97 protein-coding genes and 4 tRNA genes (2 of these 101 cut by a window edge) are annotated in these 115,343 nt (G+C 69.5%); 72 read left to right on the forward strand and 29 right to left on the reverse strand.

What is annotated here, in order from left to right; translation table 11 throughout:
- A protein-coding gene (ppgK, locus tag ASF76_RS06240; RefSeq protein ID WP_055954578.1) for a polyphosphate--glucose phosphotransferase crosses the window boundary here: on the reverse strand, window positions 1-340 show its beginning. It extends 446 nt beyond the left edge of the window; 340 of the gene's 786 nt are visible here — the first part of the coding sequence; its start codon is at window positions 338-340; its stop codon lies off the left edge, out of view.
- A gap of 95 nt (window positions 341-435) precedes the next feature.
- Between ppgK and ASF76_RS06245 the strand changes: the two genes are divergently transcribed.
- From ASF76_RS06245 to ASF76_RS06255, 3 genes are read left to right on the forward strand one after another with little or no spacing between them, the layout of a single operon-like run.
- A complete protein-coding gene (locus ASF76_RS06245) occupies window positions 436-639 on the forward strand; it encodes a hypothetical protein (protein WP_055954581.1) in 204 nt (67 codons plus the stop codon).
- A gap of 23 nt (window positions 640-662) precedes the next feature.
- A complete protein-coding gene (glnA, locus tag ASF76_RS06250) occupies window positions 663-2,003 on the forward strand; it encodes a type I glutamate--ammonia ligase (protein WP_055955399.1) in 1,341 nt (446 codons plus the stop codon).
- Window positions 2,004-2,013: 10 nt separating this feature from the next.
- On the forward strand, window positions 2,014-5,004 hold the full coding sequence (locus ASF76_RS06255) for a bifunctional [glutamine synthetase] adenylyltransferase/[glutamine synthetase]-adenylyl-L-tyrosine phosphorylase (protein ID WP_055954584.1): 2,991 nt from the start codon (window positions 2,014-2,016) through the stop codon (window positions 5,002-5,004).
- A gap of 123 nt (window positions 5,005-5,127) precedes the next feature.
- On the opposite strand, the gene ASF76_RS06260 is transcribed toward ASF76_RS06255, so the two are convergent.
- Entirely contained in the window at window positions 5,128-6,825 is a 1,698-nt protein-coding gene (locus tag ASF76_RS06260) for a long-chain-fatty-acid--CoA ligase (RefSeq protein ID WP_055954587.1), read from the reverse strand.
- Window positions 6,826-6,932: 107 nt separating this feature from the next.
- Between ASF76_RS06260 and ASF76_RS06265 the strand changes: the two genes are divergently transcribed.
- Entirely contained in the window at window positions 6,933-7,244 is a 312-nt protein-coding gene (locus tag ASF76_RS06265; protein WP_055954591.1) for a DUF2277 domain-containing protein, read from the forward strand.
- 54 nt (window positions 7,245-7,298) lie between these two features.
- Here the strand turns inward: ASF76_RS06265 and phoA are convergent, their stop codons facing one another.
- A complete protein-coding gene (gene phoA / locus ASF76_RS06270) occupies window positions 7,299-9,200 on the reverse strand; it encodes an alkaline phosphatase (protein ID WP_055954594.1) in 1,902 nt (633 codons plus the stop codon).
- A 162-nt stretch (window positions 9,201-9,362) separates the two neighbouring features.
- Here phoA and ASF76_RS06275 point away from each other — a divergent pair, with 162 nt between their 5' ends.
- Together ASF76_RS06275 and ASF76_RS06280 are read left to right on the forward strand one after the other, a co-directional pair.
- Window positions 9,363-9,770 carry a hypothetical protein gene (locus tag ASF76_RS06275; protein ID WP_055954597.1) on the forward strand — a complete coding sequence of 136 codons (408 nt, stop codon included), beginning with the start codon at window positions 9,363-9,365 and terminating at the stop codon, window positions 9,768-9,770.
- 82 nt (window positions 9,771-9,852) lie between these two features.
- The gene (locus tag ASF76_RS06280) at window positions 9,853-10,896 is read left to right on the forward strand and encodes a hypothetical protein (protein WP_156459157.1); all 1,044 of its coding nucleotides are present in this window, start codon (window positions 9,853-9,855) and stop codon (window positions 10,894-10,896) included.
- Window positions 10,897-10,969: 73 nt separating this feature from the next.
- On the opposite strand, the gene glnA (ASF76_RS06285) is transcribed toward ASF76_RS06280, so the two are convergent.
- Window positions 10,970-12,394 carry a type I glutamate--ammonia ligase gene (gene glnA / locus ASF76_RS06285; RefSeq protein WP_055954603.1) on the reverse strand — a complete coding sequence of 475 codons (1,425 nt, stop codon included), beginning with the start codon at window positions 12,392-12,394 and terminating at the stop codon, window positions 10,970-10,972.
- A gap of 132 nt (window positions 12,395-12,526) precedes the next feature.
- Here glnA (ASF76_RS06285) and ASF76_RS06290 point away from each other — a divergent pair, with 132 nt between their 5' ends.
- The gene (locus tag ASF76_RS06290; protein WP_055954606.1) at window positions 12,527-12,955 is read left to right on the forward strand and encodes an RDD family protein; all 429 of its coding nucleotides are present in this window, start codon (window positions 12,527-12,529) and stop codon (window positions 12,953-12,955) included.
- Window positions 12,956-13,031: 76 nt separating this feature from the next.
- Here the strand turns inward: ASF76_RS06290 and ASF76_RS06295 are convergent, their stop codons facing one another.
- Window positions 13,032-13,742, reverse strand: coding sequence for a DUF4191 domain-containing protein (locus ASF76_RS06295; protein ID WP_055954609.1), 711 nt, complete (start codon window positions 13,740-13,742; stop codon window positions 13,032-13,034).
- Between the two features lie 117 nt (window positions 13,743-13,859).
- Between ASF76_RS06295 and ASF76_RS06300 the strand changes: the two genes are divergently transcribed.
- Complete coding sequence (locus ASF76_RS06300) at window positions 13,860-14,966, forward strand: hypothetical protein (RefSeq protein WP_055954612.1); 1,107 nt, start codon at window positions 13,860-13,862, stop codon at window positions 14,964-14,966.
- 17 nt (window positions 14,967-14,983) lie between these two features.
- On the opposite strand, the gene sucB is transcribed toward ASF76_RS06300, so the two are convergent.
- From sucB to ASF76_RS06315, 3 genes are read right to left on the reverse strand one after another with little or no spacing between them, the layout of a single operon-like run.
- Complete coding sequence (gene sucB, locus ASF76_RS06305) at window positions 14,984-16,729, reverse strand: 2-oxoglutarate dehydrogenase, E2 component, dihydrolipoamide succinyltransferase (RefSeq protein ID WP_055954615.1); 1,746 nt, start codon at window positions 16,727-16,729, stop codon at window positions 14,984-14,986.
- Between the two features lie 54 nt (window positions 16,730-16,783).
- Window positions 16,784-18,157: a dihydrolipoyl dehydrogenase gene (gene lpdA / locus ASF76_RS06310; RefSeq protein WP_055954618.1), complete on the reverse strand. Its 1,374-nt coding sequence runs from the start codon at window positions 18,155-18,157 to the stop codon at window positions 16,784-16,786.
- Entirely contained in the window at window positions 18,154-19,620 is a 1,467-nt protein-coding gene (locus ASF76_RS06315; protein ID WP_055954622.1) for a leucyl aminopeptidase, read from the reverse strand. The genes lpdA and ASF76_RS06315 overlap by 4 nt, the downstream gene beginning before the upstream one ends.
- Window positions 19,621-19,704: 84 nt before the next feature.
- Here ASF76_RS06315 and ASF76_RS06320 point away from each other — a divergent pair, with 84 nt between their 5' ends.
- From ASF76_RS06320 to ASF76_RS06330, 3 genes are all read left to right on the forward strand, one after another.
- Window positions 19,705-20,631: a proteasome assembly chaperone family protein gene (locus ASF76_RS06320; RefSeq protein WP_055954625.1), complete on the forward strand. Its 927-nt coding sequence runs from the start codon at window positions 19,705-19,707 to the stop codon at window positions 20,629-20,631.
- A 277-nt stretch (window positions 20,632-20,908) separates the two neighbouring features.
- Window positions 20,909-22,237, forward strand: a complete 1,329-nt coding sequence (locus tag ASF76_RS06325) for an RNA polymerase sigma factor (RefSeq protein WP_055954628.1) — start codon at window positions 20,909-20,911, stop codon at window positions 22,235-22,237.
- The gene (locus ASF76_RS06330) at window positions 22,234-22,932 is read left to right on the forward strand and encodes a coenzyme F420-0:L-glutamate ligase (protein WP_055954631.1); all 699 of its coding nucleotides are present in this window, start codon (window positions 22,234-22,236) and stop codon (window positions 22,930-22,932) included. Before ASF76_RS06325 ends, ASF76_RS06330 begins: the two co-directional genes overlap by 4 nt.
- A gap of 200 nt (window positions 22,933-23,132) precedes the next feature.
- On the opposite strand, the gene ASF76_RS06335 is transcribed toward ASF76_RS06330, so the two are convergent.
- Window positions 23,133-24,155, reverse strand: a complete 1,023-nt coding sequence (locus ASF76_RS06335) for a sugar-transfer associated ATP-grasp domain-containing protein (RefSeq protein WP_055954634.1) — start codon at window positions 24,153-24,155, stop codon at window positions 23,133-23,135.
- A gap of 45 nt (window positions 24,156-24,200) precedes the next feature.
- Here ASF76_RS06335 and ASF76_RS06340 point away from each other — a divergent pair, with 45 nt between their 5' ends.
- Window positions 24,201-24,836, forward strand: a complete 636-nt coding sequence (locus ASF76_RS06340) for an alanine racemase C-terminal domain-containing protein (protein WP_055954637.1) — start codon at window positions 24,201-24,203, stop codon at window positions 24,834-24,836.
- Window positions 24,833-25,864, forward strand: coding sequence for an alanine racemase (locus tag ASF76_RS06345; protein WP_055954641.1), 1,032 nt, complete (start codon window positions 24,833-24,835; stop codon window positions 25,862-25,864). Before ASF76_RS06340 ends, ASF76_RS06345 begins: the two co-directional genes overlap by 4 nt.
- 70 nt (window positions 25,865-25,934) lie before the next feature.
- On the opposite strand, the gene ASF76_RS06350 is transcribed toward ASF76_RS06345, so the two are convergent.
- Window positions 25,935-26,153: a DUF7455 domain-containing protein gene (locus tag ASF76_RS06350; protein WP_055954644.1), complete on the reverse strand. Its 219-nt coding sequence runs from the start codon at window positions 26,151-26,153 to the stop codon at window positions 25,935-25,937.
- 165 nt (window positions 26,154-26,318) lie between these two features.
- Here ASF76_RS06350 and ASF76_RS06355 point away from each other — a divergent pair, with 165 nt between their 5' ends.
- Complete coding sequence (locus tag ASF76_RS06355; protein WP_055954647.1) at window positions 26,319-28,388, forward strand: DNA gyrase/topoisomerase IV subunit B; 2,070 nt, start codon at window positions 26,319-26,321, stop codon at window positions 28,386-28,388.
- Between the two features lie 153 nt (window positions 28,389-28,541).
- Here ASF76_RS06355 and ASF76_RS06360 read toward each other — a convergent pair whose 3' ends face one another.
- Window positions 28,542-31,007, reverse strand: coding sequence for a DNA gyrase/topoisomerase IV subunit A (locus tag ASF76_RS06360; protein WP_055954650.1), 2,466 nt, complete (start codon window positions 31,005-31,007; stop codon window positions 28,542-28,544).
- A gap of 70 nt (window positions 31,008-31,077) precedes the next feature.
- On the opposite strand from ASF76_RS06360, the gene ASF76_RS06365 reads away from it, so the two are divergent.
- Window positions 31,078-32,196, forward strand: coding sequence for an alkaline phosphatase family protein (locus tag ASF76_RS06365; RefSeq protein WP_055954653.1), 1,119 nt, complete (start codon window positions 31,078-31,080; stop codon window positions 32,194-32,196).
- 45 nt (window positions 32,197-32,241) lie between these two features.
- On the opposite strand, the gene sepH is transcribed toward ASF76_RS06365, so the two are convergent.
- The gene (gene sepH / locus ASF76_RS06370; protein ID WP_055954656.1) at window positions 32,242-33,267 is read right to left on the reverse strand and encodes a septation protein SepH; all 1,026 of its coding nucleotides are present in this window, start codon (window positions 33,265-33,267) and stop codon (window positions 32,242-32,244) included.
- 221 nt (window positions 33,268-33,488) lie between these two features.
- Between sepH and ASF76_RS06375 the strand changes: the two genes are divergently transcribed.
- A complete protein-coding gene (locus ASF76_RS06375) occupies window positions 33,489-33,782 on the forward strand; it encodes a DUF4193 domain-containing protein (RefSeq protein WP_055954659.1) in 294 nt (97 codons plus the stop codon).
- Here ASF76_RS06375 and ASF76_RS06380 read toward each other — a convergent pair.
- Window positions 33,757-34,248, reverse strand: coding sequence for a DUF3093 domain-containing protein (locus ASF76_RS06380; protein ID WP_055954662.1), 492 nt, complete (start codon window positions 34,246-34,248; stop codon window positions 33,757-33,759). The two genes, ASF76_RS06375 and ASF76_RS06380, sit on opposite strands and share 26 nt — an antisense overlap.
- A 12-nt stretch (window positions 34,249-34,260) precedes the next feature.
- Here ASF76_RS06380 and dut point away from each other — a divergent pair, with 12 nt between their 5' ends.
- From dut to dxs, 5 genes are all read left to right on the forward strand, one after another.
- Window positions 34,261-34,716, forward strand: a complete 456-nt coding sequence (gene dut / locus ASF76_RS06385) for a dUTP diphosphatase (protein WP_055954664.1) — start codon at window positions 34,261-34,263, stop codon at window positions 34,714-34,716.
- Window positions 34,713-35,345, forward strand: a complete 633-nt coding sequence (locus ASF76_RS06390; RefSeq protein ID WP_082484895.1) for a DUF3710 domain-containing protein — start codon at window positions 34,713-34,715, stop codon at window positions 35,343-35,345. The genes dut and ASF76_RS06390 overlap by 4 nt, the downstream gene beginning before the upstream one ends.
- Window positions 35,342-36,097, forward strand: a complete 756-nt coding sequence (locus tag ASF76_RS06395; protein WP_055954667.1) for a DUF3159 domain-containing protein — start codon at window positions 35,342-35,344, stop codon at window positions 36,095-36,097. Before ASF76_RS06390 ends, ASF76_RS06395 begins: the two co-directional genes overlap by 4 nt.
- A gap of 133 nt (window positions 36,098-36,230) precedes the next feature.
- Window positions 36,231-39,071: an aconitate hydratase AcnA gene (gene acnA / locus ASF76_RS06400; protein ID WP_055954670.1), complete on the forward strand. Its 2,841-nt coding sequence runs from the start codon at window positions 36,231-36,233 to the stop codon at window positions 39,069-39,071.
- Window positions 39,072-39,297: 226 nt separating this feature from the next.
- Complete coding sequence (gene dxs, locus ASF76_RS06405) at window positions 39,298-41,247, forward strand: 1-deoxy-D-xylulose-5-phosphate synthase (protein ID WP_055954674.1); 1,950 nt, start codon at window positions 39,298-39,300, stop codon at window positions 41,245-41,247.
- Between the two features lie 442 nt (window positions 41,248-41,689).
- On the opposite strand, the gene ASF76_RS06410 is transcribed toward dxs, so the two are convergent.
- The 4 genes from ASF76_RS06410 to ASF76_RS06425 all read right to left on the reverse strand — a co-directional run bounded on the left by ASF76_RS06410 (window position 41,690) and on the right by ASF76_RS06425 (window position 46,884).
- Window positions 41,690-43,828, reverse strand: a complete 2,139-nt coding sequence (locus tag ASF76_RS06410; protein WP_055954677.1) for a 3-hydroxyacyl-CoA dehydrogenase NAD-binding domain-containing protein — start codon at window positions 43,826-43,828, stop codon at window positions 41,690-41,692.
- Window positions 43,825-45,033, reverse strand: coding sequence for a thiolase family protein (locus ASF76_RS06415; RefSeq protein ID WP_055954680.1), 1,209 nt, complete (start codon window positions 45,031-45,033; stop codon window positions 43,825-43,827). The genes ASF76_RS06410 and ASF76_RS06415 overlap by 4 nt, the downstream gene beginning before the upstream one ends.
- A 71-nt stretch (window positions 45,034-45,104) precedes the next feature.
- Window positions 45,105-46,301: a ribonuclease D gene (locus ASF76_RS06420; RefSeq protein WP_055954684.1), complete on the reverse strand. Its 1,197-nt coding sequence runs from the start codon at window positions 46,299-46,301 to the stop codon at window positions 45,105-45,107.
- Entirely contained in the window at window positions 46,294-46,884 is a 591-nt protein-coding gene (locus ASF76_RS06425; RefSeq protein ID WP_055955404.1) for a DUF3000 domain-containing protein, read from the reverse strand. The genes ASF76_RS06420 and ASF76_RS06425 overlap by 8 nt, the downstream gene beginning before the upstream one ends.
- Window positions 46,885-46,909: 25 nt before the next feature.
- Here ASF76_RS06425 and ASF76_RS06430 point away from each other — a divergent pair, with 25 nt between their 5' ends.
- Window positions 46,910-48,115: an alpha/beta hydrolase family protein gene (locus ASF76_RS06430; RefSeq protein ID WP_055954687.1), complete on the forward strand. Its 1,206-nt coding sequence runs from the start codon at window positions 46,910-46,912 to the stop codon at window positions 48,113-48,115.
- A gap of 105 nt (window positions 48,116-48,220) precedes the next feature.
- On the opposite strand, the gene ASF76_RS06435 is transcribed toward ASF76_RS06430, so the two are convergent.
- Both ASF76_RS06435 and ASF76_RS06440 read right to left on the reverse strand, forming a co-directional pair.
- On the reverse strand, window positions 48,221-48,661 hold the full coding sequence (locus ASF76_RS06435) for a SufE family protein (RefSeq protein WP_055954690.1): 441 nt from the start codon (window positions 48,659-48,661) through the stop codon (window positions 48,221-48,223).
- Window positions 48,662-48,707: 46 nt separating this feature from the next.
- Window positions 48,708-49,610 carry a sulfurtransferase gene (locus ASF76_RS06440; RefSeq protein ID WP_055954693.1) on the reverse strand — a complete coding sequence of 301 codons (903 nt, stop codon included), beginning with the start codon at window positions 49,608-49,610 and terminating at the stop codon, window positions 48,708-48,710.
- A 118-nt stretch (window positions 49,611-49,728) separates the two neighbouring features.
- Here ASF76_RS06440 and zapE point away from each other — a divergent pair, with 118 nt between their 5' ends.
- From zapE to ASF76_RS06455, 3 genes are all read left to right on the forward strand, one after another.
- Window positions 49,729-50,766 (forward strand): cell division protein ZapE, encoded by a 1,038-nt coding sequence (gene zapE / locus ASF76_RS06445; protein WP_055954696.1) that lies wholly within the window; start codon window positions 49,729-49,731, stop codon window positions 50,764-50,766.
- Between the two features lie 164 nt (window positions 50,767-50,930).
- A complete protein-coding gene (locus tag ASF76_RS06450; protein WP_055954699.1) occupies window positions 50,931-52,205 on the forward strand; it encodes an ammonium transporter in 1,275 nt (424 codons plus the stop codon).
- Window positions 52,206-52,277: 72 nt separating this feature from the next.
- Complete coding sequence (locus ASF76_RS06455) at window positions 52,278-52,808, forward strand: type II toxin-antitoxin system PemK/MazF family toxin (protein WP_055954701.1); 531 nt, start codon at window positions 52,278-52,280, stop codon at window positions 52,806-52,808.
- 96 nt (window positions 52,809-52,904) lie between these two features.
- On the opposite strand, the gene ASF76_RS06460 is transcribed toward ASF76_RS06455, so the two are convergent.
- Window positions 52,905-52,977: transfer RNA gene (locus ASF76_RS06460), tRNA-Val, on the reverse strand.
- A gap of 152 nt (window positions 52,978-53,129) precedes the next feature.
- On the opposite strand from ASF76_RS06460, the gene ASF76_RS06465 reads away from it, so the two are divergent.
- From ASF76_RS06465 to ASF76_RS06495, 7 genes are all read left to right on the forward strand, one after another.
- Window positions 53,130-53,202, forward strand: a tRNA-Gly gene (locus ASF76_RS06465).
- 65 nt (window positions 53,203-53,267) lie between these two features.
- Window positions 53,268-53,338, forward strand: a tRNA-Cys gene (locus tag ASF76_RS06470).
- 27 nt (window positions 53,339-53,365) lie between these two features.
- Window positions 53,366-53,440: transfer RNA gene (locus ASF76_RS06475), tRNA-Val, on the forward strand.
- A gap of 428 nt (window positions 53,441-53,868) precedes the next feature.
- Window positions 53,869-55,371 (forward strand): RCC1 domain-containing protein, encoded by a 1,503-nt coding sequence (locus tag ASF76_RS06480; protein WP_055954705.1) that lies wholly within the window; start codon window positions 53,869-53,871, stop codon window positions 55,369-55,371.
- A gap of 868 nt (window positions 55,372-56,239) precedes the next feature.
- Window positions 56,240-56,653, forward strand: a complete 414-nt coding sequence (locus ASF76_RS06485; RefSeq protein WP_055954708.1) for a PPOX class F420-dependent oxidoreductase — start codon at window positions 56,240-56,242, stop codon at window positions 56,651-56,653.
- Between the two features lie 184 nt (window positions 56,654-56,837).
- Window positions 56,838-57,221 carry a DUF7882 family protein gene (locus ASF76_RS06490; protein WP_055954711.1) on the forward strand — a complete coding sequence of 128 codons (384 nt, stop codon included), beginning with the start codon at window positions 56,838-56,840 and terminating at the stop codon, window positions 57,219-57,221.
- A 40-nt stretch (window positions 57,222-57,261) separates the two neighbouring features.
- A complete protein-coding gene (locus ASF76_RS06495; protein WP_055955407.1) occupies window positions 57,262-57,654 on the forward strand; it encodes a TIGR03618 family F420-dependent PPOX class oxidoreductase in 393 nt (130 codons plus the stop codon).
- Between the two features lie 27 nt (window positions 57,655-57,681).
- Here the strand turns inward: ASF76_RS06495 and ASF76_RS06500 are convergent, their stop codons facing one another.
- Window positions 57,682-58,833 (reverse strand): SLC13 family permease, encoded by a 1,152-nt coding sequence (locus ASF76_RS06500; RefSeq protein ID WP_082484898.1) that lies wholly within the window; start codon window positions 58,831-58,833, stop codon window positions 57,682-57,684.
- Window positions 58,834-58,916: 83 nt separating this feature from the next.
- On the opposite strand from ASF76_RS06500, the gene thrS reads away from it, so the two are divergent.
- The 3 genes from thrS to ASF76_RS06515 all read left to right on the forward strand — a co-directional run bounded on the left by thrS (window position 58,917) and on the right by ASF76_RS06515 (window position 62,956).
- On the forward strand, window positions 58,917-60,902 hold the full coding sequence (gene thrS, locus ASF76_RS06505; RefSeq protein WP_055954718.1) for a threonine--tRNA ligase: 1,986 nt from the start codon (window positions 58,917-58,919) through the stop codon (window positions 60,900-60,902).
- Window positions 60,903-60,949: 47 nt separating this feature from the next.
- Window positions 60,950-61,519: an HIT family protein gene (locus ASF76_RS06510; RefSeq protein WP_055955410.1), complete on the forward strand. Its 570-nt coding sequence runs from the start codon at window positions 60,950-60,952 to the stop codon at window positions 61,517-61,519.
- 387 nt (window positions 61,520-61,906) lie between these two features.
- The gene (locus ASF76_RS06515) at window positions 61,907-62,956 is read left to right on the forward strand and encodes an RICIN domain-containing protein (RefSeq protein WP_055954721.1); all 1,050 of its coding nucleotides are present in this window, start codon (window positions 61,907-61,909) and stop codon (window positions 62,954-62,956) included.
- A gap of 105 nt (window positions 62,957-63,061) precedes the next feature.
- Here the strand turns inward: ASF76_RS06515 and pdxY are convergent, their stop codons facing one another.
- Window positions 63,062-63,916: a pyridoxal kinase PdxY gene (gene pdxY / locus ASF76_RS06520; protein ID WP_055954724.1), complete on the reverse strand. Its 855-nt coding sequence runs from the start codon at window positions 63,914-63,916 to the stop codon at window positions 63,062-63,064.
- The gene (locus tag ASF76_RS06525; RefSeq protein WP_055954727.1) at window positions 63,913-65,253 is read right to left on the reverse strand and encodes an aminotransferase class I/II-fold pyridoxal phosphate-dependent enzyme; all 1,341 of its coding nucleotides are present in this window, start codon (window positions 65,251-65,253) and stop codon (window positions 63,913-63,915) included. The genes pdxY and ASF76_RS06525 overlap by 4 nt, the downstream gene beginning before the upstream one ends.
- A gap of 118 nt (window positions 65,254-65,371) precedes the next feature.
- On the opposite strand from ASF76_RS06525, the gene pdxS reads away from it, so the two are divergent.
- The 10 genes from pdxS (at window position 65,372) to ASF76_RS06575 (ending at window position 75,580) form a co-directional block, all read left to right on the forward strand.
- On the forward strand, window positions 65,372-66,256 hold the full coding sequence (gene pdxS, locus ASF76_RS06530) for a pyridoxal 5'-phosphate synthase lyase subunit PdxS (RefSeq protein ID WP_055954730.1): 885 nt from the start codon (window positions 65,372-65,374) through the stop codon (window positions 66,254-66,256).
- Window positions 66,246-66,866, forward strand: a complete 621-nt coding sequence (gene pdxT / locus ASF76_RS06535; RefSeq protein ID WP_055954733.1) for a pyridoxal 5'-phosphate synthase glutaminase subunit PdxT — start codon at window positions 66,246-66,248, stop codon at window positions 66,864-66,866. The genes pdxS and pdxT overlap by 11 nt, the downstream gene beginning before the upstream one ends.
- 9 nt (window positions 66,867-66,875) lie before the next feature.
- On the forward strand, window positions 66,876-67,634 hold the full coding sequence (locus ASF76_RS06540) for a YebC/PmpR family DNA-binding transcriptional regulator (RefSeq protein WP_055954736.1): 759 nt from the start codon (window positions 66,876-66,878) through the stop codon (window positions 67,632-67,634).
- A gap of 48 nt (window positions 67,635-67,682) precedes the next feature.
- A complete protein-coding gene (gene ruvC, locus ASF76_RS06545) occupies window positions 67,683-68,285 on the forward strand; it encodes a crossover junction endodeoxyribonuclease RuvC (protein WP_055954739.1) in 603 nt (200 codons plus the stop codon).
- A gap of 9 nt (window positions 68,286-68,294) precedes the next feature.
- Entirely contained in the window at window positions 68,295-68,915 is a 621-nt protein-coding gene (ruvA, locus tag ASF76_RS06550) for a Holliday junction branch migration protein RuvA (RefSeq protein ID WP_055954743.1), read from the forward strand.
- On the forward strand, window positions 68,908-69,954 hold the full coding sequence (gene ruvB, locus ASF76_RS06555) for a Holliday junction branch migration DNA helicase RuvB (protein WP_055954746.1): 1,047 nt from the start codon (window positions 68,908-68,910) through the stop codon (window positions 69,952-69,954). The genes ruvA and ruvB overlap by 8 nt, the downstream gene beginning before the upstream one ends.
- Before the next feature lie 80 nt (window positions 69,955-70,034).
- Window positions 70,035-70,475: a preprotein translocase subunit YajC gene (locus tag ASF76_RS06560; protein WP_055954750.1), complete on the forward strand. Its 441-nt coding sequence runs from the start codon at window positions 70,035-70,037 to the stop codon at window positions 70,473-70,475.
- A gap of 48 nt (window positions 70,476-70,523) precedes the next feature.
- Window positions 70,524-72,233 carry a protein translocase subunit SecD gene (gene secD, locus ASF76_RS06565; protein WP_055954753.1) on the forward strand — a complete coding sequence of 570 codons (1,710 nt, stop codon included), beginning with the start codon at window positions 70,524-70,526 and terminating at the stop codon, window positions 72,231-72,233.
- Entirely contained in the window at window positions 72,233-73,219 is a 987-nt protein-coding gene (gene secF, locus ASF76_RS06570; protein ID WP_055954756.1) for a protein translocase subunit SecF, read from the forward strand. The genes secD and secF overlap by 1 nt, the downstream gene beginning before the upstream one ends.
- Before the next feature lie 111 nt (window positions 73,220-73,330).
- Complete coding sequence (locus tag ASF76_RS06575; protein WP_055954759.1) at window positions 73,331-75,580, forward strand: RelA/SpoT family protein; 2,250 nt, start codon at window positions 73,331-73,333, stop codon at window positions 75,578-75,580.
- Here ASF76_RS06575 and ASF76_RS06580 read toward each other — a convergent pair.
- The 3 genes from ASF76_RS06580 to ASF76_RS06590 form a co-directional block, all read right to left on the reverse strand.
- On the reverse strand, window positions 75,567-76,106 hold the full coding sequence (locus tag ASF76_RS06580) for a hypothetical protein (protein WP_055954763.1): 540 nt from the start codon (window positions 76,104-76,106) through the stop codon (window positions 75,567-75,569). The genes ASF76_RS06575 and ASF76_RS06580 overlap by 14 nt on opposite strands.
- A gap of 63 nt (window positions 76,107-76,169) precedes the next feature.
- Window positions 76,170-77,942 (reverse strand): DUF349 domain-containing protein, encoded by a 1,773-nt coding sequence (locus ASF76_RS06585; protein WP_442922760.1) that lies wholly within the window; start codon window positions 77,940-77,942, stop codon window positions 76,170-76,172.
- 81 nt (window positions 77,943-78,023) lie between these two features.
- Window positions 78,024-78,320 (reverse strand): hypothetical protein, encoded by a 297-nt coding sequence (locus ASF76_RS06590; protein WP_055954768.1) that lies wholly within the window; start codon window positions 78,318-78,320, stop codon window positions 78,024-78,026.
- 128 nt (window positions 78,321-78,448) lie between these two features.
- On the opposite strand from ASF76_RS06590, the gene ASF76_RS06595 reads away from it, so the two are divergent.
- From ASF76_RS06595 to aroB, 10 genes are all read left to right on the forward strand, one after another.
- Window positions 78,449-79,873, forward strand: coding sequence for a replication-associated recombination protein A (locus tag ASF76_RS06595; RefSeq protein ID WP_156459159.1), 1,425 nt, complete (start codon window positions 78,449-78,451; stop codon window positions 79,871-79,873).
- 187 nt (window positions 79,874-80,060) lie between these two features.
- Entirely contained in the window at window positions 80,061-80,690 is a 630-nt protein-coding gene (gene rpsD / locus ASF76_RS06600; RefSeq protein ID WP_055954772.1) for a 30S ribosomal protein S4, read from the forward strand.
- 338 nt (window positions 80,691-81,028) lie between these two features.
- Window positions 81,029-81,373 carry an ATPase gene (locus tag ASF76_RS06605; RefSeq protein ID WP_235561248.1) on the forward strand — a complete coding sequence of 115 codons (345 nt, stop codon included), beginning with the start codon at window positions 81,029-81,031 and terminating at the stop codon, window positions 81,371-81,373.
- Window positions 81,374-81,437: 64 nt separating this feature from the next.
- Window positions 81,438-84,107, forward strand: a complete 2,670-nt coding sequence (alaS, locus tag ASF76_RS06610) for an alanine--tRNA ligase (protein WP_055954775.1) — start codon at window positions 81,438-81,440, stop codon at window positions 84,105-84,107.
- Window positions 84,104-84,577 carry a Holliday junction resolvase RuvX gene (gene ruvX, locus ASF76_RS06615; RefSeq protein WP_055954778.1) on the forward strand — a complete coding sequence of 158 codons (474 nt, stop codon included), beginning with the start codon at window positions 84,104-84,106 and terminating at the stop codon, window positions 84,575-84,577. The genes alaS and ruvX overlap by 4 nt, the downstream gene beginning before the upstream one ends.
- A 1-nt stretch (window position 84,578) precedes the next feature.
- The gene (gene mltG, locus ASF76_RS06620) at window positions 84,579-86,288 is read left to right on the forward strand and encodes an endolytic transglycosylase MltG (RefSeq protein WP_082484899.1); all 1,710 of its coding nucleotides are present in this window, start codon (window positions 84,579-84,581) and stop codon (window positions 86,286-86,288) included.
- On the forward strand, window positions 86,282-87,118 hold the full coding sequence (locus ASF76_RS06625) for a shikimate dehydrogenase (protein WP_055954781.1): 837 nt from the start codon (window positions 86,282-86,284) through the stop codon (window positions 87,116-87,118). Before mltG ends, ASF76_RS06625 begins: the two co-directional genes overlap by 7 nt.
- Before the next feature lie 4 nt (window positions 87,119-87,122).
- Window positions 87,123-88,349, forward strand: a complete 1,227-nt coding sequence (gene aroC, locus ASF76_RS06630) for a chorismate synthase (protein ID WP_055954784.1) — start codon at window positions 87,123-87,125, stop codon at window positions 88,347-88,349.
- Window positions 88,336-88,887, forward strand: coding sequence for a shikimate kinase (locus tag ASF76_RS06635; protein WP_055954787.1), 552 nt, complete (start codon window positions 88,336-88,338; stop codon window positions 88,885-88,887). The genes aroC and ASF76_RS06635 overlap by 14 nt, the downstream gene beginning before the upstream one ends.
- The gene (aroB, locus tag ASF76_RS06640) at window positions 88,884-89,960 is read left to right on the forward strand and encodes a 3-dehydroquinate synthase (RefSeq protein WP_055954790.1); all 1,077 of its coding nucleotides are present in this window, start codon (window positions 88,884-88,886) and stop codon (window positions 89,958-89,960) included. The genes ASF76_RS06635 and aroB overlap by 4 nt, the downstream gene beginning before the upstream one ends.
- Before the next feature lie 82 nt (window positions 89,961-90,042).
- On the opposite strand, the gene ASF76_RS06645 is transcribed toward aroB, so the two are convergent.
- The 3 genes from ASF76_RS06645 to ASF76_RS06655 all read right to left on the reverse strand — a co-directional run bounded on the left by ASF76_RS06645 (window position 90,043) and on the right by ASF76_RS06655 (window position 93,232).
- Window positions 90,043-91,362 (reverse strand): MFS transporter, encoded by a 1,320-nt coding sequence (locus ASF76_RS06645; RefSeq protein WP_055954794.1) that lies wholly within the window; start codon window positions 91,360-91,362, stop codon window positions 90,043-90,045.
- A gap of 13 nt (window positions 91,363-91,375) precedes the next feature.
- A complete protein-coding gene (locus ASF76_RS06650) occupies window positions 91,376-92,269 on the reverse strand; it encodes a shikimate dehydrogenase (protein ID WP_055954796.1) in 894 nt (297 codons plus the stop codon).
- Between the two features lie 330 nt (window positions 92,270-92,599).
- Complete coding sequence (locus ASF76_RS06655; protein WP_055954799.1) at window positions 92,600-93,232, reverse strand: TetR/AcrR family transcriptional regulator; 633 nt, start codon at window positions 93,230-93,232, stop codon at window positions 92,600-92,602.
- Window positions 93,233-93,282: 50 nt separating this feature from the next.
- Here ASF76_RS06655 and ASF76_RS06660 point away from each other — a divergent pair, with 50 nt between their 5' ends.
- The 17 genes from ASF76_RS06660 to ASF76_RS06740 form a co-directional block, all read left to right on the forward strand.
- Entirely contained in the window at window positions 93,283-95,094 is a 1,812-nt protein-coding gene (locus tag ASF76_RS06660) for a sugar phosphate isomerase/epimerase and 4-hydroxyphenylpyruvate domain-containing protein (protein WP_055954802.1), read from the forward strand.
- A 13-nt stretch (window positions 95,095-95,107) separates the two neighbouring features.
- Complete coding sequence (locus ASF76_RS06665) at window positions 95,108-95,566, forward strand: type II 3-dehydroquinate dehydratase (protein WP_055954805.1); 459 nt, start codon at window positions 95,108-95,110, stop codon at window positions 95,564-95,566.
- A gap of 121 nt (window positions 95,567-95,687) precedes the next feature.
- Entirely contained in the window at window positions 95,688-96,248 is a 561-nt protein-coding gene (gene efp, locus ASF76_RS06670) for an elongation factor P (RefSeq protein ID WP_055954808.1), read from the forward strand.
- A 2-nt stretch (window positions 96,249-96,250) separates the two neighbouring features.
- Window positions 96,251-96,661, forward strand: a complete 411-nt coding sequence (gene nusB, locus ASF76_RS06675; protein ID WP_055954811.1) for a transcription antitermination factor NusB — start codon at window positions 96,251-96,253, stop codon at window positions 96,659-96,661.
- A 297-nt stretch (window positions 96,662-96,958) separates the two neighbouring features.
- Entirely contained in the window at window positions 96,959-99,910 is a 2,952-nt protein-coding gene (locus ASF76_RS06680) for a DEAD/DEAH box helicase (protein ID WP_055954814.1), read from the forward strand.
- Window positions 99,911-100,063: 153 nt separating this feature from the next.
- Window positions 100,064-101,647 carry a Rieske 2Fe-2S domain-containing protein gene (locus ASF76_RS06685; RefSeq protein ID WP_055954817.1) on the forward strand — a complete coding sequence of 528 codons (1,584 nt, stop codon included), beginning with the start codon at window positions 100,064-100,066 and terminating at the stop codon, window positions 101,645-101,647.
- A 246-nt stretch (window positions 101,648-101,893) separates the two neighbouring features.
- The gene (pyrR, locus tag ASF76_RS06690) at window positions 101,894-102,424 is read left to right on the forward strand and encodes a bifunctional pyr operon transcriptional regulator/uracil phosphoribosyltransferase PyrR (RefSeq protein ID WP_055954820.1); all 531 of its coding nucleotides are present in this window, start codon (window positions 101,894-101,896) and stop codon (window positions 102,422-102,424) included.
- Complete coding sequence (locus tag ASF76_RS06695; protein WP_055954823.1) at window positions 102,421-103,389, forward strand: aspartate carbamoyltransferase catalytic subunit; 969 nt, start codon at window positions 102,421-102,423, stop codon at window positions 103,387-103,389. Before pyrR ends, ASF76_RS06695 begins: the two co-directional genes overlap by 4 nt.
- On the forward strand, window positions 103,386-104,708 hold the full coding sequence (locus ASF76_RS06700; RefSeq protein ID WP_055954826.1) for a dihydroorotase: 1,323 nt from the start codon (window positions 103,386-103,388) through the stop codon (window positions 104,706-104,708). The genes ASF76_RS06695 and ASF76_RS06700 overlap by 4 nt, the downstream gene beginning before the upstream one ends.
- On the forward strand, window positions 104,705-105,208 hold the full coding sequence (locus ASF76_RS06705; protein WP_055954830.1) for a PH-like domain-containing protein: 504 nt from the start codon (window positions 104,705-104,707) through the stop codon (window positions 105,206-105,208). The genes ASF76_RS06700 and ASF76_RS06705 overlap by 4 nt, the downstream gene beginning before the upstream one ends.
- Window positions 105,205-106,377: a glutamine-hydrolyzing carbamoyl-phosphate synthase small subunit gene (gene carA / locus ASF76_RS06710; RefSeq protein WP_055954832.1), complete on the forward strand. Its 1,173-nt coding sequence runs from the start codon at window positions 105,205-105,207 to the stop codon at window positions 106,375-106,377. The genes ASF76_RS06705 and carA overlap by 4 nt, the downstream gene beginning before the upstream one ends.
- Complete coding sequence (gene carB, locus ASF76_RS06715; RefSeq protein ID WP_055954835.1) at window positions 106,370-109,657, forward strand: carbamoyl-phosphate synthase large subunit; 3,288 nt, start codon at window positions 106,370-106,372, stop codon at window positions 109,655-109,657. The genes carA and carB overlap by 8 nt, the downstream gene beginning before the upstream one ends.
- Window positions 109,654-110,514: an orotidine-5'-phosphate decarboxylase gene (gene pyrF, locus ASF76_RS06720; RefSeq protein WP_055954838.1), complete on the forward strand. Its 861-nt coding sequence runs from the start codon at window positions 109,654-109,656 to the stop codon at window positions 110,512-110,514. The genes carB and pyrF overlap by 4 nt, the downstream gene beginning before the upstream one ends.
- A complete protein-coding gene (gmk, locus tag ASF76_RS06725) occupies window positions 110,507-111,412 on the forward strand; it encodes a guanylate kinase (RefSeq protein WP_055954841.1) in 906 nt (301 codons plus the stop codon). Before pyrF ends, gmk begins: the two co-directional genes overlap by 8 nt.
- 320 nt (window positions 111,413-111,732) lie before the next feature.
- Window positions 111,733-111,987, forward strand: a complete 255-nt coding sequence (rpoZ, locus tag ASF76_RS06730; RefSeq protein ID WP_055837405.1) for a DNA-directed RNA polymerase subunit omega — start codon at window positions 111,733-111,735, stop codon at window positions 111,985-111,987.
- Between the two features lie 121 nt (window positions 111,988-112,108).
- The gene (gene metK, locus ASF76_RS06735) at window positions 112,109-113,302 is read left to right on the forward strand and encodes a methionine adenosyltransferase (RefSeq protein ID WP_055954844.1); all 1,194 of its coding nucleotides are present in this window, start codon (window positions 112,109-112,111) and stop codon (window positions 113,300-113,302) included.
- A gap of 253 nt (window positions 113,303-113,555) precedes the next feature.
- Window positions 113,556-115,343 carry the 5' portion of a hypothetical protein gene (locus ASF76_RS06740; protein ID WP_055954847.1) on the forward strand. 195 nt of this gene lie beyond the right edge of the window, so the window shows 1,788 of its 1,983 coding nt (coding positions 1-1,788); it begins with the start codon at window positions 113,556-113,558; its stop codon lies off the right edge, out of view.

A 115,343-nucleotide genomic window follows, 5' to 3' on the forward strand; every position in this document is an offset into this window, starting at 1 on the left:
CGGCGTCGTTCGCGAAATGGATGCCACGCGACAGACCGTCTTCGAAGAACTTCTCCGCCTCGAAGCCGATCCAGGTCTTCGAGACGTTCGCCGCCGAAAGTGTCTTGCCGCTCTTCACGATGGCCGGGAAGGCCACGCCGAGCGGCAGATCGGCGGGGGCTTCGAGCGTCTCGAGCACCTGGCGTACCGCGGTCAGGACGTCGGCGGGCTCGGCACCTGCGGGAGTCGCGACCTTGACGCGGTCGCTGACGAGCTCTCCGGCATCCAGGTCGACGATCCCGGCCTTGATGCCGGTTCCGCCGATGTCCACTCCGACCGCACGAGACGCATTCGTTGCCATACCCCTCAGCCTATCCAGCCGCGCGGTCGGCATCAGTAGGATCGGGGGAGCACCGGCGGTTCACGCCGACACGCGAGACCCACGTGAGGAGCATCGTGAGCGACGACAACACGAAGTACTGGTACAACCTCGAGACCGGTCAGGTCGAGCAAGGGTACGAGTCACCTGCCGTCGACCGCGCCGGCCCTTTCGACACCGCCGAAGAGGCGGCCAACGCGCCGCAGCTCTTCAAGGAGCGTTCGAAGAAGTGGGCCGAAGAAGAGGCTCGTGACGACTGGGGCTCCGGCTCCGCCCGCTGACCGCACCGATACGAGGGATGACGATGGACAAGCAGCGTGATTTCGTCCTGCGCACGATCGAGGAGCGCGGCGTCAAGTTCGTGCGCCTGTGGTTCACCGACGTGGTGGGGACGCTGAAGTCGGTGGCGATCGCCCCGGCCGAGGTCGAGGGGGCGTTCACCGAGGGACTGGGCTTCGACGGATCGGCGATCGAGGGGCTCACCCGCTCGTACGAGTCCGACCTGCTCGCCCACCCCGACCCCACGACGTTCCAGATCCTGCCGTGGCGCGGTGAGATCGACCCGACGGCGCGCATGTTCTGCGACATCACCACGCCCGACGGCCAGCCCGCCGTCGCCGACCCCCGCCACGTGCTCAAGCGCACGCTCGCCAAGGCCGCCGACGCCGGGTTCACGTTCTACACGCACCCCGAGATCGAGTTCTACCTGCTGAAGTCGTCGCAGCTCGGCCCCGACGGACGCCCGCAGCCGGTCGACTCGGCGGGCTACTTCGACAACGTCCCCGGCGGCACGGCGCACGACTTCCGCCGCCGTTCGGTGCGCATGCTCGAAGACCTCGGCATCTCGGTCGAATTCAGCCACCACGAGGGCGGCCCCGGGCAGAACGAGATCGACCTGCGTTATGCCGACGCCCTCACCACGGCCGACAACATCATGACCTTCCGCACGGTCGTGAAAGAGGTCGCGATCGAGCAGGGCGTGTACGCGACCTTCATGCCCAAGCCCATCAGCGGTCAGCCCGGCAGCGGCATGCACACCCACCTCTCGCTCTTCGAGGGCGACATGAACGCCTTCTACGAAGAGGGCGGTCAGTACCAGCTGTCGAAGGTCGGTCGCCACTTCATCGCGGGCCTACTGCGCCACGCGAACGAGATCTCTGCGGTGACGAACCAGTTCGTCAACTCGTACAAGCGCCTCTGGGGCGGCGACGAGGCACCCAGCTTCATCTGCTGGGGCCATAACAACCGCTCCGCGCTCGTGCGCGTGCCGCTGTACAAGCCGAACAAGGGCCAGTCGACCCGTGTGGAGTATCGCGCGCTGGACTCCGCGGCCAACCCGTACTTGTCGTACGCGCTCATGCTCGCGGCTGGTCTCAAGGGCATCGAGGAGGAGTACGAGCTCCCCGCCGAGGCGGAAGACAACGTGTGGTCGCTCACCGACTCGGAGCGCCGGGCCCTCGGTTACGCGCCTCTGCCGGCGAGCCTCGACCACGCTCTCGAGTACCTCGAGGAGTCCGAGCTCGTCGCCGAGACGCTGGGCGAGCAGGTGTTCAAGTACGTCCTGCTCAACAAGCGCCGTGAGTGGCAGCAGTACCGCGCCCAGGTGACGCCGTTCGAGCTCGCGAGCAACCTCGAAGCACTCTGACGGTCGTCCCATGACCTCGGGCGATCGCTCCACCGCGCTCACCGCGCTCGCTCGCACCGGCTTCTCGCGGCTCACCGAGGCGGACACCCTGCTCGGTGAGCTCGACGAGACGGTCGGTGTCGACCGGGCGGATGCCATGCGGCTGGCGCAGCGCGTGGCCGACCCCGACGGAGCCCTGCGGGCGATCCTGCAGGTGGCCCGGCGCGACGCGGCGGCCGTGAGAGCGGCTGCCGCCGACGCGGGCGCGTGGCGTGCGCTGTGGGATCTGGTGGGGGCGTCCGACGGCTTCGCGGAGTTCTACCTTCGGCATCCCGATGAGCTCGTGCACCTGTCGGGTGCGGGCCTCACCGTTCCCGACGAGCAGTCGATGCGCGCCGAGCTGCTGGAATCCGTCGGCGACGTCGATGGATTCGCGTCGGAGGCTTCGGATGCCGCGTGGGTCGCGCTGCGGGTGCGCTACCGCCGCCTGCTGGCGCGTATCGCGGCATACGACCTCGGTCAGGACGACCCGGCGGGGGCGATCGACGTCGTCTCGGCGGCGTTGGCCGACATCGCCGGCGCGGCGCTGGAGGCGTCGCTGAGTGTCGCCCGCGCTCGGGTGTCGGCTCCCGGGCCCGGCGCCTTCCCCCGCGAGCAGGTCGAGGCCACCCGCTTCGCCATCATCGCGATGGGCAAGACGGGCGCGCGCGAGCTCAACTACGTCAGTGACGTCGACGTGATCTTCGTCGGAGGAACGTCCGACGACGATGTCGTCTCGGAGGCTCGGGCGATCGACATCGGTACCCGCCTCGCCGTGCAGACGATGCGCGGCATCTCCGGCCCCGAGATCGAGCCGCCCCTCTGGGAGGTCGATCCGAACCTGCGCCCCGAGGGCAAGCAGGGCGCGCTCGTGCGCAGTCTGGCGTCGCACCAGCAGTACTACGACCGGTGGGCGAAGAGCTGGGAATTCCAGGCGTTGCTCAAGGCGCGGGCGATCGCCGGTGACCCGGCCCTCGGCGCCGAGTACATCGCCGCCGTGCAGCCGCTGGTGTGGCACAGCGCCGCGCGCGAGAACTTCGTCGAGGGCGTCCAGCGCATGCGGGAGCGCGTGACCGAGCACATCCCCTCGGCCGAGGTGAACCGTCAGCTCAAGCTCGGGCCCGGTGGCATCCGCGACGTCGAGTTCACCGTGCAGCTGCTCCAGCTCGTACACGGCCTGACCGACGAGCGCATTCGCCAGCGCGGCAGCCTCGAGGCCCTCGAGGCGCTCGTGGCTGAGGGATACATCGGCCGCTCCGAAGCCGAGGCGTTCGCCCGCGACTACCGCACGCTGCGCCTGCTCGAGCACCGGTTGCAGTTGCGCGGGCTCCGCCGGACGGCGCTACTGCCCGAGAAGGACGACGACCTCCGAGTGCTCGCGCGCGCGACCCGGCTGGCCGACTCGGCATCCGGGGTCCAAGCGGCGTGGGAAGCCATCAAGCGCGAGGTCCGCGACATCCACGTGCGCCTGTTCTACCGTCCGCTGCTGTCGGCCGTGGCATCGCTGCCCGAGGGGGAGCGGACGCTGTCCACCGCGCAGGCGCGCGACCGTCTCGCGGCCATCGGCTTCCGCGACCCCGCCGGGGCGCTTCGCCACATCGCGGCACTGACCAGCGGCCTCAGCCGCAAGGCGACGATCCAGCGGCACCTCATGCCGGTCATGATCCGGTGGTTCGCCGACGGCGTCGATCCCGATTACGGCCTCCTCGTCTTCCGCCGCATCAGTGAGCGGCTCGGTAACACGCCGTGGTTCCTGCGCATGCTGCGCGACTCCGCGGGCGCGGCCGAAAGTCTCACGCGCGTGCTCTCGGGCTCGCGCTACATCGGCGAACTGATGGAGTGGATCCCCGAGTCCGTCGCCTGGCTCGACGACGATGCCCTGCTTCGACCTCGCTCGGGCAAAGCCCTCGAAGAAGAGGCGCGGGCGATCCAGACCCGTTGGCACAACATCGACGACGCCATGCGGTCGGTGCGGGCGCTGCGCCGCCGCGAGATGCTGCGGGTGGCCATGGCCGCGGTCCTCGGAACAGTGTCGCTCGAAGAACTCGCCGACGCCCTCTCGACGATCACGGAGGTGACGATCCAGGCGACACTGCGCGCGGTGCGACGCGTGGTCGTGCCGCCCGAAGACGACGACCTCGACTTCGCGGTCATCGCGATGGGGCGCTTCGGCGGGCGCGAGATGGGGTTCGGGTCGGATGCCGACGTCATGTACGTCTACCGCGCCAACGGCGTCGACCCGCAGCGCGCGGGTCAATTGGCGCTCAAACTCGTCGCCGGCATCCGGGAGCACTCGGAAGACCACCGCCTACCGCTCGACCTCGACGCCGAGCTCCGGCCCGAGGGCCGCAGCGGCCCGCTCGCCCGGTCCATCGAGGCGTATGCGGAGTACTACCGGCGATGGTCGCTGTCGTGGGAGGCACAGGCGCTGCTGCGCGCCCGGGGCGTCGCGGGCAGCGTCAAGCTCATCGCCGCGTTCATGGCGCTCGCCGACGAGGTGCGTTATCCGGCGTCGGCCGACCAGAACGGTCTGCGCGAGATCCGCCGTATCAAGGCGCGCGTCGAGAACGAGCGGCTCCCGCAGGGCGCCGATCCCGCGCGTCACCTCAAGCTCGGCCCCGGATCGCTCAGCGACGTCGAGTGGCTCGTGCAGCTGCTGCAGCTGCAACACGCCCGAGCCGTTCCGGCAATGCGCACCACCTCGACACTGACGGCGCTGAACGCTGCGGTCGAGGCGGGGATCGTCGAGGCCGACGCGGCGCAGAAGCTCGCCGCCGCCTGGCATCTCGCAAGTCGCCTGCGTTCGGCGAACACGCTCCTGTCGGGGCAGACGAGCGACGTCCTGCCCGCCGACCGGGTGCGACTCGACGGGATCGGGCGAATCCTCGAGTATCCGCCCCGCTCGGCGACGCGCGTCGAAGAGGACTACCTCGGTGCGACACGTCGGGCTCGGCGCGTCTTCGACAAGCTCTTCTACGGCTGAGGCGCATGGCTGCCGGGAGCTCCGGCATCCATGCCTACCTCGTGGCTCGTCGGTGCCGTACGTTGCCCGTCCGACGCCGGCCGCGGGTGCGTCCCGCGGACATCTGCTCCGAGCCCGCGAGCCTCACGACGCCATGAGGCGCTCTCGTACCTCGCGGCGCAGCACCTTGCCGATGAGCGAGCGCGGAAGGTCGTCGACCACGACGATGCGGCGCGGCACCTTGTACGCCGCCAGGCGCGTCTTGCAGTAGTCGCGCACCGTCTCCGACGAGATGTCGACACCGTCACGGACGACGATGGCAGCGGCGACGTCTTCTCCGCCGCGCGGCTTGGGTAGCGCGACGACCGCAGCACTCTCGATGTCGGGATGCGAGGTGAGCACGTCTTCGACCTCGGTCGGCGCCACGTTGAAGCCACCGGTGATGATGATCTCCTTCAACCGGTCGACGATGGTGACGAACCCGTCGGAGGACACCGTAGCGATGTCGCCGGTGCGCAGCCAGCCGCCGGGCAGCAGGGTGTCGGCGGTGTCGGCCGGGCGCTGCCAGTACCCCCGGAAGACCTGGGGGCCGCGCAGCAGCAACTCGCCCGCTTCTCCGAGCGGACGGTCGACGGCCGGGTTCTCGGGATCGACGATGCGGATCTCGGTACTGGGGAACGGCACGCCGACGGTTCCCGGCCGCCGCGAGGGGCCGATGGGGTTGCCCAGGGCGACCGGGGACGACTCGGTCATGCCGTAGCCCTCGACGAGCAGCCCGCCGGTGGCCTGTTCCCACCGGTCGACGGTCGCCACCGGCAAGCTCATCGCCCCGGAGATCGCGAACCGCACGCTCGTCAGATCGATCGAGCCGCGCGCGGCGGCGCGCGCGAGCTGGTCGTAGATCGGCGGGACCGCGGGCAGGAACGTCGGCGGGCTCTTCTTCGCGGCCGCGGCGACGAGATCGAGATCGTATTTCGGGAAGAGCACGAGCTTCGCGCCGATACTCATCGCGAACGTCAGGCACAGCGTCAGGCCGTACGCGTGGAAGAGCGGGAGTACGGCGTAAAACGTCTCTTCGCCGTCGTGGAGCCCCGGCACCCACGCCCGCCCCTGCATCGCGTTTGCCCGCAGGTTGGCGTGGGTCAGGATCGCCCCCTTGGGCGTGCCGGTCGTGCCACTGGTGTACTGCAGCAGGGCGATGTCATCGACCCGCGGGCCGGGGTGCTTCTTCGACAACGTGCCGCGGGTGAGCAGCTTCTCCCAGCGGCTCGGACGCTTCGACTGGGGTGTCGCCGTCAGTTGCGCGCGTGCCGTGCGGGCCTTGGTGATCGGCAGACGCAGGGCCAGCCGCTTGGAGAGCGGGAATGCGGCGGTGATGTCGACGCTCACGATGTGCTCGAGCGCGAGGTCGGACGGGAAATCGGCGACGGTGTCGGCGAGTTTGTCCCACACGATCGCGAAGCGAGCCCCGTGATCTTCGAACTGGTGGCGCAGCTCGCGCGCCGTGTACAGCGGATTGTGCTCGATGACGATGGCTCCCAGGCGCAACGCCGCGTAGAACGCGACGACGTGCTGCGGGCAGTTGGGGAGCACCAGCGCCACCCGGTCGCCCGCGCGGACGCCCAGCCGGCGGAGCCCTTCGGCGGCACGCGAGATGTCATCGCCGAGCTGCGCGTACGTCGTCTGCGCACCGAAGAACTCCAGGGCCACCTTCTTTGCGTACGACGAGACGGAGGCCGCCAGCATCTCGGGCAGGGTTTGCGATGGCACGTCGATCTCGAGCGGGACGCCCTCGGCGTACGAGGTCGACCACGGACGCGAGGCGTAAGGAGACTCCGGCATGCCTCCATCCTTCCAAGCCCCTCCGACATCCCGCCCGCACTTGACGGGGACGGACCCATCGGTCGTCCCTCTCGCCATGCGCCCGCGATCGGCCTACCCTGTGGGGCATGTGCCGCAACATCATCCCCCTGCACAATTTCACGCCGCCGGCCACGGACGCTGAATGCCACGACGCCGCACTGCAGTTCGTGCGCAAGATCGTGGGGACGACTACGCCGTCGCGAGCCAATGAGGCGGTCTTCGATCACGCCGTGGCCGAGATCACGGCGTCCGTCCGCCTGCTGCTCGACGACCTCGTCACCGCGGCACCGCCGAAGGTCCGCGAAGTCGAGGCCGCGAAGCGGCAGGCGCGTTCGGCCGAACGCTACGAGGCCATCCGGGTGTTCCAGGAGCAGAAGCGGGCCGAACGCACCGCCTGAACGCCTCGATGCCCGCCCCCGCGAGTGCGGGAACGGGCATCGGGGAGAGTCGGATCAGACGAACTCGGTGCGGCGACGACGACGCAGACGCAGGATCACGCCGACGGCGAGCAGTCCCATCGCCAGCACGATCGCGCCCAAGGGCAGAGCCGCACCGGTCATCGCCAGCGGCGAACCCCCGCCGTTCTGCCCCACGCCCGCAGCGCCCGCCCCGGCCGTGGGCGAGGGCAGAGGGGTGGGAGTGGTCGTCGGGGTAGGAGCCGCCGAGGCGGACACGCGGAACGACGCGGTCTTGACGACACCGGTCTGCGCACCGCTCACCGTGACTTCGTAGGTGCCCTCCGCCGTCGGGGCCGTGGTCGCGAAACGCGCGGAGCCGCGCAGCGCGTCGCGCTGCCCGAGGTCGCCTGTCGTCGACACCGTGCCGGCGAGCTGCCAGTCGGCCGCGAAGCCGTCGGCGGCCACCGTGAGCGGGTCGCCCGGGCGGACCTCGGCGGGCACGCTGACCGTCGCCTGCGCGCTGAGAGCGGCGAGGTTCTGCGAGAGGGCGAGGCCGTTCGCGGCGGTGAAGAACAGGTCGGTCTGGTCGGTGAGACCGACGACGTTCGCCGCACCCGGGCCGTACCCGGCGATACGCACCTGGGAGCCGGTGTGCTGCTGCGAGCCGCCTGCCGGCGAGGTTCCATACGCGACGATCAGGGGCTGGCCGTCGGCAGTGAGCAGGTGGGTGTTGAGGCCGGGGATCGCCGAGCCCACGATCTGGCTCGTGTGCGCGTGGTCGGCGGTGACGACCACGAGGGTGTCGCCCTGAGTGCGTGCGAACTCCAGGGCGACCTGCACGGCCTCGTCGAGGTCGACCGTCTCACCGATCTGACCGCAGGCGTTGGCGGCGTGGTCCTGCTTGTCGATGCTCGCGCCCTCGACCTGCAGGAAGAAGCCGTTGTCGTTGTCGAGCAGGTCGATCGCCTTAGAGGTGAGCGATGCCAGCGACAGACCCGTGGCCAGACGATCGGGGTTCTCCGTGCAGGAGACCGGAGCGGGGAGCTCGCCACCGGAGGTCAGATCGGTCGCCGCGGGGCCGTTCCAGCGGACGGGGAAGTTGCCCTCGCTGAAGAGCCCGAGCAGGGGCCGATCGGCATCCGCCGCGGTGATCGCGTCGAGACCGGCGGCATCGTCCACGAGGGCGTAGCCACGGTCGCGCGCCTGGTCCGAGAGCGTCCGCCCCTCCCAGGGGCCCGCCTTCGCCGTCTGCGCGAAGCTCGCCGCGCCGCCGCCGAGGGTGACGTCCGGGCGCACGTTGAGCAGCTGCTCGCTGATCGAGCCGAGGCCGCCGTTCTCGAGCGCCTCCGCGGAGCAGTTCTTCGACGCTTGCTCGGGGCCGTAGCATCCACGGGCCGAGATGTGGGCGATCTGCGCGCCCGGAGTGGCATCCTGGATCTCCGCGGTCGAGACGTTGCCGGTCTTGAGGCCGTTGGCTTTGGCGATCTCGAGCAGGGTGGCCTGCGGCGTGTTGGCGACGTCGACGCTGAGGCGACCGTTCACCGTCTTGGTACCCGTCGACCAGGCGCTGGCGGTCGAGGCCGACTCGGAGGCGTAGTTGGGCTTGCCCGCCTCATCGATCGAGTACGTCGTGTACTGCCCCGTCAGGGGGAGCGCGTCGATACCGGCGAACCGCCCCGCCGCGCCCTCGGCGTAGTCGCGCGCGACGGTGATCTCGGAGTCGCCCATGCCGTCGCCGATCAGCAGGATGACGTTCTTGGCGGGACCGTCGACGATCGACTCGCGCAGCAGGTCGGTCATGTCGCCGTCGTTGCGAGCCGCTCCACCGTGCTCGGTGATGTCGGGCGTCGCGGCCAGCGCGGGAGCGGCCACGAGGCCGATCGAGGTCGAGGCCGCCAGCGCGACGGCCACCGAGGCGGCGGCCGCGCGGAGGCGTCGGGAAGTGCGAGAGTCCATGGGGGAGTCCTTCGTCGGATCGGGGCGGCCGTCGACCGCACGCCAAGCCCACTGCCCGGTGGTCACCCCTTCGCGATGCCCAGGTGAAGATCAGGTGTCCAGACGGTAGTCAATCGCCCACCGGCGGTCAGCTCTCGGATACGCGCGCCTAGGCTCGGCTCGATGACCGTCGCCGTATCCCGCTCGTCCGACCGGCGCGCCGCCGAGCGTGCGGTCCGGCTTGCGCTGGCGGTCTTCCTCCTGGTCTGCGCCTGGGCCACGACGCACTTCGATGAAGCGGGCGGTCACCACGAGGGCACGGCGCACAGTGCCATCACGGTCGGTTCCCTCCTTCACGCGGATGACAACGCGATTCCGGATGCCGCGCTGGTCCCGCCCGTCGACACCGACGCGACGAACGTGGTCGCCGCCGACGGGTCGATCGATGTGGTTCTGCTCGTCCTCACCGCCGTCGTGTTCGTTGTCCTGAGCCTCCGCCCGCTCGCGGCGGTCCGCGGAGGGGCGATGCCGTCGGGAGCGCCGCCGCCACGGCGGCATCCTCTGATCGTCTTCGGTATCTCCCGTACCTGAGATCGCACGCCGCCGCTCATGCGGCGGATCGCGGCCGTCGAACGACGGCCGATCGTGTCGACCTCAGCTCGGGAGATCCCTCATGTCCGTCATCCCTGTCACTGCCCGCACCACCCGTTCGGCAGGTTCACCGCCTCGCGGTCGACGCCAGGTGCGGCTCGCCGCCGACGACCTCGCTCAGATCGTCGAATTCGCCGTGCGGGGCACCGACCCGGCGGCGCGAACCGTGCTCGCGCAGATCGCCGATCACGACGGAGCGGGCGCCTCCGAGGTGATCGCCGGGATCCTCGAACGCACATCACCCCGTCCGGTCCAGCCGAAGAACCGTCCCGTGGCACCGATCGCGACGGTGGAGCGCGTCGTGCCCGCCCCCGGGGAAGGCCTGGGGGCGGCGAAGACGCGTCACCTCAGCTCCGTCGCCGAGCGCCTCGGGGAGGGCGGGTCGGTGCTCTTCGTCGGCGCCGAGGGGACGGGCAAGACCCTGCGCGTACGGTGGATGGCCCATCAACGGAGACGTGCGATCACCACGATCGATCTCGCGACGACGCGCGATGTTCCGCTCGCACGTCTCGTCGACGCGGTCGCCTCCGCCACGGCATCCGGGATGACGGTGCACCTGGAGAATGCGCAGGTGCACGACGTCGAGGCACTCACGATGCTCGTGCGCGCCCGTGCCGGATCGGGTCTCGTCCTGGTGGAGACGATCGAGGCGCGCATCGATCTCGCCGTCGATGCGGTCATCGAGGTCGGCGTCCCCGACGTCGCCATGGTCGAGTCTCTCCTCCGTGACATGGTGGGCGACATCGACGACCGCGTCATCCGGGTGATCGCTGCTCTGCGCCAGGGCGAGACACCGCGCGCGATCAAGCAGGCGGTCGAAAGCGCCCGACGGTTCGCCGCGATGACGGAGATCGGCGTCGGAGAAGCCCTCCACGCGGCCACCGTGCAGCGCCTCAGGTCATGGCCGCCGCGGCGGCGCCGCGACGCCGCCGTCGCGCTGATGCACATCGCGGGGCTGAGCCAACGCGCTGTGCACGAGCTCACGGGGGTGAGTCGCGACACGCTGCGCCGTCATTCCTCTTCGATCGTGGTCGACGGAGACAGCAGCGCGGGGGCCGTCCGCTGACCGTCCCGCCGCAACGCGACGACGCCCGCCCCCGCGAAACGGCGGGGACGGGCGTCGGGTGGTGCTGCGGCGATCAGACCCCGAAGTACAGCTCGTACTCGAAGGGGTGCGGACGCTGGGCCATCGGCTGGATCTCGTTCTCGATCTTGTACTCGATCCAGGTGTCGATGAGCTCCTGCGTGAAGACGCCACCGGCGAGCAGGAACTCGTGGTCGGCGCGCAGGGCCTCGAGCGAGTCGAGCAGCGAGTTCGGAACCTGCGGGATGTTCGCGGCCTCTTCGGCGGGGAGCTCGTAGAGGTCCTTGTCGACGGGCTCGTGGGGCTCGATGCGGTTCTTGATGCCATCGATGCCGGCCATGAGCTGCGCGGCGAACGCGAGGTACGGGTTGCCCGAGGCGTCGGGGGCGCGGAACTCGATGCGCTTGGCCTTGGGGTTCGTGCCCGTGATCGGGATGCGGATGGCCGCGGAGCGGTTACCGGCCGAGTAGACCAGGTTCACCGGCGCCTCGAACCCCTTCACCAGACGGTGGTAGCTGTTGAGGGTCGGGTTGGTGAAGGCCAGCACCGCGGGAGCGTGCGCGAGCAGACCACCGATGTACCAGCGGGCGACGTCGGACAGTCCGCCGTAGCCGGTCTCGTCGTAGAACAGCGGCTTGCCGTCGTTCCACAGCGACTGGTGGGTGTGCATTCCCGAGCCGTTGTCACCGAAGAGCGGCTTGGGCATGAAGGTCGCGACCTTGCCCCACAGCTCGGCGGTGTTCTTGACGATGTACTTGAACTTCAAGATGTCGTCGGCCGCGTGCAGCATCGTGTCGAAGCGGTAGTTGATCTCCTGCTGACCACCGGTGCCGACCTCGTGGTGCGAGCGCTCGAGCGCGAAGCCCGCCTCGATCAGCTTGAGGGTGATGTCGTCGCGCAGGTCGGCCGTCTTGTCGACCGGCGAGACCGGGAAGTACCCGCCCTTGTAGGGGGTCTTGTTGGCGAGGTTTCCGCCTTCTTCCTGACGGCCGGTGTTCCACGCGCCTTCCTCGGAGTCGACCGAGAAGAAGCTCGAGTTCTGCTTCACCTCGTAGCGCACGTCGTCGAAGATGTAGAACTCGGCCTCGGGGGCGAAGAACGCCGTGTCGGCGATGCCGGTGGAGGCGAGGTACTTCTCGGCCTTCTTGGCGACCTGACGCGGGTCCTTCGAGTAGATCTCACCGTTGCGCGGGTTGTAGATGTCGAAGATCATCACGAGGGTCTTGGCCTCGCGGAACTGGTCGACGTACGCCGTGGTCACGTCGGGGATCAGCTGCATGTCCGACTCGTGGATGTTCGCGAACCCGCGGATCGACGAGCCATCGAACAGCTGCCCGACGGTGAAGAACTCCTCGTCGACGGTCGAGGCGGGGATGTTGAAGTGCTGCTGCACACCAGGAAGATCCGTGAAACGGATGTCGAGGAACTTGACGTCCTCGTCCTGGATGAACTTGAGCACCTCGGACGAATCTTTGAACATGAAGACTCCAGAGGTAGAACATTCGGGATCGGCGGGCCTCGCCCAGCCTCCTCGACCCTATACAGAACCGGTGTCTCGGCGATATCTCGCATGTTTCGGGCGTGTTACGCAGCCCCGATTACTCTGGATGCCGTGAGCGCACCCTCCGAGCACGACTATCCGGGCCAGCGACTGGGTCTTCCCCGCGAGGGGCGCGGCTCCATCGCCCGTCCGGGCCGAAGGATCGCCGCGCTCCTGATCGACGTCGTCAGCGCGGGCCTGGTCGGCTTCGCCTTCTTCTCGACACCCGATCCGGTGACCGGCGTCCCGTTCGCGAACCCGATCGCGGCCAACGTCATCTTCTTCGCCGTGCAGATCCTCTTCATCCCGCTGATCGGGGGAAGCCCCGGACACCGCCTCATGGGGATGCGCCTCGAGCTGGCATCCGGGGGATGGGTGGGGCTGTGGCGCCCGATCGTGCGAACCGTGCTTCTGGCCCTGATCATCCCCGCTGTGGTCTGGGACGCCGATCAGCGCGGTCTGCACGACAAGATCGTCGGCACCGTCCTCGTCCGAACGTGATGGAGGCACGAACGGAGAAGGCCCCCGCGACGGCGGGGGCCCTCTTCATCTCGGGATCAACTTCTTCATCTCGGGATCAGCGCGGGCGCGGCGACCGCATCTTGGTGGGATCGACGCCCTTGGGGATCGGCAGTGACGACAGCCCCTGCGAGACCGAGGACACGCGCTTGATGACGGCCGCCATCGTCGCACGGTCGACCTTCTTCGGGAGGCCTTTGATGGTCGAGGCGAGCTTCGCGATCGGCACCTCGTCGTCGCCGTGTCCGATGTAGAGCACCGTCACGGGAACGCCCGAGGCGATGCGCTGGACGCGACCGCGCTCCTCGCCCACGAGGCGCGTGAGGCGGCTGCGGTTGCCCTCACCGATGAGGACGACACCCCCGCGGCCGATCGCGCGGTACAGAGCCTCCTGCGTGCGCGGGTTGACGCCCACCGGGGTCTCGGAAGCCTGCCAGTTGCGGCCGAGGGACGACGACAGCACGTGGCCGGTGGCACCCGGCATGCCGTCGATCTTCTTGTACATCGCCGTGGTCGACAGGCGAGTCATGGTGATCATTGCGGCCAGGATGCCGGCCAGCAGGCCTGTCACCGCCCACAGGATGATGCTCCACACCGCCAGCGGCGGGATCAGGAAGCCGACGACCACGCCGAGGGCGATGCCCACCAGCACGATGCCGGCCAGCAGGAACGGCAGCCACCGGTACTCCTTCTGGGTGAAGGTGTAGAGGGTCTTGAGCTGCGAGAAGAAGCCCGGACGCTTCTCGGGCGTGGAAGTACGAGCGGCCATGAGAACGATTCTATCTTCGACACCGCCCCCTCCTCCCCAGAGCCGTGAACGCGTCATCCGTCCCCGTTCCGACGTCGCCACGCCGCGGGCGGTGCCACCCTTCGCCACCATCGGGGGATGAGCAGCTCCGCGACCTCCCTCCTGGTCGAACCGTTCGACGCCTACCTCCGGCGTCGCGCCCGAAGCGCCGTCGCGTTCACGGCGGGCGAGGCGGTCACGGCCGCGATAGCGCTGCTCCGTGGCTGCCGCGGCGCGACGGGACGATTCGCCGGCACACGATGGTGGCTGCGGGCCGATGGGTGCCCCGTCGCCGAAGAAGAGGAAGGGGGACCGGATGCCATCGCGGCCACGGCCGAGACGCTGGAGCGGATCGCGACGATCACCGACGACGACGCCACCCGAGACATGTTGACGCGCGCCCGGGAGAGCGTGCTCACTCTGCCGCCTCGCGAGTGGGATGCCGTCGAGCGCCGACTCTTCCAGCATGCCTGCCCGATCCCGCTCGTCTTGGGACCGTTGACCCCGGTGGCGGAGGCGCCGCCCGCGCCGGCCCGGCAGGTGACGAAGGGAGCGCCGTCACGCATGCTCGAGCTCGTCGACGCCGATCTCGCCGACGCCGTGCACGAGGTGTTGCGCGACGTGCGTGCGCGATGGCGCAGCTCGCCGGCCGTCCGCTTCGGCGCGCTGTGCACCGCCGGTGCGGTCATCGTGGTGACGGCTCTGCTGGCGTGGCCGACCCACGACGGGTCGGCGGCGTCGGCGCCCGAGCCGTCGGTCGCACGCGCCGCCGGCGGGTCTCCGTCGGCGAATGCACCATCGGCGCTCGCCCCGTCCACCGGCGAGCAGCCGGTATCCGTCGCGCCGACGGTGACACCTCCGTCACTGCCGCCCGATGAGGCCGTGAGCGAGCCCGAGCAGCAGCGACAGGCAAGCCCTTCGTCGCCCGGCGAGTTCGTCGGGACCGCCCGCGACCTGTTCGCGGAGATCGATCGATGCGACGGTGATGCCGCGTGCGTGGCGTCATATGAGGAGGACTCGGGGTTCCCGCGTGAGCCGCTGATCGCCGGCGCGGACGACGCCGACATCCACCTCGTCGACGACTTCGGCGGAGTCGTCGTCGTCCGGCTCAGCGTCGACTCCACCACGCAGTACGTGACGCTCGTCAGGCAGGAAGACCGATGGCTGGTCCGCGCCGTCAGAGCGGTCGCGGACCAGCCATCATGAGCCGGTGTTCAGCTTCGTCAGATGCCGAGGTCGCCTTCGAACTGCGCCGCTTCGAGGCGTGCCTTGACCGCGCCGAGGAAACGGGCAGCGTCCGCACCGTCGATCGTGCGATGGTCGTACGACAGTGCGAGGTACACGTAGGAGCGGACCGAGATCGCGTCCTTGCCGTCGACCGACACGACACCCGGCTTCTTCACGACGGCCCCGAGACCGAGGATGGCCGACTGCGGCAGGAAGACGATCGGGGTGTCGAACAGCGCGCCGCGCGAACCGGTGTTGGTCAGCGTGAACGTGCCGCCGGCGAGCTCGTCGGGCTTCAGCTTGTTGTCGCGCGTGCGCGCGGCGAGATCGGCGATCTCGCGAGCGAGCTGTGCGATGTTCTTGTCGCCCGCCTCCTTGATGACCGGCGTCAGCAGACCACGCTCGGTGTCGACAGCGATCGCGACGTTCTCCTGGGCGGGGTAGACGATCTCGTCGCCCTCGACCGTGGAGTTGATGATCGGGTACGACTTGAGCGCCTCGATGGCCGCGATCGCGAAGAACGGCAGGAACGACAGCTTGTCGCCCGTCTTCTGCTGGAACTCGCCCTTCATCCGGTCGCGGAGGGCCGCGACCTTCGTCACGTCGACCTCGACGACCGTCGTCAGCTGAGCCGTCGCCTGCATCGACGCGACGGCGCGCTCGGCGATGACCTTGCGCAGACGCGACATCTTCTGGGTGGTGCCGCGCAGCGGCGAGACCTCCACTGGCGCCGGAGCAGCGGCGGGCGCGGCAGCCGCGGGAGCGGACGACGCGGCGGGTGCGGCTTTGGCTGCCTCGGCGGCCTTCAGCACGTCTTCCTTACGGATGCGACCGCCCACGCCGCTGCCCGTGACCGAGGCCAGGTCGACGCCCTGCTGCTGCGCCAGACGGCGCACGAGGGGCGTGACGTAGGTGATGTCGTCGTTCGACGACGCGGCCGGGGCCGGAGCTGCAGGCTTCTCCTCCGCAGCCGGAGCGGCGGGCTTCTCTTCTGCGGCGGGGGCCGGGGCGGCGGGCTTCTCTTCCGCGGGCGCGGGCTTCTCCGCGGCGGGGGCAGGCTGCTCGGCCGGCTTCTCTTCGGCGGCCGGAGCGGCGGGCGCCTCGGGCTGCGCCGCGGGAGCCGCACCGCTGCCGATGCGGGCGAGGGCGGCACCGACATTGACCGTCTCGTCTTCCTGCACGAGGATCTCCTGCAGCGTGCCCGCGACGGGCGAGGGAATCTCGGTGTCGACCTTGTCGGTCGAGATCTCGAGCAGCGGCTCATCGACGGCGACGTCGTCGCCGACGGCCTTCAACCAGCGGGTCACCGTTCCCTCGGTCACGCTCTCGCCCAGTTCGGGCAGCTTGACCTCGGTCGAGTCGCCATCGGCCGCCGGAGCCGGCTGCTCCGCCGGGGCCGACTGCTCGGCCGGCGCAGACGCGGCGGGCGCGGCTTCCTCGGCGGGAGCCGACTCCTCTTCGGCCGGAGCGGCCTGCGGGGCATCGTCGGACGACGTCGCGCCCGAGCCGTCGCCGATCTTGGCGAGGACGGCGCCGACCTCGACGGTCTCGTCTTCCTGGACGAGGATCTCTTCGATCACGCCCGCGACGGGCGAGGGGATCTCGGTGTCGACCTTGTCGGTCGAGATCTCCAGCAGACCCTCGTCCTCCTGGACGGTGTCACCGACCTGCTTGAGCCAGCGGGTGACCGTTCCCTCGGTGACGCTCTCGCCGAGAGCGGGGAGGACGACGGAAGTGCTCATGAATAGTTCTCCTTCGTACCGGATGCGGTATCTAGCTTAGTGACCGGTTTGTGGTCAGAGTGCGTGCAGGGGCTTGCCGGCGAGGGCCAGGAAGGCCTCGCCCAGCGCTTCGCTCTGGGTGGGGTGAGCGTGGACGAACGGTGCGATGTCTTCCGGGTGCGCTTCCCACCCGACGGCGAGTTGCGCCTCGGAGATGAGTTCGCCCACCCGATCGCCCACGAGATGCGCCCCGATGACGGGCCCGTCGACCCGCCGGACGATCTTGACGATTCCCGAGGTGCCGATGATCTCGCTGCGGCCGTTGCCGGCGAGGTTGTACTCGTACGCCTTGACGGCCTCGGATCCATAACGATCCTGGGCCTGAGCCTCGGTGAGCCCGACGGAGGCCACTTCCGGGTGCGAATAGGCGACGCGGGGAACGTGCACGTCGGGCACGAGCACGGGCGTCAAGCCCGCGATCTCCTCGGCGACGAAGATGCCCTGCTGGAACCCGCGGTGCGCGAGCTGCAGGCCGGGCACGATGTCGCCCACGGCCCACACGTGCGCGGACGCCGTGCGCAGACGGTCGTCGGTCTGCACGAAGCCCCGGTCGAGCACGACTCCCGCCTCCTCGTAGCCGAGGCCCGCCGTGACGGGCCCACGCCCGACGGCGACGAGGACGTAGTCGGCCACGAGCTCCGATCCGTCGTCGAGGGTGACGGTCGCGGCATCCGTGGTCTGCGAGAGCGAGGCGAAGCGACGACCGAGCTGGAACGAGATCCCGCGCTTGCGGAACGCCCGCTCCAGCGCCTTGCTCGACGACACGTCCTCGGCGGGCAGCAGGTGCGGCAGCGCCTCGACGATCGTGACCTCGACGCCGAACGAGCGCCACACGCTGGCGAACTCGACGCCGATCACCCCGCCGCCCAGCACCACGACGCGCTCGGGGATGACGTCGAGGTCCAGCGCCTGCTCGCTCGTGAGGACGCGGCCGCCGATCTCGAGGCCCGGCAGACTCCGGCTGTACGAGCCGGTCGCCAAGATGACGTCGGTGCCCCGGTACACGTCGTCGCCGACGCGGACGGCGGGGCCGGTCTCGAGCGTGCCCTCACCGGACACGACGCGGATGCCGCGCGCCGAGATGAGACCCTCGAGTCCCTTGAACTTCTTGGCGACGATGCCCTCGCGGTAGGCACGCACGCGAACGGGGTCGATCCCGCCGAGGGTGACGTCGACGCCGATGTCGGCGGCGCCCCGGGCGGCGTCGGCCACCTCGCCCGCGTGCAGCAGAGCCTTGGTCGGGATGCACCCGCGGTGCAGACACGTGCCGCCGAGTTTGTCCTTCTCGACGAGCACGACGTCTTTTCCGAGCTCGGCGAGGCGGATCGCCGCAGCATATCCGCCACTTCCGCCGCCCAGCACGACGACGTCTGCCGTGTGGTCCGTCATCGTGCCGCCTCCGCGGAGAGCATCTCGACGAGCGAACGGACCGTCGCGCCGGTCACACCCTTGTCGGTGTACCCGAACGGCGCCGACTTGTTCATACCGACTCCGGCGATGTCCAGATGCACCCAGGGGATGCGGGCAGCGTCCGGATCTTCGGAGACCCGACCGATGAAGTGCCGCAGGAAGAGACCGGCGAAAAGCGAGCCGCCCGCCGGGTCGCCGATCTTGGCGTTCTGCAGATCGGCGATGGGGGAGTCGAGGTCGTCGACCATGTGGTCGGGCAGGGGCAACTGCCACGCCGGCTCGGAGGCACGGCCGGCCGCCGCGAGGTACTCCGCCACGGCGTCGTCGTCGCCCATGACACCGGCGTGGCGGTTTCCGAGGGCGACCGTGATGGCACCGGTCAGCGTGGCCACATCGACGATGAGGTCGGGCTTCTCACGGCTGGCCGCGGCCAGACCGTCGGCCAGCACGAGGCGCCCCTCCGCGTCCGTGTTCAGGACCTCCACGGTGGTGCCGTCGAGCGTGCGCAGCACGTCTCCGGGACGGATGGCCCGGCCGGACGGCATGTTGTCGGCGATGCACAGCCACGCGCTGACCCTGACCGGCAGGCGTATCTCGGCTGCGGCTTTCAGCACCGCGAGCACGGTGGCGGCGCCGCACATGTCGTATTTCATGCCGACCATGGATGCCGCGGGCTTGAGCGACAATCCGCCGGTGTCGAACGTGATCCCCTTGCCGACCAGCGCGACGTGACGCTGGGCACCCGCGGGGGAGTAGTCCAACCGCACCAGTCGGGGCGGACGGTCGGACCCCTGCCCGACACCCAGGATGCCGCCATACCCGCCCTCGCGGAGGGCCGCCTCGTCGAGCACCTCGACCTCGACGGGGAGTCCCTCGACGGCCTTGACGGCGGCGTCGGCGAAGTCAGCGGGTCCGAGCCACTCGGCGGGGGTCGTCACCAGATCTTTCACCAGCGCCACAGCGCCCGAGACGGCGGCGACGGCGACGGTGTCGGCGTCGGACGGCGCCGCGGACGCGAAGACGCTGACGCGCGCGGCGCGCACCTTCGCGGACTTCTTCTTGTAGTCGGCGAAGCGATACCCGCCGAGGGCCGCGCCCTCGGCCAGCGGACGCCACGGGGCGTCGACGAGGGCCTGGACCGCCACGTGCGAGAACCCGGTGAGCTGACGAACGCCCGTACCCGCGGCATCCCGCAGCGCCGAGTCACTCGGATCGGTGCCCGCACCCACGACCGCCAGCGGCGTGTTCACGCCCGGCACGTGCACCCGCTGGAAGGAGCCGGTCGCGCCCGTGAAACCGACGGCCGACAGTGCGCCGCCGAGGCCGTCCCATCCGTCGGGATCCGGTGCCCCCTCCGAAACAGTCGGGACGATCAGGAGGATCGCGTCGGCGTCGGACTCGAGAACGGGGGCGTCGGTGTACGCCACAGAGGGGAAGGGCATGGTGTCCATCCTAGGTTCGCGCGTGTTCGCTAGCAGCGGGACGCACCGCCGCCGGCCCGGGGGGAGCGCTCGTAAAGTGGACGTATGCCCGTATCCGCACCGCTGTACGACCGCGCTCCCGCGGCACCGCCCGTGCCGTCGGGCTTGCCGCTGGTGATCTCGCTCACCGGGTTCACCGACGCCGGTGGCGCCGTGACGCGGTTGGTCGAGTACTTCCGCAACGACCTCGAGCCCAACCCCGTGGTCGTCTTCGACAACGACCTGCTGCTCGACTACCGCGCTCGCCGGCCGATCATCACTTTCGTCGAGGACCACCTCACCGACTACCGCCCCGCGCGTCTCGAGCTGTCGCTCGCGCACGACTCGACGGGGCAGCCCTTCCTTCTGCTCGCCGGCTACGAGCCCGACTTCCTCTGGGAGGCCTTCGCCGAGTCCGTGCTCGAGTTGGCGGCCGGGCTCCAGGTGTCGTCGGTGACGTGGGTGCACGCGATCCCCATGCCCGTGCCGCACACCCGCCCGATCGGCACGACGGTCAGCGGAACCCGTCCCGACCTCGCCGAAGCCCACTCGGTGTGGCGTCCCCACACGCAGGTCCCGTCGACGGCGGGCCACTTGCTGGAGTTCCGCTTCGCCGAGGCCGGAGCCAAGGTGGTCGGCTTCGCCCTGCTCGTTCCCCATTACCTGGGCGACACCGAGTACCCGGCGGCCGCCCTGGCCGCCCTCGACAGCCTCACCGCCGCCACGGGCCTGGAGTTCTCGGGCGAGGTGCTGCGCGAAGAGAATCGTGAGTTCCTCACGAAGGTCACCGAGCAGGTCGAGGCCAGCGACGAACTCACGCGCATGCTCGAGAACCTCGAAGAGCGTTACGACGCCTACATGGCGGGCTCGACACAGGCGACGCCGATCATCCACACGGGCGATCTGCCCAGCGCCGACGAGCTGGCCGCCGAGCTGGAGCGCTTCCTCGCGACGCGTCCCGGCGACGACGATCGCCGCGGCAAACTCGGCTGACCCGACGACGGCGGCTCCCCGCCGACGACGCCGAACCTATTCAGAGCGCCGAGTCCCCGGCATCCGGGAATGCTCGTCGGCGCGTCCGCGTTGTCTACGCATAGATCCCCGGTCCACGTCAAGTCCTGGTCCGAGGATGTGAGACAATAAAGAACCTGACCCATTGTCAACCGGTCCAGGAGCCCCCGCTCCTCGGATCGGGACTTGACAAGGGTCTTACTAGTGTCCGAGAACGACCGGCGGCCGTGCAACGTACGTTCCCGGTGAAAGGCGAAACGTGGCAGGCACGACAACCAAGACCCGCTCCCGGAGTGCGAAGGACGCCGAGCTCGAGAACTCCGAGGAGACCGTGACGGCGTCGACGACGACGACCGCGAAGAAGGCTCCCGCCAAGAAGGCCCCCGCCAAGGCCAAGGCCGCGCCGGCCAAGGCGAAGACCAAGGCGAAGAAGGACGACGACCTCGACGAAGACGAAGAGGTCGACGAAGAGGCCGAGGTCGCGCTCGAGGCCGACGACAGTGATGACTCGGAAGACTCCGACGACGCCGTCAAGACCGACGCGAAGAAGGCCGACGACGAAGACGACGACGATGCCCCGGCCAAACCCGCCGAGGTTCTGCCCCAGGGCGCGATCGTCATCTCCTCCAGCGACGAAGACGACGTCCCCGTCTACTCGGCGCAGATCACCGGTGCAACGGCCGACCCGGTGAAGGACTACCTGAAGCAGATCGGTAAAGTCCCGCTGCTGAACGCGGCCGAAGAGGTCGAACTCGCGATGCGTATCGAGGCGGGCCTGTTCGCCGAAGAGAAGCTGTCGAACATGTCGGCGGCCGAGAAGACGAACCAGCTCGGTCTCGACCTTCAGTGGGTCGCTCGTGACGGTCAGCGCGCCAAGAGCCACCTGCTGGGTGCCAACCTGCGCCTGGTCGTTTCGCTCGCAAAGCGCTACACCGGTCGCGGCATGCAGTTCCTCGACCTCATCCAGGAGGGCAACCTGGGCCTGATCCGTGCAGTCGAGAAGTTCGACTACACCAAGGGCTTCAAGTTCTCGACCTACGCCACCTGGTGGATCCGCCAGGCGATCACGCGCGCGATGGCCGACCAGGCCCGCACCATCCGCATCCCGGTGCACATGGTCGAAGTCATCAACAAGCTCGCGCGCGTTCAGCGTCAGATGCTGCAAGACCTCGGTCGCGAACCCACGCCCGAAGAGCTCAGCCGCGAACTCGACATGACCCCTGAGAAGGTCATCGAGGTGCAGAAGTACGGCCGCGAGCCGATCTCGTTGCACACGCCCCTCGGCGAAGACGGCGACAGCGAGTTCGGTGACCTCATCGAGGACACCGAGGCCGTCGTCCCCGCCGACGCGGTGGGGTTCACGATGCTGCAGCGTCAGCTCGAGTCGCTCCTCGATTCGCTCAGCGAGCGTGAGGCGGGCGTGATCCGCATGCGCTTCGGCCTCGGCGACGGTCAGCCCAAGACCCTCGACCAGATCGGCGACACGTTCGGCGTCACGCGCGAGCGCATCCGTCAGATCGAGTCGAAGACCATGGCGAAGCTGCGTCACCCCAGCCGTTCGCAGTCGCTCCGGGACTACCTCGAATGAGCGGCGAGGCCAACGCCGGCAAGGCGCTCACCCGCACCGTCGAGGGCACCTCGTACGCCCGCATCCCGATCCGAACCCGGGTCGTCATGCCGGGCGACGACCTCGACGCCTTCATTCTCGAGTACGCGAAAGATGCCGTGCAGCCGGGCGACCTGCTGTTCGTCACCGAGAAGATCGTCGCGATCACGCAGGGACGCTCGTACAAGCTCGACAGCATCCAGCCCAGAAAGCTCGCGCTGTTCCTGTCCAAGTACGTCACCCGCACGCCCTACGGCATCGGACTCGGCATGCCCGAGACGATGGAGATGGCGTTGCGCGAATGCGGGACGCCCCGCATCCTGTTCGCTGCGGCCGTCTCGGCCGTGACGAAGGCGTTCGGGCGAAAGGGCGATTTCTACCGCATCGCCGGCGATAAGGCCCGCGCGATCGACGGCCCCACCTCGGGCACGATCCCGCCGTACAACCAGGCCGTGGTGCTGGGGCCCGACCGCCCGCGCGAGGTCGCTGCGCGCCTGAAGTCGCTGCTCGGCGGCGACCTGCAGGTGGCGGTCGTCGACATCAACGACCTGGGCGGCAACATCCTCGGTTCGACGATGGACAAAGCGGGAGAGAAGCGCCTCGTCGCCATCCTGAAAGACAATCCGCTCGGTCAGGGACACGAGTCCACGCCGCTGGGCATCGTCCGCCACGGCTGACGCGACCCTGCGAAGGCCCGCTCCGTTCACGGGGCGGGCCTTCGCCGTATCCGGATGCCACGACTCGGAGCCGGCCCCCGCGACACGCTCGGGGTCCTCGACGCTGGGGCCGTCGACGCCGGATGTCGCAGCCCGTCGAAGCCACCGGGATAGAGCGAAGGCCCGCCCCTCGCGGGAGCGGGCCTACGCGGCATCCGGTGTCAGAAACCGATAGCGGCCTGGTAGCGCGGCTTGTGACCGGTGCGGATACCGGTGACGCTCGGCTTGTTCTCGTAGACACCGGCGCCCCAGTTGCCCTCGACGAGCACGGGGCCGTCGGGGCCGACGACGATGTCCCAGCCGACGTACTGCACCTGCGGCACGACGCGCGCGACCTGATCGACGAACGCCTTGACCTCTTCGATCAGCGGAAGCTGGAAGTCGGCGATGCGGACACCCGAATCGGGGTGCAGCTCGTGCACGTGCCCGTGGGAGTCGTACCCGGCCCCGAGCGCGCGACCGTCGTCATCGAGCATCGTGTAGAAGCCGCCGAACGTCATCTGGTCACTGACAGCGCCGCGGCCGAACTTCTGGGCCATCGCGAGGATGTGCGTCGTCTCTCCGTCGAAGAACGCGGTGACGCGCGTGGTGTTCACGGTGCCGGGGCAGACCGCGGCAAGGTCGTCGTGCTGACGGATGACCTCCTCGACGAGGATCTCGCCGCGTTCGAGCAGACCGCGGTGGAAGGCGTCCCAGTCGGCGACCTCGGCCGCGTGGTATCGGTGCACACCGGTTCCCGCCTGGCCGACGGGCTCCTTCGTGACGACGGTGCCCAGACGCTCGGCGAAGGCGCGCAGCTCGTCGGCGTTGTGGGCATCGACCACCATCCACTCGCGGCGGAGGAACTCGCTGAAACGCCGGTCGAAGGCGACCTTGTCCTGGAAGATGCCGCGGAAGTCGGGGTGGTCGTACTTCTGCGAAATCTGGTTCGACACCGGGTGCGTCATGTACGTCGCGCGCTCGGCCGGGGTGAGGATCGCGAAGTCGTAGTCGATGTAGTCCTGGAACCCGACGTTCTTCACGCCCGCCTGGAAGAGCATGTCGCCGACGACGAGCGGCAGCGATTTGCCGTGCTGCGCCGAGGCCTCTTTGGCCCGTTCGATCACCGAGCCCACGTCGATGCGGCGGGCACGTCCGGCGAGGTAGCGCAGACGGGTGACGGGGGAGAAGCCGTGGGTAGGCATGCACGCTCCGGGGTCGGGGACGACGGACCCCGTTAGTCTAGATGTGTGACCTCCACGCTCCCTGCCCGCGCGCCCGGGGCCGGGACAGTGGCGCCGGTAGCCCTCGTTTCGGAGGCCGCGCTGCGCCGGAACGCCGGGCGGGCCGTGGGCGGTCGCGACGACGTGCTGACAGCGGACGGGTGGGGCCACGGCGCCGAATGGGTGGCATCCGTGCTCGCCGATCTCGGGCTGGATGCCGCGGCCCTCGACGCCGCGGTCCTGTACGGCCTCCCGGGTTCCGCCACCACGCCCGTCCTGTCGCTGCGCGGGCGCGCCCTGGGCACCAAGCCGCTGCTGCGGGGCGAGGGCGTCTCGTACGGCTACACCCACCGCGCGCCCGCCGACACGAACGTGGCGCTCGTCACGGGCGGATACGCGCAGGGCGTCGTGCGCTCCCTCGGCAACGTGGCCACCGTGGCCATCGAGGGGTGTCGCCACCCGATCGTCGGTCGCGTGGCGATGGACGTCTGCGTCGTCGACGTCGGCGGCACCCCGATCCCGCGCGGCACCGAAGTCGTCTTCTTCGGCGATCCGGCCGCCGGTCACCCCTCCCTCGCGGAGTGGATGGATGCCACGGGCTGGAGCGCAGCCGAGATCGTCGCCGCCGTGGGCGCGCGGTCCGACCGCCGGGTGTCCGCGTGAGCGCGGTCTACCGCGTCGATCTCGACGCCTTCGCACGCAACCTCCGCCGCGTGCGCGCGGCCGTGGCGCCTGCCGCGCACATGCTGGTCGTCAAGGACGACGCGTACGCCCACGGGCTCGATGCGCTCGTGCGCCGGGCGTGGGATGAGGGCGTCCGCTGGTTCGGCGCCTTCGACGTCGCCACCGGAGGCGCGGTGCGCGCGGCGGTCGGCCCCGAAGCCCGCATCTTCGTCTGGCTCATCGGCGGATTCGACGACCTCGCGGCCGGGGTGGCCGCCGACCTCGACCTCGGCATCGGCGACGAAGCGCTGCTCGACGACCTCGCCACTCTCACCGGGGGCCCGGCCCGCGTGCACCTCAAGATCGACACCGGCCTCCACCGCAACGGCATCCGTCCCGAGCAGTGGGACAGCGCCCTCGCACGGACCTCCGTTCTCGTCGCCGACGGTCGAGCGGTCTTCGAGGGGATCTGGTCGCACATCTCCGAAGCCTCGGATGCCGACGACGACGACGCCAGAGCGCTGTTCCTGGCCGCGCGCGACGCGGCGCGCGCCGCGGGCCTTCACCCACGCTTCTCCCATTTGGCCGCCAGCGCCGCCGGCTTCGCCCGCGGGGAGTTCCGCGAAGACCTCGTGCGGGTCGGGGCGTTCTCGTACGGCATCCGGCCCGCCGGAGGCCCCGGCGAAACCGAGCTGGGCATCGAACCCGTCGCCGCCCTGGTCGCAACCGTGAACGCCATCGACCCGGCGGGCGTGCACCTCGACGTGGGCAGTCTGCACGGCCTGCCGAGCACCCTCTCCGGGCACTTCGACGTCGCCACCCCTGCGGGCCCCCGCCGCGTCGAGGACATCGGTGCGACCGAGACCGTCGTCGCGCCGTGGGACGATGCCCGAACGGGCGACGAGATCGTCGTCTTCGGTCGAGGGGCGCTGTACAGTGCGACCGATCTCGCGGAGATCATCGACACCATCGGCGAGGAGATCGCGTTGCGCGTGTCGCCCTCGCTCCCTCGCGTCTACACGGCGTGAACGTCAGGACACAGAAAAGGCCCCGGCCCGCTTCGGAGGAAGCGGTCGGGGCCGGATCTGGTGTGAGGGCTCAGTCGGCGGACGAGAGGCGCGCGGTCTCGTCGTGCCACGACGTGGCGATGCTGCGCAGCTTCTCTTCGTACTTGCGTCCGTGGTGCGCGCAGAACAGCAATTCGCTGCCGTTGACCTCGGCGGCGATGTATGCCTGCGCGCCGCAGGAGTCGCAGCGATCCGCCGCCGTCAGACGGTGGTCGAGAACAATCGCGTCGGGTGCGGTCGTGGTGGTCATCTCGGGTGCCCTCCTCATGTGGTCGTGGGCGAGTCTCCATATACAACCACGCGGATGTTTCCCCTATGCCGCGCCTTGATCACATTTCGCTGTGCGCGTACGGCGACCCCACCTCGCTGTGTGTCTGCCAGGCGATGTCGGTGGCCCCGATTACGCTGGGAGATCGTGACGTCCGAGTACTCCGCCCACCACCTGCAGGTCCTCGAGGGCCTCGAAGCCGTGCGCAAGCGCCCCGGAATGTACATCGGCTCCACCGACTCCCGCGGTCTCATGCACTGCCTCTGGGAGATCATCGACAACTCCGTCGATGAAGCCCTCGCCGGGCACGGCACCCGCATCGACATCGTGCTGCACGCCGACGGCAGCGTCGAGGTGCGCGACCGCGCGCGCGGCATCCCCGTCGACGTCGAACCGCGCACCGGTCTGACCGGTGTCGAGGTGGTCTTCACCAAGCTCCATGCCGGGGGAAAGTTCGGTGGCGGCTCGTACGCGGCATCCGGTGGTCTGCACGGTGTCGGCGCGTCGGTCGTCAACGCCCTGTCGGAACGCCTCGACGTCGAGGTCGACCGCGGCGGCAAGACCTACGCGATGTCGTTCCATCGCGGTGAGCCCGGGCTCTTCGCCGGAGACGGCCCCGACGCACCCTTCACGCCGTTCGAGCGCAGCAGCGAGCTGCGGGTCGTGGGCAAGGCGCCGCGCGGTGTCACGGGCACGCGCATCCGGTACTGGGCCGACCGGCAGATCTTCACGAAGGACGCAGCCTTCGGCCACGACGAACTCGTGCAGCGCGTTCGCCAGACGGCGTTCCTCGTGCCCGGGCTCGAGCTCGTGGTGTTCGACGAGCGCGCGGAAGAACCGGTCGAGACGAGCTACCGCTTCGACGGGGGCATCTCGGAGTTCGCGGAGTTCCTCGCCCCCGATGCCGCGGTCACCGACACCTGGCGCCTGAACGGCACCGGAACGTTCACCGAGACCGTTCCGGTGCTGCAACCCGGCGGGTCGATGATTCCCACCGAGGTTCAGCGCGAGTGCGAGGTCGACATCGCGGTGCGCTGGGGGACCGGCTACGACACCACCTCACGCTCCTTCGTCAACATCATCGCCACGCCCAAGGGCGGGACCCACCAGCAGGGCTTCGAGCTGGGTCTGATGAAGGTGCTGCGCACGCAGGTGGAGCAGAATGCCCGCAAGCTCAAGGTGGGAGGCGACAAGGTCGAGAAAGACGACCTGCTCGCCGGTCTCACCGCGGTGTTGACCGTACGCTTGCCCGAGCCGCAGTTCGAGGGGCAGACCAAAGAGGTGCTGGGCACCCCCGCGGTACGCCAGATCGTGGCCTCCGTCGTCCAGAAAGAATTGGCGGAGCGATTCGCCTCACCCAAGCGCGACGACAAGGCGCAGACCGCGCAGTTGCTCGAGAAGATCGTGTCCGAGATGAAGGCGCGCATCTCGGCCCGCACGCACAAAGAGACGCAGCGTCGTAAGAACGCGCTCGAGTCGTCGTCGCTGCCGTCGAAGCTCGTCGACTGCCGCTCGAACGACGTCGACAACTCCGAACTGTTCATCGTCGAGGGAAACTCCGCCCTCGGCACCGCGCGCGATGCACGCAACAGCGAATATCAGGCGCTGCTGCCCATCCGCGGCAAGATCCTCAACACGCAGAAAGCGTCGATCAGCGACATGCTGTCGAATGCGGAGTGCGCCTCGATCATCCAGGTCATCGGGGCCGGGTCGGGTCGGTCCTTCGACCTCAGTGCCGCCCGCTACGGCAAGATCATCCTCATGAGCGACGCCGACGTCGACGGTGCGCACATCCGCACCCTGCTGCTGACGTTGTTCTTCCGCTACATGCGCCCTCTGGTGGAGGCCGGGCGGGTCTTCGCGGCCGTACCGCCGCTGCACCGCGTCATCGTGATCAACCCGGGCTCCAAGCCCAACGAGACGATCTACACGTATAGCGAGCAGGAGCTGCACACACTGCTCGCGCGCCTCAAGAAGTCGAACAAGCGCTGGCAAGAGCCCATCCAGCGCTACAAGGGCCTCGGCGAGATGGATGCCGACCAGCTCGCGACCACCACCATGGACCGCGCCGGCCGTACGCTCCGTCGCGTCCGAGTGAAGGACATGGAGGGCGCAGCCCAGGTGTTCGACCTGTTGATGGGCAGCGAGGTCGCGCCGCGCCGCGAGTTCATCGTGCATTCCAGCGACCGGTTGGCCCGCGAGAGCATCGACGTCTGATCCGGGCGGCGCAGTCTCGCCCCGACGCGCCGCCGCGCGGCGCCCACCGCCGCGGGGCACCCGCCACCGACGCGTAGACCTGAGCGTCGACCGCTCCGCCGCCCACAGGGCGCGGCCCGCATCGTGCAAGCTGGTGCGGCCGAGCGGCCCGGCTCAGCGAACGACGGTGCCGATCGCGCCCACCGCGGCGTCGAGGGGCTGGCCCGAGGCGTCGCGCTTCGCGCCCGGCTCGGGCAACGCCCGCACCGAACCATCCGTACCCACCGCGCGCGGTTCGATACCGACCCAGGCGAGCACCAGGGCATCTTCGCCGCGCAGAAGCCGCTGTGCACGAACGCCGCCGGTGGCGCGCCCCTTCGCGGGGAACTCCGTGAAGGCCGAGACCTTCGCGCTGCCGGCGTCGGCTCCGGCAAGCGCGGCCGACGAGCCGGCCACGGTGACCACGACGGCGTCGAACGCCGACGCACCCACGACGGCGAAGGCGATGGCGCGCGCCCCGTCAGAGAGGCGGATGCCGGCCATCCCTCCCGCCGAGCGCCCCTGCGGACGCACAGACGACGCATCGAAGCGCAGCAGCTGCGCATCGTCGGCGACGAACACCAGCTCTGCGTTGTCACCTGCGGGGGCCGCTCCGACGACACGGTCTCCGTCGCGCAACGCGATGATCTCGATCTCGTCCTTCGTCCCCAGCTCGCTCGCAGCGACCCGCTTGACCACACCCTGCTCGGTACCGAGGGCGATGGTGGGTCCGTCGGTCAGGGGAACGAGGCCGATGACCGTCTCGCCCTTGCCGAGCGCCAGATACTGCTCGACCTTCATGCCCGCGGCAACCTGCACCGAATTGGCCGGCACCGAGGGCAGGTCGACGGGGGAGAAGCGCACGAGGCGCCCCGCCGAGGTGACCGCACCGATGTCACCGCGCGTGGTGGTGTCGACGGAGGAGCGGATCGCATCGTGCTTCGACCGGCGGGTGGGCGCGACCACGCCACCGCCCGGCGCGTCGGCGACGAGCTCGGCCCGCACCATGCGCCCGGTGGCCGACAGGTAGACGCGGCAGGGCGCGTCGGCGATCTGCAGATCCGCGGCGGCGGCGGCCTTGGCCGACCGGGGTTGAACGGGTCCGCCGTTGAGCAGCAGGGTCCGTCGCGGCGTGCCGTACGCCTCGGCCGCGGCATCCAGTTCTCGGGCCACCTGCTGGCGCAGCAGCGTCTCGCTGCCGAGCAGCTCGACGAGCTGCGCGATCTCGGCGTTCAACTGGTCGCGCTCGGCCTCGAGCTCGATGCGCGAGAACTTCGTCAGACGTCGCAGACGCAATTCGAGGATGTACTCCGCCTGCGGATGCGAGAGGTCGAACACCTCCTGCAGCTTGGCGCGGGCCTGCTCGCCGTCATCGGACGAGCGGATGACCTGGATGACCTCATCGATGTCGAGGATCGCGATGAGCAGGCCCTCGACGAGGTGCAGCCGCTCGCGCCGGCGCGCCAGGCGGTACTCGCTGCGCCGGGTGACGACGCGGACGCGGTGGTCGAGGTACACGCGCAGGAGGTCGCGCAACCCCAGGGTCTGCGGCTGCCCGTCGACCAGGGCGACGTTGTTGATACCGAAGGAGTCTTCGAGCGGCGTCAGCCGGTAGAGGTGCTCGAGGACGGCCTTGGGGTCGAACCCGGTTTTGATGCCGATGACCAGCCGCAGACCGTGATGTCGATCGGAGAGATCAGTGACGTCGGCGATCCCCGCCAGCTTCTTCGCCTGCACCGCGTCTTTGATCTTCTCGATCACCCGCTCCGCACCCACGAGGTAGGGCAGCTCCGTGATGACGATGCCGGTACGACGCGGGCCGAGCGATTCGATCGATGCCTTCGCCCGCGTACGGAAGGTGCCGCGACCGTTCGTGTACGCATCCTTGATGCCGTCGAGACCGACGATGATGCCGCCCGTGGGCAGGTCGGGGCCGGGGACGAACTCCATGAGCTCTTCCACCGTCGCATCCGGGTGCTGGAGCAGGTGCGTCGCCGCCGAAACGACCTCGACGAGGTTGTGCGGGGCCATGTTGGTGGCCATGCCGACCGCGATGCCCGTCGCGCCGTTCACGAGGAGATTGGGGAAGGCCGCCGGCAAGACCTCGGGCTGTTGGAACTGGCCGTCGTAGTTCGGAATGAAGTCGACGACGTCTTCGTCGAGGTTCTCGGTGAGGGCGAGGGCCGGGGGAGCGAGACGTGCCTCGGTGTACCGCGACGCCGCCGGGCCGTCGTCGAGTGAGCCGAAGTTGCCGTGACCGTCGACCAGCGGCACGCGGAGCGTGAAGTGCTGCGCGAGGCGCACGAGGGCGTCGTAGATCGGCGCGTCGCCGTGGGGGTGCAGCTTTCCCATGACCTCGCCGACGACGCGGGCGCTCTTGACGTGCCCGCGGTCGGGCCGCAGCCCCATCTCGGCCATCTGGTAGAGGATGCGGCGCTGCACCGGCTTGAGACCGTCTCGGGCGTCGGGGAGGGCGCGCGAGTAGATGACCGAGTAGGCGTACTCGAGGAAGGACCCCTGCATCTCGGTCGAGACATCGACGTCTTCGATGCGCTCGACGACGGGCGACGTCGCGGCGGAAGAGGAACGGGAATCGGGCATAGGAGGGCCTCGGGTCGGGCGGGCGTCCGGAACGGACGGGAATCGGGAGCCGTGTGGAAGACTTGCCCCGATGTCACTCAGCTTACCGGCGGACCCGCCGCGCTCTCGGAGCCTCACCGGTGTCCTGACGCAGTCCGTCGCGGCGCTGGACGGGTCGTCCGAGTGGTTCGCCCCCGCGCGCAGCGTGATCGTCTTCCTCGTCGACGGTCTCGGCGCGCACAACCTCGCCGCGCGTCGCGGTCATGCGCGGTTCCTGGCCGCCGCCGGTGGTCGTCGCGACGTCGCACGGACGGTCTTCCCCTCGACCACGGCCGCCGCACTCACCAGTCTGCTGACGGGGGTCGATCCCGGCGTGCATGGCATCGTCGGCTATCGCACACGGATCCCGGGCACGTTGATCGCCTCCAACCAGCTGCACGGATGGGAGACCGACGGGCTGGATCCGCACTCCTGGCAGCGCCGAGAGCCGATCTTCGCCGCGCTCCCCGGCCGGGCGTTCGTCGTGTCCAAGCCGATGTACACCGGGACCGGCTTCACCGAGGCGACGCTGCGGGGGGCGGCTTTCTTCCCCTCCGACGACCTCGACGAGCGAGTAACGATTGCGGCCGACCTGGCCGCTCGGCATCCGGGCTCCCTCACCTACTTGTATGCCCCCGAGCTCGACACCGCCGGGCACCGCGACGGCTGGGAGTCCGACCGCTGGACCGACGCCCTCGAACGCATCGACAGCGGCGCCCGCCGACTCGCCGAGGCCATCGATCCGCGCACCGGCGTGGTCGTCACCGCCGATCACGGCATGGTCGACGTGCCGGCGCACAAGCACGTTCTGCTGCGCGAAGGCGATCCTTTGCTCGACGGCGTCGCCCTCGTCGGCGGAGAGCCGCGCATGCTCCACCTCTACGCCGAGGACGGAAGCGCGGATGCCGTCGCCGCGGCGTGGAAAGAGGGCGAGGCCGGTCGCGCCTGGGTCATGACGCGTGACGAGGCGATACCCGCCGGTCTCTTCGGCGCGGTCGACGACGAAGTACGTCCCCGTATCGGCGATGTGCTGGTCGCCGCCCGCGGGCGGTTCGCTTACTACGACGATCGCGAGCCCGACAAGCGCCCGCAGCGGATGGTGGGTCAGCACGGCTCGCTCACGGACGAGGAGCGCGCGGTCCCGCTCCTGCGCCTCGGCGCGTTCGCCTGAGACCCGTGGATGCCGGACATCCCGGCATCCGTCGGATGCGCGCGATCAGCTCTCGTCGGATCGCGCGCCGAAGACGATCTCGTCCCACGAGGGCATCGACGGACGGCCCTTCGCGCGGCGGGCCGAATCGGCCTGCGGGCGTTCCGGCTCGGGCGACGGTGCAGCGGGCTCGTCGACGAATCCCGGATCGACGGCGTCGAACAGCGCCACGGGCGGACCCGACGGACGCGGCTCCGGCTCGACCTCGGTGATACCGGGCAGCGGCTCGCGCTGTCCGCGGCGCCGGCGAAGTGCCTCGAGGAGGTCGGCGGTCTCGGCCGAGGTGACGGGGACGTCGGGTGCGCGCTTGATCGCGGCCGCCTGGACGGCCGGGGCGACCGGTCCCGTGGCCTCCACGCCCGGTTCGTCCTCGATGTCGAGGCGGCGGGGACCGAAGGACCCGCTGTCGAAGCGCGAGTCGTCTTTCTGAACCGTGTCCAAGGCGCGCAGTCGCGGGATGAGACCCTCGGGCAGCGATCCCTGGCGCGAGAGCTGGATCGCGTCGGCGTTCTGGGGCGACAGCGTGCTCCGACGCGGATCAAATCCCCATCGAGCATCGTGGTCGACGCCGTTGGCGGTGAACTCGAGCTTCACCATCCAGCTCGCGCCCTCTTTCCAACTGTTCCACCGCTCGGCCGAGGCGGCCGCCTCGGAGAGCTTGGCGCGCACGGCCGCGCCGAAGGTGATCGGGGTGTCGTGCTCGATGGTGCCGCCGAGCAGCACGGGCACCGCGAGGGCTTGGCTGACGACGTGCTCGCGCTCGGCGAGTACCGGACCCTCGAAGCGCTCGATGTCTTCGATACGTGCGTTCAACAGAGTCGCGACCTCGCGCGCCGACATGCCGGCCCGGATGTGCGCCTGGATCTCGCGGGGGCTGGGACGCGGGGCGCGGTCGTCGTCTTCACGATCCCGGCGCGCGCGGCGCGCTTCCACGCGCAGCACCTCGTCGAGTGCGAGGGCGAAGCGTTCGCCGGCCTGGGTCGCCACGACGAGGACGTCATCCTCGGTTCCGATGACTTTGAGCTGTTCCATGCGAAACACCCCTCCGATCTGCGGTCAGCGCCCATGCTGACATGCCCACCCCGTGCTTTCGGGAATATCGCGGGCGCGCCGCGAGTTTCACGCCTCGCCCGGCACGCATACCCCTTCGGGAGCATTTGCTTATCGAAGGCTGGTCATGCAAACTATGGCCGCCCGATCGGGCACCCGATGGGGCACAGCACCACGAAATCCGGAAGTAGAGACCTGCACGCATGGCAACCGATTACGACGCACCGCGCAAGACCGAGGACGACAGCGAGTCGATCGAGGCCCTCAAGGAGCGCGTGCCCGACAAAGCGTCGGGGTCGATCGACAACGAGGATGCCGACAACCCTTCGGGCTTCGAACTGCCCGGCGCCGACCTCTCCGACATCGAGCTCGATGTCGTCGTCCTTCCCCCGCAGGAGGACGAGTTCACCTGCATGAGCTGCTTCCTGGTGAAGCACCGCTCCCAGATCGCTGAAGAGAGCGGCCCCGGCTTCATCTGCCTGGAGTGCGCAGCCTGACCTGAGCGCGCTGGATCGCCGCCACCAGGCGATCCGGCGTGCGGGTCGAGATGACCCACATCGGGGTCGGGTCGTCGGGATCGTTCACCGGCACCGTCACGATGCCGTCGATCCCGCCCCGGATGACATGCCACGCCCGGCGATCGAGCCCGCTGCCGCGCGCGGTACGGGCCTCATCGGCCACGACTCCCGCGGGCTCACCCAGCAGATCCACGGCGATGTGCGCGCGACCGGCGCGCAATTCGCCGTCGCGCACCTCCACGATCGGCGAGAGGGCGAGCAGCGCCACCACGATGGCCACCGACACGACCAGCCCGATGAACAGGGCAAGCGTCGTGTCAAGCGGTGAGAAGACCACGGCGGCCATGGGCCCGCACACGGCGGCGGCGACGAGCGCCCACAGGGACGGACTCAGACGCTCGCGATACTCGGCTGCGGTGCGGATGCCGCACCCCCTCTTCTGCATTACCCTCGTGGGGTGACCGAAACGGTGGATGTCCTCATTGTCGCATCCGAGCCCCCGGTCTTCGCCCACCCGGGCGACGCCGGTGCCGACCTGACCGCCGCGGAGGCGGTTCGCCTCGAACCCGGTCGCCGCGCGCTCGTGTCGACGGGCGTGCGGATCGCCCTGCCGGAGGGGCACGCGGCCTTCGTGGTACCCCGCAGCGGCCTCGCCGCCAAGCACGGCATCACCATCGTCAACTCGCCCGGCACGATCGACGCCGGCTATCGCGGCGAGATCAAGGTGGCGCTGTTGAACACCGACCTCGACGAGGCGTATGACATCGCGGTCGGCGACCGCATCGCCCAGCTCATCGTGTTGCCCGTCCCGCCCGTGCGCTTCGTCTCCGTCGACGACCTACCCGACAGCGCGCGCGGCGACGGCGGCTTCGGATCGAGCGGATACCAGAGCCTTCAAGGGAGCACCCGATGACCGACGACGAGACGCAGACCACCCCCGAGGCGGAGCAGCCCGTGACCGACCTCGCCCCGCCCGCCAAGAGCGCGCCGATGGACCGCGAGAGCGCCGGTCCCTTCGACGAGGCCGAGGCCAACCCGGTGCGCCCCTACATCGATCTCGGCGGCATCAAGATCCTGCCCCGCGAGGGCCTCAACCTCCGCCTCGAGGTCGAGGAGCAGACCAAGCGCATCGTCGCCGTCGGCCTCGATTACGCCGACTCGACCCTGCAGGTGCAGCCCTTCGCCGCCCCGCGCACGAGCGGTCTGTGGCAAGAGACGCGCGAGCAGATCCGTCAGCAGGTCAAGCAGCAGGGTGGCCGCGTCGAGGAGCGCGAGGGCCCCCTCGGCCCGGAGCTGCTCGCCGAGGTGCCCGTCATGGCGGGTGCAGACGTCGCCTCGCAGCGTCTTGCTCGTTTCGTCGGCGTCGACGGCCCGCGCTGGTTCCTGCGCGGAGTCGTCGGGGGAGCCGCGACCAGCGACATCGAGGCCGCGGCCGCCGTCGAAGACCTCTTCCGATCGATCGTCGTCGTGCGCGGCACCTCGCCCATGCCACCGCGCGATCTGATCCCGCTCCGGATGCCGGGCACCGCCGGCACCGCATGAGCGACGACCCGACCCGGTCAGCGCCCGACGGCGACCGCGTTCCGCTCGAGCCGCCCACCGCAGCCGAGAGCGTGGGGGCCGCGCTCGGGAGTGCCGCCCGACGCGCGGGACTCGACCCTGCGCAGCACGGCTCGACCGGCGCCGCCGTCTGGTCGGCGATGGGCGGGGTGCGCGGCATCCTCGAGTCGGTGTTGCCCTCGCTCGCGTTCGTCGTGCTGTTCACGCTCACGATCGATCCCGAGACGCGGCAGGGAAACCTCTGGTTGAGCTTGGGCGTCTCCGTGGGCCTCGCCGTCGTGTTCACGCTCGCGCGGCTGATCGCCAAGTCGCCACCGAGCGCGGCGATCGGCGGCCTGCTCGCGACGGCCGGGGCCGCGGTGCTCTCCCTGGTGACGGGTCGCGGGCAGGACAATTTCGTCTTCGGCTTCTTCACCAACGGCGCCTACGGCACCGCATTCCTGGTGTCGGCGCTGGTCGGCTGGCCGCTCATCGGTCTGGCCGCCGGCTACCTGCTGGGGGAGGGCACGCGCTGGCGCAGCGATCCCCGCAAGCGCCGGGCGTACACCTGGCTCTCGCTCGCGTGGGCGGCGCTGTTCGCGGCGCGTCTGATCGTGCAGCTGCCGCTGTACTTCGCGGGCGACGTGACGGCGCTCGGCACGTTGAAGATCGTGATGGGGCTGCCGTTGTTCGCCCCGATGCTCGCGGTGACGTGGCTCGTGGTGCGTTCTCTCTCACCTCGGCGAGAGTCCTGATATTATCTTGACATCAAGATAAATCCGTCGCTCCCCGCGGTTAGGTCGACCTTCCTGGAATCGGCCTCGCAGCGCGGGGAAGATGGGAAGGAGCGGGCCCACGCCTGCGCATTCGCCGACGAAGGAGACGATCGTGTCCACGGTTGACAGCTTCGGTGCAAAGAGCACCCTGACAGTCGGCAGCACCGACTACGAGATCTTCCGGATCGACACGGTCGCCGGTCACGAGAAGCTCCCCTTCAGCCTCAAGGTCCTGCTCGAGAACCTGCTGCGCACCGAAGACGGTGCCAACGTCACCAAGGAGCAGATCGAGGCGCTCGGTTCGTGGGTGCCCACGGCCGACCCCGACACCGAGATCCAGTTCACCCCGGCGCGCGTGGTGATGCAGGATTTCACCGGCGTCCCCTGCATCGTCGACCTCGCCACCATGCGCGAGGCTGTGACGGCCCTCGGCGGCGACCCCAACAAGATCAACCCGCTCTCGCCCGCCGAGATGGTCATCGACCACTCGGTGATCGCCGATCTGTTCGGCAGCGAGAACGCCCTCGAGCGCAACGTCGAGATCGAGTACGAGCGCAACGGCGAGCGGTACCAGTTCCTGCGCTGGGGCCAGACCGCCTTCGATGACTTCAAGGTCGTCCCCCCGGGCACCGGCATCGTGCACCAGGTCAACATCGAGCACCTGGCGAAGGTCATCTACGACCGCACGGTCGACGGCGTCCTCCGCGCCTACCCCGACACCTGCGTCGGCACCGACTCGCACACCACGATGGTCAACGGTCTGGGCGTTCTCGGATGGGGCGTCGGCGGCATCGAGGCCGAGGCCGCCATGCTCGGCCAGCCCGTGTCGATGCTCATCCCGCGCGTCGTCGGTTTCAAGCTCTCGGGTGAGATCCCCGCGGGCGTCACGGCGACCGACGTCGTGCTCACCATCACCGACATGCTGCGCAAGCACGGCGTCGTCGGCAAGTTCGTCGAGTTCTACGGCGAGGGCGTCGCCTCGGTGCCGCTGGCCAACCGTGCCACGATCGGCAACATGAGCCCCGAGTTCGGCTCGACGGCCGCGATGTTCCCCATCGACGACGTCACCCTCGAGTACCTGCGCCTCACCGGCCGCGACGAGCAGACCGTCGACCTGGTCGAGGCGTATGCGAAAGAGCAAAAGCTGTGGCACGACCCGTCGCGCGAACTGTCGTTCAGCGAGTTCATCGAGCTCGACCTCTCGACGGTCGTCCCCTCGATCGCGGGCCCGAAGCGCCCGCAGGACCGCATCCTGCTGTCCGAGGCGAAGTCGCAGTTCGAGAAGGACATCCTGAACTACGCCGACGCTTCGGTCTCGGACTCGATCGTCGACCTCGAGGTCGACGGCACCTTCCCCGCGTCCGACCCCGGTTCGGTCCCCGGCGAAGAAGAGGAAGACGTCACTGACAGCGAGGTGCTCATCTCGTCCGGGCACCCGGTCAACGCCTCCAACCCGGTGCGCGTGACGACGCCCGATGGCCAGTCCTACCTGCTCGACAACGGCGCCGTCACCCTGGCCGCCATCACGTCGTGCACCAACACCTCGAACCCCTCGGTCATGATCGCGGCGGGCCTGCTCGCCAAGAACGCCGTCGACAAGGGCCTGAAGCGCAAGCCCTGGGTCAAGACGACGCTCGGACCGGGCTCGAAGGTCGTCACCGACTACTACGAGAAGTCGGGCCTCGACAAGTCGCTCGAGGGCCTCGGCTTCTACACCGTCGGCTACGGCTGCACGATCTGCATCGGCAACTCGGGTCCGCTCATCGAAGAGGTCTCCACGGCCGTCAACGAGAACGACCTGGCCGTCACCGCGGTGCTCTCGGGCAACCGAAACTTCGAGGGTCGCATCAGCCCCGATGTGAAGATGAACTACCTGGCATCCCCGCCGCTGGTGGTCGCCTACGCCCTGGCCGGTTCGATGAACTTCGACTTCGAGACCGACGCGCTCGGCACCGACCAGAACGGCGAAGACGTCTTCCTGAAGGACATCTGGCCCGCACCCGACCAGGTGCAGACCATCATCGACGCGTCGATCTCGCGTGAGCAGTTCATCCAGCAGTACGCCACCGTCTTCGAGGGCGACGAGCGCTGGAAGAACCTGCCCACCCCGACCGGCCCGATCTTCGAGTGGGATGCCGACTCCACGTACGTGCGCAAGGCCCCCTACTTCGACGGCATGACCATGCAGCCCGACCCGGTGCGCGACATCACCGGTGCGCGCGTCATGGCGACGCTGGGCGATTCGGTGACCACCGACCACATCAGCCCGGCCGGCAACATCAAGGCGGGCACCCCCGCCGCGCAGTACCTCACCGAGCACGGGGTCGCACAGAAGGACTTCAACTCCTACGGCTCGCGCCGTGGCAACCACGAGGTCATGATCCGCGGCACCTTCGCCAACATCCGCCTGAAGAACGAGATGGTCGCGGCCGTCAACGACGGCCAGATCGTCGAGGGCAGCTGGACCCGCGACTTCACCCAGGAGGGTGGCCCGAAGTCGTACATCTACGACGCGTGCCAGAACTACCAGGACCAGGAGACCCCGCTGGTCATCTTCGGTGGCAAAGAGTACGGCTCCGGCTCGTCACGTGACTGGGCGGCCAAGGGCACCAAGCTCCTGGGTGTGAAGGCCGTCATCACCGAGAGCTTCGAGCGCATCCACCGCTCGAACCTCATCGGAATGGGCGTCGTCCCGCTGCAGTTCCCCGCCGGCGAGTCCTGGAAGTCGCTCGGACTCGACGGCACCGAGATCATCTCGATCGAGGGTCTCGAGCAGCTGAACGAGGGCGTCACGCCCAAGACGGTGAAGGTGTCCGCCGAGCCCAGCGAGTTCTCGCCCGCGGGCAAGCAGACCGTGACGTTCGACGCCGTGGTCCGCATCGACACCCCCGGTGAGGCCGACTACTACCGCAACGGCGGCATCCTGCAGTACGTTCTGCGCTCGCTCGTCTGATCCACCCCGCAACGATGTGCCCCGGGAGCCCGTGCTCCCGGGGCACATCGCGTTCGTCACGGATCGCCGATCCGCCGGCCCTCGGAGGCGCTCGAGCGGACAGCAGACGGACGTCACGCGGCCGGGTCGCAGCGCGGCGCGCAAGCCGTTGCCGAGCCCGCCGCAGCCTCCGAGACTAGAATTCATCGGGAGCGCACCACTGCGCGCACCGCACGAGAGGAGTCGGATGGCTCTCCTGCCCGGCATCAACGGACCCCGCGACCTCGACGCGCTCACCCCTGACGAGCTGAGACAGCTGGCCGCCGAGGTGCGCTCGTTCCTCGTAGAGAACGTCGCCCGCACCGGCGGACACCTCGGTCCCAACCTCGGTGTCGTCGAACTGACGATCGCCTTGCACAAGGTCTTCGACTCGCCCTCCGACCCCATCATCTTCGACACCGGCCACCAGTCGTACGTGCACAAGATGCTCACCGGTCGACAGGACTTCTCGGCGCTGCGTTCGCGTGGAGGCCTGGCCGGCTACCCGCAGCGCTCCGAGAGCGAGCACGATGTCGTGGAGTCCTCGCACGCCTCCAGCTCGCTCAGCTGGGCCGACGGGGTCTCGCGCGCCTTCAGCCGCACCGGTCGTCGTGATCGGCACGTCGTCGCCGTCGTCGGCGACGGCGCCCTCACGGGCGGTATGACGTGGGAGGCGCTGAACAACATCAGCGACGACAACGACCGCAACCTCGTGATCGTCGTCAACGACAACGGCCGCTCCTACGCCCCCACGATCGGCGGCATGGCGCGTTACCTCAACCGGGTGCGCACGAACGACGCCTATCGCACCCTGCACCGCGGCTCTGACACCCTGTTCCGCCGCCTCGGTCCCGCCGCCCGCGCGGTCTATCGCGGTGTGCGCGGCGGCACCCATGGCTTCCTGTCGCGTTTCACCAACAACGAAGCGCTGTACAGCAACCTCGACATCAAGTACCTCGGTCCCATTGACGGCCACGACTTCGAGTCGCTCATCGAGACCCTGGAGCTGGCGAAGTCGTACGGGGCACCGGTCATCGTGCACGCGATCACCGACAAGGGCAGCGGCTACGCCCCCGCCATGAGCGATGTGGCCGACCAGTTCCACGCCGTGGGCAAGATCGACCCCATCACCGGAGAGGCGCTCGGCGCCGGCAGCGGTCTGCAGTGGACCGACGTCTTCGCGGAGGAACTGGCGAAGGTCGGCGCCGAACGAGACGACGTCATCGCGATGACCGCGGCGATGCTGCGCCCCACCGGATTGCAGCAGTTCGCCGAGCGCTTCCCCGAGCGGGTCTACGACGTCGGCATCGCCGAACAGCACGCGGTCGCCTCGGCGGCCGGGCTCGCATTCGGTGGTCTGCACCCCGTCGTCGCCATCTACGCCACCTTCATGAACCGGGCTTTCGACCAGGTCATGATGGACGTCGCCCTCCACAAGGCGGGCGTGACCTTCGTGCTCGACCGCGCGGGGGTGACGGGCCCCGACGGTCCCAGCCACCACGGCATCTGGGATCTGGCGATGCTGCAACTCGTCCCCGGCATCCGAATCGCCGCCCCGCGCGATGCCACGCGCCTGCGTGAGGAGTTCCGCGAGGCCGCCGCTGTCGAGGACGCACCCACCGTGGTGCGCTACCCCAAGGGCAAGGTGAACGACGACGTCGAGGCCATCGAGCGCCTGCACGACGGCGTAGACGTTCTCGCCCGCGGTGCGAGCGAAGACGTGCTCCTGGTCGGCATCGGCCCGATGGTGCACCTCGCCCTCGAGGTCGCTGAGCGACTCGAGGCGCAGGGCATCGGAGCGACCGTCATCGACCCGCGCTGGGCCATCCCCGTGCAGCCGTCGATCGTCGACCTCGCGCGCGATCACCGTCTCGTCATCACGATCGAAGACGGCATCCGCGTCGGTGGCGTCGGTACCCGCGTGCGACAGGTGCTGCGCGAGGCGGGGGTGGACACGGCCGTCGACGAGCTCGGCATCCCCGATGAGTTCATCGATCACGCCACACGCGAGCAGATCTTCGAGGATGCCGGCCTCACGGCTCCCAAGATCGCGCACGATGTCGTCGCCCAGGTGCTCGGTACCCGCATCCCCATGGCACGCCAGACGCCCACGGGTTCTATCCCCACGATCGAGCAGTGGGAGAAGTCGCGCCCGTGACATCGGCTCCGCCGTGAGATGAGGCCGGGACGCACGCGCGTCCCGGCCTCATCTCGTTCCGCCCTCACGATTGGCCCGCGCTGCACTGTTGCGCCGTGCCGCGTGCCCCGCCGCCAGGGCAAGCGACCGCACCAACAAGCGGTCTCACCAAGACAAGCGGTCTCACCAGAACAGGCGATCACGCCGTAACAGGCCGTGACCCGCCTACCGGGGCCTGTTCTCACCGAAATACCCGTCCTCGCGCGCCGCCCGCTCCCCGGACCCGCGCACCACTCCGGTCTCACCAGAACAGGCGATCACGCGGAAACAGGCCCTGACCCGCCGGCCCGGGCCTGTTGTCACCGAAACACCTGTCCTCGCACGCCGCCCACTCCCGGGCCCGCCCGCAGCGACGAGAGCGGCGCCGCCCCTCGGGGACGGCGCCGCTCTCGCGTTCAGAGGATCAGCCCCCGATGCCGCGGATGGGCGGGTGATGGAACGTGTCGCCGAAGGCGCGCTCCGACGCCCCCTCGCGGTCGAGGTAGGGCGAGGCGCCACCGTCGATGAAGGGCCAGCCGGCGCCGAGGATGAGGCACAGGTCGATGTCCTGCACCTCGGGTACCACGCCCTCGTCGAGCATGATCTTGATCTCCTGGGCGAGGCCGTCCTGCACGCGGGCGAGGATCGTCTCGGGCGCCACGGGCGTCTTTCCGGTGACGAGCACCTTCTGCGCCGCTCTGGTCCAGCCGGTCACACGGCCGCCCTTGTCCTTCTCGACGACCTCGGGAAGCGCCGCGAGCTCGTGGAAATTCTCCGACGAGAAGAAGCGGTCGGGGAAGGCGTGCGCCATCGTGTCCTGCACGTGGGCCGCGACCTTCCAGCCCACGAGGTCGATGAGCTGGAACGGGCCCATCGGCAGCCCGAGGGGCGCGAACGCCTTCTCGACCGTCGTGATCGGGGTGCCCTCGTAGACAGCACGTGCCGCCTCGCCCATGACCTTCGCCAGCAGACGGTTCACGACGAAGCCGGGCGCATCGGCGGTGAGCACGGCATTCTTGCCCAGGCCCTTCGCGACGACGAAGGCGGTGGACAGAGCGGCGTCGCTGGTGGCATCCGTCTTGACCACCTCGATGAGCGGCATGACCGCGACGGGGTTGAAGAAATGGAAGCCGACGAGACGCTCGGGGTTCTGCAGCACCGATCCGATCTCAGCCACAGAGAGGGACGAGGTGTTCGTTGCGAGGATCGCGTCGTCAGCGACGATCTTCTCGATGGCGGAGAACACCTCCTGCTTGACCCCGACCTCTTCGAACACCGCCTCGATGACGAAGTCGCAGTCGGCGAACTCCGAGCGGTCGGTCGTGCCGTGCACGAGGGCACGAAGCTGGTTGGCGGTGTCACCGTCGAGGCGGCCCTTGGCTTCGAGCTTGCCGATCTCTTCGCGAATGGATGCCACGCCCTTGTCGACGCGCCCCTGGTCGAGGTCGGTGATGATCACCGGAACCCGGAGCTTGCGCACGAACAGCAGCGCGAACTGCGACGCCATGAGGCCCGCGCCGATGACGCCGACCTGGGTGACCTTCTTCGCGAGCGCCTTGTCGGGAGCCCCGACCGGACGCTTCGCGCGCTTCTGCACAAGATCGAAGGCGTACATGGATGCCGCGAACTGGTCGCCCGTGATGAGGTCGGCGAGAGCCTCGTCCTCACGCGCGAAACCCTCGGCCTTCGTGCCGCTCTTCGCCTTGTCGAGCAGATCGAGCGCGACGTAGGGGGAGCGGGGAACGGTGCCGATCTTGGACTCGAGCATGCCCCGGGCCATCTTGATCGCGATGGGCCACTTGGTCAGGCGTTCGAGCTTGCCCGGCTCGTTCTTGCGCTCGACCTTCACCCGGCCGGTGAGCACGCCGTCGGCCCACCGCAGCGAGTCCTCCAGGTACGAGGCCGCCGGGAAGACGGCATCCATGATCCCGAGGTCGAACGCCTGCTGGGGCTTGAGCATGCGGTTCTGTTTGAGCGGGTTCGAGATCACGACCTCGAGGGCGTTCTCGATGCCGATGAGGTTCGGCAGCAGGTAGGCGCCGCCCCAACCGGGGATGATGCCGAGGAACACCTCGGGCAAGGCCACCGCTGCGGCCGAGGCGTCGACCGTGCGGTAGGTGGAGTTCAGCGCGATCTCGAGGCCGCCACCGAGCGCGAGGCCGTTCACGAACGCGAACGAGGGCACACCCAGCTCGGACAGTGAGCCGATCACCTGGTGACCGCGCTGGGCGATCAAGCGGGCGACGTCTTTCGACGGCAGCTTCGCGACGTCGGAGAGATCGGCACCGGCGGCGAGGATGTACTGCTTGCCCGTGATGGCGACTGCGTGGATCTCGCCGGCCGCGGCCCGGTTCTTCAGCGTCTCGAGCGTGCGCCCGAGCTGCGCGAGCGTCGCCGGTCCGAGCGTGTTAGGCCGGGTGTGGTCGCGACCGTTGTCGAGGGTGATGAGTGCCAGCACGTTCCCGGAGGGCAGCCGCACGTCGCGGACGGGGGAGTGTGTCACCACCTCGTCGCCGGTCAGGGCGTCGAGGGGGGAGAAGTCGATCGTGGAGTAATCGGTCACTTGCGCTTCTTCTTTCCGTCGAAGAACGGGTTCTCCCAGATGACCGAGCCACCCTGGCCGAGGCCCACGCACATGGCGGTGAGGCCGTAGCGCACGTCGGGACGTTCGGCGAACTGCGCGGCCAACTGGATCATGAGGCGGACTCCGGATGCCGCGAGCGGGTGGCCGATGGCGATGGCACCGCCCCAGGGGTTCACGCGGGGGTCGTCGTCGGCGATGCCGAAGTGATCGAGGAGCGAGATCACCTGGATGGCGAAGGCCTCGTTCAGTTCGAACAGTCCGATGTCGTCGATCGTGAGCCCGGCCTTCTTGAGGGCCTTCTCGGTCGAGGGGATCGGCCCGATGCCCATGATCTCGGGCTCGACGCCCGCGAAGGCGAACGACACCATGCGCATCTTGGGGGCGAGGCCGAACTCTTTCACGGCGTCCCGGCCCGCGAGCAGGCTGATCGTCGCGCCGTCGGTGAGGGGCGACGAGGTCCCCGCGGTGACCCGACCGTGCGGACGGAAGGGCGTCTTGAGCGTCGCGAGTCCTTCGACCGTCGTCTCGGGGCGACGACCTTCGTCCTCGGTGGCGAGGCCCCACGCACCCTCGGCGTCCTTGACGGCGATGGAGACGAGATCGGGCTGGATCTTGCCCGCCTCATAGGCCGCCTGCACCTTGTGCTGGCTCGCGGCGCCGAAGCGATCGGCACGTTCCTTGGTCAAGTGCGGGAAGCGGTCGTGGATGCGCTCGGCGGTGACGCCCATGTTGAGCGCGCCCGGATCGACCAGCTTCTCGGCCACGAAGCGCGGATTGGGGTCGACATTGCCACCGATGGGGTGACGCCCCATGTGCTCGACACCGCCCGCGAGGGCGAGATCATACATCCCGACGCCGATCGAGGCGCCCATCGTCGTGACGCTCGTCATGGCGCCCGCGCACATGCGCTCGACCGCGAAGCCGGGCACCGTCATCGGAAGTCCCGCGAGGATCGCCGCGGTGCGTCCCAGGGTCAGGCCCTGGTCACCGGTCTGCGACGTCGCGGCGATCGCCACGTCGTCGATGCGGTCCTTCGGCACGTCCCCGTTGCGCTCCATCAACCCGATGATCGCCTTGACCACCAGGTCATCGGCTCGGGTGTTCCAGTACATGCCCTTCTCGCCGGCGCGCCCGAAGGGGGTTCGCATTCCGTCAACGAAGAAGACGTCCGTCATCTCGGCCACTCTGCCTCCAGTGTTTGGGATGATCCCAGCCTAGGAAGGCGGTTTCGCGCCCGAGAATCGGTTGTCCGAACCTACGAATCAGTAGCGGGGTCGTCGTCATCCGCGTTGAGGGAAGCTACAAAGCTATCTGCGATCACCTGTGCAGTCTGCTCAATCTGCCAGGGTCGCGCACCGAGGTCGGCGAGTGCGGCGCCGACCGAATCGGCCGTCACCTCGCCGGGCGGGGCCCATGCCACGCGGCGCAGCGTCTCGGGCGTCAGAAGGTTCTCCGTCGGCATCCGCAGCTCTTCTGCGCGCGCCTCGACGGCCGGACGTGCGGCCTTCAGCCGCCGGTCGGCTTCGGGATTGCGGTCGACCCACGCACGCGGAGGCGGCAGCGTGTCGCTCGGGACGCGGTCGGCCGGCAGATCCGTCGCCTCGCGGCCCGCCACGATGGCGTTCCACCACCGGTCGAGCTGCGTGCGGCTGGCCCGCCCGTTGAATTCCTTCACGCCGGCCAGCGCCTGCTTGCTCGCCGGGTCGGCCAGGATCGCCGCCACGAGGGCGCGGTCGGGTACGAGACGACCGGGGGCGACGTCCTGCTCACGGGCGTAGTCCTCACGGGCCTGCCAGAGCGAACGGGCAACGGCGAGGGCGCGGCGCCCGCGCACCGAGTGCAGACCGCTGAGGCGACGCCAAGGGTCGTCACGCACGGGTTTCGGGAGGCGCTCGAGCACCGCCTGGAACTCCTGCCGGGCGAACTCCGTCTTCTGCTGCTCGTCGAGTTCGGCCACGAGCACGTCGCGCACGTCGATGAGGTGCTCCACGTCGAGGGCGGCGTACTCGAGCCAGGATGCCGGCAGCGGGCGCGTCGACCAGTCTGCGGCCGAGTGGGCCTTGGCCAGGGTGATGCCCAACGTCTGCTCGACGACGGCCCCGAGACCCACGCGCTCGTGGCCGAGCACACGGGAGCCCAGCTCGGTGTCGAAGATGGACGACGGCTCGAGACCGCGCTCGCGCAGGGAGGGGAGATCCTGGCTCGCCGCGTGGAACACCCACTCGACGTCGCCGATCGCCGCCTGCAACGGCGCGAAGTCCTCGATGGTCGACGGGTCGAACAGGAAGACGCCCGCCCCGCGGCGGAACACCTGGATGAGGTACGCCCGCTGGGAGTAGCGGAACCCCGACGCCCGTTCGACGTCGACCGCGACGGGACCGTGACCTTCGGCCAGTGCCGCGCAGGCGGAGCTGAGCCCCGCGGCATCCTCGATGACGATGTACTCAACCACGCGTGGGCCTCCGGGCTCCGAACACTGCGACACCCTCCGACCCCGGGGGGAGGCCGGCGAGCATGCACACGAGCTCCGCCCACGCCTCGAGGTGCGGGCGGAAGGGACCGCGCGGCGACCATGACGCGCGAAGTTCGATCTGCGACCCCTCGCCCTGCGACGAGAGGGCGCCGAAGCCGGTGGAGAGGGTCTTGGTGGCCGTGCCCGACTCCGAGTGCCGCTCGGCCCCGCGCGAATCGAGGGCGTCGATGAGCCACGACCAGGCAACCTCAGCCAGCAGGGGATCGACCCCGATCTCGGGCTCGAGGGGAGCCTGCGCGAAGCAGACGATGCGCCACGCCCCACCCCACGGCTCGGGCTCTTCGGGATCGTGCAGCAAAATGAAACGCCCCGTACCGAAGGGCGAGTCCGTGGCGTGCTCCTCGGGTCGCACGTCACCGGCCAACGCCAATGAGAACGGCGCGAGCCCGGCCGGCGAGGGGATCTCGCGAACGACCAGATCTTCGCGGAAGCTGGTGGCCCGCACCTCTTCGGCTGCCCGCGCGAAGGGGCTGGCGGCCTCCGCCGCGCGCTGGTCACTCACGGCCACAGACTAGAGTGAGGCCTCGATGAACGCTCCCAGGCGCGCCGCAGGTCTCCGCGCAACGCAACGCGGAGCAACTGGCATCCGGATCGCCCTATCGGCTCTCAGCCTGACGCTCGCCGCCTCGGCCGCCGCCCTCGGCGTGGTCTCGCTCCGCGTCGCCCGCACCGTCGTGCACCCTGCGGGCCGCCTGCCCGACACGCGCATCGTGCGCGTCGACTCCGCCGCGCAGACCGTCACCCTCGCGCGCACACCCGACACGGCCCTGCCGGGCCGATACGGCCTCTTCACGGTCGGCTCGGTCGACTACGTACGCCTCGGCTCCATCGTGGGCGCAGACGAGATCACGGTGACACGCAAGCTCCTCACGCACGTCGCCGCCGACGGCGACCTCGCACCCGACGCCGCCTTCAGCGGGTGGTATTACGACCGCCCCGAGCAGGTGCACCGTCCGTTCCGCACCGTCGACATCGATACCGGTGTCGGGCCCTGTCCCGCCTGGGAGTTCGCCGCCCCGGCCGCCACGGACGTCTGGGTGATCCAGGTGCACGGCCGCGGCACGACGAAGGCCGAGGCGTTGCGTGCGGTCCCCGTCTTCCACGACCTGGGCATCACGAGCCTGGTCGTGTCGTACCGCAACGACGGCGAGGCGCCCCAGAGCGCGTCCGGCACCTATGCGCTCGGAGCCACCGAGTGGCGCGACCTCGACGCCGCCATCGGCTACGCACGTCGACAGGGCGCCCGGCACGTCATCGTCATGGGATGGTCGATGGGCGGCGCGCTCGCCCTGCAGGCGGCGCTCGAGTCGCCCCACGCCGACGTCATCGCGGGTCTCGTGCTCGAATCCCCGGTCGTCGACTGGCGCACGGTGCTCCGCTTCCACGCGCGCCTCATGAGATTGCCTGCGCCCGTGGTCACCGTCGCCCAGAGCGCCCTCGCGTCGAACTGGGGCGCGGCCGTCCTGGGCAGTGGCGAGGCCATCCCCCTCGACAGCCTCGACGCCGTGGCGCGCGCCGGCGAACTCCGGCACCCGATGCTCGTGCTCCACAGCGACGACGACGGATTCGTGCCGTCCGACGCCTCGCATGCACTGGCCGCCGCCCGGCCCGACCTCGTCACGATCGAGACCTTCCACGTCGCACGCCACACGAAGCTGTGGAACTACGACGAGACCCGCTGGGTGACCGCCATCGCCGACTGGGTGCGCGCGCGGGGCCTCGCCCGCGACTGACGCGAGAGCTTCCGGGGTTTCCGGGCGCATTCTGCGTCTTGGGGCGCGCCATTCGCGCCCCGGATCGCGAAACCCGCCCCGAACGCGGGGGCCGGGCGGCGGCTGTCACCCTGCGCGCTTGGCGCTGACTTGCCGCTTCACGCGCATCAGCATCCCCGTCATCCCGGCGATGCGCAGCGGGCTCACGGCGCGGGTGAGCCCGATGCTCAGCGGGAAGTCGTCGGGCACGGCGAGCACTTCGTCGGCACGGAGCCCCGTGAGCCCCTGCGCGAGGATGCTCGCGAACCCGCGCGTGGTCGGCGCCTCGGCCGGCGCGGTGGCGTGCATCGCGACGCTGTCGTCGGCGTCGACCGTGACGATGATGTAGACCGGCGACTGACACTCCACGACCCGCTCGCGCATCTCGGGGTGGTCGGCGAACTCCGCCGGCACCTCGGGAAGCTCCTGGGAGAACTCCAGCAGCAGTTGCAGCCGGTCGGGCTCCTCGAGCTCGAGAAACTCCTCGCGGATCTCGGCGAGGCGGGTGGGGAGGGCGTTGGCGGACATCACGGACATCCTCCCACGCCCGTCACGCTCGGGCTCGTCGACGGCATCAGCGCCCGGGCACCTCGCCGGGCTCTTCGCCCGACACGATCGGCACGCGCACCGCGCTGCCCCATTCGGTCCAGGAGCCGTCGTAGTTGCGCACGTCGTCGAACCCGAGGAGGTGCCGGAGCACGAACCACGTGTGGCTGGACCGCTCGCCGATGCGGCAATAGGCCACGACCTTGTCGCCGTTCTTGAGGCCCGCACCCTCGCGGTAGATGGCATCCAATTCCGCACGCGGCTTGAATCCGCCGTCTTCGGCCACGGCCTTGCCCCACGGAACACTCTGGGCGCTCGGGATGTGCCCGGCGCGCAACGCGCCCTCTTCGGGGTAGGCGGGCGCCGTCGTGCGCTCGCCCGAGTACTCCTCCGGTGAGCGGACATCGATGAGGGGGTTGCCGAGGTGGCGGAGCACGTCGTCCTTGTAGGCGCGGATGACGGAGTCGTCGCGCTCGACCACCGGATACGCGGTGGCCTCGACGACCGTCTTATCGGTCGTGACGGGACGCCCCTCGGCGATCCACTTGTCGCGGCCGCCGTCGAGCAGGCGTACGTCGTCGTGGCCGAACAGCGAGAACACCCACAGCGCGTAGGCGGCCCACCAGTTGTTCTTGTCGCCGTAGATGACGACGGTGTCGTCGCGCGAGATGCCCTTACGGCTCAACAGCTCCGCGAACCCTTCACCGTCGACATAGTCACGCACGACAGGGTCGTTCAGCTCGGTGTGCCAGTCCACCTTCACGGCGCCGGGGATGTGCCCCGTCTCGTACAGCAGCACGTCTTCGTCGGATTCGACGACGACGAGACCCGGCTGGCCGAGGCGTTCCTGCAGCCATTCGCCGGTCACGAGACGGCCGGGCTCGGCGTACTCGGCGAACTTGGGCGAGGTGGTGTCGAACTCGACGGTCACGGGATCTCCTCGGTCGGGGCGATGGATGCGGCGGCATAGGCTGGACACCGCACCTTCGACCCTAGATCCGCCGTGTCGGGGCACGCACCCTCCCGTAAGACTTGGACACAGGACGGCCATGACCTCGACTCCCGCCACGACAGGGCTCATCCACCTCACCGAGCGCGAGCCCGCCGTCTCGGGAGCCGAGATGGTCAGTGCTCTCGTGCCGCCTCCGCAGTTCGACGGCGCGACCTTCGAGTCCTACCGGGCGGATGCCGCGTACCCCTCGCAGCAGGAGGCGAAGGAACTGTTGCAGGCGTTCGCCGGCAGGCAGTCGGCGCCGGCGAAGAAGGGCGGATTCTTCCGAAGGGCCGAGAAGGCGCCGCAGGTTAAGCCGGGCGTGTACCTCGACGGCGGTTTCGGTGTCGGAAAGACCCACCTGCTCGCCTCGATCTACCACGCGATGCCCGCCCGCCGGAAGTACTTCGGTTCGTTCATCGAGTACACCGCGCTGGTGGGCGTGCTCGGCTACGCCAAAGCCGTCGAGCTGTTCCGCGGCTCCGACCTGCTCTGCATCGACGAGTTCGAGCTCGACGACCCGGGCGACACGATGGTGATGACGCGCCTGCTCGGCGAGCTGGTGGCATCCGGAACACGGCTCGCCGCGACCTCGAACACCCCTCCCAACGCGCTGGGCGAGGGTCGCTTCGCTGCTCAGGACTTCCTCCGCGAGATCCAGTCGATGTCCGACAGCTTCCGCACCATCCGCATCGACGGCACCGACTACCGCCAGCGCGCCATCGACGGCGCGGCCCGCGTGCTCGGCGACGACGACTACCGACAGGCGGTGGATGCCGCCTCCGCCGGGGGAGTGGCATCCGATGACGCGTTCTCGGAGCTCGTGGGTCATCTCGCGCGCGTGCACCCCTCACGGTTCATCCGCCTCATCGACGGCGTCACCACGATCGGCCTGCGCGACGTGCAGGTGCTGCACGACCAGTCGGCGGCGCTGCGCCTCGTCGCGTTCGTCGACCGGGCCTACGACGCGCAGATCCCGATTCGCGCGACCGGCGTGCCGTTGAGCAGTGTGTTCAGCGACGAGATGCTGGGCGGCGGGTATCGCAAGAAATACCTGCGCGCGGTGTCGCGCATGGTGGCGCTCACGCATTCGTGAGCCGCTCATCAGTGGCCTGAAGGTGCGCGAAACGCAGTGTTTACCGGAGTGAGCTCTCTGTAACGTGCCTGAAACACGAGGCGAACGACGACGGTAACCCGGGGTGGGAACACTGAGGGGACCCGACGCTTTACCTGCGTCCCTGCAGAGAGGTTCCCTCCGAGATGGATCAAGGCAACACCGCATTCATCCTGATAGCAGCGGCACTCGTGCTGCTCATGACGCCAGGACTCGCATTCTTCTACGGCGGACTCGTCAAGGCCAAGAGCGTCATCAGCATGATGATGATGAGCTTCGGCGCGATGGGCCTCATGGGCGTGCTGTGGGTGCTCTACGGGTACTCCATCGCCTTCCCCAGCACCGATGAGGGCGCCACCCAGGTGCCCTGGACGATCGACTTCACCAACTTCGGCCTCGCCAGCGTGCTCGAGACGCCCGAGGGCGCGGCATACCCGCCGCTCGCGTTCGTCGCGTTCCAGGCCACCTTCGCCATCATCACCGTCGCGCTCGTCTCGGGCGCCATCGCCGACCGCGCCAAGTTCGGCGCGTGGATGGTCTTCGCCGCCATCTGGGCCACGGTCGTGTACTTCCCCGTCGCCAGCTGGGTGTTCAACTTCGGCCTCGCCGATGACGGGTCGTTCTCGTACGGCGGCTGGATCACCCACGGCATGCAGGACGTCTTCGGTGTCGGCGCGATCGACTTCGCGGGCGGTACCGCGGTGCACATCAACGCCGGTGCCGCAGCACTCGCGCTCGCTCTGGTGCTCGGCAAGCGCGTCGGCTTCCAGAAGGGCGCGCACGTCCCCCACAACCCGCCGTTCGTTCTGCTGGGTGCGGGCCTGCTGTGGTTCGGATGGTTCGGCTTCAACGCCGGCTCGGAGCTCGCCGCCGACAACACCGCCGCCCTCGCGTTCGTCAACACGATCGCCGCTCCCGCCGCCGCTCTGCTCGCGTGGCTGATCGTGGAGAAGATCAAGGACGGCAAGCCCACCTCGGTCGGTGCCGCCTCCGGTGCCGTCGCGGGTCTGGTCGCCATCACCCCGGCCTGCGCCTCGCTGACGCCGGTCTGGGCGATCGTCCTCGGCCTCGTCGCGGGTGCCGTCTGCGCCCTCGCCATCGAGCTGAAGTTCAAGCTCGGCTTCGACGACTCGCTCGACGTGGTCGGCATCCACCTCGTCGGTGGTCTGATCGGAACGCTGTACCTCGGCATCTTCGCCAACGGCTCCGGTCTCATCTACAGCGGCTCGCTCACGCAGCTGCTCGTGCAGGCCATCGCCGCCTTCGCCGTGATGATCTACTCGTTCGTGCTCGCCTTCGTCATCGGGTTCGCGGTCGACAAGACCATCGGCTTCCGCGTGAAGAACGAGGACGAGATCGCCGGCATCGACACGGTCGTGCACGGTGAAGAGGGCTACGTGCTCTCCGACACCCGCGGCTGATCCGCTCCACCCCGTACGGGGCGTCACCGACTCGTCGGTGGCGCCCCGTTCGTCGTGTCTAGGGTGGGCGGTATGGGAACCGCGTCTCGTCTGATCTCCGCCGTCCTGGGCCTGCTGCGCCCGTCCGCACCGCAGGCGCGTCCGGCACCGGTCCGGGACGCGCCGGGAGAGGCGTCGCGGCGCCCGATGGCACCGCGGGGGAGCGAGACGGTCGAGATCGACCCTCCGCGTCGGCTGACGCTGGTCTACGCCCCACAACGCGACAACGCGCCCGATGGCGGCGAAATCGTCTGGACCTGGGTGCCTTACGAGGAGCGCGACGGGCGCGGCAAGGACCGCCCCGTGCTCGTCATCGGCAGAGCGGATGCCACCCACTCGTACGCCGTGCGCCTGACGAGCAAGCCGCACGACGGCGACCGCCAGTACCTCGCGCTCGGCACGGGGGAGTGGGACCCGCAGAGCCGCCCCTCGTGGATCGACGTCGAGCAGGTGTACCTCGTGCACGACGCGGGCATGCGCCGTGAGGCGGCCGCCCTGGACCGCAAGCGATTCGATGCCGTCGCCGCAGCGCTCTCCGCGCGGTACGGGTGGCAGCGCGGCTGAGAAGCCGAGCGCCGGATGCCGCGGACATCGCCCCGGGCTGTCTCGGCGCTAGTGGGGAGAATGACAAAGCCCCCGGCGAGCCGGGGGCTTGTGCGGTGGGCGATACCGGACTCGAACCGATGACCTCTTCCGTGTGAAGGAAGCGCGCTACCAACTGCGCCAATCGCCCGCATCCCGAACGGGACTCAACGATCGTACCGGATGCCGGAACGTGCTCCAGACCACCTGTGCCGGACACACCCGGGCCGCGCGCGGTTTTGCGCGCACGCCCAGATCAGGTAATGTCTTACGAGTGCTCGGGGCAAGCCCCGGGAACGAAATGCGGATGTAGCGCAGTTGGTAGCGCACAACCTTGCCAAGGTTGGGGTCGCGAGTTCGAGTCTCGTCATCCGCTCGAGTGGAGGGATCTCCGTCTGGGAAACCGATGGAGCATCACGACACGTGGGTCGAACCACACACGGTGGCGTGGCCGAGCGGCTAGGCACCGGCCTGCAAAGCCGTTTACACGGGTTCGAATCCCGTCGCCACCTCAACTCACAACAGAACAGCCTGTATAGGCGCGATTGGCGCAGCGGTAGCGCGCTTCCCTGACACGGAAGAGGTCACTGGTTCGATCCCAGTATCGCGCACCACAACGAGAAAGCCCCCGGTTCGCCGGGGGCTTTCTCGTTCGCGCGGTGTGCGCCCGATGGAGGGCCGACAGCCCCGTTCGGTTGGGTCCTCGGAGAAGTCGGTCGCAGAACGTCACCGAGTTCGACCGAACAAAGATCGGCGGCAGGTATTTCCAGCCCCGGGCGCGCTTCGACCACCGCGCTCTCGCCCGCCCTCGGGCGCAGCCGGCATGTCCACGGGGGTGCACCCGTCCGACGCCGTGAACGAGCGACGGGGTGAAACGCGCACACGATGGGAGCGGGATTCCGGGGGCCGACCACACGGCGCCCCCGGCGATGCGCGGATAGGTCGTATATGTCATCTAGACAAGACATCTCGCCGCGAGGCGCGTGAGCTCACTCCATGTGTCTCCGTCGCCACTCGCTCGCACACAGAGAAGGACCTTCTTATGGACCCGAACTCGCACCCCACCGCCGCACCGTCGAACGACACGAGTGCGTCGCTGACCCGCCGCAACATCCTCGCCGGTGCCGCGTGGGCCGTACCCGCGGTGGCTCTCACCGCGAGCACTCCCGCGTTCGCGGCATCCAGTGCACTGCTCATGCTGAGCACCCCCAACATGCAGGTGCCCGCCTCGGGTGCAGTCACGGTGACGGCGACACTGAAGAACGCGTCTGGCGCCGCGACGGCGGGGGCGTCCGTCTCGTTCACCGGCCCCAGCGGGGCGACGATCAACCCGGCGTCGGCGGTGACAAACGGCACGGGTGCCGCGACGACGGGGCTGAACCTCAAGGCACCGTGGACGAAGCCGGGTTCGACGGTCGCGGTCAACGCGACGTCGGGATCCGAGTCGAAGTCCCAGTCCTTCACAGTGATCGGCTCCAACCTCGTCGCCGCAGGGAACGTCTACTCCTCGACACCCGCTCAGACGGAGTTGGTGTTTCCCTCACCGGCCGTGGATGCCGTGGCGAGTGGCGGGTCCTTCGCCGTTCTGCTGAACAACGGCACCGTATGGACCAAGGGCGACAACAGCAACGGACAGCTGGGAGACAACACGTCCACTGATAGATCGACCTGGGCTCAGGTGCCTGGCCTGTCGAATGTGACGCAGATTGCCGCCGGGTCGGGTTCCCTGTACGCGCTGCTCTCGGACGGTTCCGTGAAGGCGTGGGGGTACAACGCCTTCGGTCAGCTCGGCGATGGAACAACGACGCCACGGTACTCGCCCACACCGGTGTCCAACCTGTCGGGTGTGACCCAGATCGCGGCCGGCGGCGCCACCGCATTCGCGCTGCTGTCGGACAAGTCGGTCAAGGCGTGGGGATACAACAACGTCGGTCAGGTCGGTGATGGCAGCACGACGAATCGATCTACTCCGTCCACGGTGAGCAACCTGTCGAACGTCGTCCAGATCGCAGCGGGTAGATTCCGGACGTTGGGCATACCTGACGTCGCAACCGCGTACGCGTTGCTGTCCGATGGATCGGTCAAGGCATGGGGATTCAACAACGCCGGTCAGGTGGGCGACGGCACGACGACGAGCCGGTCGGCACCGACACCCGTGCTCGACGTGTCCGGCGCGACTCAGGTCGCCGCAGGTTCCGGGACCGGGTTCGTCTTGCTTTCCGACGGTTCGGTGCGGGGGTGGGGGCGCAACAACGTCGGCCAGGTGGGCGACGGCACGACGACAAACCGTTCCAGGCCCACAACCGTGACGAGAGTGGCGTCAGCGGTGCAAGTGAGTGCAGCTGCGGGAACCGCCTACGCGATGTCGTCGGACGGTTCGGTGCGATCGTGGGGATACAACACCTACGGCCAGATCGGCGATGGATCGACGACCGATCGTCCGGCCCCGGTCAGCCTCGCGGTACCGGCGGGACATTCCGTCGAACGGCTGGCAAGCAACGGGTCGGGTGCCGAGACGGTTTTTCTGGTCATGGCGACCACCTGAACCCGCTGACGACGCGCGCCAAGCCCGGCCCGGCCCCCACTGCGTCGACGACGGGAGGGTCGGGGGCGAAGTCGCAGTCGTCCATCGTGATCGGCGCAACCCTGACGGCCGCTGGTGGCGACCATCACTCGTCGCTCGCCCCAGCCGAGCCCGCGTCTAGGGCGTGTTGCTGGGGCAGCCGGTGTCGACGCTCAGAGGCACCGGGGTCCCGAGATCAGGGGCAACGAACGGTTCCACGCCATGTCCTCGCACAAACGTAGAGGCCACTTTTCCCGCAGCTACCGGGAGCGTCACTCGATCACTGCAGAGCGTGGCCTGCGGGAGAGTGTCGCCCCCGCCGCCAGTAAGGGGGGCTGCGGAGTGCCTGGCGGCGGGGACAGGTAAAAGCTATCCCATGTCCGCCAAATGGGGGACACGGAATCGCCCATCTTGATCCGCTCCTCAGAAGACGTTGAGCTTGCACATATCCGTCGCGCGCTGCATCTCGGTCGGGGTGTCCACCGGCGCCGCAGGAGCATCACGTCGTCGAGGATGCGGTCCCGTCCGACACCCCGCTGGCGACCGCCTGGCGGAGGAGAGCTCGTACGCGAGACGACGGCGCACACGGCGGTGCTCTGGCCTCCCGGCCGGAGACATGATTGTCCCCGCCGCAGCTGGAACGGGTGTGGGGTCTACCGAGCGGCGGGGACAGCTCGAAGTTAGGGCATGAGCACCCCGTCGCCACGGCGTTTCGCCGAGCCTTGCGTCATCCTTGTGCTCGTCTTGAGGTTCATCGCTCGTGGCGAGGGGCGCGGCGGCGCGAGGAGGGGTCCCGCCAGGTTCGAACGCCCCCGCTATCGGCTCGGTCACGACCACTAGCCTGAGCACCATGACTGTTCCCGACACCCTGTGGCGTGAGATCTCGGCATCCCCGTTCGTCTCCCTCGGCACGTATCGCCGCAACGGCGCGCTGGTGTCCGTGCCGGTGTGGATCGCACGCGACGGCGACGAGCTCGTGGTCACGAGTGAGCGCACGACGGGCAAGGTGAAGCGGCTCCGAAACGACGCGCGCGTGACCCTGCGGCCCTGCAGCCGGATGGGCGCAGTCGACCCGGATGCCATCACCGTCGAGGCGCAGGGACGGATCGCGGGGCCGGCCACCGACGACGCGAGGGCCGATCACGCACTCCGCCGCAAGTACGGACTGCAATACCGGGCCATCCTCGGGTTCGAGTCGCTGGTCCGTCGAGTGCAGCGCAAGCCCGGCGACCGCGTCATCATCCGCATCTCCCGCTCCGCCTGAGCACCTCGGACGACGCCGGGACGAAACGCGCTGTCCGCAAAGCGACGAAGCCTGCAAGGGGGTTTGCGGGCGACACCGTCGCGGGAGACAGTTCCGGAAGAGATATAGCGATCACCGCCTTCGGGCTCGCGCCCTCCTCTCGCTCGGAGACGCGCAGGGCGGTGGTGGCTGCAAAGGGGGCAGCATGGGCAAGTTCATCTATGACGGCAACATCAAGGTCGACTTCGAGGACCGCCTCCTCGCCCACCTGCAGGCCGTCATCATGGCCAAAGTGCGTCGAGGTGAGAGTTTCCCCTTCACGTGGAAGGACGACATCAGCACGGGCGGCGGTCGCACGACCGTGTACATCCACCCGAATGTCTCGCTGGTGTTCAAGTACCACGGCAGCCGATCGCCGCAGATGAGTCCCGCCTGGCTGCACGCCCTCACCTACAACGCGAACTCCGGCCGAGGGCTCTACGTCATCCCGGAGCCCGACGAGTTCAGCCCGCGTGAGAGTCTGCAGCGCGAAGAAATGGTCTTCCGCGAGGTCCCCAACGACCAAGCTCCCGAGACCGCCCGATCCTGACGAGGGAATGCGGCGGATCGGCTGGGCCGTTGTGTCCTGCATGACCGACTGGACCGAGGCCAAGCCGTACTTCGAGACGAATGCCGTCGCACACCTCGCGACATTGATGCGAGACGGGTCTCCGCACTCCGTCCCTCTGTGGGTGGGCGTCGAGGGAGACCGACTCGCGATCTTCACCGAAGTCGACACGCTCAAGGATCGGAACCTCCGCCGCGACCCACGCGTCGCGATCTCGGTGACCGGCGCCGACAACCCCTACGCGATGGCATTCGTACGCGGAGAGGCGGTCGAGCGCATCGCCGGTGACGACGCGTTGCCCTATGTCGACCGCATCTCGGCGATCTACACGGGCAGCCCGTACGAGATGCGCGAGGGGCTGGCCGTCTGGCTCATCGAGCCGAGCAAGGCGTGGGCGCGCGCGTACCAAGGCTGAGCGGGAGCGCTGCCGCTGCCGCAGGGCTCACCGCGCCAGCGGCAGCACGCCCAGCAGCAGGATGAGCGGTGCGATCACGGCGCCGAGCACGATGAAGCGGCTCCATTTCACCTCGACCCCGGCGGCGACGAGCCTCTCGTGCCACAGCAGTGTCGCCAGCGACGCCCACGGCGTGACGATGGGTCCGGCGTTGACACCCACCAACAGGGCCGCAAGGCGCGCGGGGGAGCCCGCGACCGACTCCAGCGCCAGGTAAGCCGGCAGGTTGTTGATGCCGTTCGCGGCCAGCGCACCCACCCCGGCGAGTTGCCAGAGCGACACGAGATCGTCGCCCGTGCCGGCGAGCACCGTCGTCACCCGGCCGATGCCGAGCGCCTCCAGCGCGCCGACGGCGAGGAAGAGGCCACCCGCGAACACCAACAGCGACCAGGGCACGAGACGGATGCCGAGACCCCGCGGCGCACGCCACGCGAACGCCACCGCCAGCACGACGGCGGCGCCGAGTGCCGGCATCCACGGTTCGAGACCCACCACGAGCAGCGGCAGCAGCGCGAGGGTGACGACGCCGGCGACGCGTAGGAGCACCGGGTCGGAGACCGCGGGGGAGGCGGCATCCGGGTACGTCTTCGGAAGGCGGCGGAGGAACACCAGGGTCAGGACCACGACCGACACCGCGATCGCGATGAACGCAGAGGGGCCGAGCAGCGCGAGGAACGCGACGGGGTCGTGCCCGCCACCGAGGGCTTCGGATGCCAACAGGTTGGTCAGGTTCGACACCGGCAGCACGAGGGATGCGGTGTTGGCCAGCACCACCGTGACGAACGCGAAGGGGAGGGGATCGAGCTTGCGCGCCACCGCCATCGAGATGACGACCGGCGTCAGCAGAACCGCCGTCGTGTCGAGCGAGAGGAACGCCGTCGCCACTGTCGCCAGAGCCACGACGAGCACCCACAGCCAGACCGTGCGGCCGCGCGCGACGCGCGCCAGGCGCGCGGCGACGACGTCGAAGAGTCCCGCCTTGGATGCCAGCTCCGCCACCACCGTAACGGCGACGACGAACAGCAGGATCGGCCACACCCGGTCGGCGACGGCCAATGCCTCGCTCGCGGGGAAGGCGCCGGTGAGCAGCGCGACGATCCCGAGGATCCAGAGCACGCCGCCGATGATGGCCAGAGTCACCGCTCCACTATGGGGCACACCCGGTGCGATCGAGGCCACGGCCGCCGGGTAGCCTGGAATGGACCCCTTCAGGAGATGCGCTTGTGACTGATTTCCCCGCCGATGGCTTCGCCCTCTTCCCCGACCGTTCGGTCGTCGCGCTGCGCGTGAACGGAGAGCTGAAAGACCTGGCCACGATCGTGACCGCCGACGACGCCATCGAGCCGGTCACGATCGACAGCACCGACGGCCTCTCGATCCTTCGCCACTCGACGGCCCACGTGCTCGCGCAGGCGGTTCAACGCGTCAAGCCGCAGACGAACCTCGGGATCGGCCCGCCGGTCACCGACGGCTTCTACTACGACTTCCAGGTCGACGAGCCCTTCACCCCCGACGACCTGAAGGTCATCAAGAAGGAGATGGAGCGCATCGTCCGCGAGAACCAGCGGTTCGTGCGTCGGGTCGTCACCGACGATGAGGCTCGCGCCGAACTCGCCGACGAGCCGTTCAAGCTCGAGCTCATCGGACTCAAGGGCGGGTCAGCCGAGGCCGCCGAGGGCGCGTCCGTCGAGGTGGGCGCCGGTGAGTTGACCATCTACGACAACGTCACCCGCGACGGCGAGACCGCGTGGAAAGACCTCTGCCGAGGACCGCACGTGCCCGGCACGCGCCTGATCGGTAACGGCTGGGACCTCACGCGTATCGCCGGCGCTTACTGGCGCGGCAGTGAGAAGAACCCGCAGCTGCAGCGCATCTACGGCACCGCGTGGCCGACGAAAGATGAGCTGCGCGCATACCAGCACCGTCTGGAGGAGGCTGCGAAGCGCGACCACCGCAAGCTGGGCAAGGAGCTCGATCTCTTCTCGTTCCCCGACGAGATCGGCCCGGGTCTGTCGGTGTTCCACCCCAAGGGCGGGATCATCCGCTACGAGATCGAGCGCTACATGCGCGAGCGTCTCCTCGCCAGCGGCTACGAGGTCGTGAACACCCCGCACATCACCAAGGGCGACCTGTTCATGACGAGCGGCCACCTGCAGTGGTACGCCGACGGCATGTACCCCCCGATGGTGCTCGACGAGGTCGTGGATGCCGACGGGCACGTCTCGCGCGAGGGCCAGGAGTACTACCTCAAGCCCATGAACTGCCCGTTCCACAACCTCATCTTCCGCTCGCGCGGGCGCAGCTACCGGGAGCTCCCGCTGCGCTTGAGCGAGTTCGGGTCGGTCTACCGCTACGAGAAGAGCGGCACCCTCTCCGGTCTCACGCGCGTGCGCGGCATGACCCAGGACGACACGCACATCTACGTCACCGCCGACCAGGTCAAGGGCGAGCTGACCCACAGCCTCGACTTCGTGCTGCAGACGCTGCGCGATTACGGCCTCAACGACTTCTACCTCGAGCTGTCGACGAAAGAAGAGGGCAACCCGAAGTTCATCGGCGACGACACCCTCTGGACCGAAGCGACCGAGACCCTTCGCGAGGTCGCCGAGGCCTCGGGCCTCGAGCTCGTTCCCGACCCGGGCGGGGCGGCGTTCTACGGCCCGAAGATCTCGGTGCAGGCGCGCGACGCGATCGGCCGTACCTGGCAGATGTCGACGATCCAGCTCGACTTCAACCAGCCCGAGCGCTTCGAGCTCGAGTACACCGGTCCCGATGGCGAGAAGCACCGCCCCGTCATGATCCACCGCGCCCTCTTCGGCTCGGTCGAGCGTTTCTTCGCGATCCTGCTCGAGCACTACGCCGGAGCGTTCCCGGTCTGGCTCGCGCCCGTGCAGGTCGTGGCCGTCCCGGTCGCCGCCGAGTACGGGGACTACCTCCAGGGGATCGTCGCCGACCTCAAGGCCGCCGGCGTGCGCGCCGAGGCCGATCACAGCGACGACCGGATGCAGAAGAAGATCCGCACGCACACCACGCAGAAGGTGCCGCTCATGCTGATCGCCGGTGAGCAGGACCGCTCGAACGGTACGGTCTCGTTCCGCTTCCGCGACGGCACGCAGCTCAACGGCATCCCCGTCGCCGACGCCGTCGCGCACATCACCGGCGCGATCGCCGCACGCACGCTGGTGAACACCGCCAAGGATCTGGCGTGACGAACCCCGACGCCGCTGCAACGCGGTCCGTTCCCGGGCATCACGCAGTGACGGACGGGGCGCCGGCCGACGCGTCCACGACGGATGCCGAGCTCGTCGATGCCGCGACCCTTCCGGGGGTGCCCGACGAGTTCCAGCGCCTGTGGACACCGCACCGCATGGCGTACATCTCCGCCGGGCGTGAGCCGATGGAGAAGAACTGCCCGTTCTGCGCGGCGCCGGACAAGACCGACGAGGACGGTCTGATCGTCGCTCGCGGTGCCACGGCCTACGTCCTGCTCAATCTCTTCCCCTACAACTCCGGGCATCTGCTCGTCTGCCCCTACCGGCACATCGCCACGTACGACCAGGCGACCGACGAAGAGGTGGCGGAGATCGGCGCGTTGACGCAGCGCGGCATGCGGGTACTGCGCGCGGTGTCGCGGTGCGACGGGTTCAACCTGGGCATGAACCAGGGCGCGATCGCCGGCGCCGGCGTCGACGCGCACCTGCACCAGCACATCGTTCCGCGCTGGGCGTCCGACGCCAACTTCTTCCCGATCATCGCCAAGACCAAGGCGCTGCCGCAGCTTCTGGGCGACGTGCGCCGCACCGTCGCCGAGGCCTGGGGCGCCTGAGCCGTCAGGCGAACCGGGGAGGCGTGACTCGCGGCCGGCGCTCCTCCATCTCATTCGACGAGGGAGCCGCAAACGGCCCGCACCGCGCGCTTTCGTCGCCGCTCGAGTTTCTGACCCGCGTCCACATTCGACCTTGACAGGGCCGGATCTGATGCGACAAGGTGGCCGATAAGCGAAGTGTTAGCGTGAACATGGACGTTCCCGCTTCGTGATGATCGCGTCCCCCCGGCGATATCGTCACCCGATGAGATCGGCGACCCCTGCGTTCCTGTGGCGCGGGGTGGAGGCGCACCCGCTCGTCCGACACCGCCTCGCCCGGCCGTCCGACGAGCGTCGAAACACCCTCGGATCACCCCGCCGGTGGTCCGACGATCCGAAAGGCACACCATGTCACGGACGACGACGTCCCCGACGAAACCCCCCACGACGCGAGGCACGAAGGCGAAGGCGCTCGCCGCTGTCTTCGCATCCCTCGTCATCGGCCTCACGACGCTCGGCGCAGCCACACCCGCCGCGGCCGCCGCGCCGGTCGGTACAGGCTCCAACCAGGAGATCCGCAACCAGCAGAACACCCTCTGCATGGACGACTACGCCTTCAACACCCAGCCCGGCGCGGAGGTGCGTCAGTGGACGTGCCTCGAGGGGCAGAACCAGCTGTGGGCGGTCACCGACCTCGGCAACGGTTACGCCGAGATCAAGAACCGATACAGCAACCTCTGCCTCGACAACTTCAACTTCGCCACCGCACCCGGATCCGAGGTGCGTCAGTGGACGTGCTCGCGTAACAACGTGCAGCAGTGGCAGTTGGCCGACGTGGGCGGCGGCTGGACCGAGATCCGCAACAGGCACAACAACCTCTGCCTGCAGAGCGTCGCCTCGCCGGTCGACGGTGGCCTGCTTTCGCAGCAGACCTGCGACGGCTCGGGGGTTCAGCGCTGGCGGCTCACCGACCCGAACGTGTCGAAGATGACCTACACGCTGGCCAGGTCGTCGAACCCGTCCGCCGATGAGATCGACGCCTACGCGCGCATCACCGACGCGATGGACCGCGCCGTCGCCCGCTACAACAAATTCAACAACACCCAGCGCCAGCTCTGGGTCTCGTACGACCCGGGCGTGCAGACCGCGGATGCCACCATCTACGGCAACATCCGCTTCGGCGCCAACCGCGGCTTCATGCAGGAGGGCACCGCGCTGCACGAGATCGCACACACCGTCGGTGTGGGCACCGCGTGGAACTTCCAGAGCAAGGTCGACGCGCAGGACTGGCCGGCCGCGGTGCCACTGCTGCGCACGTGGGACGGCCCCGACGCGCGGATCAACGGCGGCGGAAGCCACATGTGGCCCTACGGCCTCAACTACTCGAACGAGTACTCCGAGCTGAACTTCGACCGCCATGTGCGTCTCGTGCAGGCGATGCACCACGACGGACTCTGACGCCTCGAATCCCGCACCACGGCTCCGGGGCCGACCGTTCTGCGAGCGGTCGGCCTCGGAGCCACCCCCGTGCAGGGCATCCGCGCGGAGCGCGCAGGGAGCCGGTCAGCGCACCTGCCGCACCGAGAACTGCAGTCTCGGGTGCGCGTAGGCCTCCTGCGACTCGATGAGACGCAGTTCCCGTGAGCCCGACTCGTAGGTGTTGGTCAGCAGGTCGAAGACGCTGGATGCCGTGCGCGCGAGCGCGTCGGGCGCGTCGCCGCCGCTGCGACGGTAGTGCGCGGTGAACAGAGCGGCGGTGACGTCGCCCGAGCCGTTGGCCTTCATCGGAATGAGGGGGGTCTGCACGATCCAGGCGCCGCTGTCGTCGACGACCATCATCTCGATGGTGTCCGCCTCACGGTCGGGGCGCTCGACACTCGTCACCAGGATGGTCCGCGGGCCGCGGCCGCGCAGCACGTCGGCAGACTCGAGGGTCGAGTCGATGCTCCCGGGCTCGGTGCCCGTCAGGAAGCCCAGCTCGAACTGGTTCGGCGTCAGGATGTCGGCCACCGGTACGACCCGCTCGCGCAGCAGCTCGGGAATGGCGGGGGCCACGAAGCATCCCGACTTGGCGTTGCCCATGACGGGATCGCAGGCGTAGACGGCATCCGGGTTCGCCTTCTTCACCCGCGCGACGGTGTCGATGATGACGTCGGCGATGCCCTCGCCGCCCTGGTAGCCCGAGAGCACCACGTCGATCTCGGGGAACACCCCGCGGTCCTCGATGCCGGCGATGACGGCCGCCACATCGTCGGGGGAGATGAGCGGACCACGCCACGCGCCATATCCGGTGTGGTTGGAGAAGTTGACCGTGTACACGGGGAGAACCTCGACGCCGATGCGCTGGAGGGGGAAGACCGCGGCGGAGTTGCCGACGTGTCCGTACGCGACGGCGGACTGGATCGAGAGAACCTTCATGACTCGATCCTTCCACTTCGCGCGCTCGGGCGACGCGTGCCCGCGGCGACGGCCATGTCGTCGGCGAGGGCCGCGGCCGACGAATCGTCGAGGTCGTGCACGGTGAGCCGCAGGAACGCCCCCGCGGGATCGGGGGAGAGGAAGAACGGGTCGCCCTCGCGCACGAGCCAGCCTCGTCGCATGAGCTCCTCGCGCACGCTCGCCGCCGGAGCGGGCAGCGGCACCCACAGATTGAGCCCGTCGCCGGGGGTGGTGGGGAGTCCCCGTTCGGTGAGCGCCCGCGCGAACGCGGCGTTGCGCTCGGCGTAGTGCTGGGCCGCGCGCTCGATGTCGGCGCGGACGGCATCATCGGTCACCAGCGCGAGGGTCAGTCGCTGCAGGATGTGGCTCACCCAGGTGGTGCCCGGAGTCAGGCGTACCGCGAGACCGTCGGCGGTGTCGGGATCGGATGCCGTGACGGCGAGGCACGTGTCGGGTCCGAGGAACTTCGACATCGACCGGATGCGCGCCCACCTCCGCTGCGCGGGACCGATCACCGAATGCAGCGGCGACCGAGAGAGGAGCGAGAAGTGGTCGTCTTCGATGACGAGCACGTAGGGGTGGTCTTCGAGCACGGCGCGCAGGGATGCTGCGCGCTCGACGCTCAGGCTCGCGCCGGTGGGGTTGTGTGCGCGCGGCGTGCAGATGACGGCCCGCACCCCCGCCTCGAGCGCGGCGCGGAGTCCGTCGACGGTCATCCCCTCGGCATCCACCGCGACGGGGACGGCCCGGTAGCCGCCGGTGCGCACGGTGTGCAGGGCCGAGAGGAAGCAGGGGTCTTCCAGCGCGACCGCGTCGTCACGCTGGAGAGCTTGTGCCAGCAGCCGCTCGATCGCGTCGCTCGCGCCACTGGTGACGGTGATGCGCACGTCGTCGTGAGGGAGCTGATCGGTCATCCATCCGCGTGCCCAGGCTTCGAGGCCGGGGTCGATGACCGGCTCACCGTACAGAACCGGCCGGGTCGAGCGGGCGAGGGCCGCGGTCGGATCCGGGATGCGGGCGGGGTCGGGATTGCCCGTGCCGACGTCGCGCAGCACGGTGTCGGGCGCGTAGCCCTCCTGGGCGACCGCGGTGCGGTCGGCGACGCGTGTGCCGCTGCGCCCGCGCGCCTCGACGAGGCCCGCCTGTGCGAGCTGCCGGTAGGCAGCGACCACGGTGTTGCGATTGACCCCGAGATCGACGGCGACCGCCCGCACCGACGGCAGCAGAGTGCCGGGGGCGAGCTCGCCGCGTTCGATGCGCGTGCGCAGGTCGGCCGCGATCCCGGATGCCGAATTGCCGGTCAGATCGATGCTCATACGCCCCCTCGACTCACCGCCAGCCTATGTCCTGCGCCATGCTACGGTTTGGCCTAAGCCAATAGATCGCGCCCCGAAGCGCGGAACCTCGCGCCGACAGGCGCGGAACGGAGTGGACATGACCGACACCGGAACACCCCGCGTCAAGCGCGGCCTCGCCGAGATGCTCAAGGGCGGCGTGATCATGGACGTCGTCACCGCCGAGCAGGCCCGCATCGCCGAAGACGCCGGCGCCGTCGCCGTCATGGCGCTCGAGCGCGTTCCCGCCGACATCCGGGCCCAGGGAGGCGTCGCGCGCATGAGCGACCCCGACCTCATCGACGACATCATCGCGACCGTATCGATCCCGGTCATGGCGAAAGCCCGCATCGGCCACTTCGTCGAGGCGCAGATCCTGCAGGAGCTGGGTGTCGACTACATCGACGAATCCGAGGTGCTCTCGCCCGCCGACTACGTCAACCACATCGACAAGTACGGCTTCACCGTGCCGTTCGTGTGCGGGGCGACGAACCTCGGCGAGGCGCTCCGCCGCATCACCGAGGGCGCGGCGATGATCCGCTCCAAGGGCGAGGCCGGCACGGGCGACGTGTCGGAGGCGACCAAGCACATCCGCACCATCCGCGGAGAGATCAACGCCCTGCGCTCCAAGACGAAGGACGAGCTCTACGTCGCCGCGAAGGAGCTGCAGGCGCCCTACGACCTCGTCGCCGAGATCGCCGAGACCGGAAAGCTCCCCGTCGTGCTGTTCACCGCCGGGGGAGTGGCTACCCCGGCCGACGCCGCCATGATGATGCAGCTCGGCGCCGACGGCGTGTTCGTGGGCTCGGGCATCTTCAAGTCGGGCAATCCCGCCCAGCGCGCCGCCGCGATCGTGAAGGCCACCACCTTCCACGACGACCCGAAGATCGTGGCCGAGGCGTCGCGTGGACTCGGCGAGGCGATGGTCGGCATCAACGTCGCCGACCTCCCCGCACCGCACCGCCTGGCCGAGCGTGGCTGGTAGAAGCCCGCGCGTCGGAGTCCTCGCCCTCCAGGGCGACGTGCGCGAGCACGTGTCGGTGTTGACCGCCCTCGGCGCCGACGCACGACCCGTGCGTCGGCCCGAGGAACTCGCTGCCGTGGAGGGCCTCGTGCTCCCCGGCGGCGAGTCGAGTGTCATCGACAAGCTCGCGCGGGCCTTCGGGCTCTTCGAACCGATCCGCGCGGCGATCGCCGCCGGCCTGCCGATGTACGGCACGTGCGCGGGCCTGATTCTGCTGGCCGACCGCATCGACGGAGCCATCGACGGACAACGGACGTTCGGCGGCATCGACGCGCGCGTCGCGCGCAACGTCTTCGGCGGGCAATCCGCGTCGTTCGAGACCGACCTGGACGTACCGGCGCTGGGTGAGCCGCCCGTGCACGCCGTCTTCATCCGTGCCCCCGCGGTCGTGGAATGGGGCCCGGATGCCGTGCCTCTGACATCCCTTCCCGACGGGCGCGTCGTCGCGATCGAGCAGGGCGCGCTGCTCGGCACGGCCTTCCACCCCGAATCGACCGGGGAGACGCGCTTCCACGAGCGGTTCCTCTCGCACGTCGATGCCAGACGCGGGACGAGCGCCCCTGCGCTCTAGAATGGAAAGATGTCCGGACACTCCAAATGGGCCACGACCAAGCACAAGAAGGCGGTCATCGACTCCCGTCGCGCCAAGTCGTGGGCCAAGCTCATCAAGAACATCGAGGTCGCGGCGAAGCTCGGTGGGGCCGACCTCCAGGGCAACCCGACGCTGTTCGACGCTGTCCTCAAAGCCAAGAAGACATCGGTCCCCAAAGACAACATCGATCGCGCCATCAAGCGCGGTGCCGGTATCGGCGGCGAAGCCGTCGAGTACGCCTCGATCATGTACGAGGGCTACGGCCCCAACGGTGTGGCGTTCCTCATCGAGTGTCTGACCGACAACAAGAATCGCGCCGCGGCCGAGGTGCGCACCGCTCTCAGCCGTAACGGCGGCACGCTCGCCGATCCGGGCAGCGTCGCCTACAACTTCAGCCGCAAGGGCGTCATCGTCGTGCCCTCCGAGGGCACCAGCGAAGACGACGTCATGCTCGCGGTGCTCGAGGCCGGCGCCGAAGAGGTCGAGCCCCATGGCGAGGGATTCGGCGTCATCACCGATGCCACCGACCTCGTCTCGGTACGCAGCGCCCTGCAGGAGGCCGGGATCGAGTACGACTCGGCCGACGTCGAGTTCGTCCCCTCGCTCAAGGTGGAGGTCGACGCCGACACCGCCCGCAAGGTGTTCCGACTCATCGACGCACTCGAAGACAGCGACGACGTCCAGAACGTCTACACGAACTTCGATCTCACCTCCGAGGTGCAGGCGGAGCTCGAGAACGACGAGTAAGGGCGCGCCCTCGATCGCCACACGGCCCCTGCGCTTAGCGTGGGGGCCGTGTCCCGTTCTCTCCGCGTGCTCGGCATCGACCCCGGCCTCACCCGCTGCGGCGTCGGGGTCGTCGACGTCTCGCCGAACCGCACCGCCTCGCTGGTGCACGTGGGTGTCGTCCGCTCCCTGACGACCGACCCCATCGAGAAACGGCTCGCCGCGATCGCCGCCGGCATCCGCCTCGTGCTGGCCGAACACGATCCGGGGGTGGTCGCCGTCGAACGCGTCTTCGCGCAGAACAACCGCCACTCGGTGATGGGAACGGCCCAGGCAAGCGGCATCGCGCTGTTGCTGGCCGCGGAGCACGGCATTCCGGCCGCGACCCACACCCCGAGCGAGGTGAAGGCCGCGATCACCGGTTATGGCTCCGCCGACAAGCTCCAGGTGCAGACGATGGTCGCGCGCGTGCTGCGCCTCGACGTCCTTCCCCAGCCCGCGGATGCCGCCGACGCCCTGGCGATCGCGTTGTGCCACGCCTGGCGCGGAGGAGCGGCCTCGGCCCCGGAGGACACATCGTTGACGCCCGCTCAGCGTGCATGGCGTGATGCGGAGAAGCGTCGTTCTCCGCAGCCCCGTGTCGCTCGAACGAATGTACGAACGGGCGCGTAGGCTAGCGGCATGATCTCTTCGCTGCACGGGACGGCGGCCCATGTCGCCGACGACTCGCTCGTGGTCGTGGTGGGCGGTGTCGGCTTCTCGGTCGCCGTCACCGCGCAGTTGGCACGCGCGGTCCACGTCGGAGCAGACGTGCACCTGCACACGAACCTCATCGTGCGCGAAGACGCACTGTCGCTATTCGGTTTCGAGAGCCGCGAAGAACTGACCGTCTTCACGCAGCTCATCAGCGTGACCGGTGTCGGGCCCAAGTCCGCCCTGGGCGTGCTGTCATCGCTCACGGTGCCGCAGATCGCCCAGGCCGTCGCCGACGACGACGACGCGCCCTTCCGTCGCGTGTCGGGTATCGGCCCCAAGACCGCGAAACTCATCGTCGTGCAGCTCGCGGGCAAACTCGCCGTCGTTCCGACGACCGCTCCCGCCGCCGTCAGCGCGCACGGGCAGGTTCCCCTGCAGGTCACGCAGGCGCTGATCGGGCTCGGATGGAGTGAACGCACCGCCGCCGAGGCCGTGGCATCCGTCGCCGAGAACGCCTCCGACGGCGACCGTGCGTCGGTGCAGAGCCTGCTGCGTCTGACGCTCGCGCTGCTCGGCCCCGCGCGCAAGGAGACCGTGGGTGGCTGACGTCCGCGACGCCGGCACGCCGGACGACGAGACCGAGCTCGCGATCGAGGGGGCTCTGCGCCCCGTCTCGCTCGCCGAGTTCGTCGGCCAGCACAAGGTGCGCGCGCAGCTGCAGCTGTTGCTCGACGCCGCTCGCATCCAGCAGCGCTCGCCCGACCACATCCTGATGTCGGGCCCGCCCGGACTGGGCAAGACGACGCTCGCGATGATCGTCGCCCACGAGAGCGGTCGGCCGCTGCGGCTCTCGAGCGGCCCGGCCATCCAGCATGCGGGCGATCTGGCCGCGCTGCTGTCGTCGCTCACGCCGGGCGAGGTGCTCTTCATCGACGAGATCCACCGGATGGCGCGCTCGGCGGAAGAGATGCTCTACCTCGCGATGGAGGACTTCCGCATCGACATCATGGTGGGTAAGGGTGCGGGCGCGACGAGCATCCCCCTCGACCTCTCTCCGTTCACCCTCGTAGGCGCCACCACCCGCGCAGGACTCCTCCCCAACCCCCTCCGCGACCGCTTCGGTTTCACCGCTCACCTGGAGTACTACGAGCCCGAAGAGCTCGAGCTCGTGGTTTCCCGCTCGGCATCCATGCTCGACGTGGGGCTCCCGGGCACGGCGCGGTCGGAGATCGCCCGCCGCTCGCGCGGCACGCCCCGTATCGCCAACCGTCTGCTGCGCCGCGTACGCGATTACCTCGTCGTGCACGGCCCCTCGGTCGGTGCCGACGACGGCCACGCAGACCTTCGCACGGTGGGCGCCGCACTCGATCTCTACGACGTCGACGCCATCGGCCTCGACCGGCTGGACCGCGCCGTGCTCGACGCCCTCGTGCGTCGATTCCGCGGGGGTCCGGTGGGGCTGAGCACGCTGGCCGTCGCCGTCGGCGAGGAGCCCGAGACGATCGAGTCCGTCGTCGAGCCCTACCTCGTGCGCATCGGATTCATCGGGCGGACGCCCCGTGGCCGTGTCGCGACGCCCGAGGCGTACGACCACCTCGGCGCTCCCCACCCCGACGGCCTGCTCCGGTTCAGCCAGGGCGTATGACCTATACTCGGCGAGGGATTCCCCGACCCCCGCTAGGCAGTGCCGCACGGCGCGCCTGATCTGAAAGGTGCACCGCCTCCATGGATAGCCTCCTCCTTCCCCTCCTGCTGGCCGGCTTGCTCGTGTTCATGTTCGTGAGCTCCCGCCGCCGCATGAAGAAGCAGAAGGCCGAGCAGGAGAAGAAGGCCCGCGACACCGTTCCCGGCGCCGAGGTGCTGCTGCAGGGTGGTCTGTACGGCACCATCGTCGAATACGACGGCGAAGACCTCGACAAGCCCGCGCTGGTCGAGATCGCCCCCGGCATCGTCATCAAGGTGCACAGCCAGGCCGTGCTCCGCATCGTCGACCCGATCGAGGGAGCCGTCACCGAAGACGAGTTCATCGAGGCCGAAGAATCCGAGGCCGAGTACATCGCCGGGGTCGCCGACGGCGACACCACGTCGATCAGCGACGACAAGCGCGCCGCGCGCCAGAACACCGTCGACGTCGACCGCGATGACAAGGACCGCCCCGCAGTCTGATCCCCTTCCCTTTCCCTTTCGTTCACCGCCGCACAGAAAGCCGATTCCGTGGCGCCCTCGACTCCCGTCCGTCACGCCTGGCGCGTATTGACCGGACTGCTCGCCATCACCGGCGTGCTGTTCGGCATCAACGCCCTGGGTGTGTACACCTTCAATGCCAGTTCCTGGACCCCCGACCTCGCCCTCGACCTCCAGGGCGGCACGCAGATCATCCTGCAGGCCCAGACCACCGACGGCGCAGCGCCCGACAGTGAGCAGCTGCAGCAGGCCGTCACGATCATCCGCCAGCGCGTCGACGCGTCCGGTGTCGGTGAGACCGATGTTGCGACCGAGGGCGGTCGCAACATCGTGGTGCAGATTCCCGGCCAAGCCGATGAGGCGACGCGTGAGCGCATCCAGAGCTCTGCTCAGCTGCAGCTTCGTCCGGTACTGTTCACGGGCTCGCAGGCGACCTCGTTCGTCGGCGAGGACGGCAACTCCACGCCGTACCCCACGCCCGACCCCGCCCTGCCGGCGACGCCGACCGCATCGCCCACCAACGCCAGCGATCCCGCCTACATCACGCCGGCCCTGCAGGCGGAGTTCCTCGCGTACGACTGCGCCAACCCCCCGTCGAACCCCTCCGAAGCCCCGGCCGACCAGCCCATGATCACGTGCGGCATCGATGACGGCGGGAAGTACATCCTCGGCCCCGTCGAGCTCAATGGCACCGACATCAGCGATGCGACCAACGGCCAGGAGCAGAACACGGGCCGCTGGGCCGTGAACCTCGTCTTCAACGATCAGGGCACGCAGACGTTCGGCGAAATCAGCCAGCGCCTGGTCGCGCTGCAGCCGCCGCTGAACCAGTTCGCGTTCGTCCTCGACGGCTCGGTACTGTCGGCGCCCGTCATGCAGGGGACCATCCTCGACGGCCGTCCGAGCATCACCGGCAGCTTCACGCAGGAGTCGTCCAAGGCTCTCGCCGACCAGCTCAAGTACGGCGCCCTGCCCTTGAGCTTCACCGTCGTCAGCTCCGACACCGTCTCGGCCACCCTCGGTTCGCAGCAGCTGCAGATCGGCTTCATCGCCGGCCTCATCGGTCTCGGTCTCGTCGCGATCTACTCTCTGATCGTCTATCGCGCGCTCGGAACCGTGATCATCGCCTCTCTCGGCGTGATGGCGGTACTGACATATGTGGCCCTGTGCATCCTGGCCTGGCGTGCCGGGTTCCGCCTGTCGCTCGCCGGCGTCGCGGGTCTGATCGTCACGATCGGCTTCACCGCCGACTCGTTCATCGTCTATTTCGAACGCATCCGAGACGAGTTGCGCGACGGCAAGTCGATCACGGCCGCGGTCGAAGACGGCTGGGCTCGCGCGAAGCGCACGATCTACATCTCGAAGTCGATCAACATCCTCGCCGCCGTCGTGCTGTACATCCTCGCGGATGCCACGGTGAAGGGCTTCGCGTTCACGCTGGGCCTGACGACCGCGATCGACATCCTGATCTTCATCCTCTTCACCCACCCGGTCATGCAGCTGCTGGCCCGCACCCGGTTCTTCGGCTCGGGGCACCCGCTCTCGGGCATGGACCCTCACGCGCTAGGAGCCGTCTACCGCGGTCGCGCAGAGTTCCGCGCCCCCGTCGCCGACGCCTCGCGCGCCAAGCGCTCACGCGGCGAGGCCCAGCGCCGTCAGACCATCGCGGAACGCAAGCAGGCCGAACTCGCCGCCGCCGGCCGCGGCGATAGCCGCTCCACGAAGGAGGGAGACAACTGATGCGCTCCATGACGCAACTCGGTAACGACCTCTACTCGGGCAAGACCTCTTTCCCGTTCGTGCAGCGTCGCCGCCTGTGGTTCATCATCGCCGCGGTGCTCGTCATCGGTGCAGCTCTCGTGCCGTTGTTCCGCCCGGTGCAGTTCTCCATCGAGTTCACCGGCGGCGCGCAGTTCACGGTGTCGAACCCGGCATCCCTCGACCAGTCCCTCGCGACCGAGGCCGTCGCGTCGGTGCTCCCGGGCGCCACCACGCGCGTGTCGACGATCAACGACCAGGCCGTTCGCGTACAGACCGACCAGCTCGACAACGACGAGGCGCAGGCCGTGTCGGCCGCGCTCGCCACCGCCTACGACGTGCCCTCGTCGGAGATCACGAACTCGTTCATCGGCCCGACCTGGGGCAACGACGTCACCCGCCAGTCGTTGTGGGGTCTTTCCATCTTCCTCGCGCTGACGTTCCTGATCCTGGCGATCTACTTCCGCACGTGGAAGATGTCGGTCGCGGCGATCATCGGCCTCGTCGACGTGCTCGTCATCACCATCGGCGTGTACGCCGTCTTCGGGTTCGAGATCTCACCGGCTGCCGTCATCGGCTTCCTGACGATCCTGTCGTATGCGCTGTACGACACCACGGTCGTCTTCGACAAGGTCCGCGAGAACACCCGGGAAGACGGTGAGATATCCGGCCGCACGTTCGCGGAGTCGGTCAACCTCGCCGCCAACCAGACGCTCATCCGCTCGATCAACACCACCGTCGTAGCCATCCTGCCGGTCGGCGCGATCCTCTTCATCGGTGTGCCCCTCGGCGCCCGCACACTGAGCGACATTTCGCTGTCGATCTTCGTCGGCACCATCGTTGCGGCGTACTCGACGCTGTTCGTCGCCGTGCCGATGTACGCCCTCCTGCGCGAGAAGGAGAAGCCGGTGGCCCAGCGCGACGCACGCGTGCGAGCCGCTCGAGAGAAGGCGGGGGTTCCGGCCTGAGGCCGGACCCGCATCACAGCACCTCGTCCTGAGTGGAGGCCCCGACGACATGTCGGGGCCTCACCTGTCGGGGCGTAGACTTGGACGACTGGCCGTAGGGGAGAGGTGGCGATGACCGAGACCACGTCTTCCGCGCCACCACCGTCGTCTCTGCGTCGCCTCGTTCCGCGCATCTTCTCCCGTGCCGCGCGCCGCGACGACGTCGATAAGTTGCTGCGCACCGTGCGCACCCATCACCCCAAGGGCGACCTCGCGATCATCGAGCGCGCGTACGCCGTCGCCGACAAGGCTCACGATGGTCAGAAGCGCCAGAGCGGTGAGCCGTACATCACCCACCCGCTCGCGGTGGCGCAAATTCTCGCCGAGCTCGGCCTCGGCCCCAAGGCGATCGCCGCCGCCCTGCTGCACGACACGGTCGAAGACACCGGCTACCCGCTCGACGAACTGGCCGCCGACTTCGGCGACGAAGTGGCGATGCTGGTCGACGGGGTCACCAAGCTCGACAAGGTCAAGTACGGCGACAGTGCACAGGCCGAGACCGTCCGCAAGATGATCGTGGCGATGTCGAAAGACATCCGCGTCCTGTTGATCAAGCTCGCCGACCGCCTGCACAACGCGCGTACCTGGGGCTTCGTGCCGCCGCACAAAGCGGCGAAGAAGGCCACCGAGACGCTCGAGATCTACGCGCCGCTCGCGCACCGCCTCGGCATCCAGGCGATCAAGAGCGAACTCGAAGACCTCTCGTTCGCCGTGATGCACCCCAAGCTCTACGCCGAGATCGAGAGTCTCGTCAAGCAACGCACCCCGCAGCGCGAGCAGTACGTGCAGAACGTCATCGACGCCGTCGACGCGGATCTGCGTGAGTTGCGCGTGCGCGGCCGTGTCATGGGTCGACCTAAGCAGCTCTACTCCGTCTACCAGAAGATGGTCGTTCGAGGTCGCGAGTTCGACGACATCTACGACCTCATCGGCATCCGGATCCTGGTGGGCACCGTGCGCGACTGCTACGCCGTGCTCGGCGCGATCCACGCGCGGTGGACGCCGCTGCCCGGGCGCTTCAAGGACTACATCGCGACCCCGAAGTTCAACCTTTATCAGTCGCTCCACACGACGGTGATCGGTCCGGGCGGTCGTACCGTCGAGATCCAGATCCGCACGCACGAGATGCACCAGCAGGCCGAATTCGGCGTCGCCGCGCACTGGAAGTACAAAGAGCGCATGGCCGGCACGAAGTCGGATGCCAAAGCCGTCGACGCCGACATGGCGTGGATCGCCCACATCTCCGACTGGCAGGCCGAGACCGCCGATCCGGGGGAGTTCCTCGACTCGCTGCGGTTCGAGATCGGCGCGAAAGAGGTCTACGTCTTCACCCCCAAGGGCCGCGTCGTCGGTCTTCCCACGGGGGCGACGCCCGTCGACTTCGCCTACGCGGTACACACCGAGATCGGCCACCGCACCATGGGGGCGAAGGTCAACGGGCGTCTCGTGCCGTTGGAGTCCACGCTGCAGAGCGGCGACGTGGTCGAGGTCTTCACCTCGAAGAACCCCGACGCCGGCCCCAGCCAGGACTGGCTCGGCTTCGTCAAGAGCACGCGCGCGCGCAACAAGATCCGCGGGTGGTTCACGAAGGAGCGCCGCGAAGAGGCGATCGAGCAGGGCAAGGACTCCATCGCCCGAGCGATGCGCCGGCAGAACCTCCCGTTGCAGCGCCTGATGAGCCAGGACTCCTTCACCGAGGTCGCGCGACTCTTCCACTATGAAGACGTCTCCGCGCTGTACGCCGCGGTCGGCGAAGGACACGTCTCGACGCAATCGGTGATCGAGAAGGTCACGGCTCTCGTCAGCGTCGAAGAGACCAACACCGGCCCCATCGACATCCCCGTCGGACGCAGCCGGGCTCCGCGCGGCGGCGACTCCGGCGTGCTCGTGCGCGGCGCCCCCGACATCCTGGTGAAGCTCGCGAAGTGCTGTACACCGGTCCCCGGCGACGAGATCGTCGGATTCGTGACCCGCGGAAGCGGTGTCTCGGTGCACCGTGGCGACTGCACGAACGTCAAATCGCTGAAGGAAGAACCCGACCGTCTGATCGACGTCGAGTGGGCACCGACCACCAAGAGCGTGTTCCTCGTGCAGATCCAGGTCGAAGCGCTCGATCGATCGGGGCTGCTCAGCGACGTGACGCGGGTACTCAGCGAGCACCACGTCAACATCTTGTCGGCGACCGTGTCGACCACGAACGATCGGCTGGCCCTCAGCAAGTTCGTCTTCGAGATGGGTGACACCGTGCACTTGGATCGAGTGTTGAACGCCGTCAGACGCATCGACGCCGTCTACGACGTCTACCGCGTCACCTCGTCGTAGGCCCCGTCAGCAGGGCCGTCGCGCGTCGTCCATGAGGGAACCGCGGATGCCGTGCGAGCCACTCCTCAGCCGAACGGCGCACGAGTGGATCGGTGTTCGCCCAGGTGCGCGCGAGATCCTGGTCAACAGCGTCGTCGGAACGAGCGAGGTCGACGAGCGCCCGCTCGGGTGAGCTCACGTTCACACCCGCGATCGCGCACACGTCTACGGGATCGAGACGCACATCGTGGAAGATCGTGCGGGCGTCGGAACGCGCCCGCGCACGGGTCGCACCCGCTCTCTGGACGTGATGCGGCGTCGGCTCCTCCGACACCGCCCCGTGGATCCACGCCGCGCTGCCGCGCACGGCCGCCCACCGCTCGCCCAGCAGGGGGAGCAGGCTCCGCGCACGCATCCACGGCGTCTCGGCGGCGTCGGCGGGCATGAACCCCTCGCCGAGCGGCACGAGCAGACCATCGAGGCACGCGGCGGTCAGTTCGGCGAGTGAGAGACGCTCGTCGGCGAAGAACAGGAAGGGCGACACCATCCCGCCAGTGTGGCGGGGCGATGTCGCCCAGGACGCCGGAGCGTCGGACCTGTGGAGAACCGATCAGCCGCCCAGCGCGCGCAGCCAGGTGCGACGAGCCTCGAGGGCCTCTTTCGCCTGTGCGGCGGCGCGCTTGTCGCCGCGGGCTTCGGCCCCGGCGACCTCCGCCTCGAGCTTGTCGATGGCGTCGGTCAGCTGACGCGTCATGTCGTTCGCACGCGCCTTCTGCTCGGGGTCGTTGCGCTTCCAGTCGGCGTCTTCGCGCGTGCGGACGCTCAGCTCGATCTTGCGCAGCTCATCGTCGAGCGTGCGCTCCTTGTCTCGCGGGAAGATGCGACCGATATCGTCCCACTGGCGCTGGATCGCGGTCAGCTTCTGACGAGCGGTCGCGAGGTTCTTCTCGTCGACGATCGGGGCGGCCTCTTCGAGGAGCGCGCGCTTCTGCTCGATCTTCTCTTTCGACGCCTCGTTCTCGGCGGACTCCCGCTCGATGCGCGCCCCGTAGAGGGCGTCGCCGGCGGCCTTGAAGCGCGCCCACAGCGCGTCGTCGACCTTGCGGCCCGCGCGTCCCGACGCCTTCCACGCGTCGAGCAGGTCGCGGTAGGCGTTGATACCGTCTTCGCCGCGCGGAGCGAGCGCCTCGGCACGCTCGACGAGACGCGTCTTGGCCTCGCGTGCCGACTTGTGCGTCTCGTCGAGGGACGAGAAGAACTCGCGGCGGTGGCGATCGACCGTGGCGCGCGCGTCGCGGAAGCGACGCCACAACTGCTGAGCGGTCGACTTCGACAGGCGCGGGCCGTTCTGCTGGTGCGCCTGCCACCGGTCGAACAGCGCCGTCATGTCGGCGGTCATCTGCTTCCATTGCACGCTCTGCGGGTCGCGCGCCGCAAGGGCCTCCGCCTCTTCGACGATCGCGGTGCGCTCGCGCACGGCCTCCTCGCTGGCCTGCTTGGCAGCGACGGCCTCGGTCTCGCTGGCTTCGGCGAGCTCGGCCGTGAGCGCGTCGACGCGGGCGATGAGGGCGGCGAGGTCGCCCACGGCGGCCGCACCGTCGAGTTTGGCGCGCAGCGTCTTGGCGGTGGAGCGTAGATCGGATGCCGATGCACCGCCGCGGCGGTGACGGGTCTCGATCAGCGTGACCTCGCCGGCCAGGTCGGAGAATTTGCGCTGGTAGTAGGCGAGGGCCTCGGCGGGCGTGCCGTCGGGGTACTGACCGACCTCGCGCCAATCGTCTCCCTCACGAACCGACACGGTGCCGTCGTCGTCGACGCGTCCCCACGGCGGGGTCGTGGTCTTCGAGGCCGTCGCACCGGGGGGCGGTCCGGGCAGACGCGGGCCGGGGCGGGCCGCCGGCTGCGCGGGGGAGGGTGCGGCGGAAGCCGGTTCGGCATCCTGGGCGGAGTCTTCGTCTGCGACGGCCTCGTCAGCGACGGGCTCCGCGTCAGCGACGGGCTCCGCGTCAGCGACGGGCTCCGCGTCAGCGACGGGCTCATCAGCGATGGGCTCGGCATCCGCATCCGCGACAGGCTCGTCGGCGACGGTCTCGACATCGGCGAAAGTCACGTCGGCGACGGGCTCGTCGTCAGCGACGAGCTCGGCCAGGTCGGACGGGGAGGTGGCCTCGTCGTCCGCGACGGGGTCGACCGCGGCGCTCGGGTCGACGTCGGGAACCCCGTCGGGTTCGCGGTCCGCGCCGTCGACGTCCGGAGCCGTCTGCTCACCGGCGGTGGGGGAGACCTCGTCGGTCTGCACCTCGGTCGTGGAAGAAGCGTCGGCCTCGGCGTTGCTCGCGGCGTCGCGCGGGTCGGAGGTCTCGGGGGTGGAAGCGGAAGACACGGATAGCACCTCATCGCGGCAGAGCCGCCTGGGGGAGAAGGACCCTCCGAGCCTAGTACGAGCCGCCCCGCCGACACAGGATCAGGGTGCGGCGGACTCCGTGGCATCCGGTACCGGAGTCGCCGGCGCCTCGGTCGCGGGGGTGCTCGGGGTGGAGGTCGACGTCGGCACCGGCTCGGGCGTCCCGGGCCCCGCGACGAAGTAGGCCGTCTGCGCGCCGATCGCCCCCAGGATGACGACGAGGCCCACGACGAGCGCGATCACGTTGTCGCGCGTGCGCCGGCGTCCCTGTCGTTCGTGCAGCTCGAGTCGCGCCTGGTAGGCGCGGGCACGTTCCCGCTGCTCCCGCGTCTGCCGGTCATTTCCGCGCGTCGCCACATCGGCCTCCTCTGCCCGTCCGGACTCGTCGATCCTACAAACACCGCGCCCGCAGCCCCCGCGGCTCCCGGCCGCACTGTGCCGGCGAAGACGGGTCCGATGTCGGGGGCCCCGGTTAGCCTGGACCGGTGACCCCTTCTTCGGCGCTCTTCCAGGGCCAGACGCCGCTGGCCGTGCGCATGCGGCCCGTGAGCCTCGACGAGGTCGCCGGGCAGGGGCATCTGCTGCGTCCCGGTTCGCCGCTGGTCACTCTCGCCACGACCGACTCGTCGGCATCCGTCTCCGCCGTCTCCGTCATCCTGTGGGGCCCGCCCGGTACGGGTAAGACCACGCTCGCCCAGGCGATCGCCCGGTCGTCGGGGCGGCGATTCGTGGAGCTGTCGGCGATCACGGCGGGCGTGAAAGACGTCCGCGAGGTCATGCAAGAGGCCCTGACGCAGCGCGACCTCTACGGGCAGTCGACCATCTTGTTCCTCGACGAGATCCACCGCTTCACCAAGGCCCAGCAAGACGCGCTGTTGCCGGGCGTCGAGAACGGGTGGGTCGTGCTCATCGCCGCGACGACCGAGAACCCCTCGTTCTCGGTCATCTCGCCGCTGCTGTCGCGCTCCCTGCTGCTGACCCTGCGGCCGCTCGGTGACGACGACCTCGGAGCTCTCGTCGACCGCGCCGTGCGCGACCCGCGGGGCCTGGCGGGCCGGGTCGAGCTCGACGACGACGCCCGGGCCGCCCTGGTCCGCCTCGCATCCGGAGACGCCCGGCGCGCGCTGACCGCCCTCGAGGCAGCGGCGGCCGTCGCGGGCGACCTCGACGCGGCGGCACCGGCACCCGCCGATGAGAGCGACGACGAAGGCGAGGCCGACGACGTCGATAACGAGAACGGTGAGGCGGAGGCCGGGGACGCCACCGCGCCCACGACGGTCATCACGGCCGACCACATCGCCCAGGCCGTCGACCGAGCCCTGCTGCGCTACGACCGGCAGGGCGACGAGCATTACGACGTCATCAGCGCCTTCATCAAGTCGGTGCGCGGATCCGACCCGGATGCCGCGATCCACTACCTCGCGCGCATGATCGAGGCCGGGGAGGACCCGCGGTTCATCGCGCGGCGCCTGGTGATCTCCGCCGCCGAAGACATCGGCATGGCCGACCCCCAGGCGCTGCAGATCGCCGTCGCCGCCGCCGACGCCGTCGCCTTCATCGGCATGCCCGAGGGGCGCATCCCCCTCGCCGAGGCGACCGTCTACCTCGCCACGACCGCGAAGTCGAACGCCGCCTACAACGCCATCAACGCCGCGATCGCCGACGTCCGAGCGGGGGGTTTCGGCCGCGTACCGATGCACCTGCGCGACGCGCATTACCCCGGGGCGAAGCGCCTCGGCCACGGCAAGGGATACAAGTACGCCCACGACAGCGAGATCGGCATCGTCGCGCAGCAGTACCTCCCCGACGAGCTGCGCGGACGCCGCTATTACGAGCCCACGAACCACGGCGCCGAGCGCGACGTGTCGGCGCGGCTCGAGAAGATCCGCCGCATCCTCGACGGCACCTGAGCGACGCACACGGGCCGTCCGGGCGGCTCTGATAGCATGAACCGGCTCGAAACAGGGTTTTCGGGCATCCCCTCCTTTCTGTGATCACCCTCCGGTGCGCCCCGGCGTGCGCTTCGGATCGGGCGGAAGGGGGCGATACGCCCGTGAGCCGTGAAAGGCGCGGCCACGTCATCGGAAGGAGTACTTCGTGACCACGAAGTCTCAGGACCGCCGCAAGGTGCGTCTGTCGCGAGCCCTCGGCATCGCGCTCACCCCCAAGGCCGCCCGCTACCTCGAGAAGCGTCCCTACGCTCCGGGCGAGCACGGCCGCACCAAGCGCAAGGCCGACAGCGACTACGCCGTCCGTCTCCGCGAGAAGCAGCGTCTGCGCGAGCAGTACGGCATCCGCGAGAAGCAGCTGCGCATCGCGTTCAACGAGGCGCGTCGGACCGACGGCCTGACCGGTGAGAACCTGGTCGAGCTGCTCGAGATGCGCCTGGACGCCCTCGTCGTGCGCGCGGGCTTCGCCCGCACCACCGCGCAGGCTCGCCAGCTCGTCGTGCACCGCCACATCCTGGTCGACGGCCAGCTCGTGGACCGCCCGTCGTTCCGCGTCAAGCCGAACCAGCTGATCCACGTCAAGACCAAGAGCGAGGGCCTCGAGCCCTTCCAGGTCGCCGCCGCCGGTGGACACGCCGAAGTGCTGCCCCCCGTTCCGGGCTACATCGAGGTCGACCTCTCGACGCTGCAGGCCCGCCTGCTCCGTCGTCCCAAGCGCGCCGAGGTTCCCGTCACGTGTGACGTGCAGCTCGTCGTCGAGTACTACGCCGCCCGCTGATCCAGCGAGCAGAGAAGGGCGTCGGGGTTCCCCGGCGCCCTTCGTCGTTCCCGCGCGCGCTGCGTCCTGTGCCGGTCCGGGGCCTGCCTGCGGCGCCCGGGTCCGGGGCTGCGTCGCGTGGCCGGACCCGTGTCGGCGGACACAACGCAGGAGTACTACCCGAGGCGGCCCGCGATCGCCGGCCCGGAGGCCGGATCGGGCGAATCTCCTGCGTCATGTCCCCCGCGGAGCCGGCACGCTGCCGCGGCGACCGATTCGAACAGTCACGGCGGCCCGGGGAGACGGCATCCATCGATCTCTCTTGCGCGGTGCACAGGGGCCGTCGCCTACGATGAAGGATGCCGCGAACGCGGCGTCTCATCGAGGAAGAAGTGGTGATCGTGAAAAGCCTCGTCTGGTTCGCGTTGGGCATCGCCGGCGGATTCGTCGCCGCCCACCTCGTCAACAAAGACCCCCGCGGTCAAGAGCTGCTCGCGCAGCTCGACTCCCGCATCGGCGAGTTCACCGACCACATGAGCGACGCGTACCACGATCAGGAGACCCGCCTGTCGGACATCCTCGACGATGCCAAGGGCGTCGCCGCCTCTGCTGCGGGTCACGTCGCGGAAGCCGTGGACCACGCCACCGACGCTGTCGGTAGTGCCGCCGCGGCTGCCAAGAAGACCGTTTCGCCCTCCGACTGACCTCTCCGCGCCCTCCGTCCCGCCGCCGCTGGACGAAGCGCGCACGCGCACGGAAAGACCCGCCATGAAAACCGCCGAGATCGCCCAGCGCTTCCTCGACTTCTTCGAGAAGAAGAATCACACGATCGTCCCCTCGGCCTCGCTCGTCACCGACGACCCGGCCCTGCTCTTCACCGTCGCGGGCATGGTGCCGTTCATCCCGTATCTCAGCGGCGTCGTGCCGCCGCCCTACCCGCGCGCCGCGGATGTGCAGAAGTGCATCCGCACCAACGACATCGAGGAGGTCGGCAAGACCCCCCGCCACGGCACCTTCTTCCAGATGCTGGGCAATTGGTCGTTCGGCGACTACTTCAAAGAAGACGCCATCCGTTTCGCGTGGGAGCTGCTCACCGCCCCCGAGTCTGAGGGCGGCCTCGCCTTCGACCCGAAGGACCTGTGGGTCACCGTCTACAAAGAGGACGACGAGGCGCGCGATCTCTGGCGCTCGCTCACCCCGCTGCCCGAGGAGCGTATCCAGCGCCTCGGCAAGGACACGAACTACTGGTCCACCGGTCTTCCCGGTCCCGCGGGCCCCTGCTCGGAGATCTTCTTCGACCGAGGACCCGACTACGGCATCGACGGTGGTCCCGCCACCGACGACGACCGTTACGTCGAGATCTGGAACCTCGTGTTCATGCAGTACGAGATCACGAACGTGCGCTCGAAGTACGACTTCGACATCGTCGGTGAGCTGCCCGCGAAGAACATCGACACCGGCATGGGCCTCGAGCGCATCGCGTTCATCAAGCAGGGCGTCGACAACATGTACGAGACCGACCAGGTGCGCCCGGTGCTCGATCTCGCAGCGAAGCTCACCGGCAAGGCGTACGGCCACGAGTCGCACGAAGACGACGTGCGCCTGCGCATCGTCGCCGACCACGTGCGTTCCTCGCTCATGCTGCTCGCCGATGGTGTGACCCCCTCGAACGAGGGTCGCGGCTACATCCTGCGTCGCATCATGCGCCGCGCGATCCGCTCGATGCGCCTGCTGGGCGTCGAGGGCGCCACATTCCCCGAGCTCTTCGCCGCGTCGCGCGACGCGATGAAGGAGTCGTACCCCGAGGTCGAGGCCGATTACGCCCGCCTCTCCGCTTACGCCATCGCCGAGGAGCAGACCTTCCTGCGCACTCTCGCGGCGGGATCCGCCATTCTCGACCAGTCGGTCGCGGAGGCGAAGATCGGCGGCGGCACGACCCTGTCGGGGTCCGAGGCGTTCCTCCTCCACGACACCTACGGGTTCCCCATCGACCTGACCCTCGAGATCGCGGAAGAGGCCGGCCTGACCGTCGACCGCGGTTCCTTCGACCAGCTCATGCTCGAGCAGCGCACCCGCGCCAAGGCCGACGCACGCGCCCGCAAGGGCGCCATCGCCGATCAGAGCGCGTACCGCGAGTTCCGTGCCCTCGGCGAAACGGTGTTCACCGGCTACACCGAGCTGCAGACGGAGTCGAAGGTCCTCGGCATCCTGATCGCGGGTCACGGTACCGATCGCGCCTCCGAGGGCCAGATCGCCGAGATCATCACCGCCGAGACCGCCCTTTACGCAGAGTCGGGCGGTCAGGTCGCCGACAAGGGCATCATCGTCGGTCCCGGCTACGAGCTCGAAGTGCTCGACGTGCAGCGTCCGGTGCCGGGGCTCATCAGCCACACCGTGGAGGTCACCACCGGTGAGGTGTCGGTCGGCGCTCCGGCGACGACCGTCGTCGACGCGCTGAACCGCCACTCGGCGCAGCAGGCGCACACCGCGACGCACCTCGTGCACGCGGCGATCCGCGACACCCTGGGCAAGTCCGCCACGCAGACCGGTTCGCTGAACCGCGCCGGCTACATGCGGTTCGACTTCAGCTGGGGCTCTGCCCTGTCAGCCGAGACCCGCACCGAGATCGAGGACATCGCGAACAACGCCGTGCGCGACAACCTCGAGGTGACCACGCGCGTGATGTCGCTCGACGAGGCCAAGGCCGCCGGCGCCATGGCGCTGTTCGGCGAGAAGTACGGCGACACGGTGCGCATGGTCGACGTCGGCGGACCCTGGTCGCGCGAATTGTGCGGTGGTACCCACGTCGCCCGGAGCTCCGAGATCGGGCTGGTCAATCTCGTCGGCGAGCAGTCGGTCGGTGCCTCCAATCGGCGCGTGGAGGCCCTGGTCGGCCTCGACGCCTTCCGCGACCTCGCCGCCGAGCGCGCGATCGTGTCGCAGCTGTCGACGTCGCTCAAGACACCCCGTGAGCAACTGACCACGCGCATCACGGAGCTGGCGGCGAGCCTCAAGGCCGCGGAGAAGAAGATCGCCGCCTTCGAGGCGCAGGCCCTCACCGGACGTCTGCCGCAGCTGGTCGAGTCGGCCGTCGCCGTCGGCACGGTCCGCGTCGTCACCCAGAGCCTGGGGGAGGGCGCGTCGGCCGACGACGTTCGCTCGCTCGCGTTGCAGGTGCGCGACCGCCTGGGCTCCGACCCCGCGGTCGTCGCTCTGGCGAGCGTCACGAGCGGCCGCGCCACGGTCGTCGTCGTCACCAACGACGCCGCTCGCGAACGCGGACTCGCCGCCGGCGCTCTGGCGAAGGGTGCCGCCGGCGTCCTCGGCGGAGGCGGCGGCGGTCGTCCCGACGTCGCCCAGGGTGGCGGAACGGATGCCACGGCTCTGCCGCAGGCACTCGAGGGCATCGTCGCGGACGTGCGGGCGACCACCGCGTGACCGCGTTCCGGCGCGGCATCCGGTTGGGGATCGATGTCGGGCGCGCCCGCGTGGGTGTGGCCCGGTCGGACCCCGACGGGGTACTCGCCGTTCCGGTCGAGACGGTGCCGCGCAAGGGCGAGCCGGTGCGCCGCATCGCGGCCCTGGCCGCGGAGTACGAGGCGTTCGAGGTGCTGGTCGGTCTACCGCTGAACCTCCGAGGTGAGGACACGCCGTCGACGACCGACGCACGGGGCTTCGCGGAGGCGCTCGCGGCGGCTCTGCCTATGCCCGTGCGGCTGGTCGACGAGCGTCTCAGCACGGTGTCGGCGCACAGCGTTCTGCGAGAGGCAGGACGTTCCCAGCGTGACTCTCGTAGCATTGTGGACCAAGTCGCCGCTGTGGTGCTGCTGCAGCAGGCGCTCGACGTGGAGCGAAGGTCCGGTGAGCCGGCCGGACCCGCCGTATCACCGGGACAGGAGCCCGCCTGACATGCCCGAGAATCAGCCGCCCGAGAGCGATCCGTTCGCCGACCTCTACGGGCGTCTGCCCGACCCGCGCAGGGGAGCACGCGCCGACGACGCACCGCCGTCGCGCCGCGCCGCCCGCGAGGCCCGCGCGGCGGGCGGCGATGCGTCCGACGCTCCGGACAGCGCGCGGTTCGACGCCGCGCGCCGCGCACCCAGTGACACGCCGTCGGCCCCCGCCCCCGAAGAAGTCACACCGGCGCCGGCGCCGGACGCCCCGGTCGCTCGACCGGCCGCCGAGATCTCACCGGATGACGCACCGCCCTCCGCCGTGCGGAACGACCCCTCGCCTGACACGGGATCACGGGAGATCCCGGCCCGCCCGCGCGACGCCGCGCCAACGGCCGGAGCGCGCCGCCCCAGCACCCGCACCGCGGGCGGTCGCGACGCAGCCCCCGGCCCCCGCCGGCGCAGCACGCCCTCGCGCGACGTCGAACCCGCACGCGAGCCCGCTCTCGTAGGTGCCGGTGCCGCCCCTGCCGCCGCATCGTCGGCCCCGGGGTCCGCGGCATCCGGATCGCTCGAACAGCTCTTCACGGGTCAGACCACCACGCACGACATCGGCCAGCCCGCGCCGCAGCCGTCGCGGAAGCGCCGCCACGTCGGCCGGTGGATCGCCCTGGCCGTCGTCGTGCTCCTGATCGGCGGCATGGTCGGCGGCGGCATGGCGCTGTGGAACACCTACGGCGATCGGGTGCAGGCCTTCCTCGGTCAAGAAGAACCGGTCGACTTCGAGGCGGGCCAAGCCACCGGTGAGACGCGCGTCACGATCGTCGCGGGCGACACCGGTGAATCGGTCTCCCCGAAGATGTTCGAGGCCGGCGTCACGAAGGCGTCGAACTCGCTGTACAAGTACATGGTCGACAACTCCATCGCCTTCACCTTCCAGCCCGGCGTGTACAAGCTGCAGCAGCAGATGACCTCCGAGGCGGTGCTCGCCGCCCTCCGCCTCCCCGAGACCCGCCTGAACTATTCCGTGCAGCTGCGCGAGGGACTGACGCTCGCGCAGTCGCTCGACCTCATCTCCGAACAGCTCGGCCTCGCACGCGCCGACCTCGACGCGGCCGTCGCCGACCCGTCGCAGTACGGCGTACCGGCCGCGACGCTCGAGGGCTGGATCTTCCCCGCCACGTACGACTTCGACGAGGGTGTCACCGCCACGCAGGTCATCGACACGATGGTAAAGCGCACCGTGCAGTCGCTCGACGCCGCGGGTGTGCCCGTGGCCGACCGCGAGCGGATCCTCATCATCGCCTCGATCATCGAGCGGGAAGCCCGCAGCAGCGAAGACTTCTACAAGGTCTCGCGCGTCATCGAGAACCGTCTCCAGCCCTCCAACCAGGAGACGTTCGGCAAGCTCGAGATGGACTCGACGGTGCAGTACGGCGCCGGGGAGATGGGCAGCGGAACGGTCAGCACGTCCGAAGAGGCGCGCAACAGCGACAACCCGTGGAACACCTACATGTACCCGGGCCTGCCGATCGGACCCATCGCGAACGCGGGCGATCTCGCGATCGACGCGGCGATGAAGCCCGCCGACGGCCCGTGGCTGTATTTCGTGACGGTCAACCTCGACACCGGCGAGACCGTCTTCACCTCGACGTACAGCGAGCACGAGAAGGCGGTCGCCCAGTGGCGGGCGTGGTGCGCCGACAATCCGAACTCGGGATGCTGACCGGACCCACGCGCCTGGCCGTCTGGGGCGACCCGATCGCGCACTCGCGGTCGCCCCGGCTGCACGCGGCGGCGTACGGCGTGCTCGGGCTCGAGTGGGAGTACGGGCGCCAGCAGGTTTCGGTCGACGCATTCACCGATCACCTCTCGGGATTGGATGCCACCTGGCGCGGTCTCTCGCTCACGATGCCGCTCAAGACGGTCGCCGCACGAACGGCCCGCTCCCTCGACGAGGACGCGCGTCGGACAGGCGCGGTCAACACCTTCCTGCTCACCGACGACGGCCCCCACGGCTTCAACACCGACGTCGGGGGACTCGCCCGCGCGCTCGAGGAGATCGGTGTGCACTCACCGGGCGCGGTGCGCGTGCTCGGTGCCGGGGCGACGGCCACGTCGGCGGTCGTCTCCGCCGCGCGCGTGGGTGCGGATCTCATCGAGGTACGCGCACGCCGCCCGGAAGCCGCCGAATCCCTCCGTACGCTCGGCGACGCGCTCGGCGTCGAGGTGCGCATCGGCGCGATCGACGACGACAGGGTCGACCCGGTGGATGCGACGATAGCGGCGCTGCCCGGAGGGACCGATCTCGGCCCGGTCGCCGACATCCTGGCATCCGGGTCCGGTCCTCTCGTCGACGTCGTCTACGGCGGATGGCCGACGCCGCTGGCGCAGGCGTGGGAGCGAGCCGGGGTGGCCGCGCACAACGGTCTCGAGATGCTGCTGCACCAGGCGCTGCTGCAGGTGCGCGTGTTCGTCACAGGCGACCCGCAGCGGCCGGTTGTCCACGAGGATGCAGTGCTGGCCGCGATGCGCACCGCGCTCGTGGGAGACTAGGGGAATGCTTCGCGTTCTCACGGCCGGCGAGTCCCACGGCCCCGAACTGATCGCCCTCATGGAGGGGATGCCGGCCGGCGTTCCCGTCTCGTCCGCGCAGATCCGCGCCGAACTCGCGCGCCGCCGCCTGGGTTACGGTCGCGGGTCGCGGATGAAGTTCGAGGAAGACGAGCTCACGCTCTCGACCGGTATCGTGCACGGCTTCACGATCGGGAGCCCGATCGCGTTGCGCATCGGCAACACCGAGTGGCCGAAGTGGACCGAGGTCATGAGCCCCGAGCCGATCGAGCTGTCCGACCGGTCGCGCGGTCGCGGTGCGGCCCTCACGCGTCCGCGTCCGGGTCACGCCGATCTGGTGGGCATGCAGAAGTACGGCTTCGACGAGGCGCGTCCGATCCTCGAGCGCGCCTCCGCCCGCGAGACCGCGGCGCGCGTCGCCCTCGGCGCCATCGCACGGTCGTTCCTGAGCGAGCTCGGCATCCGCCTCGTGAGCCACACGCTCTCGATCGGTCCGGTGCGGGTTCCCGACGATGCCGCCTTCCCGACCCCCGATGACGTCGACCTGCTCGACGCCGACCCGTTGCGCTGCTTCCACCCCGAGACCAGCGCCGCCATGGTGGCCGAGGTCGACGACGCGAAGAAGGCCGGCGACACGCTCGGTGGCATCGTCGAAGTGCTCGCCTACGGGCTGCCGCCGGGACTCGGGTCCCACGTGCAGTGGGATCGACGACTGGATGCCAAGCTCGCCCACGCCCTGATGAGCATCCAGGCCATCAAGGGGGTCGAGGTCGGCGACGGCTTCCTCACCACGACTCGTCGGGGGTCGCAGGCCCATGACGAGCTGTTCGCGACGGGGGAGGGCATCACGCGCTCGTCCGATCGCGCCGGCGGCACCGAGGGCGGAATGTCGACGGGCACGGTGCTGCGCGTCCGCGCCGGCATGAAGCCCATCGCCACGATCCCCAAGGCCCTGCGCACGGTCGACGTCGCGACCGGCGACACCGCTGCCGCACACCACCAGCGTTCCGACGTGTGCGCTGTGCCGGCCGCCGGCGTCGTCGCCGAGGCCATGGTCGCCGTCACCCTCGCCGACGCCGTACTCGACAAGTTCGGCGGCGACAACATCGTCGAGACACGTCGCAACCTCGAGACCTACCTCGCGAACCTGCCCGAGACGCTGCGCACCGCCGACGCGTCCGACGCGGGGCTCCTCGCGCATGACCTCGCCTGAGGTCGCTCCCGACGCGGCGCCCGGGTCGGCCGTCGTACTCATCGGACCGATGGGTGCGGGCAAGACCAGCGTCGGCCGCCGCGTCGCCCGCGCGCTGGGTACGCCGTTCACCGACACCGACAAACTCGTCGTGCGCGACCACGGGCCCATCCCGGCCCTCTTCGTCGCCCACGGCGAGCCCCACTTCCGTGCCCTCGAACGAGAAGCCGTGGTCGAAGCCCTCGCCCGCGGCGGAGTCGTCGCTCTCGGCGGCGGGGCCGTGCTCGACCCGGTGACCCGCGAACGGCTCACCGCTCATCGCGTGGTGCTGCTGACGGTGGCGCCGCATGTCGTGGCATCCCGGATCCACGGCGACGAGCGCCCGTTGCTGGGCGGCGAAGACCCCGTCGCCCGCTGGCAGCGCATCTACGACGAACGGCGGTCCGTCTACGAGCGGACCGCCGACATCACCTTCGACACGTCGTCGGGACCGCTCGTGCGCGTCGTCGACGACATCGTGGCCTGGGCACGCCGTGTGCCGGCCGGAGAGACGGCATGACCGACACAACCACCATCAGCGTCGCCGGTGATGCCGGCTACGACATCACGATCGGCCGCGGACTGCTCGCCGCGCTGGGCGAGAGGCTGCCCGCGGCGGCCCGCAAGGTGCTCGTGGTGCACCCGCCGACCCTCGCGAAGCAGGCCGAGGCGTTGCGCGCGCAGCTGATGGGCGACCGTCAGGTGCTGCTCGCCGAGATCCCCGACGCCGAGGCCGGCAAGCGCGTCGAGGTCGCCGCGTTCTGCTGGCAGGTGATGGGTCAGGCCGACTTCACTCGCACCGACGTCGTCATCGGTTTCGGCGGGGGATCGGTCACCGACCTCGCCGGTTTCGTCGCCGCGACCTGGTTGCGCGGCGTGGCGCTCGTGCAGGTCCCGACCACGGTGCTCGGAATGGTGGATGCCGCGGTGGGCGGCAAGACCGGGATCAACACCGCCGAGGGTAAGAACCTCGTCGGCGCGTTCTGGCCCCCGACCGCCGTGATCTGCGATCTCGACCTTCTCGACACCCTGTCGAAGAACGAAGCGACCGCCGGCTTCGCCGAGGTGGTGAAGGCCGGTTTCATCTGGCATCCGGAGATCCTCGACCTCATCGAGGCCGATCCCGAGGGCGTCGTCGACCCTCGCGGCGACGCGTTCCGCCGGTGCATCGAACTGGCCATCGACATGAAGGCGCGCGTCGTGGGTGAAGACCTGCGCGAAGCGGGCCTGCGCGAGGTCCTGAACTACGGCCACACGCTCGGCCACGCGATCGAGCACGCCGAGCGCTACCGCTGGCGTCACGGTGCCGCGATCTCGGTGGGCATGGTGTTCGCGGCCGAGTTGTCGCGCCTGGCCGGCCGCCTCTCCGACGACGTCGCACAGCGTCACCGCACCGTGCTCGAATCGCTGGGACTGCCGACGACCTACCGCGCCGGAGCGTTCCAAACGCTCAAGGCCACGATGCAGCGCGACAAGAAGAGCCGTGGGGCGATGCTGCGCTTCATCGTGCTCGACGACCTCGCGCGCCCCACCGTGCTGCAGGCCCCCGACGAGTCGCTGCTCTTCGCGGCATACCAGGAGGTCGGAGCGTAGGCTCCGACGCGGGCGCTCGATCCGCGAAACGAACGCCGAACGGCCCCGCCTCTCGAAGGAGACGGGGCCGTTCGCGGTCGGATCAGACGCTCGCGGGGACGCGTCCCTCGGCCCGCAGCCCGAGCTGATCGGTGGGGACGTTCTTCGTCTCCCGAGCGGTCAGGGCACTCACCGAAGCGATGATCGCGATGACCGCCGTGAAGATGCTGATGACGACCCAGCCGCCCGCACCGCCACCACCGAGGGCGGCGACGATGCTCGGCGCGAAGCCGGCCATGAGGAAGCCGAGCTGCGTACCGATCGCCATGCCCGAGAAGCGCACACGGGTGCTGAACATCTCGCCATAGAACGACGGCCACACGGCATTGGCTGCGGCGTACCCGCAGGAGAACGTCAGGATCGCCAGGCCGAACGTGAGCAGGTCGTTTCCGGCGCCCATCGACAGCATGTAGAACGGCATGAACGCCGCCGACGACAGCGCGCCGTAGATGAAGACGGGCTTGCGGCCGATGCGGTCGGCGAGCCTGCCGAACAGTGGCTGGGTGAACAGCGCGACGACGTTGGCCACGACGACCAGCCACAGCGTCACGCTGGCGGCGAGACCGACCTCCTTGCCGTACGCGATCGCGAGGGTGCCGAAGACGGTGGAGACCGCGGCGATGAAGGCGCAGAAGATCACGCGCAACACGTCTCGCCAGTGGTTCTTCAGCAGGGGCACCAGCGGCATCCGGGCGATCTGGCCGGTGGCCTTCGCCTGCTCGAACTCGGGGGTCTCGTGGAGGCTCCGGCGGATGAAGAAGGCCACCACGACGACGACCGCGCTGAGCCAGAACGGCACGCGCCAGCCCCACGAGAACTTGATGTCGTCGGGCAGTGCGACGACGGGGATGAAGATCAGCGCGGCGAGGATCTGGCCGCCCTGCGTGCCGGTCAGCGTCCACGACGTGAAGAACGAGCGACGCGTGTCGGGGGCGTGCTCCAGGGTCAGCGACGACGCCCCGGCCTGCTCGCCGGCCGCCGACAGCCCCTGGGCGAGGCGGCACAGCACGAGAAGAGCCGGCGCGAACCAGCCGATCTGCGCGAAGCCGGGGAGGCAACCGATGATGAAGGTCGACAGACCCATCAGGAGCAGGGTGAACATCAACACCTTCTGGCGCCCGATGCGGTCACCGAAGTGGCCGAGGATGACGGCTCCGAACGGGCGCGCGATGTAGGCGAACCCGAAGGTCGCGAACGACATCACGAGGGCCGCCTGGTCGCCCGAGGGGAAGAACACCGTCGGGAAGATGAGGGCGGCGGCGGAGCCGAACAGGAAGAAGTCGTAGTACTCCACGGCGCTGCCCATGAAGCTGGCCGTGGCCGCCTTCACGGGAGTCTTCCGCGTCGTTGCGGTGGTGGTCATGAACGGATGCTCCTTAGCGGGCGACGGCCGGTCCGACGGTGGTGTCGGCGGCGACGAGGTCGAGGAAATGGGTGGTCATGCGGTCGGGGTCGGGTCGCGTACCCGTGATGAGGGCGAACGCGTCGACGGCCTGGTGGACCGCCATGCGTCCGCCGCTGAGCGTGCGGCAGCCGCGCTCCCGCGCGGTGATCAACAGTTCGGTGTCGAGCGGTCGGTAGACGATGTCGGCGATCCAGAGCTCCGGACGCAGCAGGGCGGCGTCGAGGGGCAGTCCCGGATGCTCGGCCATGCCGACGGGAGTGCAGTGCACGAGACCGTCGGCGCTGGCCAGCACGTCGGCGAGCCCGTCGGGCGCGGCGGTGTCGACGACGGCGAGCGGATGCCGTGACGCCAGATCGTCGGCGAGGGCAGCGGCGCGCACCGGGTCGAGGTCGACGATGCTCAGCCGCGCGGTGCCCAGGCGCAGCAGCGCGTCGGCGACGGCAGACCCCGCACCTCCCGCGCCGAGCTGAACGACATGCCGGGTCTCGGCATCCGGAAGCCCGTCGACGAACGCGGCGGCGAAGCCGGTGGTGTCGGTGTTGTGGCCGACGCGCCCGGTGGGCGTGAACAGCACGGTGTTGACCGCGCCGAGGGCGGCGGCGACCGGGTCGATGCGGTCGAGGTGGGCGAGCACGCTCTGCTTGCAGGGGTGGGTGACGTTCACGGCGTCGTAGCCGAGGCGTTCCGCCCAGGCGAGGACATCGCCGATGCGCTCGGGGTCGATCCCGAGGGCGGTGAGGTCGAGCGGGCGGTAGACGTAGGTCATGCCGAGCGCGCGCGCTTCGGCCATGTGCATCGGCGGGGTGAGCGAGGGGAGGACCCCGGTGCCGATGAGGCCGACGAGGTAGGGATGCGCGTCGATCACGGTACTCCTTCGTGTCCGTGGGTCCGGTTATGTACTAACCGGTACGTTCAGAGGAAATCATGGCGGCGCCGCGTTGTCAACGGCGGGTTCCGGATGCCACGGGCCGGCGCTCCGCTTGCCGACACGGCGCCTCCGCAGGATCGAGTGTCCACAACACGCCGCACCGCTCGCGGGGCAGCGGCGTGTCTTGGACACTGATTCGGGGCCGGGGCCTCGACCGACCTAACGCGCAGCGCCTCCGCGGCATCGAGTGTCCACAACACGCCGCACCGCTCGCGGGGCAGCGGCGTGTCTTGGACACCCAACGCCCCTCGGGCGAGGCGGTGCGCGTCAGCGCGCGGGCGCCGTGAGCCAGCCGACGACGACGTCGCCGAGGGCTGTGCGAAGGTGCGCGCGACGCTCGGGGGAGGCGAGGTCGACGTCGAAGAGGTGACCGAACGTGTACTGGTTCGCGACCTGGAACACGCAGTACGAACTGATCACGAGGTGCACGTCGATCGCATCGACGTCGGAGCGGAACACGCCGGCCTCGCGGCCGCGCTCCAGGATCTCGTCGAGAAGGCCCTTCGCCGGCTGTGACAGCGTGCGGAGCCCCTCGATCTGACGGATGAACTCGCCGCGATGGATGTTCTCGATGGCGACCAGACGGATGAAGGCCTCGTGTCCCACGTGGTGGTCGAACGTCAGCTCAGCGAGGGCACGGATGGCGTCCACGGGATCGGCGTGGTCGACGTCGATCGCCCGCTCCGCCTCGCGGATACCGCGGTACGCCTCTTCGAGCACGGCCCGGTACAGGCCCTCCTTGCCGCCGAAGTAGTAGTAGATCATCCGCTTCGTGGTGCGGGTGCGGGCGGCGATCTCGTCGACGCGGGCGCCGGAGAAGCCGTCTTCGGCGAACACCTCGGTCGCGACGGTGAGCAGTTCGGCGCGAGTGCGCTCGGCGTCCCTGCGTGCCTCGGCCATTCGGTCAGACTAGTGGACCCGCTTTGTACCAGATGGTACATTCGGCGCCCATGAAGACCTCGATGGCGACCGTCTGTATCAGCGGCACCCTGGCCGACAAGTTGCACGCGTGCGCGGAGGCCGGGTTCGACGGCGTGGAGATCTTCGAGCCCGACCTGCTCGCCGCCCCCGAGAGCCCCGAGGAGATCGCGGCCCTCGCCGGTCGCCTGGGTCTCAGCCTCGACCTCTACCAACCGATGCGTGACGTCGAGGGAGTCGACGACGAGGCCTTCGCGGCGGTGCTGCGACGAGCCGACGCGAAGTTCCGCCTCATGCGACGCCTCGGCATCGACCTCGTGCTGTGCTGCAGCAACGTCGCCACCGCGACGATCGACGACGACACCGTTTCGGCCGACCAACTGCGGCGTCTCGGCGACCTGGCGGCGGGGTACGGCATCCGCATCGCCTTCGAAGCCCTCGCGTGGGGACGCTTCATCGACGACTACCGGCGCGCCTGGCGCATCGTCGAGCTCGCGGACCACCCCGCGGTGGGGGTGTGCCTGGACTCCTTCCACATCCTCTCGCGCGGCCACGACCCCGCCGATATCGGCGGAATCCCGGGCGAGAAGATCTTCTTCGTGCAGCTCGCCGACGCGCCGCGGCTCAGCATGGACGTGCTCTCGTGGAGCCGGCATCACCGACTCTTCCCCGGCGAAGGCGACTTCGACCTGACCGACTTCACCGCGCGGATCGTGGATGCCGGATACACGGGGCCGTGGTCGCTCGAGGTGTTCAACGACACCTTCCGCCAGACCGATGCACGGCGCACCGCCCGCCACGCGCGCCGCTCGCTCCGGTGGCTCGAGGACACCGTGTCGCGCGCGATGCCCGACGCCCCGGCCGAGCTGGAGATGCTGCCCGATTCGGCCGCCCCGTCCGCCGTCGACTTCGTCGAAGTGAAGGCGGAGGACACCTCCGGCGTCGAGGAACTGCTCGGCCAGCTCGGTTTCACCTCGCGCGGACGCCACCGTACGAAGCCCGTGGCCCTGTGGACCGCGGGCAAGGCGCGGGTCGTGCTCAACGAACAGCACGCCCGAGGGTGGGATCCGCGCCTGGCGGCGATCGGCCTCGAGGTCGACGACGTCGAGGCCGTCGACCTGCGCATGCGCGAGCTGGGGGTGCCGCGCGCCTATCGGCGCACGTACGCCGCCGAGGAGCGCCTCGACGGGGCGATCGCCCCCGACGGCACCGAGGTCTACTGGGCGCAGGCCGCCGACGAGGGGGACCCCGCCTGGGTGCGGGAGTTCGAGCACGGCGAGACGGAGCTGGCCACCGAGATCACGGGCGTCGATCACGTCAGCCTCAGCCAGCCGTGGGACGCCGTGGAAGAGGCGACCCTGTTCTACACCGCCGGTTTCGCCTTGCGCGTCGACAGCAGCACCGATGTTCCCGGCCCGCAGGGCCTCGTCGCCAGCCGCGTGCTCGTCGCCCCGGGCGGGGGCGTGCGCCTGCCGCTGAACGTCGCGCCCCCGATCCTCGCCGCCGAGCGGGCGGGCGTCGCCCTCCCGCAGCACGTCGCTTTCGTCTGCGCCGACGTGCGCGCGGTCGCCCGGGCGGCGCGCGAGCGCGGGTTCGCGCCGCTGGAGATGCCCGCCAACTACTACGACGACATCGCCGCGCGTTTCGCACTGTCGGAGGCCGACGTCGACGAACTGCGCGACCTCCATCTCGGGTACGACCAGGATGCCGCGGGGGAGTACCTGCACTTCTACACGCGCACGATCGGCGAGGTGTTCTTCGAGTTCGTCGAGCGCGTCGACGCCTACGCGGGCTTCGGCGCGGGCACCGCCCCCGTGCGCCTCACCGCCCAGGGTCGGCGCTGATAGCGTGCCCGACATGACGACGCCCCGCCGCCTGCTGCTCGTGAACGGTCCGAACCTCAACCTTCTCGGCACCCGCCAGCCCGAGATCTACGGACGCGACACGCTCGCCGACGTCGAGCGGGTCACCGCCGGGGCCGCCGCGCGGCACGGTCTCGAGACGCGCGCCGTCCAGAGCAATCACGAGGGCCTGCTGATCGACGCGATCCACGCTGCGCGCCTCGACTGCGCCGGCATCGTGATCAACGCCGGGGGACTCACGCACACCTCCGTCGCCCTCCGTGACGCGCTCGCATCCGTCGATCTCCCGGTTGCCGAGGTGCACATCTCGAACATCAAGGAACGCGAGACCTTCCGGCACTTCTCCTACATCGAAGACGTGGCGGTCGTGCACGTGATCGGCGAGGGCGTCCCCGGCTACGCGCGGGCGGTCGACCTGCTCGTCGAGGTCATCTCGGGCCGAGCCGACGGCTGAGGGGCTCGGGTCGGGTCGGGTCGGACGCGATCGCGTCGGTCACGGGGCATCACGTAGACTGGGTCGCTGGGTGTGCGCCGGAGCGCCGCCTCTCCTCACACGAAACGGAATACTGGCACTCATGGCATCCACCGCAGACATCAAGAACGGCGTCGTCCTGAACATCGACGGTCAGCTCTGGAGCGTCGTGGAGTTCCAGCACGTCAAGCCCGGCAAGGGCGGCGCGTTCGTCCGCACGAAGCTGAAGAACGTCATGAGCGGCAAGGTCGTCGACAAGACCTTCAACGCCGGCGCCAAGATCGAGACCGAGAACGTCGACCGCCGCGACTTCACCTACCTCTACAACGACGGCGAGGGCTTCGTCTTCATGGACGTCGCCGACTACGACCAGATCACCGTGGGATCCGCCACCGTCGGCGATGCCGCCAACTTCCTGCTCGAGAACCAGCAGGTGCAGATCGCGCTGAACAACGGCAACCCGCTCTACGTCGAAATGCCGCCGTCCGTCGTGCTCGAGGTCACCTACACCGAGCCGGGTCTGCAGGGCGACCGCTCGTCGGCCGGCACCAAGCCCGCGACGGTCGAGACCGGCTACGAGATGCAGGTTCCGCTGTTCCTCGAGACCGGCACGAAGATCAAGGTCGACACTCGCACCGGCGAGTACCTCGGCCGCATCAGCTGACGTTGAGCGCCCGCACAAAGGCGCGCAAGCGCGCCCTCGACATCCTTTTCCAAGCCGACGTCCGCGGTGAAGAGCTCGCGATCATGCTGGCCACCGAGGCCAAGCGCGCATCGAGTGAGCCCGAACGTCAGGCCTCGTGGCTGTACGCGCGCGACATCGTCGACGGCGTCATCGACAACCGCGACGCGATCGACGAGCAGATCACCACGTTCTCCAAGGACTGGTCGCTGCAGCGCATGCCCGCCGTCGACCGCGCCCTTCTGCGCATCGCCGCGTGGGAGATCCTCTACAACGACGAGGTGCCCACGGCCGTCGCGATCGACGAGGCGGTGGAGCTCGCGAAGGAGTTCTCGACCGACGACTCCGGCTCGTTCGTGCACGGCGTGCTCGCGCGCATCGCGCGTTCGTCCTGACCCTCGCATCCTGACTGCTCGCGACGTGACCCGACGCGGCCCCAACGTTTCGTCGGCGGTCGCGTCGCCGGGTTTTCGGGCAGGTGCGGCACGGCGTGGCGCTGTGATCCGGAGTGCCGCTGCGACTGCGTCGGGAGCTACCCCGTGGGTAGCAAGAGACGCGAACCGCGGGGAGAAACGGCACCTCCCGGCGTTTCTGCTCGCGAATCGCGTTTCTTCGACGCTCAGGCGCCCCGCGCACACACCGGCGAGGGACGCGCACGGGCCACTGTCGGAGGTCTCCGGCAGGATGCTCGCGTGACCACCTGGCGCGATCTCGTCCCGAGGAGTGAGCCGGCCGCGTTCGAGCCGCTCGCCCTCGGCATCGAGCTGCGCCAGCGCGAGGCCTACGACCCCGCCCGGTGGGACGCCCGCGCGGTCGTGCCGGTCACCCCGCGCGTGCTCGCACAACGGCAGGACGACCTGCAGCTCGTCGCGCGGCCTCTCGTACGCGGAACGCGAGACACCTGGATCCGGGCGGATGCCACGTGGGATGCCGTGCGGCGGTCGTCGGGCCGCTTCGATCCGTCGCAGGTTCGCTGGTTCGCCGAGTTGCACGCCCTGGCCCAGGCGCTGAGGACGACGGGACCATTCGCCCCGTCCGGTGACACGATCGCCCTCGATGCCGTCGACTCACCCCTGCTCTGGCCCCATTTGCGCGCGGCGGAGGCGCTCGGCATCCCGATCGTCTCGATGAACACGCAGCAGAGCGTGAGTCTCGCGGCCCAGGCGACGGCGCGTGTGGCGCTGGACGCCGTGGGTGGGGGAGCGTTGCGCGTGTCCGCCGACCTCGAGATCGACGGACGGCGACGGGATGCCGCTCACGCCCGGGCGATCGGCGGGTACGGCCTGTTCGCCTACGAGCTCGACCGCGACCCCGTGCCCCTCGTTCTCGCGGCGGTCGATCTGCCCGCGCCGCTGCCCTCCCTGCTCCGAGGCGGGGTGGTCGAGGTTCCGTCGGACGACGCGGCGGAGTTCGTCGCCGAGGTCTACCCCCGGCTGGCGCGCCGCGCGCCGCTGTCGGTCGGCGCCGGTGTGCCGGCGCCGCCTCCGGCGCGGCCGACGCTCACGCTCGAGGTCTCGTACGTCGACGGCGACGCGGTGGAGTACCGCCTCGACTGGGTCTACCCCGGCGGCTACCGTGTTTCATGGAACGACGATCGGCAGCACCCCGACCGTGAGGACCGCGCCGAGGCGCAGATCGGGGAGCGGTTCGAGACGGCGTGGATGTCGGCATCCGATCTGCCCCTCGCGCCGCGGGCCACCCTGCGCGATGCCGACGCCGCGGCCTTCAGCGCGCACGTGCTCCCGGCTGTCGACGTGGTCGACGAGGTGCGTGTGCGCACGCGCGGCATCCGCCCGACGTTCCGCGAGCTGCGCGGCGATCCGTCGTTGCGCATCACGACGGTCGAGTCCCTCGATCGCGATTGGCTCGACCTCGGAATCGCCGTGACGATCGACGGTCGACTGATCCCGTTCGGCGTCCTGTTCACGGCGCTGTCGCGCGGGCGGACACGCATCAAGCTGTCCGACGGGGCATGGTTCTCGCTCGCTCACCCGGCCCTGCAACGACTGCGGGAGCTGCTGGACGAAGCCGCCGCGCTCGACGAATGGGAGACCGGGCCGCGCGTCCCGCGCACGCACCTGGCCCTCTGGGCGGAGTTCGAAGACCTGGCCGACCAGTCCGAGGCGGCGGGGGAGTGGCGACAGCTCGCCCGGGCGCTGCGCGACGTCGCCGAGGTACCCGAGGTAGCGACGCCGCCCGGCTTCCTCGCCGACCTGCGTCCCTATCAGCGCGAGGGCCTGTCGTGGCTCGCGCTCCTGCACGCACACCGACTGGGCGGCATCCTGGCCGACGACATGGGACTCGGCAAGACCCTGCAGCTGCTCGCGCTGATCGCCCACACCCGTTCGCGCCGAGACGTGCGCCCGTGGCTCGTCGTCGCCCCCACCTCGGTGCTCCCGACATGGCACGCCGAGGCGGCGCGGTTCGTCCCCGAGCTGCGGGTCGCCGTCGTCGAGGCGACGTCCGTGCGCCGTGATCGGACCATCGCCGACATCGCGGGCGATGCCGACGTGGTCGTCGCGTCGTACGGCGTCGTACGAGCGGATGCCGAGGAGTTCGCCGCGACGCACTTCTCGGGGGTGGTGCTCGATGAGGCGCAGTTCGTGAAGAACCCCGCGACCCGCATCCATCGCGCCATCGCGGCGCTGCGCGCCGACGCGGTGTACGCGGCCACGGGCACGCCGATCGAGAACGGGCTCGACGACCTGTGGGCGCTGCTGGCTCTGACCGCGCCCGGGTTGTTCCCCTCGATCCGGCAGTTCCGTGAGGACTACACCCGGTCCATCGAACGGCTCCCCACCGACGCGCCCACCGAGCTCTCAGCCGCCGCCACCGACGCTCACCGCGAGAAGATGCTCGCGAAGCTGCGCCGACGCGTGCGGCCGTTCCTCTTGCGCCGCACGAAAGACGTCGTGGCATCCGATCTCCCCCCGAAGCAGGAGCAGGAGATCGCGGTTCCCCTCGGCCCCGCGCATCAGGCGGTCTACGACCGGGTGCTGCAGCGCGAGAGACAGAAGGTGCTCGGCCTGCTCGACGACCTCGATCGGCAGCGGTTCATCGTGTTCCGCTCGTTGACGCTGCTGCGTATGTTGGCACTCGCGCCGGGTCTGGTCGACGACCGTGACACGAGCCTCGGCTCCGCGAAGCTCGATGTGCTGCTCGAACGGCTCGTCGAGATCGCCGCCGAGGGGCACCGTGCGCTGGTGTTCAGCCAGTTCACCTCGTTCCTCGACATGGCGGCGCGGCGGCTGGATGCCGAGGGCCTCGCCTACGCGCACCTCGACGGCAGCACCACACGGCGTGGCGACGTGGTCGCCGACTTCCGCCAGGGTGACGCGCCGGTGTTCCTCATCAGCCTCAAAGCCGGAGGGTTCGGGCTGACTCTCACCGAGGCGGAGTACGTGTTCGTCCTCGACCCGTGGTGGAACCCCGCGGCCGAGGCACAGGCGATCGACCGCGCCCACCGCATCGGACAGGACAAGAGCGTGTTCGTCTACCGGTTGATCGCCGCGGGCACGATCGAGGAGAAGGTTCTCGCCCTGCAGCGCCGCAAGGCCGCGCTGTCGGAGGCGGTCATCGACGACGGCGAGGCGTTCGCGGCGGCGCTCGACGCCGAGGACATCCGTGGGCTCCTCGGGCCGTGATGCGGGAGGGAGCTGCGGCGTCGTGTCGCGTACGAGGGCACAGCCGATCCCGGCGCGGTCCGGCATCCGTCTCCCGGGAAGGTCCACGCCCACCGCCCGCCCAGGCGACCCCCGCGTAGACTCGACGGGTTCCGTCCACGACACAGGAGCGACATGAGAGTCACCGGCCTCGGCCACGCAGGCATGTTCATCGAGACGGCGGGCGGCAGCATCCTCTGCGACCCCGTCATCGGTCCGAGCTTCTTCGGCTCGTGGTTCCCTTTCCCCGACAACCGCTCTCTGGACTGGGCGCGCTTCGGCGCGGCCGACTTCCTCTACATCTCGCACCGCCACCGCGATCACTTCGATCCGGCGCTGCTCGAGCGGTACGTGTCGAAAGACATCAAGGTCCTGCTGCCCGAGTACCCGACCGACGACCTCGAGCAAGACCTCATCGCCCTCGGCTACACGAACCTCGTGCGCACCGAGGCGGGCGTCCCGCTGCAGTTCGGCGACCTGAAGCTGATGGTGACGCCTCTGCGCGCCCCCTCCGACGGCCCCATCGGCGACTCGTCGCTCTCGCTCGACGACGGCACGGCATCCGTCCTGAATCAGAACGACTCGCATCCGCTGGATCTCGACGCGCTCTTCGATTTCGGCAAGCCCGACGCCTACTTCACCCAGGTGTCGGGCGCGATCTGGTGGCCCATGGTCTACGACCTGCCCCAGGATGCCAAGCAGAACTTCGCCCAGCTCAAGCGAGACGCGCAGAACAAGCGCGCGATGTACTACATCGACAAGGTCGACGCGTCTCACGTGTTCCCGATGGCGGGGCCGCCGATGTTCCTGCGCGACGAGCTGTTCCGCTACAACGGCACTGGGCTCGACAACGATTCGATCTTCACCGATCAGCGCGACTTCCTCGCGCACATGAAAGAGCAGCGCCCAGACCAGAAGGGGTACCTGTTCCTCCCCGGCACCGAGGTCGAGGTGCAGGGATCCGACGTGACCGTCATGCAGACGCTGTACACCGACGACGAGATCGAGCGTGTCTTCGGCGACAAGTGGAACTACCTCGCCGAGCAGCGCGACAGCCGCCGCAACGAGATCGCCGCCGAGGTGGCATCCCGTTCCGAGGTCCTCCCACCGGCCGAGATGCTCGCCGCCATCAAGGAATGGTGGGAGCCGCTGCTGCGCCGCGCCCGCACCATTCGCAACGGCGTCGGGGGAGCGGTGCGCTTCCGCATCGGTGAGCTCGACATGGTCGTCGACTTCCCCAAGGCGAAGGTGCGCGAGTACGCCGGCGAGGAGTGCATCTACTGGTACACGATCCCTGCCGACCTCGTCTCGACGAACATCCGCGATCACGAGATCGACTGGTCGAATTCGATCTTCCTTTCCATGCAGTTCGAGGTGGGCCGCTCGGGCAAGTTCAACGAGTTCCTCACCACGTTCCTGAAGTGCCTGTCACGCGACCGCATCGAGTACGTCGAGAACTGGTACGCCGAGCAGTCGGATCAGACCGAGGATGCCGAGATCGACGGCTGGACCGTGCAGCGTCGGTGCCCGCACCTGCGCGCCGATCTGACCAAGACCGGCAAGATCGAGGACGGCGTGCTGACGTGCTCGCTGCACGACTGGAAGTGGGACCTGGCGTCGGGCCGGTGCCTGACGACGACGGGTCACCCGATCCGCTCATCGCGCATCCGCTCGACGGGGAGCGGCGAACGCGCCGCCGCCGAGGTCGCCGCGGGCTGAGATCACCGTCCCAGGCGCCCCGCGGGAGGAAAATCCGGGAGCGGAGGACCGAGCCCGCGGCATCCGTCCTCCCTTCGCCGAACCTCCTCCCGCCGCCGCCGCCGGTCCCGCCGCGGCCCCCCCACCGCCGCGACTGCCCGCGCCGCACCGGCCCCCGCCCGGCGAGTGCCCACCCCACCCGCTAGACTCGACGCGAACCACAGCAACCTTTAACCCCGTCCCGTGAGGCGGAGAAGGGAGCGGCGGATGAACACGCGCACCGTCATGCACGATGCCGACATCGCCCGCGCTTTGACGCGAATCTCGCACGAGATCCTGGAGTCGAACAAGGGTCCGGAAGGGCTCGTCCTCCTCGGCATCCCGACCCGCGGCGTCACGCTCGCGAATCGGATCGGCCCGCTGGTCGGGGAGTTCGGCGGCACATTCGTCCCGGTCGGCGCGCTCGACGTGACCATGTACCGCGACGATCTGCACCGCAACCCGACCCGTGCACCTCGGCGCACCGAGATCCCGGCCGGCGGCATCGACGGCAAGACCGTCGTTCTGGTCGACGACGTGCTGTTCTCGGGCCGCAGCATCCGAGCTGCTCTCGATGCCCTGCAGGACATCGGGCGTCCCGCGGCGGTGCGCCTCGCGACCCTCATCGACCGCGGCCACCGCGAGCTGCCGATCCGCCCCGACTTCGTGGGGAAGAACCTGCCCAGCGCCCGCGACGAGCGGGTCAACGTGCGCCTCGCCGAGGTCGACGGCGTCGAGGAGGTGACGATCGAATCATGAGGCACCTCCTCGACACCCAGCACCTCTCGCGCGCCGACGCGCTCGAGATCCTCGACGTCGCCGAAGACATGGCCGACACCCAACGGCGCGAGGTCAAGAAGCTGCCGACGCTGCGCGGTAAGACCGTGGTCAATCTCTTCTTCGAAGACTCCACGCGCACCCGCATCTCGTTCGAGGCCGCCGCCAAGCGGCTCTCCGCCGACGTCATCAACTTCTCCGCGAAGGGCTCCAGCGTCAGCAAGGGCGAATCGCTGCAGGACACCGCGCAGACCCTCCAGGCGATGGGGGCGGATGCCGTGGTCATCCGCCACGGCGCATCCGGTGCCCCGCGCACCCTCGCCACCAGCGGCTGGATCAGCGCCGGCGTGGTCAACGCGGGCGACGGCACGCACGAGCACCCCACGCAGGCGCTGCTCGACGCGTTCACCATCCGCAAGCGCCTGTTCGGCGACGACAGCCGCGGCCGCGACCTCGGCGGCATCCGGGTCACGATCGTCGGCGACGTGCTGCACTCGCGGGTCGCACGGTCGAACGTGTGGCTCTTGCACACCCTCGGCGCCCGCGTGACGCTCGTGGCGCCGCCGACCCTGGTTCCGCAGGACGTCAGCGGCTGGCCCGTCGACATCGACTACGACCTCGACCACGCGATCGCCGCAGGCCCCGACGCGCTGATGATGCTCCGCATCCAGCTCGAACGCATGTCTGCCGCGTATTTCCCGACTGAACGGGAGTATTCGCGTCGCTACGGCCTCGATGCGCGGCGGCTGGAGGCCCTCGCGACCGATAGCATTGTGTTGCACCCCGGTCCGATGAACCGGGGTCTGGAGATCTCCGCCGAAGCCGCCGATTCGCCTCGCTCGACGGTGCTCGAGCAGGTCACGAACGGCGTCTCCGTGCGGATGGCCGTGCTGTACCTGCTGCTGGCGGGCGAGCGGCCCGACACCGAGAGAGAGGGCCTCCGATGAGCCATGCCACCCCCCAGACGCTTCTGGTCCGCGGCGCGCGCGTCGAGGGTCAGGATGCCACCGACCTCCTCGTGCGCGACGGCGTCATCGCCGAGGCAGGCACCGGGCTGTCGCACGCCGGCGCCACGGTCGTCGACGCCGACGGGTTGATCGCCCTTCCCGGCCTCGTCGACCTGCACGTGCACCTGCGCGAGCCCGGCTTCGAGGCATCCGAGACCGTCCTCACCGGATCGCGCGCCGCCGCCGCGGGCGGATTCACGACCGTCTTCGCGATGCCCAACACCTCGCCCACCGCCGACACGGCCGGAATCGTCGAGCAGGAGCTCGCCCTCGGCGAGGCCGCCGGGTACGTGCACGTCCAGCCGATCGGCGCCGTCACCGTCGGGCAGCGGGGCGAACGTCTCGCCGAGCTCGGCGCGATGGCCGACTCCCGCGCGCGCGTGCGCGTGTTCAGCGACGACGGCTTCTGCGTCTTCGACCCGCTCATCATGCGGCGGGCGCTCGAGTACGTGAAGGCGTTCGACGGAGTGGTCGCGCAGCACGCGCAGGACCCGCGCCTGACCGAGGGCGCCCAGATGAACGAGGGTGCGGTCTCGGCGGAGCTCGGCCTCACCGGCTGGCCCGCGGTCGCCGAAGAGTCGATCATCGCCCGTGACGTGCTGCTGGCCGAGCACGTGGGCTCGCGCCTGCATGTGTGCCACCTCTCGACCGCCGGCTCGGTCGACATCATCCGCTGGGCCAAGAAGCGCGGCGTGAACGTCACCGCCGAAGTGACCCCGCACCACCTGCTGCTGACCGACGAGCTCGTGCGCGACTACGACGCGCGCTATAAGGTCAACCCGCCGCTGCGACGTGAAGAAGACGTGATGGCCGTGCGCGAGGGCCTCGCCGACGGGACGATCGACATCGTCGCCACCGACCACGCCCCGCACCCCGCCGAGGCGAAGGCCTGCGAGTGGGCGGCGGCCGCCAACGGCATGGTGGGTCTCGAGAGCGCCCTGCGCGTCGTGCAGCAGGCGATGGTCGACACGGGCCTCCTCGACTGGGCCGACGTCGCCCGCGTGCTCTCGAAGGCACCCGCCCGCATCGGTCGCCTCGACCGTCACGGCACCCCCGTGGCCGCCGGTCACCCGGCCAGCTTCACGCTGTACGACCCGCGCCCCTCGCGCCCCTTCGCGGTCACCGACCTCCGCGGACGCAGCAAGAACTCGCCGTACCTCGGCCGGGAGCTGCCCGGAGAGGTGCGCTGGACCGTGCGCGCCGGCATCCCCACCGTCGCCGACGGCGTTCTGCTCGACGCTCCGGGGGCCCTCGCATGACGCGTGAGGGCGCCTTGCTCGTGATGGCCGCGGTGGCCGTGATCGCTCTGGCACTCCTCGCGTGGGCGTGGGTGCGACGAACGCGGCGCGATGCGCGCTACACCGCCCCGGTGGGGGAGCTGCCCGACGACGCCGTCGAGACCGCGGTGTTCCCCGGTCTCTACGTCGCCACGACCCGACACGACGAGCCGCTCGAGCGACTCGCGATCAAGGGTCTCGGCTTCCGCTCCCGCGTCGACGTCACCGTCACCACGGCCGGCGTCGCCCTCGACCTTCCGGGCCAGCCCCGCATCGCGCTGACCCGCGACCGGCTGGTGGACGCCGCGCAGGCCACCGTCGCCATCGACCGCGTGGTCGAGGCGGGCGGCCTGACGCGCGTCAGCTGGCGCATCGACGTCGACACCGTCGTCGACACCTACCTCCGACCTCAGGATGCCTCGGCCAAAGCGCTGGCCGACGCCATCCGTCCCCTCATCACCACGACAGGAAGCGACGCATGACCGCCCTGATCCCTTCCTCGCGGATCTCGCGAGACCCCGCCGTCCTCGTCCTCGAGGACGGCACCCGCTACGTCGGACGCGCGTACGGTGCGCGCGGTGAGACCCTCGGCGAGGTCGTCTTCGCGACCGGCATGACCGGCTACCAGGAGACGATCACCGACCCCTCGTACGCCGGCCAGATCGTCCTGCAGACGGCCCCCCACATCGGCAACACCGGCGTGAACGACGAAGACCCCGAATCGCGCCGCATCTGGGTCGCCGGCTACGTCGTACGGGACCCTTCGCGCATGGTGTCGAATTGGCGCGCGAACCGCTCGCTCGACGACGCGCTCGTCGAAGACGGCATCGTCGGCATCTCCGGTATCGACACCCGCGCGGTCACCCGCCGCATCCGCTCATCCGGCAGCATGCGCGGCGGCGTCTTCTCGGGTGAAGCCGCGAACCTGGATGCCGACGAGCAGCTGCGCCGCGTCCGCGAAGCCCCGGGGATGGCCGGCCGCAACCTGAGCGCCGAGGTCTCGGTCACCGAGGTCGAGGTCACCCCCGCCACCGCGGAGCGCATCGGCAATCTCGCCGTGCTCGATCTGGGCGTGAAGAAGTCAACGATCGACAACCTCGCCGCCCGCGGATTCGACGTGCACGTCTTCCCGCAGTCCGCGACGATCGACGACATCCGCGCCATCGAGCCGGTCGCGGCGTTCTACTCCAACGGCCCCGGTGACCCCGCCGCATCCGATCAGCATGTCGAGCTTCTGCGCGCCGTCCTCGGCGACGGCCTGCCGTTCTTCGGCATCTGCTTCGGCAACCAGCTGCTGGGCCGTGCTCTCGGCTTCGGCACGTACAAGCTGCCGTTCGGCCACCGCGGCATCAACCAGCCCGTGCTCGACAAGACAACCGGCCGCGTCGAGATCACGTCGCAGAACCACGGCTTCGCCGTCGACGCGCCGCTGGATGAGGTCGTCGACAGCCCCGCCGGTTTCGGCCGCGTCGAGGTGAGCCACATCGGCCTCAACGACAACGTCGTCGAGGGCCTTCGCGCCCTCGACATCCCCGCGTTCAGCGTGCAGTACCACCCTGAGGCCGCCTCAGGACCGCACGACGCCAACTACCTGTTCGACCGCTTCCGCGAGATGGTTCTCGCGACGATGGAGACCCAGAAGAATGCCTAAGCGCGACGACATCAACTCCGTCCTCGTCATCGGCTCCGGCCCGATCGTCATCGGCCAGGCCTGCGAGTTCGACTACTCCGGCACCCAGGCGTGCCGCGTGCTGCGTGAAGAGGGGGTGCGCGTCATCCTCGTCAACTCCAATCCGGCCACGATCATGACCGACCCCGACTTCGCCGACGCGACCTACATCGAGCCGATCACCCCCGAGGTGATCGAGACGATCATCGCCAAAGAGAAGCCGGATGCCGTGCTCCCCACGCTCGGCGGACAGACGGCCCTCAACGCGGCGATCCAGCTCCACAAGCGCGGCATGCTCGAGAAGTACGACGTCGAGCTCATCGGCGCCGACTTCGACGCGATCAACCGCGGCGAGGACCGCCAGATCTTCAAAGAACTCGTCATCGAGGCGGGCGCCGACGTCGCGGCATCCGTCATCTGCCACTCGATGGACGAGCTGATCGCCGGGGCCGAGAAGCTCGGGTACCCGTTGGTCGTGCGTCCGTCGTTCACGATGGGCGGTCTCGGCTCGGGCTTCGCGTACGACGAGGCCGACCTCCGCCGCATCGGAGGCGCGGGCCTGCACGACTCGCCCACCAACGAGGTGCTGCTCGAGGAGTCGATCCTCGGGTGGAAGGAGTACGAGCTCGAGCTCATGCGCGACACCGCCGACAACACGGTCGTCGTCTGCTCGATCGAGAACGTCGATCCGGTCGGCGTGCACACGGGCGACTCGATCACCGTCGCCCCCGCGCTCACGTTGACCGACCGCGAGTACCAGCGCCTGCGCGACATCGGTATCGACATCATCCGTGCCGTGGGCGTCGATACCGGCGGCTGCAACATCCAGTTCGCCGTCGACCCCGCGACCGGGCGCATCATCGTCATCGAGATGAACCCGCGTGTCTCGCGCTCGTCGGCCCTGGCGTCGAAGGCCACGGGGTTCCCGATCGCGAAGATCGCCGCGAAGCTCGCGATCGGCTACCGGCTCGACGAGATCCCCAACGACATCACCAAGGTCACGCCGGCGAGCTTCGAGCCCACGCTCGACTACGTCGTGGTCAAGGTGCCGCGGTTCAACTTCGAGAAGTTCCCCGCCGCCGACACCACCCTCACCACCACCATGAAGTCGGTCGGCGAGGCGATGGCGATCGGCCGCAACTACACCACCGCCCTGCAGAAGGCGCTGCGCTCGCTCGAGAAGCGCGGCTCGAGCTTCCACTGGGGCGAGGAGTCGCGCTCGGCGGAAGAGCTGCTCGAGATCGCGAAGAAGCCGACCGACGGTCGCATCGTCGTGCTGCAGCAGGCGCTGCGGTTCGGTGCGACGGCGGAGGAGGCGTTCGAGGCGACCAAGATCGACCCCTGGTTCATCGACCAGATGGTGCTGATCAACGAGGTCGCGGAGTTCATCGGCGAGGCGGAGAGCCTGGATGCCGACACCCTCCGCCTCGCGAAGGAGCACGGCTTCAGCGACGTGCAGATCGCCCAGCTCCGCGGTCTCGACGAGGCCGAGGTGCGGGAAGCCCGCTACGCGCTCGACGTGCGGCCGGTCTACAAGACCGTCGACACCTGTGCGGGGGAGTTCCCGGCCCTCACGCCCTACCACTACTCCAGCTACGACGCCGAGACCGAGGTCACCCCCTCCGACCGCACGAAGGTCGTCATCATCGGCTCGGGGCCCAACCGCATCGGCCAGGGCGTCGAGTTCGACTACTCGTGCGTGCACGCCTCCTTCGCACTGTCCGATGCCGGGTACGAGACCGTCATGGTCAACTGCAATCCCGAGACCGTCTCCACCGACTACGACACCTCCGACCGCCTGTACTTCGAGCCGCTCACGCTCGAAGACGTGCTCGAGGTGCTGCACGCCGAGGCGCAGTCGGGCACCATCCTCGGCGTCGTCTGCCAGCTCGGCGGTCAGACGCCCCTCGGCCTGGCCAAGGGCATCGAGGCCGCCGGCTACACGATCCTCGGCACCAGCCCCGAGGCGATCGACCTCGCCGAGGAGCGCGAGCTGTTCTCGCGCCTGCTCGACGAGGCGGGTCTCGTCGCCCCCCGCAGCGGCACCGCGATCGACGTCGACGGCGCCGTCGCGGTGGCCGAGGAGATCGGCTACCCGGTGCTCGTGCGCCCGAGCTTCGTGCTCGGCGGCCGCGGCATGGAGATCGTCTACTCGACCGAGGCGCTGCGAGACTACTTCGTGCGCGTCGCCGACCAGGCGATCATCGGCCCAGGGCTCCCGCTGCTGGTCGACCGCTTCCTCGACGACGCGATCGAGCTCGACGTCGACGCACTGTACGACGGCACCGACCTGTACATCGGCGGCGTCATGGAGCACCTCGAAGAAGCCGGCATCCACTCCGGCGACTCGTCCTGCACCCTGCCGCCCGTCTCGCTCGGCCGCACCGAGGTCGATCGTGTGCGCGAGGCGACCCTGGCCATCGCGAAGGGCGTCGGTGTGCGCGGCCTGCTCAACGTGCAGTTCGCGATCTCCGCCGGTGTGCTCTACGTCATCGAGGCGAACCCGCGCGCCAGCCGCACGGTGCCGTTCGTGTCGAAGGCCCTCGGCATCCCACTCGCCAAGGCCGCCAGCCGCATCATGGCCGGCAACACGATCGCCGAGCTCATCGCCGAGGAACTGCTGCCCGAGCAGGACGGCTCGCGCGTGCCTCTCGACGCCCCCGTCGCCGTGAAAGAGGCGGTGCTGCCGTTCAAGCGCTTCCGCACCGCCGACGGTCACACCGTCGACAGTGTGCTCGGACCCGAGATGCGCTCGACCGGTGAGGTCATGGGCATCGACCGCGACTTCCCGACGGCGTTCGCGAAGTCGCAAGAGGCCGCGTACGGCGGCATGCCGACGTCGGGCGTCGTGTTCATCTCGGTCGCCGATGCCGACAAGCGCGCCGTGATCCTGCCCGCCCACCGCTTGCAGGAGCTCGGCTTCTCGCTTCTGGCCACCGAGGGTACGGCCGAGATCCTCGCCCGTAACGGCATCAAGGTGCAGGTCGTCGAGAAGTACTCCGCGACCCAGGGCTCCGGCCAGCAGAACGTCGTCGATCTCATCAACGCCGGGGAGATCGACATGATCGTCAACACCCCCAGCGGCGGATCGGCGCGAGCCGACGGTTACGAGATCCGGGCCGCGGCGGTCGCCGCCGACAAGGCCCTGTTCACCACGATGGCCGTTCTCGGTGCCGCGGTGAGCGCGCTGGGTGCGATGAAGGACGGCTTCGAGGTGCGCAGCCTTCAGGAGTACGCGGTGGATCGCGCGGGCCGTCTGTGAGCGAGCCGTTCGGGCAGCGGCTCAGCGCCGCGCTCGACGCCCACGGTCCGCTGTGCGTCGGCATCGACCCTCACGCCGCACTCCTGTCGGCGTGGGGGCTGGATGCCACGGCCGAGGGCGTGCGCGCGTTCGGCCTGCGCGTGGTCGAGGCAGCGTCCGGCCGCGTCGGCGTCGTGAAGCCGCAGGTGGCGTTCTACGAGCGATACGGCTCGAAGGGTTTCGCGGCGCTCGAGGACGTGATGGCCGCCGCGCGCGCCGCGGGGCTGCTGGTCATCGCCGACGCCAAACGCGGTGACATCGGCACGACCATGGAGGGCTATGCCCACGCCTGGCTCGAGCCCGGTTCGCCCCTCGAAGCGGATGCCGTGACCCTGACCCCGTACCTGGGCGCCGATTCGCTGCGCGACACGCTCTCGCTGGCCCTGCGTCACCGCAAGGGTGCGTTCGTGCTCACCGCGACGAGCAACCCCGAAGCACGGGCGCTGCAGAGCGCGATCGTCGACGACGCCTTCGCCGTCGGCGATCACGAGCACGTCGCGGCGCGCGTGGCCCACGATGTGAACGAGGCGAACATCGGCGCTCCCGGTGCGTTCGGCTCGATCGGCGTCGTGGTCGGCGCCACCGTCGACCGTGCCGCATTCGGTCTCGGAGATGTGGCCCTCGCCGGGATGCCGATCCTCGCGCCCGGCTTCGGCGCGCAGGGCGCTGAGCCCGCCGATCTGGGACGTCTCTTCGGTTATGTCGCCAAAGCGGTCGTGGCCAACGAGAGTCGCAGCATCCTCGCGGTCGGACCCGACCGTCTCGCCGCGCGCATCGACCAGCGTGCCGCGCTCTACCGGGAGACCCTGCATGGCTGACACCCGTCGCCCGCCCGAGGTCGACCGCGCCGCCGCCTCGCGCCGTGCCGTCGAGGCGCGCCGCGAGCGCGCCGCGCTGAAGCGCGACGTTTCCAGCCGAGTCATCTCGCCGCAGGAGCTGCTGCGGCGGGGTCTCGCCGACCCGCTGTCTCCGGCCGGAGCGATGCGCGTGACCGAGTTCCTCACGGCGATCCCCGCGATCGGCGAGAGCAAGCGCGATCGCATCCTCATCTCGCTCGGCATCTCGCCGGTGAAGCGACTCGGTGGTCTCGGCACACGTCAACGCGACGCGTTGCGCGCATTCCTCGACACCCGCTGGCCCGAGCCGGGTCCGCGCGAGGGTCGCAGCCGGCTCATCGTGCTCGCCGGTCCCACGGCGGTCGGCAAGGGCACGGTGGCCGCACACATCAAGCAGAACTACCCGCAGATCCACCTCTCGGTGTCGGCGACGACGAGAAGCCCCCGCCCGGGCGAGGTCGACGGGCAGCACTACTACTTCGTCGACGACGCCGAGTTCGACCGCATGGTCGCCGCGGGGGAGTTGTTGGAGTGGGCCGTCGTGCACAACCAGAACCGCTACGGCACGCCCCGCGAACCCATCGAGCGGGTACTGGCCGCGGGCGGCACCGCCCTGCTCGAGATCGACCTGCAGGGTGCGCGGCAGGTGCGCGCCGCCGACTCTTCGGCGACGCTGGTGTTCCTGCTGCCGCCGAGCTGGGACGAACTCGTCCAACGCCTGGTCGGGAGGGGGACCGAGGATGCCGAGGAGCGTGCCCGTCGCCTTCGCACGGCCCGCGTCGAGCTCGCCGCGCAGAACGAGTTCGACTACCGCGTCGTGAACGAAGACGTGGCATCCGCCGCCGCCGACGTCGTGGCTCTGGCCGCCGCGCAGGGCTGACGCGCCGGTCCGCGGCGGCGCAGCGCCGCCCGGCCAGCACTCGTTGGGGGCGCGAAATGTGCACCGGGGCGGACATCGCACGCCCCGGTGCACAAACGACGCCCCGACGCCGCGCAGCCCGGCGCCCCGCCGGACGCCGCACCCGTCGCGACGTCGCCGTCGCCACGTCGCCGTCACCGCGTCGCCGTCGCCCCGGCACCGCCTACACGACCCGCCCGACGCCCTCGGCACACCCCGGGTCGGCGTCGGCTAGAATGGGGGGATGCTTCGGCGCTCCCGGCGCCGCATCCACCCCATCCCGCCGAACCAGGAGGTTCCCCATGGCCGGACGTGACAAGGGCATCATCGACCCGCCCATCGACGCTCTGCTCGACAAGGTCGACTCGAAGTACCAGCTCGTCATCTACGCGTCCAAGCGCGCGCGTCAGATCAACGACTACTACTCCGACCTGCACGAGGGAAACCTCTTCGACAACGTCGGCCCGCTGGTCGACTCCACCGTCGAAGACAAGCCCCTCACGATCGCACTGCACGAGATCCACGAAGACAAGCTGCGCCTGCGCGCTGCGGAGTAATCCACAGCCCTCACCGGCTCACGCGTGAAGTATTCACAGATGTGACGATGCCCCGGGCGGCTCACCGCCGTCCGGGGCATACTTGTGCCCGTTCCCTGCTCGCTAGCCTCCCGGAGTCGTCTTGACCGACCTACGCCTGTTCACGTCCGAGTCCGTCACGGAAGGACACCCCGACAAGATCTGCGACCAGATCTCCGACAGCATTCTGGATGCCATCCTCACCGACGACCCCACGGGGCGCGTCGCCGTCGAGACCCTCGTCACGACCGGGCTCGTGCACGTGGCGGGCGAGGTGTCGACGCGGGCCTACGTCGAGATCCCCGCGATCGTCCGTGACGTGGTGAACCGCATCGGCTACACCTCGAGCGACACCGGGTTCGACGGTGAGTCGTGCGGTGTCTCCGTCTCGATCGGCGCGCAGTCCTCCGACATCGCCGCCGGCGTCAACAAGGCGTTCGAGCAGCGCGAGCGCGGGTCCGTCGATCCCCACGACCTGCAGGGGGCGGGCGATCAGGGCATCATGTTCGGCTTCGCCACGAACGAGACTCCACAGCTCATGCCGATGGCCATCTGGACGGCGCATCGCATCGCCGAGCGTCTGGCGGCCGTGCGCAAGAGCGGAGCGCTGCCGTTCCTGCGCCCCGACGGCAAGACCCAGGTGACGCTCGGCTACGACGGCTTCACTCCGCGCACCGTCGACAGCGTGGTGCTGTCGACGCAGCACCACCCCGACATCTCGCAGGAAGATCTGCGCGCGCAGGTGCAGGCCGAGGTCATCGATCCCGTGCTGGCCGAGACCGGGCTCGAACTCCCCGACGTGAAGTACTACATCAACCCGGCCGGTCCCTTCGTCATCGGCGGCCCGAAGGGCGACGCCGGGCTCACCGGCCGCAAGATCATCATCGACACCTACGGTGGAGCCTCCCGCCACGGCGGTGGCGCGTTCAGCGGCAAGGACCCGTCCAAGGTCGACCGCTCGGCCGCCTACGCCATGCGATGGGTCGCGAAGAACGCCGTCGCGGCGGGCCTCGCCGACCGCCTCGAGGTGCAGGTCGCCTACGCCATTGGCAAGGCGAACCCCGTCGGTCTCTACGTGGAGTCGTTCGGCACCGCTCACGTGGACGACGATGTGATCGTGCGCGCGATCCGCGATGTGTTCGACCTGCGCCCCGCGGCCATCGTCGAGCAGCTCGACCTTCTGCGCCCGATCTACGCGCAGACGGCGAAGTACGGTCACTTCGGCCGCGAGCTGGCCGATTTCACCTGGGAGCGCACCGACCGCGTCGACGAGCTGCGCGCCGCCGCCGGAATCTGAGCGTGCGGGCGGGCGCCGCGCGACGCAGCCGGCGACGCGTCGGTGCGACGGTGGGCGTGATTCGGCGCGCCCGTGCTCAAGCCTGCCAACGCCCGTGCACCGGCATTCGCGTGTGTTCCGGTGCGCAGGCGATGGCGAGCGGGATCGGGGGTGCCCGCGCCCAGGTCCACCGGCGCCCGTGCACCGGCGTCCGCGCGAGCGCAGGCGCCCCTGTCCGCGCGCGCCCCGGCGTCCGGGGCGGGGGAGAGCTTCCGTGAGCGAGCGCCGCGTCGCGCGCGTGCAGCTCGAGTCGCCCGTGCCGCAACTGGACCGTCTCTTCGATTACGCCGTGCCGCACCCGCTCGTGGCGGACATCGCTCCGGGCGTGCGGGTCAAGGTGCCGCTGCGCTCGGCGGGGCGCATGATGGATGCCTTCGTCGTCGAGGTGGTGGCAGACGACGGCAGCGAACGACCGCTCTCGTCGATCGAGGCCGTGGTGTCGCCGATGCCCGTGCTGCCCGAGCGCCTGTACACGCTCGCGCGCCGTGTCGCCGACCGTGCCGCCGGCTCCGTCAGCGATGTGCTGCGGTTGGCCGTCCCTCGGCGCATGGTCCGCGCCGAGAAGGCCTGGGCCGCGGCACCGCCGCCCGATGCGCCCGAGGTGGTGCCGGCCGCCCGCGAGCGATCCGACGTCGAGCTGCGCGCCTACCCGGGGCTTGCCGAGGCTCTCGACGCCGGCGAGCGTCTCGCGATCGACGCACCCCCGCACCCGCACCCCGAGCTCCCGCGGGGGGCCTGGGCCGACCTGCTCGCCGCCGCCGCGGTGCACACGCTGGCCCGGGGGAAGAGCGCCGTGCTCGTCGTACCCGACTACCGCGATCAGGCGCAATTGCTCGCCGCCCTCGGCGAGCTCGTGGCCCCGGATGCCATCGTGCGCGACGACGCCGACCAGTCCGGGCCCGCCCGCTACGCGCAGTACCTGCGCACCCTGGCATCCGTGCCCTGCATCGTGGTCGGCCGCCGCTCGGGGGTGTACGCGCCCGCGCACCACACCGGGCTCGTGGCGATCTGGGACGACGGCGATTCCCTGCTGTCGGAACCGCTCTCTCCGGGCGTGCACGCCCGCGACGCAGCCCTCGTGCGCCAGGAGTCGGAGGGATCGGCCCTCATCTTCGCCGGGCACACGCGCACGACCGACGTGCAGAGGCTCGTCGACGTCGGCTACGTGCGCGAGATCACGCAAGCTCGCCGCCCCAGCCCGCGCATCGTGCTGAGTGCGACCCGCGAGGGGGAGCAGCGCCAGTCGCGCGTGCCCTCCTCCGCGTTCGCCGCCGCGCGCGAGGCCCTGCAGCACGGGCCCGTGCTCGTGCAAGTCGCCCGCCCCGGATACGCCCCCTCGCTCGTCTGCGCCGACTGCCGTCGCCCCGCCCGGTGCGCGCACTGCGCAGGTCCGCTCCGCGCGGCTCGTCCCGGCGCGACCCCGGTGTGCGCCTGGTGCGGTCGCAGCGCCCACGCCTGGACCTGCGGGCATTGTCACTCGACGAAGCTGCGGATGGCGTCCTCGGGCAGCGAGCGAACCGCCGACGAGCTCGGCCGCGCCTTCCCGAACACCCGCGTGATCATCGCCGACGGGGCCCACCCGGTGGCCGAGGTCGACGGCCAGCCGGCGCTGGTCATCGCCACCCGCGGCGCCGAGCCGATCGCCCGCGGAGGCTACCGCGCCGTCATCCTGCTCGACGGCGACCGGATGCTGCAGAGCGAGGCCCTTCGCATCGGTGAGAGCTGTCTGCGCTGGTGGTCGAACGCCGCGGCCCTCGCCGCACCCGGCGCGCCCGTGCATCTCGTCGGCGTCGCGGGCCCCGTCGCCCGCGCGCTCGCGACCTGGACCCAGCCCGCGTACGCCCGCGCCGAGCTGGTCGATCGCGCGCCGCTTCGCATGCCGCCCGCCGTGCGTGTCGCCAGCGTCGACGGCCACTCCCGCAGCGTCGACACCCTGCTCGCGTCCCTGCGCGAGACGGTGACCGACCTCGACCCGCTCGCGATCCTGGGGCCGGTCGACACG

The organism is Microbacterium sp. Leaf151 (genome assembly GCF_001424225.1).
Taxonomy (GTDB): domain Bacteria; phylum Actinomycetota; class Actinomycetes; order Actinomycetales; family Microbacteriaceae; genus Microbacterium.

Coding starts and splice junctions, on each gene's coding strand:
- ASF76_RS06435 (WP_055954690.1), bottom strand. CDS start 48,661: ATGTCCGCCAACGCCCTCCCCACCCGCCTCGCCGAGATCCGCGAGGAG.
- ASF76_RS06495 (WP_055955407.1), top strand. CDS start 57,262: ATGACCGACTGGACCGAGGCCAAGCCGTACTTCGAGACGAATGCCGTC.
- pdxS (WP_055954730.1), top strand. CDS start 65,372: ATGACCGACACCGGAACACCCCGCGTCAAGCGCGGCCTCGCCGAGATG.
- ASF76_RS06655 (WP_055954799.1), bottom strand. CDS start 93,232: ATGGCCGAGGCACGCAGGGACGCCGAGCGCACTCGCGCCGAACTGCTC.
- ASF76_RS06660 (WP_055954802.1), top strand. CDS start 93,283: ATGAAGACCTCGATGGCGACCGTCTGTATCAGCGGCACCCTGGCCGAC.
- ASF76_RS06580 (WP_055954763.1), bottom strand. CDS start 76,106: ATGGTGTCGCCCTTCCTGTTCTTCGCCGACGAGCGTCTCTCACTCGCC.
- phoA (WP_055954594.1), bottom strand. CDS start 9,200: ATGGACTCTCGCACTTCCCGACGCCTCCGCGCGGCCGCCGCCTCGGTG.
- ASF76_RS06330 (WP_055954631.1), top strand. CDS start 22,234: ATGAGCGGCGAGGCCAACGCCGGCAAGGCGCTCACCCGCACCGTCGAG.
- aroC (WP_055954784.1), top strand. CDS start 87,123: ATGCTTCGCGTTCTCACGGCCGGCGAGTCCCACGGCCCCGAACTGATC.
- carA (WP_055954832.1), top strand. CDS start 105,205: ATGACCGCCCTGATCCCTTCCTCGCGGATCTCGCGAGACCCCGCCGTC.
- ASF76_RS06350 (WP_055954644.1), bottom strand. CDS start 26,153: ATGACCACCACGACCGCACCCGACGCGATTGTTCTCGACCACCGTCTG.
- ASF76_RS06455 (WP_055954701.1), top strand. CDS start 52,278: ATGGGAACCGCGTCTCGTCTGATCTCCGCCGTCCTGGGCCTGCTGCGC.
- carB (WP_055954835.1), top strand. CDS start 106,370: ATGCCTAAGCGCGACGACATCAACTCCGTCCTCGTCATCGGCTCCGGC.
- ASF76_RS06625 (WP_055954781.1), top strand. CDS start 86,282: ATGCTGACCGGACCCACGCGCCTGGCCGTCTGGGGCGACCCGATCGCG.
- ASF76_RS06280 (WP_156459157.1), top strand. CDS start 9,853: ATGTCCGTCATCCCTGTCACTGCCCGCACCACCCGTTCGGCAGGTTCA.
- secF (WP_055954756.1), top strand. CDS start 72,233: ATGCGCTCCATGACGCAACTCGGTAACGACCTCTACTCGGGCAAGACC.
- ASF76_RS06265 (WP_055954591.1), top strand. CDS start 6,933: ATGTGCCGCAACATCATCCCCCTGCACAATTTCACGCCGCCGGCCACG.
- ASF76_RS06255 (WP_055954584.1), top strand. CDS start 2,014: ATGACCTCGGGCGATCGCTCCACCGCGCTCACCGCGCTCGCTCGCACC.
- ASF76_RS06390 (WP_082484895.1), top strand. CDS start 34,713: ATGACCGACGACGAGACGCAGACCACCCCCGAGGCGGAGCAGCCCGTG.
- gmk (WP_055954841.1), top strand. CDS start 110,507: ATGGCTGACACCCGTCGCCCGCCCGAGGTCGACCGCGCCGCCGCCTCG.
- sucB (WP_055954615.1), bottom strand. CDS start 16,729: ATGAGCACTTCCGTCGTCCTCCCCGCTCTCGGCGAGAGCGTCACCGAG.
- efp (WP_055954808.1), top strand. CDS start 95,688: ATGGCATCCACCGCAGACATCAAGAACGGCGTCGTCCTGAACATCGAC.
- dxs (WP_055954674.1), top strand. CDS start 39,298: ATGGCTCTCCTGCCCGGCATCAACGGACCCCGCGACCTCGACGCGCTC.
- rpoZ (WP_055837405.1), top strand. CDS start 111,733: ATGGCCGGACGTGACAAGGGCATCATCGACCCGCCCATCGACGCTCTG.
- ASF76_RS06635 (WP_055954787.1), top strand. CDS start 88,336: ATGACCTCGCCTGAGGTCGCTCCCGACGCGGCGCCCGGGTCGGCCGTC.
- lpdA (WP_055954618.1), bottom strand. CDS start 18,157: ATGACGGACCACACGGCAGACGTCGTCGTGCTGGGCGGCGGAAGTGGC.
- aroB (WP_055954790.1), top strand. CDS start 88,884: ATGACCGACACAACCACCATCAGCGTCGCCGGTGATGCCGGCTACGAC.
- zapE (WP_055954696.1), top strand. CDS start 49,729: ATGACCTCGACTCCCGCCACGACAGGGCTCATCCACCTCACCGAGCGC.
- pyrR (WP_055954820.1), top strand. CDS start 101,894: ATGAACACGCGCACCGTCATGCACGATGCCGACATCGCCCGCGCTTTG.
- ASF76_RS06480 (WP_055954705.1), top strand. CDS start 53,869: ATGGACCCGAACTCGCACCCCACCGCCGCACCGTCGAACGACACGAGT.
- ASF76_RS06360 (WP_055954650.1), bottom strand. CDS start 31,007: ATGCCCGATTCCCGTTCCTCTTCCGCCGCGACGTCGCCCGTCGTCGAG.
- alaS (WP_055954775.1), top strand. CDS start 81,438: ATGAAAACCGCCGAGATCGCCCAGCGCTTCCTCGACTTCTTCGAGAAG.
- glnA (WP_055955399.1), top strand. CDS start 663: ATGGACAAGCAGCGTGATTTCGTCCTGCGCACGATCGAGGAGCGCGGC.
- ASF76_RS06315 (WP_055954622.1), bottom strand. CDS start 19,620: ATGCCCTTCCCCTCTGTGGCGTACACCGACGCCCCCGTTCTCGAGTCC.
- ASF76_RS06705 (WP_055954830.1), top strand. CDS start 104,705: ATGACGCGTGAGGGCGCCTTGCTCGTGATGGCCGCGGTGGCCGTGATC.
- ASF76_RS06540 (WP_055954736.1), top strand. CDS start 66,876: ATGTCCGGACACTCCAAATGGGCCACGACCAAGCACAAGAAGGCGGTC.
- ASF76_RS06515 (WP_055954721.1), top strand. CDS start 61,907: ATGTCACGGACGACGACGTCCCCGACGAAACCCCCCACGACGCGAGGC.
- ASF76_RS06645 (WP_055954794.1), bottom strand. CDS start 91,362: ATGACCACCACCGCAACGACGCGGAAGACTCCCGTGAAGGCGGCCACG.
- ASF76_RS06395 (WP_055954667.1), top strand. CDS start 35,342: ATGAGCGACGACCCGACCCGGTCAGCGCCCGACGGCGACCGCGTTCCG.
- ASF76_RS06700 (WP_055954826.1), top strand. CDS start 103,386: ATGAGCCATGCCACCCCCCAGACGCTTCTGGTCCGCGGCGCGCGCGTC.
- ASF76_RS06300 (WP_055954612.1), top strand. CDS start 13,860: ATGAGCAGCTCCGCGACCTCCCTCCTGGTCGAACCGTTCGACGCCTAC.
- ruvA (WP_055954743.1), top strand. CDS start 68,295: ATGATCTCTTCGCTGCACGGGACGGCGGCCCATGTCGCCGACGACTCG.
- ASF76_RS06335 (WP_055954634.1), bottom strand. CDS start 24,155: ATGCCTACCCACGGCTTCTCCCCCGTCACCCGTCTGCGCTACCTCGCC.
- ASF76_RS06525 (WP_055954727.1), bottom strand. CDS start 65,253: ATGAGCATCGATCTGACCGGCAATTCGGCATCCGGGATCGCGGCCGAC.
- ASF76_RS06295 (WP_055954609.1), bottom strand. CDS start 13,742: ATGGCCGCTCGTACTTCCACGCCCGAGAAGCGTCCGGGCTTCTTCTCG.
- ASF76_RS06665 (WP_055954805.1), top strand. CDS start 95,108: ATGACGACGCCCCGCCGCCTGCTGCTCGTGAACGGTCCGAACCTCAAC.
- glnA (WP_055954603.1), bottom strand. CDS start 12,394: ATGTTCAAAGATTCGTCCGAGGTGCTCAAGTTCATCCAGGACGAGGAC.
- ASF76_RS06430 (WP_055954687.1), top strand. CDS start 46,910: ATGAACGCTCCCAGGCGCGCCGCAGGTCTCCGCGCAACGCAACGCGGA.
- ASF76_RS06375 (WP_055954659.1), top strand. CDS start 33,489: ATGGCAACCGATTACGACGCACCGCGCAAGACCGAGGACGACAGCGAG.
- ASF76_RS06685 (WP_055954817.1), top strand. CDS start 100,064: ATGAGAGTCACCGGCCTCGGCCACGCAGGCATGTTCATCGAGACGGCG.
- ASF76_RS06605 (WP_235561248.1), top strand. CDS start 81,029: ATGCCGCGAACGCGGCGTCTCATCGAGGAAGAAGTGGTGATCGTGAAA.
- ASF76_RS06490 (WP_055954711.1), top strand. CDS start 56,838: ATGGGCAAGTTCATCTATGACGGCAACATCAAGGTCGACTTCGAGGAC.
- ASF76_RS06450 (WP_055954699.1), top strand. CDS start 50,931: ATGGATCAAGGCAACACCGCATTCATCCTGATAGCAGCGGCACTCGTG.
- ASF76_RS06365 (WP_055954653.1), top strand. CDS start 31,078: ATGTCACTCAGCTTACCGGCGGACCCGCCGCGCTCTCGGAGCCTCACC.
- ASF76_RS06695 (WP_055954823.1), top strand. CDS start 102,421: ATGAGGCACCTCCTCGACACCCAGCACCTCTCGCGCGCCGACGCGCTC.
- ASF76_RS06560 (WP_055954750.1), top strand. CDS start 70,035: ATGGATAGCCTCCTCCTTCCCCTCCTGCTGGCCGGCTTGCTCGTGTTC.
- ASF76_RS06320 (WP_055954625.1), top strand. CDS start 19,705: ATGCCCGTATCCGCACCGCTGTACGACCGCGCTCCCGCGGCACCGCCC.
- sepH (WP_055954656.1), bottom strand. CDS start 33,267: ATGGAACAGCTCAAAGTCATCGGAACCGAGGATGACGTCCTCGTCGTG.
- ASF76_RS06275 (WP_055954597.1), top strand. CDS start 9,363: ATGACCGTCGCCGTATCCCGCTCGTCCGACCGGCGCGCCGCCGAGCGT.
- pdxY (WP_055954724.1), bottom strand. CDS start 63,916: ATGAAGGTTCTCTCGATCCAGTCCGCCGTCGCGTACGGACACGTCGGC.
- ASF76_RS06575 (WP_055954759.1), top strand. CDS start 73,331: ATGACCGAGACCACGTCTTCCGCGCCACCACCGTCGTCTCTGCGTCGC.
- mltG (WP_082484899.1), top strand. CDS start 84,579: ATGCCCGAGAATCAGCCGCCCGAGAGCGATCCGTTCGCCGACCTCTAC.
- ASF76_RS06380 (WP_055954662.1), bottom strand. CDS start 34,248: ATGCAGAAGAGGGGGTGCGGCATCCGCACCGCAGCCGAGTATCGCGAG.
- ASF76_RS06485 (WP_055954708.1), top strand. CDS start 56,240: ATGACTGTTCCCGACACCCTGTGGCGTGAGATCTCGGCATCCCCGTTC.
- ASF76_RS06260 (WP_055954587.1), bottom strand. CDS start 6,825: ATGCCGGAGTCTCCTTACGCCTCGCGTCCGTGGTCGACCTCGTACGCC.